General features: G+C 57.5%; 96 protein-coding genes, 5 tRNA genes, 1 pseudogene and 1 riboswitch (1 of these 103 running past the window's edge). Of the genes and pseudogenes, 48 read left to right on the top strand and 54 right to left on the bottom strand.

Going from position 1 to position 115,343, the window contains the following annotated elements:
- From BN3659_RS13430 to BN3659_RS03265, 5 genes are all read right to left on the bottom strand, one after another.
- Positions 1-6,469, bottom strand: the 5' portion of a protein-coding gene (locus BN3659_RS13430; RefSeq protein WP_253181052.1) for an N-6 DNA methylase. The gene continues 710 nt to the left of window position 1, outside the view; 6,469 of the gene's 7,179 nt are visible here — the first part of the coding sequence; it begins with the start codon at positions 6,467-6,469; the stop codon falls past the left edge of the window.
- Positions 6,456-6,905, bottom strand: a complete 450-nt coding sequence (locus BN3659_RS03280) for a DUF1896 family protein (RefSeq protein ID WP_091534543.1) — start codon at positions 6,903-6,905, stop codon at positions 6,456-6,458. The genes BN3659_RS13430 and BN3659_RS03280 overlap by 14 nt, the downstream gene beginning before the upstream one ends.
- A gap of 143 nt (positions 6,906-7,048) precedes the next feature.
- Positions 7,049-9,157, bottom strand: a complete 2,109-nt coding sequence (locus BN3659_RS03275; RefSeq protein WP_091534542.1) for a type IA DNA topoisomerase — start codon at positions 9,155-9,157, stop codon at positions 7,049-7,051.
- Positions 9,158-9,186: 29 nt separating this feature from the next.
- On the bottom strand, positions 9,187-9,405 hold the full coding sequence (locus tag BN3659_RS03270; protein WP_091534540.1) for a hypothetical protein: 219 nt from the start codon (positions 9,403-9,405) through the stop codon (positions 9,187-9,189).
- A 1-nt stretch (position 9,406) separates the two neighbouring features.
- A complete protein-coding gene (locus tag BN3659_RS03265) occupies positions 9,407-10,858 on the bottom strand; it encodes a DUF4099 domain-containing protein (protein ID WP_091534539.1) in 1,452 nt (483 codons plus the stop codon).
- A gap of 789 nt (positions 10,859-11,647) precedes the next feature.
- On the opposite strand from BN3659_RS03265, the gene BN3659_RS03260 reads away from it, so the two are divergent.
- The 5 genes from BN3659_RS03260 to BN3659_RS03245 are packed head-to-tail and all read left to right on the top strand — an operon-like array spanning position 11,648 to position 18,929.
- A complete protein-coding gene (locus tag BN3659_RS03260; protein WP_091534537.1) occupies positions 11,648-12,289 on the top strand; it encodes a hypothetical protein in 642 nt (213 codons plus the stop codon).
- Between the two features lies 1 nt (position 12,290).
- Positions 12,291-13,193 carry a DUF5683 domain-containing protein gene (locus BN3659_RS03255; RefSeq protein WP_091534535.1) on the top strand — a complete coding sequence of 301 codons (903 nt, stop codon included), beginning with the start codon at positions 12,291-12,293 and terminating at the stop codon, positions 13,191-13,193.
- A 17-nt stretch (positions 13,194-13,210) separates the two neighbouring features.
- A complete protein-coding gene (locus BN3659_RS03250) occupies positions 13,211-16,927 on the top strand; it encodes a BACON domain-containing protein (RefSeq protein WP_091534534.1) in 3,717 nt (1,238 codons plus the stop codon).
- 6 nt (positions 16,928-16,933) lie between these two features.
- Positions 16,934-17,461, top strand: a complete 528-nt coding sequence (locus BN3659_RS12775; RefSeq protein WP_141682474.1) for a hypothetical protein — start codon at positions 16,934-16,936, stop codon at positions 17,459-17,461.
- The gene (locus BN3659_RS03245; protein ID WP_091534533.1) at positions 17,454-18,929 is read left to right on the top strand and encodes a hypothetical protein; all 1,476 of its coding nucleotides are present in this window, start codon (positions 17,454-17,456) and stop codon (positions 18,927-18,929) included. The genes BN3659_RS12775 and BN3659_RS03245 overlap by 8 nt, the downstream gene beginning before the upstream one ends.
- An 81-nt stretch (positions 18,930-19,010) precedes the next feature.
- Here the strand turns inward: BN3659_RS03245 and BN3659_RS13610 are convergent.
- Positions 19,011-19,133 (bottom strand): annotated as a pseudogene (locus BN3659_RS13610) (hypothetical protein); the annotation flags it as partial.
- A 602-nt stretch (positions 19,134-19,735) separates the two neighbouring features.
- Positions 19,736-21,643, bottom strand: a complete 1,908-nt coding sequence (locus tag BN3659_RS03235; RefSeq protein WP_091534532.1) for a RecQ family ATP-dependent DNA helicase — start codon at positions 21,641-21,643, stop codon at positions 19,736-19,738.
- Between the two features lie 636 nt (positions 21,644-22,279).
- Here BN3659_RS03235 and BN3659_RS03230 point away from each other — a divergent pair.
- The 13 genes from BN3659_RS03230 (at position 22,280) to BN3659_RS03165 (ending at position 36,929) form a co-directional block, all read left to right on the top strand.
- Complete coding sequence (locus tag BN3659_RS03230; RefSeq protein ID WP_091534531.1) at positions 22,280-23,653, top strand: C10 family peptidase; 1,374 nt, start codon at positions 22,280-22,282, stop codon at positions 23,651-23,653.
- 5 nt (positions 23,654-23,658) lie between these two features.
- Positions 23,659-24,342, top strand: a complete 684-nt coding sequence (locus BN3659_RS03225) for a hypothetical protein (protein WP_141682473.1) — start codon at positions 23,659-23,661, stop codon at positions 24,340-24,342.
- 446 nt (positions 24,343-24,788) lie between these two features.
- Positions 24,789-26,144, top strand: a complete 1,356-nt coding sequence (locus tag BN3659_RS03215; RefSeq protein ID WP_091534527.1) for a C10 family peptidase — start codon at positions 24,789-24,791, stop codon at positions 26,142-26,144.
- A gap of 10 nt (positions 26,145-26,154) precedes the next feature.
- Positions 26,155-26,841, top strand: coding sequence for a hypothetical protein (locus BN3659_RS03210; protein ID WP_091534526.1), 687 nt, complete (start codon positions 26,155-26,157; stop codon positions 26,839-26,841).
- A gap of 180 nt (positions 26,842-27,021) precedes the next feature.
- Positions 27,022-27,681, top strand: a complete 660-nt coding sequence (locus BN3659_RS03205; RefSeq protein WP_091534525.1) for a hypothetical protein — start codon at positions 27,022-27,024, stop codon at positions 27,679-27,681.
- A 443-nt stretch (positions 27,682-28,124) separates the two neighbouring features.
- The gene (locus tag BN3659_RS03200; RefSeq protein WP_091534524.1) at positions 28,125-29,489 is read left to right on the top strand and encodes a C10 family peptidase; all 1,365 of its coding nucleotides are present in this window, start codon (positions 28,125-28,127) and stop codon (positions 29,487-29,489) included.
- Between the two features lie 3 nt (positions 29,490-29,492).
- Positions 29,493-30,152 carry a hypothetical protein gene (locus BN3659_RS03195; protein WP_091534522.1) on the top strand — a complete coding sequence of 220 codons (660 nt, stop codon included), beginning with the start codon at positions 29,493-29,495 and terminating at the stop codon, positions 30,150-30,152.
- A gap of 189 nt (positions 30,153-30,341) precedes the next feature.
- On the top strand, positions 30,342-31,031 hold the full coding sequence (locus BN3659_RS03190) for a hypothetical protein (RefSeq protein WP_091534521.1): 690 nt from the start codon (positions 30,342-30,344) through the stop codon (positions 31,029-31,031).
- A gap of 335 nt (positions 31,032-31,366) precedes the next feature.
- Positions 31,367-32,359, top strand: coding sequence for a class II fructose-bisphosphate aldolase (locus tag BN3659_RS03185; RefSeq protein WP_091534520.1), 993 nt, complete (start codon positions 31,367-31,369; stop codon positions 32,357-32,359).
- Positions 32,360-32,611: 252 nt separating this feature from the next.
- Positions 32,612-33,928: a DUF5690 family protein gene (locus tag BN3659_RS03180; RefSeq protein WP_091534518.1), complete on the top strand. Its 1,317-nt coding sequence runs from the start codon at positions 32,612-32,614 to the stop codon at positions 33,926-33,928.
- A gap of 44 nt (positions 33,929-33,972) precedes the next feature.
- Positions 33,973-34,767: a phosphonoacetaldehyde hydrolase gene (gene phnX, locus BN3659_RS03175; protein WP_091534517.1), complete on the top strand. Its 795-nt coding sequence runs from the start codon at positions 33,973-33,975 to the stop codon at positions 34,765-34,767.
- A 16-nt stretch (positions 34,768-34,783) separates the two neighbouring features.
- A complete protein-coding gene (gene phnW, locus BN3659_RS03170) occupies positions 34,784-35,878 on the top strand; it encodes a 2-aminoethylphosphonate--pyruvate transaminase (RefSeq protein WP_091534515.1) in 1,095 nt (364 codons plus the stop codon).
- Between the two features lie 103 nt (positions 35,879-35,981).
- A complete protein-coding gene (locus BN3659_RS03165) occupies positions 35,982-36,929 on the top strand; it encodes a DMT family transporter (protein ID WP_262480980.1) in 948 nt (315 codons plus the stop codon).
- Between the two features lie 576 nt (positions 36,930-37,505).
- On the opposite strand, the gene BN3659_RS03160 is transcribed toward BN3659_RS03165, so the two are convergent.
- Both BN3659_RS03160 and BN3659_RS03155 read right to left on the bottom strand, forming a co-directional pair.
- Positions 37,506-37,871 (bottom strand): cupin domain-containing protein, encoded by a 366-nt coding sequence (locus BN3659_RS03160; protein ID WP_091534513.1) that lies wholly within the window; start codon positions 37,869-37,871, stop codon positions 37,506-37,508.
- 137 nt (positions 37,872-38,008) lie between these two features.
- Positions 38,009-38,959 carry an L-threonine 3-dehydrogenase gene (locus BN3659_RS03155; RefSeq protein ID WP_091534511.1) on the bottom strand — a complete coding sequence of 317 codons (951 nt, stop codon included), beginning with the start codon at positions 38,957-38,959 and terminating at the stop codon, positions 38,009-38,011.
- A gap of 115 nt (positions 38,960-39,074) precedes the next feature.
- Here BN3659_RS03155 and BN3659_RS03150 point away from each other — a divergent pair.
- The 12 genes from BN3659_RS03150 to BN3659_RS03095 all read left to right on the top strand — a co-directional run bounded on the left by BN3659_RS03150 (position 39,075) and on the right by BN3659_RS03095 (position 54,779).
- Positions 39,075-39,146, top strand: a tRNA-Thr gene (locus BN3659_RS03150).
- A gap of 515 nt (positions 39,147-39,661) precedes the next feature.
- A complete protein-coding gene (locus BN3659_RS03145; RefSeq protein WP_091534509.1) occupies positions 39,662-39,907 on the top strand; it encodes a hypothetical protein in 246 nt (81 codons plus the stop codon).
- A 105-nt stretch (positions 39,908-40,012) separates the two neighbouring features.
- Positions 40,013-40,483, top strand: coding sequence for a BUD32 family EKC/KEOPS complex subunit (locus BN3659_RS03140; protein WP_091534507.1), 471 nt, complete (start codon positions 40,013-40,015; stop codon positions 40,481-40,483).
- A gap of 43 nt (positions 40,484-40,526) precedes the next feature.
- Positions 40,527-41,591, top strand: a complete 1,065-nt coding sequence (locus BN3659_RS03135) for a bifunctional 3-deoxy-7-phosphoheptulonate synthase/chorismate mutase type II (RefSeq protein ID WP_091534505.1) — start codon at positions 40,527-40,529, stop codon at positions 41,589-41,591.
- 171 nt (positions 41,592-41,762) lie between these two features.
- Entirely contained in the window at positions 41,763-42,443 is a 681-nt protein-coding gene (locus BN3659_RS03130; RefSeq protein WP_091534503.1) for a response regulator transcription factor, read from the top strand.
- Entirely contained in the window at positions 42,433-43,878 is a 1,446-nt protein-coding gene (locus tag BN3659_RS03125; RefSeq protein WP_224757851.1) for a sensor histidine kinase, read from the top strand. Before BN3659_RS03130 ends, BN3659_RS03125 begins: the two co-directional genes overlap by 11 nt.
- Positions 43,879-43,959: 81 nt before the next feature.
- A complete protein-coding gene (locus tag BN3659_RS03120; protein ID WP_091534500.1) occupies positions 43,960-45,921 on the top strand; it encodes an ATP-binding protein in 1,962 nt (653 codons plus the stop codon).
- A gap of 121 nt (positions 45,922-46,042) precedes the next feature.
- Positions 46,043-46,684, top strand: coding sequence for a response regulator (locus BN3659_RS03115; RefSeq protein ID WP_091534498.1), 642 nt, complete (start codon positions 46,043-46,045; stop codon positions 46,682-46,684).
- Between the two features lie 52 nt (positions 46,685-46,736).
- Positions 46,737-49,055, top strand: coding sequence for a hypothetical protein (locus BN3659_RS03110; RefSeq protein ID WP_141682472.1), 2,319 nt, complete (start codon positions 46,737-46,739; stop codon positions 49,053-49,055).
- Positions 49,056-49,136: 81 nt separating this feature from the next.
- Positions 49,137-51,137, top strand: coding sequence for a TonB-dependent receptor plug domain-containing protein (locus tag BN3659_RS03105; RefSeq protein WP_091534494.1), 2,001 nt, complete (start codon positions 49,137-49,139; stop codon positions 51,135-51,137).
- Entirely contained in the window at positions 51,131-51,946 is an 816-nt protein-coding gene (locus BN3659_RS13050; RefSeq protein ID WP_171847686.1) for a DUF4249 family protein, read from the top strand. The genes BN3659_RS03105 and BN3659_RS13050 overlap by 7 nt, the downstream gene beginning before the upstream one ends.
- 568 nt (positions 51,947-52,514) lie before the next feature.
- Positions 52,515-54,779, top strand: a complete 2,265-nt coding sequence (locus BN3659_RS03095; RefSeq protein ID WP_091534492.1) for an inorganic phosphate transporter — start codon at positions 52,515-52,517, stop codon at positions 54,777-54,779.
- Between the two features lie 274 nt (positions 54,780-55,053).
- On the opposite strand, the gene BN3659_RS03090 is transcribed toward BN3659_RS03095, so the two are convergent.
- The gene (locus BN3659_RS03090; protein WP_091534491.1) at positions 55,054-55,449 is read right to left on the bottom strand and encodes a DUF2721 domain-containing protein; all 396 of its coding nucleotides are present in this window, start codon (positions 55,447-55,449) and stop codon (positions 55,054-55,056) included.
- 108 nt (positions 55,450-55,557) lie between these two features.
- Between BN3659_RS03090 and BN3659_RS03085 the strand changes: the two genes are divergently transcribed.
- Positions 55,558-55,630: transfer RNA gene (locus BN3659_RS03085), tRNA-Gly, on the top strand.
- Positions 55,631-55,810: 180 nt separating this feature from the next.
- On the top strand, positions 55,811-56,293 hold the full coding sequence (locus BN3659_RS03080) for an Arm DNA-binding domain-containing protein (RefSeq protein ID WP_224757850.1): 483 nt from the start codon (positions 55,811-55,813) through the stop codon (positions 56,291-56,293).
- Here the strand turns inward: BN3659_RS03080 and BN3659_RS03075 are convergent.
- The 8 genes from BN3659_RS03075 to BN3659_RS03040 form a co-directional block, all read right to left on the bottom strand.
- Positions 56,275-57,420 (bottom strand): ABC transporter substrate-binding protein, encoded by a 1,146-nt coding sequence (locus tag BN3659_RS03075; RefSeq protein WP_091534547.1) that lies wholly within the window; start codon positions 57,418-57,420, stop codon positions 56,275-56,277. The two genes, BN3659_RS03080 and BN3659_RS03075, sit on opposite strands and share 19 nt — an antisense overlap.
- 27 nt (positions 57,421-57,447) lie before the next feature.
- Positions 57,448-59,529, bottom strand: coding sequence for a TonB-dependent receptor (locus BN3659_RS03070; RefSeq protein WP_091534490.1), 2,082 nt, complete (start codon positions 59,527-59,529; stop codon positions 57,448-57,450).
- A 13-nt stretch (positions 59,530-59,542) separates the two neighbouring features.
- Entirely contained in the window at positions 59,543-60,610 is a 1,068-nt protein-coding gene (locus tag BN3659_RS03065) for a YncE family protein (protein ID WP_091534546.1), read from the bottom strand.
- A 58-nt stretch (positions 60,611-60,668) separates the two neighbouring features.
- Positions 60,669-62,861: a hypothetical protein gene (locus BN3659_RS03060; RefSeq protein WP_141682471.1), complete on the bottom strand. Its 2,193-nt coding sequence runs from the start codon at positions 62,859-62,861 to the stop codon at positions 60,669-60,671.
- Positions 62,862-62,873: 12 nt separating this feature from the next.
- Complete coding sequence (locus BN3659_RS03055) at positions 62,874-64,664, bottom strand: PKD-like domain-containing protein (RefSeq protein WP_171847685.1); 1,791 nt, start codon at positions 64,662-64,664, stop codon at positions 62,874-62,876.
- 58 nt (positions 64,665-64,722) lie between these two features.
- Positions 64,723-65,679, bottom strand: a complete 957-nt coding sequence (locus BN3659_RS03050) for a DUF4465 domain-containing protein (RefSeq protein ID WP_091534488.1) — start codon at positions 65,677-65,679, stop codon at positions 64,723-64,725.
- Positions 65,680-65,883 carry a hypothetical protein gene (locus tag BN3659_RS13045; RefSeq protein ID WP_091534487.1) on the bottom strand — a complete coding sequence of 68 codons (204 nt, stop codon included), beginning with the start codon at positions 65,881-65,883 and terminating at the stop codon, positions 65,680-65,682. It lies immediately after the preceding gene.
- A gap of 120 nt (positions 65,884-66,003) precedes the next feature.
- Positions 66,004-66,207: riboswitch (cobalamin riboswitch) on the bottom strand.
- Between the two features lie 462 nt (positions 66,208-66,669).
- On the bottom strand, positions 66,670-67,743 hold the full coding sequence (locus tag BN3659_RS03040) for an MBL fold metallo-hydrolase (RefSeq protein ID WP_224757849.1): 1,074 nt from the start codon (positions 67,741-67,743) through the stop codon (positions 66,670-66,672).
- A gap of 252 nt (positions 67,744-67,995) precedes the next feature.
- On the opposite strand from BN3659_RS03040, the gene BN3659_RS03035 reads away from it, so the two are divergent.
- Entirely contained in the window at positions 67,996-68,892 is an 897-nt protein-coding gene (locus BN3659_RS03035) for a helix-turn-helix domain-containing protein (RefSeq protein ID WP_091534485.1), read from the top strand.
- Positions 68,893-68,969: 77 nt separating this feature from the next.
- Positions 68,970-69,434 carry a YqaA family protein gene (locus BN3659_RS03030; protein ID WP_091534484.1) on the top strand — a complete coding sequence of 155 codons (465 nt, stop codon included), beginning with the start codon at positions 68,970-68,972 and terminating at the stop codon, positions 69,432-69,434.
- Here BN3659_RS03030 and BN3659_RS03025 read toward each other — a convergent pair.
- Complete coding sequence (locus tag BN3659_RS03025; protein WP_091534483.1) at positions 69,431-70,108, bottom strand: DUF421 domain-containing protein; 678 nt, start codon at positions 70,106-70,108, stop codon at positions 69,431-69,433. The two genes, BN3659_RS03030 and BN3659_RS03025, sit on opposite strands and share 4 nt — an antisense overlap.
- A gap of 77 nt (positions 70,109-70,185) precedes the next feature.
- On the opposite strand from BN3659_RS03025, the gene BN3659_RS03020 reads away from it, so the two are divergent.
- Complete coding sequence (locus BN3659_RS03020; protein WP_091534482.1) at positions 70,186-70,638, top strand: GNAT family N-acetyltransferase; 453 nt, start codon at positions 70,186-70,188, stop codon at positions 70,636-70,638.
- A gap of 6 nt (positions 70,639-70,644) precedes the next feature.
- The gene (locus BN3659_RS03015) at positions 70,645-71,370 is read left to right on the top strand and encodes a DUF5131 family protein (protein ID WP_091534480.1); all 726 of its coding nucleotides are present in this window, start codon (positions 70,645-70,647) and stop codon (positions 71,368-71,370) included.
- Between the two features lie 349 nt (positions 71,371-71,719).
- On the opposite strand, the gene BN3659_RS03005 is transcribed toward BN3659_RS03015, so the two are convergent.
- The 6 genes from BN3659_RS03005 to BN3659_RS02980 all read right to left on the bottom strand — a co-directional run bounded on the left by BN3659_RS03005 (position 71,720) and on the right by BN3659_RS02980 (position 76,087).
- Positions 71,720-72,163, bottom strand: a complete 444-nt coding sequence (locus tag BN3659_RS03005) for a PepSY-like domain-containing protein (RefSeq protein ID WP_091534476.1) — start codon at positions 72,161-72,163, stop codon at positions 71,720-71,722.
- A 175-nt stretch (positions 72,164-72,338) separates the two neighbouring features.
- Positions 72,339-72,866: a ferritin gene (locus tag BN3659_RS03000; protein ID WP_091534474.1), complete on the bottom strand. Its 528-nt coding sequence runs from the start codon at positions 72,864-72,866 to the stop codon at positions 72,339-72,341.
- A gap of 337 nt (positions 72,867-73,203) precedes the next feature.
- Positions 73,204-74,211: a beta-ketoacyl-ACP synthase III gene (locus tag BN3659_RS02995; protein WP_091534472.1), complete on the bottom strand. Its 1,008-nt coding sequence runs from the start codon at positions 74,209-74,211 to the stop codon at positions 73,204-73,206.
- Entirely contained in the window at positions 74,212-75,174 is a 963-nt protein-coding gene (plsX, locus tag BN3659_RS02990; RefSeq protein WP_091534471.1) for a phosphate acyltransferase PlsX, read from the bottom strand.
- A gap of 92 nt (positions 75,175-75,266) precedes the next feature.
- Entirely contained in the window at positions 75,267-75,449 is a 183-nt protein-coding gene (gene rpmF / locus BN3659_RS02985; protein WP_091534470.1) for a 50S ribosomal protein L32, read from the bottom strand.
- Positions 75,450-75,475: 26 nt separating this feature from the next.
- The gene (locus BN3659_RS02980) at positions 75,476-76,087 is read right to left on the bottom strand and encodes a YceD family protein (RefSeq protein ID WP_091534469.1); all 612 of its coding nucleotides are present in this window, start codon (positions 76,085-76,087) and stop codon (positions 75,476-75,478) included.
- Between the two features lie 192 nt (positions 76,088-76,279).
- Here BN3659_RS02980 and BN3659_RS02975 point away from each other — a divergent pair, with 192 nt between their 5' ends.
- The gene (locus tag BN3659_RS02975) at positions 76,280-76,687 is read left to right on the top strand and encodes a hypothetical protein (protein ID WP_091534468.1); all 408 of its coding nucleotides are present in this window, start codon (positions 76,280-76,282) and stop codon (positions 76,685-76,687) included.
- 268 nt (positions 76,688-76,955) lie between these two features.
- Here the strand turns inward: BN3659_RS02975 and gap are convergent, their stop codons facing one another.
- The 4 genes from gap to BN3659_RS02955 all read right to left on the bottom strand — a co-directional run bounded on the left by gap (position 76,956) and on the right by BN3659_RS02955 (position 80,006).
- Complete coding sequence (gap, locus tag BN3659_RS02970) at positions 76,956-77,969, bottom strand: type I glyceraldehyde-3-phosphate dehydrogenase (protein ID WP_091534467.1); 1,014 nt, start codon at positions 77,967-77,969, stop codon at positions 76,956-76,958.
- A gap of 135 nt (positions 77,970-78,104) precedes the next feature.
- Positions 78,105-78,860 (bottom strand): ABC transporter ATP-binding protein, encoded by a 756-nt coding sequence (locus tag BN3659_RS02965; RefSeq protein WP_091534466.1) that lies wholly within the window; start codon positions 78,858-78,860, stop codon positions 78,105-78,107.
- Entirely contained in the window at positions 78,857-79,600 is a 744-nt protein-coding gene (locus BN3659_RS02960; protein WP_091534464.1) for an MlaE family ABC transporter permease, read from the bottom strand. The genes BN3659_RS02965 and BN3659_RS02960 overlap by 4 nt, the downstream gene beginning before the upstream one ends.
- Positions 79,601-79,619: 19 nt before the next feature.
- Positions 79,620-80,006 carry a DUF4834 family protein gene (locus BN3659_RS02955; protein WP_317041644.1) on the bottom strand — a complete coding sequence of 129 codons (387 nt, stop codon included), beginning with the start codon at positions 80,004-80,006 and terminating at the stop codon, positions 79,620-79,622.
- Between the two features lie 112 nt (positions 80,007-80,118).
- Between BN3659_RS02955 and purB the strand changes: the two genes are divergently transcribed.
- The gene (gene purB, locus BN3659_RS02950; RefSeq protein WP_091534462.1) at positions 80,119-81,465 is read left to right on the top strand and encodes an adenylosuccinate lyase; all 1,347 of its coding nucleotides are present in this window, start codon (positions 80,119-80,121) and stop codon (positions 81,463-81,465) included.
- Between the two features lie 1,649 nt (positions 81,466-83,114).
- Complete coding sequence (locus tag BN3659_RS02940; protein ID WP_091534460.1) at positions 83,115-84,575, top strand: amino acid permease; 1,461 nt, start codon at positions 83,115-83,117, stop codon at positions 84,573-84,575.
- Positions 84,576-84,965: 390 nt separating this feature from the next.
- Here BN3659_RS02940 and BN3659_RS02935 read toward each other — a convergent pair.
- From BN3659_RS02935 to BN3659_RS02855, 18 genes are all read right to left on the bottom strand, one after another.
- Positions 84,966-85,040 (bottom strand) — tRNA-Val (locus tag BN3659_RS02935).
- 592 nt (positions 85,041-85,632) lie between these two features.
- Positions 85,633-86,340, bottom strand: a complete 708-nt coding sequence (locus BN3659_RS13265) for a hypothetical protein (protein ID WP_191442068.1) — start codon at positions 86,338-86,340, stop codon at positions 85,633-85,635.
- A gap of 2 nt (positions 86,341-86,342) precedes the next feature.
- Positions 86,343-87,353, bottom strand: coding sequence for a hypothetical protein (locus BN3659_RS12765; protein WP_138266410.1), 1,011 nt, complete (start codon positions 87,351-87,353; stop codon positions 86,343-86,345).
- A gap of 33 nt (positions 87,354-87,386) precedes the next feature.
- Positions 87,387-88,184 carry a hypothetical protein gene (locus tag BN3659_RS12760; RefSeq protein ID WP_138266411.1) on the bottom strand — a complete coding sequence of 266 codons (798 nt, stop codon included), beginning with the start codon at positions 88,182-88,184 and terminating at the stop codon, positions 87,387-87,389.
- Between the two features lie 157 nt (positions 88,185-88,341).
- Positions 88,342-88,854: a tetratricopeptide repeat protein gene (locus BN3659_RS02920; protein ID WP_091534457.1), complete on the bottom strand. Its 513-nt coding sequence runs from the start codon at positions 88,852-88,854 to the stop codon at positions 88,342-88,344.
- A gap of 77 nt (positions 88,855-88,931) precedes the next feature.
- Positions 88,932-89,417 (bottom strand): hypothetical protein, encoded by a 486-nt coding sequence (locus BN3659_RS02915; RefSeq protein WP_091534456.1) that lies wholly within the window; start codon positions 89,415-89,417, stop codon positions 88,932-88,934.
- Positions 89,418-89,497: 80 nt separating this feature from the next.
- Positions 89,498-89,899, bottom strand: a complete 402-nt coding sequence (locus BN3659_RS02910; RefSeq protein WP_091534455.1) for a hypothetical protein — start codon at positions 89,897-89,899, stop codon at positions 89,498-89,500.
- A gap of 158 nt (positions 89,900-90,057) precedes the next feature.
- A complete protein-coding gene (locus BN3659_RS02905) occupies positions 90,058-90,372 on the bottom strand; it encodes a hypothetical protein (protein ID WP_141682470.1) in 315 nt (104 codons plus the stop codon).
- A 25-nt stretch (positions 90,373-90,397) separates the two neighbouring features.
- Positions 90,398-90,760 (bottom strand): tellurite resistance protein TerB, encoded by a 363-nt coding sequence (locus BN3659_RS02900; RefSeq protein ID WP_141682469.1) that lies wholly within the window; start codon positions 90,758-90,760, stop codon positions 90,398-90,400.
- Between the two features lie 410 nt (positions 90,761-91,170).
- Entirely contained in the window at positions 91,171-91,524 is a 354-nt protein-coding gene (locus BN3659_RS02895) for a hypothetical protein (RefSeq protein WP_091534452.1), read from the bottom strand.
- 149 nt (positions 91,525-91,673) lie between these two features.
- A complete protein-coding gene (locus BN3659_RS02890; protein ID WP_091534451.1) occupies positions 91,674-91,955 on the bottom strand; it encodes a hypothetical protein in 282 nt (93 codons plus the stop codon).
- Entirely contained in the window at positions 91,952-92,341 is a 390-nt protein-coding gene (locus BN3659_RS02885; RefSeq protein ID WP_091534450.1) for a DUF6908 domain-containing protein, read from the bottom strand. The genes BN3659_RS02890 and BN3659_RS02885 overlap by 4 nt, the downstream gene beginning before the upstream one ends.
- A 331-nt stretch (positions 92,342-92,672) precedes the next feature.
- Positions 92,673-94,460 (bottom strand): hypothetical protein, encoded by a 1,788-nt coding sequence (locus tag BN3659_RS02880; RefSeq protein ID WP_091534448.1) that lies wholly within the window; start codon positions 94,458-94,460, stop codon positions 92,673-92,675.
- 55 nt (positions 94,461-94,515) lie between these two features.
- Positions 94,516-95,127 carry a hypothetical protein gene (locus BN3659_RS02875; RefSeq protein WP_091534446.1) on the bottom strand — a complete coding sequence of 204 codons (612 nt, stop codon included), beginning with the start codon at positions 95,125-95,127 and terminating at the stop codon, positions 94,516-94,518.
- A 550-nt stretch (positions 95,128-95,677) separates the two neighbouring features.
- Entirely contained in the window at positions 95,678-96,589 is a 912-nt protein-coding gene (locus BN3659_RS02870; protein WP_091534445.1) for a hypothetical protein, read from the bottom strand.
- Positions 96,590-96,763: 174 nt separating this feature from the next.
- The gene (locus BN3659_RS02865) at positions 96,764-97,981 is read right to left on the bottom strand and encodes a site-specific integrase (RefSeq protein ID WP_091534443.1); all 1,218 of its coding nucleotides are present in this window, start codon (positions 97,979-97,981) and stop codon (positions 96,764-96,766) included.
- A gap of 119 nt (positions 97,982-98,100) precedes the next feature.
- Positions 98,101-98,175 (bottom strand) — tRNA-Val (locus BN3659_RS02860).
- Between the two features lie 157 nt (positions 98,176-98,332).
- Positions 98,333-98,406, bottom strand: a tRNA-Asn gene (locus BN3659_RS02855).
- A gap of 125 nt (positions 98,407-98,531) precedes the next feature.
- On the opposite strand from BN3659_RS02855, the gene BN3659_RS02850 reads away from it, so the two are divergent.
- The 4 genes from BN3659_RS02850 (at position 98,532) to BN3659_RS02835 (ending at position 102,839) form a co-directional block, all read left to right on the top strand.
- The gene (locus BN3659_RS02850) at positions 98,532-99,608 is read left to right on the top strand and encodes a DUF1573 domain-containing protein (RefSeq protein WP_091534441.1); all 1,077 of its coding nucleotides are present in this window, start codon (positions 98,532-98,534) and stop codon (positions 99,606-99,608) included.
- A 121-nt stretch (positions 99,609-99,729) separates the two neighbouring features.
- A complete protein-coding gene (locus BN3659_RS02845) occupies positions 99,730-100,614 on the top strand; it encodes a sulfide/dihydroorotate dehydrogenase-like FAD/NAD-binding protein (protein ID WP_091534439.1) in 885 nt (294 codons plus the stop codon).
- A gap of 47 nt (positions 100,615-100,661) precedes the next feature.
- Positions 100,662-102,047 carry an NADPH-dependent glutamate synthase gene (gene gltA, locus BN3659_RS02840; protein ID WP_091534438.1) on the top strand — a complete coding sequence of 462 codons (1,386 nt, stop codon included), beginning with the start codon at positions 100,662-100,664 and terminating at the stop codon, positions 102,045-102,047.
- 174 nt (positions 102,048-102,221) lie between these two features.
- A complete protein-coding gene (locus tag BN3659_RS02835; RefSeq protein ID WP_091534436.1) occupies positions 102,222-102,839 on the top strand; it encodes a lipocalin family protein in 618 nt (205 codons plus the stop codon).
- Between the two features lie 379 nt (positions 102,840-103,218).
- Here BN3659_RS02835 and BN3659_RS02830 read toward each other — a convergent pair whose 3' ends face one another.
- The 3 genes from BN3659_RS02830 to BN3659_RS02820 are packed head-to-tail and all read right to left on the bottom strand — an operon-like array spanning position 103,219 to position 105,474.
- Entirely contained in the window at positions 103,219-103,803 is a 585-nt protein-coding gene (locus tag BN3659_RS02830; protein WP_171847684.1) for a peroxiredoxin family protein, read from the bottom strand.
- A gap of 44 nt (positions 103,804-103,847) precedes the next feature.
- Positions 103,848-104,885: a glycosyltransferase family 9 protein gene (locus BN3659_RS02825; RefSeq protein ID WP_091534433.1), complete on the bottom strand. Its 1,038-nt coding sequence runs from the start codon at positions 104,883-104,885 to the stop codon at positions 103,848-103,850.
- Positions 104,869-105,474 (bottom strand): DUF4254 domain-containing protein, encoded by a 606-nt coding sequence (locus BN3659_RS02820; RefSeq protein ID WP_091534431.1) that lies wholly within the window; start codon positions 105,472-105,474, stop codon positions 104,869-104,871. The genes BN3659_RS02825 and BN3659_RS02820 overlap by 17 nt, the downstream gene beginning before the upstream one ends.
- Before the next feature lie 71 nt (positions 105,475-105,545).
- Here BN3659_RS02820 and BN3659_RS02815 point away from each other — a divergent pair, with 71 nt between their 5' ends.
- Genes BN3659_RS02815 through BN3659_RS02805 form a run of 3 tightly spaced genes read left to right on the top strand, consistent with a single transcriptional unit; the run spans position 105,546 to position 109,391 of the window.
- Positions 105,546-106,550: a glucosaminidase domain-containing protein gene (locus BN3659_RS02815; protein WP_091534429.1), complete on the top strand. Its 1,005-nt coding sequence runs from the start codon at positions 105,546-105,548 to the stop codon at positions 106,548-106,550.
- A gap of 24 nt (positions 106,551-106,574) precedes the next feature.
- Complete coding sequence (locus BN3659_RS02810; protein WP_091534427.1) at positions 106,575-107,261, top strand: hypothetical protein; 687 nt, start codon at positions 106,575-106,577, stop codon at positions 107,259-107,261.
- 3 nt (positions 107,262-107,264) lie between these two features.
- Positions 107,265-109,391: a S9 family peptidase gene (locus BN3659_RS02805; RefSeq protein WP_091534425.1), complete on the top strand. Its 2,127-nt coding sequence runs from the start codon at positions 107,265-107,267 to the stop codon at positions 109,389-109,391.
- Between the two features lie 651 nt (positions 109,392-110,042).
- On the opposite strand, the gene BN3659_RS02800 is transcribed toward BN3659_RS02805, so the two are convergent.
- Positions 110,043-110,651: a superoxide dismutase gene (locus BN3659_RS02800; protein ID WP_224757847.1), complete on the bottom strand. Its 609-nt coding sequence runs from the start codon at positions 110,649-110,651 to the stop codon at positions 110,043-110,045.
- A gap of 54 nt (positions 110,652-110,705) precedes the next feature.
- Positions 110,706-110,870 carry a rubredoxin gene (gene rd, locus BN3659_RS02795; protein WP_091534423.1) on the bottom strand — a complete coding sequence of 55 codons (165 nt, stop codon included), beginning with the start codon at positions 110,868-110,870 and terminating at the stop codon, positions 110,706-110,708.
- Positions 110,871-110,995: 125 nt separating this feature from the next.
- Here rd and BN3659_RS02790 point away from each other — a divergent pair, with 125 nt between their 5' ends.
- On the top strand, positions 110,996-112,378 hold the full coding sequence (locus tag BN3659_RS02790) for a tryptophanase (RefSeq protein WP_091534421.1): 1,383 nt from the start codon (positions 110,996-110,998) through the stop codon (positions 112,376-112,378).
- A gap of 769 nt (positions 112,379-113,147) precedes the next feature.
- Here the strand turns inward: BN3659_RS02790 and mdh are convergent.
- Both mdh and gcvH read right to left on the bottom strand, forming a co-directional pair.
- Entirely contained in the window at positions 113,148-114,089 is a 942-nt protein-coding gene (mdh, locus tag BN3659_RS02785; RefSeq protein WP_091534420.1) for a malate dehydrogenase, read from the bottom strand.
- 143 nt (positions 114,090-114,232) lie between these two features.
- Positions 114,233-114,610 (bottom strand): glycine cleavage system protein GcvH, encoded by a 378-nt coding sequence (gene gcvH / locus BN3659_RS02780; RefSeq protein ID WP_091534418.1) that lies wholly within the window; start codon positions 114,608-114,610, stop codon positions 114,233-114,235.
- A gap of 530 nt (positions 114,611-115,140) precedes the next feature.
- Here gcvH and BN3659_RS13260 point away from each other — a divergent pair.
- Positions 115,141-115,343 (top strand): hypothetical protein (locus tag BN3659_RS13260; protein ID WP_141682467.1); only part of this gene is annotated, 203 nt, incomplete at its 3' end.

Here is a 115,343-nt window from a genome sequence, read left to right as displayed (position 1 = left end):
CGAGGTCTTTTTCGATGCGCCCGATCTTGTCGTCGAGTTTTTCGATCTCCCCGAGCGTATGTTCCAACTGGCTGCGGCTCGACGACTTGCCGCGCACGAACGCCTGACGCTCGCTCTCCAGCCCCGCGATCTTCTTTTCGAGGCGTGCCTTTTCCAGCAGGTCGGTGTTGCCCGACAGCACGGCGACGTATTCCGAGAAGTTCATGCCGCTGCCTTCGTCCATACCGCCCTCGTCGATGGTACGCACGCCCAGACGGTTCTGCTTGAGCTGGCGGATGAACAGCTGCTTGTTATGCAGCAGCCCGAACTTGTAGGCGTCGAGCGACTTTTCGACGGCATAGATGATTACGTCCACCTGATTGTCGGCGTAGAGCTTGGCCACTTCGTTGCCTTTGCGGATGCCGCGTCCTTCGCGCTGCTCCAAGTCCGAGGGCCGCCACGGACTGTCGAGGTGGTGGATCGCCACGCACCGCCTCTGGGCGTTCACGCCCGTACCCAGCATATCGGTCGAGCCGAACAATACGCGGATGCGTCCGGTGTTCATCTCTTCGATCATCTTCTTGCGTTTGCCCTCGCTGCCGGCTGCCTCTTGTATGAAACGAACCTCGGAAGCCGGAATGCCGTGGTCTTCGACCAGCTTGCGCCGAATCTCGGCGTACACGTTCCACTCGTCTCCCGGCTTCCATGTCCCCAGATCGGAGAAGACGAACTGCGTGCCCTTGTGCTGATCGTACTTGCGGTAATATTGCGCGATCTGCGCGGCACAGTGGCTCGCCTTATTGTCCACATGATCGCCGTACAGCTCCGGGTCGATCATACGCATATCGAGCGACATTTTACGGGCGTAGTCCGTAGCGATCAGCATTTTGGCTTTCTCCTCGCTTTCCGTGAGGGGTGCCCGGCCCAGCACGGTGGCATCGCCTGTCTTGGCGAAATGCACCAACTGGTCGATAAACGCCTGCTGGTCGGGCGTGGGCGGGATGTTGTGCAGTATCTCGTTCTTGCGCGGGCGGTCGATACCGATGTCCTCGGCCGTGCGGAAATCCGTAATTTCCGAATAAAAAGCCGCCAGCTCCGGAACCTTGATGAAATAGCGGAAGCGTTCTTTCTGCACGATCTGGTTGGTGACCGAGAACTCGTAATCGACGCTCTTTTTGGCGAATACGGCGGCCCATGCGTCGAAGGTGCGGATGTTCTGCCGGTCGAGCGCTTTCGGACGCAGGTATTTGAACAGCAGATACAGCTCCGTGAGGGAGTTGGAAATGGTCGTCCCCGACAGAAATGTCGCCCCCAGATCGCGCCCCGTGCGCTCCTGTATGGTTCTGAGGGCAAAGAGCATGTTGAGTGCCCGCTGGCTCCCGTCGGGGTTGCCGAGGCCCGCCACGCGGTCGTGCCGCGTATTGAACATCAGATTTTTGAATTTGTGCGATTCGTCCACGCAGAGGTGGTCGATACCCATACGGCGGAAGTCCACCGCATCGTCCCTGCGATGGTCGAGGGCGTACTGCGCCTTTTGCAGTTTGGCCTCCAGATTGTGCTGGCGCTTGAGGCAGCCGGTCAGCATACGTTTCGACACGCTCTTGCCTTGCGCTTTGAGCAGCATAAGGTTCTGTTCTACGCTGTCGAGTTCCGCCCGCAAGATCTCCTGCTGGACTTCGGGCGACTGCGGGATCATGCCGAACTGCTCGTGCGAGAGGATCACCGCATCCCAGTCGTTGTTCTTGATCTGCCGGAATATCTGCTCGCGCTTCTTCGGCGTGAAATCCTCGCGGCCCGGATAGAGCACGCGGGCCATCGGATAGGCCGTACAGAAGGTTTTGGCGATCTCATGGATATTGGCTTTCAGTCCCGTAATTATCGGTTTGTTCACCAGTCTGATGCGTTTTTTCTCGTAGGTTCCGCAGCACATGATAAGCGTCTTGCCGCCGCCGACCTCATGGTCCACGATACCGCCGCCCAGCAGAATATCCATCCAGATAGCGTCCTTCTGGCTCGGATAGAGGTCTTCGATGCCTAACGCCTTACGGTCGAGGCCGGGAAAGGTCAGGTGCGAACCGTCGTACTTCGGGCGCACGAAACAGTTGAACTTGCGGTTATACATGTCGGCCAGACGCTCCTTGAAGTCGGCGGACTGGTCGCACAGCCAGTCCGTGAAACCGCTGCGGATCTCGTCGATCTTGATGTTGGCCTGCTGTATCTTCTCCCCGTCGCGTACCTTTACCTCTTTCCACTCGCCGTCGATCAGTTTGCGGGCTTTTTTGGTGATGTCCGGAATCGTGTTGTGCAGGGCGTGTTTCATCAGGTGCAGCCCGGTATAACGGCGAAACTCTCCCTGAACGGCATACTGGTTCTGTATCTTGATATTGTACTCGTCTTTGGCCGTAATGCCGAACTCGTCCAGATCGGCGATGTAACCGATCTTGACCTCCGTTTCGAAGAGCCACGAGGCGTAACTGTCGTAGATACCCGTAGGTATCCACCGCTCGCCGAAGTTGAAGTCCAAATCTTCAAAAGCGATGGGCTTGGGCGTAGCCTCTCGCAGTGCCGCGAGGGTCTCCCGTGCGCCCTCGTGATCCGGATTCTCGTCGAGGAAGCGCTCGACGCGGTCGGCCTTTTCGATGACGTTGCCCGCGATGACGCGTTCGGCGATCTCGTATTTCCCGCTGTCGGGGTTGAAGTAGATACGCCCTTTGAGCTGTTCCAGCACCTCTGCTTCGCTCGCCCCGGTAAGTTCCGATATATACTCGATATTAATGTCCGCATAACGGTTCATGCTGGCCGCCAGTGCCGTATGCACGTCGTCCGTCTTTTCGATCTCCGCCGGATTGAAGGCGACGGGATGGTCGAAGATGTCGGCCTTGTTCACGATACCGTCGGTGTAGCGTTCCAGCGAGAGTATCTCGTCGGCTCCCGGATCCATCCGTATCCGGTCGATATTCTGCGGTTCGTTCAGCCGGCCGAACCGCTCCACGAAGTTGTCGTAAAGGCTGTTCAGCATTACGCGCAGCGCGGGGTGCGGGGCCAGTGTATCGGCCTCCACGTTGTAGAGGTGATAATAGGTGTCCCGCACCTCGATATAGAGCGACATTTTCACCCGCTGTTCTTCGGGCAGGTCGAGCGGATGGAACATCGGGCGTAGGGTTTTCAGGTCGCTCAGGTATCCTACACGGCTCTCTTTATCCACGATGAGCGTCCCGTCGCGGTAATGTTCCGGCCGTTCTCCCTTGAAAGGCCGGGGTGCGAGCGGGTCTTCGGCCGCTTCGTCGCCGTGTGCCGTATTGCGCGGCGTAGCGGCTTCGGCTCGCTTTCCGGAAACACGTGCGGACGGGACGCCCTGCCGTACCGCACTGCCTGCGGGTGCCGGATTGTCCGCAGCGGCCCCTGTGACGGCGGCGGCATCCGGCGCGGGATGCGGAGAGCCGGTCGCATCGAACGGGTCGGCCTGTGGCGACAATGCGTCCGATAGCTGCGCCCTGTCTCCGGATTTGCCGTCCGCAGCACTGTCGGGAACCTTGCGTGCCGGTTCCGGCCGCTCCCTTCCGTATTCCGTTCGGGTCGCGGCCTGCGGCTGCCCGGCTACGCCGGATCGCCCTGCCGCAGGCTTCGCCGCATCCTGCCTGTTTCCGGTTATCGTTCTCGGTTGATTTTCTGCGGACGTACCTGCGGAGCGCTCCGCCGTTACGGCGGTCGATACCTCTGCCGGCTGTCGTTCCTCTTGATGCGGCCGGTTTTGCATCAGCCTCTCCCGCCAGTCCAGAGGACGCTCCTCCTCTTGTACGGGCTTGGACGCCTTCTGAGAAGAAGTCGCCGAGTCCTGTTGTGCAGGCCGGTGTCGTACCTGCGGCATCCCCGCTGCCTGTCGTTTGCCTTTAGGTTTCGGGCCGCGCTTCTTGGGACGGTTCACCTGACTGCGTTCTTCGGCTGAGAACCCGAACAGGTCGTAGAGCGTAAGCACCGGTTCCTGCTGTACGTTCAGCACCGGCTCCGGTTCGGTCTGCGTATCGAAAGCATTGAACAGCGATCCTGCGAACCCATCCTGCGAGGGTTGTCCGGCCGCTCGTGCCTGCGCTGCCGTTGCAGCGGGTTCCGCAGCCGCCTCTTCCCGCCCGTCGTCGGCCGGGCGTACCGTGCTGCCGGCACACCGTTCCGCTTCCTGCACGGACTGCGGCTCTTGCGCCGAGGCAGGGGCGTGTGCTGCTGTCCGCCGTGCAGCGGGTTCCATAACCGCAGGTTCGGATATTTCCGGCCGAACACCCTGTACGACGGGTTCCCGACGCATCTCCGATGTATCTGCCTGCTCCTTCTCCGGGGCTGCTGCCGCGACCGTTTGCACGGCGGGTTCGGCATATCCGTACATTTCCGGCGAGGGCGGGTACTCTTCCATAAACCGCCTCTCCCGCTCCTCCTGCCACGCGCCGAACTCCGCCCAATCCTGCCCGGCAGGCTGCCATGCTTCCTGCGTAGGCAGAGGGGGCAGGGATTCGTTCGGCATGGCGGCACCCTCGGCCTGCACGGTCGCTTCGTCCCGTATTTCCTCCGCTTCGGCATCCTCAATAGGGATCATCTCTCCCGTTTCGGGGTCGAGTCGGTAGCCGTCGGAGGCGGCCTGCGTAACGGCATACCGTTCTTCCATCCAGCGGTTAAGGTCGCGCCACTCCTCTTCGGTAGGGTGCCAGAACGGCCCCGGCTGCTCATCGAAAGGTGCGGGTTCCTGCATCCGGCCGCCCTGATACCGTTCCGCTTTCTGCCGCAGATCGGAAAGTACTTCTTGCAGTACTTCTCCGGCTCGGCGCGGGCCGCCGCCGCGAGTTGTTTCGGGAAGAGGGACGGAGGTCGCCGGCTGCCGGAATCCGGCGGTTTGCCGGGAAGAATGCGGCGAAACCGGAGCGTCCGGGAAGAGCATCGTTTGCGCGGATGAAGGTTCCGCCTGCCGCCTTTCGGCGCGGAGGGCCTCTTCCGTCCGGATTCTCGCCTCGGCCTCGTCCGGAAACCAATGGTCTTCTATGGCCTGCCAGAACGGATCGAGATCGGGAGGGTACGGCGGCTCGTCGTCGAATATACCGGCCGTAGTTTCCGGAGCCTGCGCCGCGGACGGTGCTGCCTGCCGCGTCTGCTGCCGGACTGTCTGGCCGGATAATTCTATTTCTTGCTCCTGCCCGATGCTGTTACGCTCCGTCGCAGGAATTTCCCGTGCGATCTCTCGGTTCCCGTGTTGCCGCAATGCCGTTTGCCCGGACAGCTCCGTATTCCGTGCCTGTCCGATGTCGTCGTGCGCCTGTCGCGGACTTACCGTCTCCGTCTGCCATTCCCTGTACTGACGCGGAGCGGTCTTCGGGGCATGGCTTTCGTACAACTCCCGGTTGAAATGCCGCTCCATATCCTCCGCGAGCATATCCGCCAGCGCACGGGCGATGCCTTCCACGCCTCCGGCGTGGGTGAACTCCATCGCCGGTTTCCCGTAAGGGTTCGTGCCCACTTTGGCCGAGGTCTGCACCACGCGGTCGAGCGATTGGAAGCTGTTGTTTACCGTAATGCCGTTCGAGAGCGTGCGTGTTTCGATAAAGTCCCGCTGCCGCTCGGAGAGGGGGCGGGCGGCCGAGTTCTTTTGCAGAACGATAAGGTCGCTGCCCACCTCCGTTCCGGCATGGTCTGTAAAGAGGTTGTTCGGCAGCCGCACGGCCGCGACCAGATCGCACCGCTCCATCAGCCACTCCCGCACGGGTCGATTGCGCTCCGCGTCGGCCACGCCCTGCGAGGTGATGAAGGCGACGAGGCCCCCGTCGCGCACCAGATCGACCGACTTCATAAAGAAATAGTTGTGTATCGCCCATGCGCCTTGCCGGCGCACCGGATCGCGCGAAGAGGAGAACGCCGGATCGAACAACGAAACGTCCCCGAATGGGATATTGCTCGTAATCAGGTCGAAGTGCCCCTCGTAGGCGGGTTCTATGGTTTCGAAGCCTTGCACCCGCACCGTATCGTCGGGATGCAGGCGGTGCAGGATAAGTACTGTCAGCGGGTCTTTCTCGAAGCAGGTGATCTCGGCCTCTTCGTTATAACGGCGCAGGTACTCCGCGAAAGCCCCCGTCCCGGCGCTCGGTTCGAGTGCACGCACCGGAACGACGCCCGCATTATAGAGCATCCGCATAATGGCGTCCGTCACGGGTTCCGGTGTGTAGAAGGCCGTCAGCACCGAAGCTTTGAGGCCGTCCAGATAGCGTTTGTACTCGCGCTCGCCGCCGGTGTTCTCTTTCAGCACGGCGTGCAGCTCTTCGATCAGAGGTGTGAGCGCCGTTTCCTTTTTGTGCGGCAGCGGCTCCAACACCTCCTTGATCGCTCCGAAGCCGCTGTACGCACGCAGCACATCCCGCTCTTCGGGCGTGGCCGCCCGCTGTTCCCTCTCCAGCGCGAAGGCCGTGCGGATCGCTTCGATATTGCGGCGCAGGTGTTCGGTCTTATTGTACGCCATTGTCGAGCAGGATTTGAACGGTTCCCGTAAGTTCGGTGTAGAGCCGCTCGTACTGCGGCGTGGCGGCGAAGTCGTCCGTAAGCTCGTAGCTTCGGGCGACCTCTTTGGCCTGCGGCAGGAGGATGAGGGCGGCCTCGCGGACATCCTCTTCGGGAATGTCCTCCGCGAACTCGCTGCGGATAACGTTTGCGAGCGTACTGTATAGCGAGAAATGAAGCCCCCGGTAGAGTACGGCGTCGGCCTCCTCGGCCGCTTCGATGCGGGAGCCTCCGCTGCGGATGATGCGGCTGTATGTTTCGGCCGCAGACTGCGCCCGCGTGCGGATGAAGTCGGCATCGTCCGCCAGGTCGGGATGGCTCTCCCGCAGATAAGAGAGCAGCGAAAGGCCGTAATAAGATAACCCCGTCTGCGGGGCGTTATGATGATCGTTCGGCATGATGTGGATTGTTCAGTGGTGTGAAACGCAAAGGTCGAAGGAAGAAAAGGCGCTCCGGGTTCCCACCCGAAGCGCCGCCACTGAACATCCCTGCCGAACGCCGAAAGCGTCTGTGACAAGTCGTCCAGCGGCAAAGATAAGGATTATTTCCGGACTTTCGCCGCACCCGGCTTACGGGGCTTGCCGCCTTGCTCGAAGGCGAACGCGGTGCGGTAATCGCCGTCGAAGACTACGGCGGCCTCGAACGTGCCCCCGTCCTTCTTGGCGAAGCCCTTGATCGTCGGCGTTCGTCCTTTGACGAGCAAGGCTTCCAGCTGGCCGTCCGTAAGCTCCTTTTTCGCTATCGTCCGAAATACGGTCAGGCCGCACTCCGCATTTTCGCACTTGGCTACTTTCGGGTAGAACGTCACCCGGCCCCCGCAGCGGGGACACAGAGCGCCTGTACGCCCGGCGACCGCCCCGACCTGCACCTTGAGCAGTTCGGACGTGATCTGCGAGGCGTAAACTTCGATACCTTTACGAAAGGTGAAGGCGTTCATCTCCCCGATAGCGATCTTCGCAAGGGCCAGCTCCCAGCCGCCCGTCATGGCGGCGTCGGCGATCCGCATATCTTTGACGATGCCGTACACGGCGAGGCCCTTCTCGGTGGGCACGAGCGACTTTTTTTCACGTTTGATATACTCGCGCGAAAAGAGCGTTTCGATCACCGCCGCACGGGTGGCCGGAGTTCCGAGGCCGGAATCCTTCATGGCCTCGCGCTCGGCCTCGTCTTCCAGCTCCTTGCCGGCGGTCTCCATTGCCGCGAGCAGGCTGCTTTCGGTATGCAGCGGGCGGGGGCGCGTCTGCTTTTCCACGAGGTCGCATCCGCGCACGGCGAGCATATCCCCCTCGGCGAGATCGGGCAGAGCCGCCGCATCCTCCTCCGTACGCTCTTCCGGCTCGCCCCATACCTTGCGCCATCCGGCACTCGTTACGACCGTACCGCGCACCTCGAACGGGATGCCCGCACACTCCATACGGACGGAGGTGATCTCTTTCAGACACGCGGGCGAGAACGCCTCGACCATGCGCCCGGCGATCATATCGTAGATTTTGGCATGGTCCGCCGCAAGTCCCGCAGGCGTATAGCCGGTGATCAGCAGGGCATGGTGGTCGGTCACTTTTTTGCCGTCCACCGAACGGCGGTTCAGCTCTCCGCCCGACAGGTCGGCGGCCTGATGGCCGAAACCCGTATGGCCGGAGAGCGAGGCCAGCAGCGGGGCGATCTCCTCGAACACGTCCTGCGGAATGTAGCGGCTCCCCGTGCGGGGATAGGTGACGAGCTTCTTTTCGTAAAGCTCCTGTGCGATGCCGAGCGTCTTTTCGGCCGAGAAGCCGTGCCGCGTGTTGGCCTCTTTCTGGAGCGAAGTCAGGTCGTACAGCAGCGGCGGCTGCTCGGTTGCATGGCGGCGTTCGACCTTTGTAACCTTTACGCCGTCGCTGCCCCGGACGGTGGCACAGGCTTCCTCCGCCGCCGCTTTCGTGTCGAATTTCGGGGACGAGAGGGCGGCGAAGGCCGTAGCGTCTTTGGCCGTGTGGAGCTTGAGCCGGAAATAGGTCTGCGGCGTGAACGAGGTGTTTTCCAGATAGCGCCCGCACACCAGCGCCAGCGTAGGGGTCTGCACCCTGCCCAGCGACCATGCACCGCGTCCGGCGGCGATGGCGAGAGCTTGGGATGCGTTGATGCCCACGATCCAGTCCGCCTCGCAGCGGGCACGGGCCGAGAGGTAGAGATCATCGTACTCGCTGCCGGGACGTATGGCTGCCAACCCCTCGCGGATGGCCCGCTCGGTGAGGCTGCTGATCCACAGCCGGTCGAAGGGCGTCTTGCAGTCGAGATAGTGATAGATAAAGCGGAAAATCAGCTCGCCTTCGCGCCCGGCGTCGGTAGCCACGACGATTCGTTCGGCGCGGGAGAACAGCTCCTTGAGGACGGCGAGCTGTTTGACGGCTCCCGGATCGGGCTTGTACTCCTTGCCGCTTTTGACGCGGCGCGGTTCGAGGACGAAGGTTTCGGGAAGGATCGGAAGGTTCTCCCTCTTGAACCCTTCGATGCCGTAGGCTTCCGGCATGGCCGGGCCTACGAGGTGGCCGAAGGCCCATGTGACGGCGTAGCCGCCCCCTTCGATATAGCCGTCCTTACGGGCGGTAGCGCCCACGACGGCGGCGATCTGCTGTGCTACCGAGGGCTTTTCTGCTATGATGACTTTCATTCGTTCGGTTTTTCGGATGTTTTCAGTGGCTATTTATTTTGCTGCGCCGCCCGCTCTTTCTCCTTTTCGAGGCGGGCGATCAGCTTGCGGTCGTAGTAGAGGTGGTTGCCGTTCTCGTCGTAATACCGGCTGTCGTCGTCCTGCGTCCGTTCCGCATCGGGGCGTTTGCCGATATAATAGAGGATCAGCAGGATCACGACGGAGAGCGACACCGAGGCCGCGATGATAATCAGAATGGCCGCGAACATGTTACAGACCTCCCACGCTCTTGGACTTCTTCGGCTGAGGCTTCGGCGGGGTGACCTGACGCACTTCGCGTTTGGACTGCCGTTTCTGCGGCTGTCCTTCGGTCTGCTTGGACGGCTCGTTCGACGGGGTTTGAGCCGGAGCCTGCGACTGCGAGGAGGACTGTTTGCGCGAGTAATCCGGGTTCCAACGGTACGATTTGATCTTTCCGGCCTCGTAATCGGGTTTTACCCAGCGATCCGCACGTTCCGGGCTTCCGGGGAATTGCAATCCCTGCAAATAAGTCGCTTTGACATCTTTGCGCTTTTCGGGGAAATTGAGGGCGTCCAGCCATTGATTGTAGGCTTCTTGGGGCAGCTCCACCCCGAACACCCGCTTGGGAATGAACATGGCCTGCGGGCCTTCCGGCAGGGGGTTGCCCTGCTCGAAACGTTTGGCGGCATATACCCCTCGGTTGTGCTCCTGATAGCGCCTTTTGTCGAGGCCGCTGTGGTCGAACTCGATATTGCTCTCCGAGGCGTCGATCTGAATGTAAGCATCGCGTTTGTAACCGGAACGGGTGGTATAGCCTTTCAGCAGGATTTTACGTCCGGAGTAGAAGTCGAGCTGTTCACCCTCGGAGAGGTCGGCGTTCTTGATCGATGCGCGTTTCTCGAACTCCGAGACAGGCATCGCAACGAGTTCGTTTGTCCATTTGTCGCGCGAAACGTAACAGGGCGTCATCCTACCCGGCTCCAGCTCCAGGTCGATCACCTTGCCTGCATGACGGGTTTCGGCGATGTTGCGCTTGGCCTCGTCGTCGAGCAGCACGTTGTGAAAGGGCGCGTCGAGGTCGCACTTCTCCCGATAGTAGTGCGGCACGACTTTCAGCGAGCCGTCGGCCTGCTCTTCGAGCGATACGCGCCCTTTGGTGGTGACGCGCATGCCGCCGGGTTCCTTCTCCGGCCGCATTTCGATCAGTCCGTGCGATTTGTGCCCGTAGGACATCGCCTTCAAATGGGGTTCGAGGTCTTCCATACGGATGCCCATGCGCTCCATATCCGCCGTGTCGATTCTCGAAATATCCATAGGCTCGAAACGGGGAACCGCGATCTGCTGTTCCATTTTTGCGAGCTCTTCGGCCGGATCGACGCGGTAGTTTTCGAGCAGCTGCGGATCGAGGTCGATTTTGATGAGTTTGTCCAGCACGCTTTCGGCCATGATGAAGATCTCCGAGATACCCGTTTTTACAGGGTCTTGCGACTGCTCCATGAATTTGGTGAAAAACGCCTCCAGAGCAGGCTGGTTCGTGTTCACGTCGAACAGTTTGGCGACATTCGCCGCAGTGGGGTCGAGCGTCTCGATGTTTCCGTCTTCGTCGATACTGCCGACGGCCTTCAGCTTGCCCTCCTGACCTTCTCCGGTCTGCCTGACGAGCATTACCTTCTTCTCGTCGTTCTTTACTTTTTCGTCCATCTTTGCGAAATATTAGATTAGCACCAATAGCGGTGCAGGGGACGAATTTAACCCGCCTGCGAACGGCCCGGGCAGACCGGCCGCCCCCGTTGTCTCGGTTGGAACAGGTGTTGGAAGAGGTTGGCGTCGGTACGGGCAAAATGCGGAAACGACGAACGGTCGGAACGACTATCGTTTCGACCGCCCCGGGACACTACCTTCCGCCGCGGATATTGTCCGGATATTCGTCCCTGCCATGCGCCTGAACAGTCGGTATGAGTAGTGTATGTGCAGGAAGAATGACGCTCCCGCATAAGGGAGCGGAACAAGATTGCCCGTCTTTACCAAACAAAGCATGATCTTTTTGCATCGGAAATAACAAAGTTGCATTTCAAGGGTTTCTGTACTTGGAATAAAAAATTGTTTTGCGGAAATTTGCACTGAATTTTACATGAGTGTTGTTCTATGTGAAAATTATTTTCTACTTTTGTTTTGTCGAGCAATCGACAGACATATTGTTAGAAAGTGTTTTCGCACCGTCCTTAACGGAAAATCTGACAATTTTCAAAGGGAAAGGGCTACGAACAGCACTCATTTCTTGTTTAGATATATGCGATCGGGCATTTTCATTGCTCATGGGTTCCATATCTATTCAAGTGTGGGGTATTCGTTTATTTTCCCTTGGGTTTTGTCAGAACCTTCCGTTAGATAAACGAAATCGACTCCACACTTTCTTTTTGTATCAACCCACCGTATAGGAGCCGGACGGTAAAATTGAAATTTTTGTTTAACCCTAATATCAATTTTACTATGAAATCCTTTCATCTTTTTATCGTTTTCGCGACATCTTTTTTGACCGTTTCTTGCGGTGCATCGAAGAAAACAACCTCATCCGACTATCAGTATCAACAATGGAAACAACAACAGGAACAACAGGCAACTGCACCGCAGCGTCCTGCACGTACTCTTCGCACAACCGAACCGTGTATCGAATTGGCACAAGCGGATGCAGAAAACCTGCGAGCCTACGGAACAGCCACATCCTATGTTGAAAAAACTGCATTAAACGAAGCAGAGCGGGATGCCCGCAACCGACTTGCTGCTATGATAAAAGTAGCGGTAGAAGGGGCTGCGCAGGATTACGAGCAGAATGCAAATAAGAATTTGAAAAAATCGGCGGGGACAATCGGAGAGTCCGTTATGACGCAGTTTGTCGCCGAAGAGATTAAAAATACACGAATTCTCAAAACGTCTATTTATGATTTGGCCGATGGCAGCATCCAAGTATATGTATGTCTCGAAATACGGACAAATAAAAACGATTTCGAAAAGAATCTTAACAATACCCTCGACCGTGACGGCATCATCGAATTGCAGTACGATCGAGATCGTTTCGTGAAGAAGATGGCCGAAGGGCTTGAAGAATATAAGAAGAAGCAAATACAGGAGTAGTATGAAGCATTTCGTAATTCTGTTGATCCATGCGTCGATGCTGTTTCTTTTGGGAGAAACGGCATCGGCTCAATATCGGTCGTCGGAGAAAATCAAACCGCAGTGGCTTCATAAACTCCCAAAACCGAGTAATTCATCGTTTATGTACGAAACGGTTTCAGCCTCGGCCTCTTCGCTGGATAATGCTCGCGAAAAATGTCTTGCCGAGTTGATTGCTAATTCCGGATTGAAAAATGGCGTTGTAGCGATTTCCGACAATAAATCTTCGGAACGCTTATCCCAAATATGGAATAACGGCAAATTAACGGAACGAGTAGAATACGATAGCCACACGAGTACACACGCCCAATACGATGCGATAAAATTGCACGTCGAAAACATTGCCGAATATTGGGAACGGGATCGTTCGGGGAATTATTATCTGACGAAACTCTATGCCAAATCCGAATTAGGCAAGGCCCCTTTGTTCGATAATATCGAACTGACAACCCGCTACGGCGCCCGTGGACTGTGGCGGTCGGCGATCATTCCGGGCTGGGGCCAATTCCACAAAGGAGCCAATCTCAAGGGCGGCCTGATCCTCGGGGGGTGTGCGGCATTAGCGGCAGGAATCGTCTTTACCGAAAGCCAGCGTTCGGACTATGCCCGGAAAATAGCCCAAACACACAATATAAATCACATAAAAACTTATTCGACCAAAGCCGACCATTTCGCTACTGCACGCAATATTTGCATCGGAGCCGCCGCCGCACTCTACGTCTATAATTTAATCGATGCGATAGCGGCTCCCGGAGCACGACGTATCGTAGTCCATCGAAGAAATGGAAATGGACAAACATACTCTTTTGTACCGGCCGTGATGCCGGACGGTAGTGCCGGAATGATCGCAGCGGTTACTTTTTAACGGATATTCATCATCTTATGAAACGCCTTTCTCTTTTCTTGTTGGTCTTGCTTTGTTTCGGATGTAGCGAGAGCGAAGTGGATACTTTCGGCGGTATCGCCGGTACTGTCGCCGATGAAATAACGAAGGAACCGTTAGCCGGCGTAAAAGTTTCTCTGACACCGGGAGGAACGTCCCAAGTGACCGGTACAGAAGGAAATTTCCTGTTCGATAATATCGACCCACAGGAATATACACTGACTTTCACCAAAGACGATTATGTCAGTCAGACGCAAAAAGTTTCCGTAAAGGCCGGTACGGCATCGAACGTCCAGATTTCGATGGAACCGATCACTCCGATTTTGAATGTAATGCCTAAAGAATTGGATTTCGGGGAGGAAACCGCAACGCTTGCTATCGACATCACCAATGCGGGAAAAGGAACTTTACAATGGAACATCGACGAGGATATCGCATGGCTGTCCTGTTCCCCCGTCAGCGGAACGACCAATAAAGAATCGTCCCCCGTCGTCGTTACGGTTTCGCGTACGGAAATGGATCGCGGTGATTATAACGGAATGATCGTTGTCACCTCGAACGGAGGGAGCCAAAAAATACCCGTTTCTATGTCCGTAGAAAGTGTGAATCTCGAAATCGAACCCGAAGAGTTAAACTTCGGATCGCTTACGAATTCCATACAACTGACATTGAAAAATACAGGTTCCGGGACTTTGAAATATACGGTCGAATCGTCTAACGAATGGTTGGTATTGAATAAAGAATCCGGGTCGGTAACAAAAACCGATTACTTGGAGGCGATTGTTACACGCGAAGGATTATCTGCTGGAAAGTATAATGCGACGATCTCGTTCTCCGTCTCCGGAGGAAACGTCGTCGTTCCTGTAAAAATGGAGGTCGCCGTAAATGAGAAACCTACGGTATCGGTCGAAAATGCGACCGATGCAACTTACAATAGCGCGGTATTGCACGGGACGATGGTATCGGTCGGAAGTTCGAAAGTGACGAAATACGGATTTTGCTGGAGCGAACAACCTACACCAACACTCGAAGACTCATATTCCAATTTGGGAGACTGCACGGCGCCGACAGCGTTCGAAAGTGTCGCAAACGATCTGAAATCCGATACGAAATATTATTTTCGGGCTTATGCCGAAAACAACGTCGGTATCGTATATAGTGAAAAGGAACTGACATTCACCACTGCCGGATTGCCGACTTTACCGTCGGTAACGAGCGGAGCCGTTACCGAAATCACGAGTACTACAGCCGTAGCCAAAGGCAATATCACGTCGTTGGGCAATGTCGGTAAGGTAACAGCCTATGGCCATGTCTGGAGCAAAACAGCGGAGCCGACCTTACAGACAGGGAAATACACGAATCTCGGCGAAGCGACGGAGACAATGGCGTTCTCCAGTGAAATAACCGGATTGGAATCTCACACGATTTACTATATACGAGCTTATGCAACCAACGAAAAGGGAACTGCTTATGGCGAAGAGAATGTATTTACGACTGCAAAAAACGATGTTCGGCTGACAACTTCCGATGTCACCGAGATCGTCCATAACGCAGCGACCTGCGGAGGTGTCATCGCCGACAACGGAGGGCATACGATAAAAGAGCGAGGTGTTTGCTGGAGTACGAAATCGGCACCGACAGTCGAAGACAATTATACGGTTGCCGACAATGACAAACTGTCGGCTTTGGTTTCCCGGTCGATTCCGTCCTCGGTTAAAACGCGCACGGAGTACGTTACGAGAGCGGAAGATCGCTTTTCATGCCGGATTACCGAATTGGCCAAAGAAACGAACTATCATGTTCGGGCTTATGTTCGAACCTCGGATGGCAATGTATTTTACGGTAATGAAAAACAATTTACAACGACCGAAGAAGTCGCACTTCCGTCGTTGACAGAAATAACCGTATCCAATATTCAGACGACGAGTGCGACCGTCGTCAGCAAAATCGAATCGGACGGCAATTCGGCCATTTCCGAATGTGGATTCTGCTATTCGAAAGGTGCCGCTCCGACCGTCGAAAGCGGGGCGAAGATTGCATGCGATCCCTCTTCGGCCGAACTCGGGAAAAATATTACCGGATTGGAAGAAGGTACGACCTATCATATACGCGCCTATGCCAAAAATGCAATGGGAGTCGCCTATAGCAAAGAGGCGGAATTTACGACGTTGGCCGTCACCGTTCCGAAATTGAGTCCGGTTGTCATCGAGAACGTCGGCCGGACGACCGCCTATGCTTCGGCAACGGTTGCGGAAACAGGGAATGCCTCGATAACCGAATGCGGTTTTTGTTGGGCGACCAATCCCGATCCGACCATATACGACAATAAAGTCCCCTGCGAAGTTGGTAATTCATTCAAAACGAAATTACAAGATCTGCCTTTGCTGACAACGGTTTATGTGCGGGCTTATGCAATCAATTCGAAAGGAACGGGATACAGCGACGACGCATCGTTTACGACGACAGATACGGATATCGACATTTGGGACGGTGTATCGGTGGCTACGAAATTCGGTGGCGGCATGGGAACGGAAAGCGATCCCATCATCATCAATTCGGCAGATCAACTAAGATTATTATTGGATCGAGTATCATCGGGAACAACTTATTCAGGAGTTGTTTTTAAGATGACAACCAATATTGGGCTGAACAACCATGCATGGTCGCGCTCTGGAACATTTGCGGGTACGTTTGATGGTAATAATATGCTTTTGACTGGAGTGACGTCATCAATTTTTTCTGCAGTAAGTGGAACCGTGATGAATATTCAAATTAGTGGGACTTCGCAAAATGCTGGTATATGTCTTACAAATACTGGAACAATAACAAATTGTGTCAACAATTGTTTTATAACATCAAACAGTAATAATATCGCTGGTATTTGCTTGTCTAATTCTGGAAAAATTGAAAGTTGCACAAATAAAGGCAAAATTCAGTCAACTGGCTATAACGTGATTACAGGGGGCATTGTTGCAACTAATTCGGACAACGGAATTATTGACGGATGTATAAATTATGGTTCAATTAGTGGAAATGGAATAGTTGGGGGAATAGTTGCTGAGAGCTCAAAATCTGCATCTTCCGGAACTTTTGATTGTGGGCGAATCCAAAACTGTTCTAATTTCGGTATAATTTCAGGTGATGATGCAGGAGGAATCATTGGTAGTGTTGAACTTATTTATACTGGGAGCAATATGGCGGCATCATCAATGAGATTAACAACTTCAATTGCTAATTCTTTCAATTGCGGAGATATAACGGGTAATAATAGAGGCGGCATCTGTGGAAGAATTAAATTATATTGCTGCGCGCACAACAATAGATATGGTAATTATTTCTACTTTAAAACAATCGTGAATGTGTTTAATTGCATCAATAATTCAAATTGCACAATATGTGGACATTATTCTCTTGATTACCCCTCTGGTGGTTACAACTTTAAAGATAGCGATAGCGGGATGTTCCTTTCAGGAACGACATATTGGTTATATGATGTGGCCAATAACATTGGACAAGAATATGCGATAGAGAATGATAAATCTTATGACATAACACATTGGTACACACGTACTACCTCTGGATGTTTCTTGCAAGGAAATTCAACAGATATCGTATCATTGTTGAATAGCTGGGTTTCGTCCAATTCTGGTACAACGACCTATAAACGCTGGAAATACGAAACGATCGACGGCTATGCTTGTCCGGTTTTAGAGTAAGGCGTTATGAAAAAATTTCTATTATTCGTCGGTTTAGCGATTTTTACAGAGCAACTGCATGCACAGGATACATCTCTTTGGGTCGGAGTTTCTAAGAACTCCGACCCATTGATACGTCGCCAAGAGGCGTTTATGGATGCTCTTTGCCGATATATCACATGTAGCGCTGTTCATGTAGGTAAATCCACGGAAAAAGATCGTGAAAAAATTACAACAGTGAATAGTATTAAGACCTGCCGTTTCCAAATACTATCCGATATTATGGATGAAGAGGAAGAAACCGTAACGATCTCCATTGGTCGTGGAACTTTAATAAATTATAAATTTATCTCATCATCTCTAAAAACGGACAAAGAGACACAAACGGATATCGTGTTGATTGTTACGTATGAAGAGGATTCGGAAAGGAATAAAACACGATCGCAACATGAATATCGGAATCATTGTATTGAACGGGAAGATGCATCCGGTCACATACTGAAATCGTCTAATGAGTTTAAATATGAATGCGTAAATGTGGGAACGTATGAGTAGCCGTAATATAAGGGTAGGTATTGCCTTATTAGGGTACCTATTTGTCAGTATATCTGAAATCCATGCTCAGTCATTTGAAGAATACAAACGACAGGCATTGTCCGATTTCAATAACTACAAGAAACAGCAACAACGAGATTTTAAGGAGTACCGCGACCGCGTAAATGCCGAATTTGCGGAATATATGCGTCGCGCATGGCCGCAGTTCGATGCGCAGCCTGCCGAGCCGGTTCCCGACCGTCCCGAGCCGCCGCGACCGGCGGTAAAAGACCCGAATGCAGGGCCGTCGAACGACCCGATTCCATTCGACAACGTGATCCCGAGTCCCGATCCCGTACGGCCCCCGCAGCCGGTCGTTCCGCTACCGGTACCGGAACGGCCCGTACAGCCGTCATTCGCATTCGAGTTTTACGGCACTCCCTGTACGGTATCGCTCGATGCAGGCCATCATTTCACATTGCGAAATATCAATGAAAATGCGGTGGCCGATGCGTGGACACGATTGTCGTCGGATGCTTATCTCACGATCGTCGCCGAATGCCTTGCATGGCGCGACCGGCTGCGTCTTTGCGACTGGGGTTACATGCGTTTGGTCGAATGTATGGCAACCGCTTTTTTTTCAGATTCGGAACGGAACGAAGCTCGTCTGTTGCAAATGTATATTCTGACTCAATCGGGATATAAAGTGCGTATTGCCCGTACCGACGACCGGCTCGTGTTGTTGTTGCCATCCGAAGACGATATATATGAAATGCCCTATTTGACCGTCGACGGACACCGCTATTACGTGGCAGACCCAACCGTACGGCAGCAGTCATTTCACGTTTTCGACCGCGAATTTCCGAAAGAACAGTTTTTCTCATTGCAAATTACTACGGAACCGTTGTTGGCGATCCGTCCTTCCGAACCGCGTCGGTTCGCATCAGAACGTTATCCCGACATTTCGGCTATCGTTAAAACCAACCGTAATTTGATCGACTTTTACGACGAATACCCCCGTATCGGATGGGATTTATATTCTCGGAGTTCGTTGAGTGCATGGGCAAAGGAGCAGTTGTATCCCGTTCTGCGCCGGTGTATTGCCGGAAAATCGAAATCGGAGGCTGCCAATACGCTGATCGATTTCGTACAAACGGCTTTCGAGTATAAAACAGATGAGGAGCAGTTCGGGTACGAACGACCGCTTTTCGCCGACGAAACGCTCTATTACCCTTATTCGGACTGCGAGGATCGCGCGATTTTCTATTCGATTTTGGTGCGCGACCTGCTCGGATTGGACGTCGTGTTGCTCCATTATCCGAACCATCTGGCTACTGCGGTATCTTTCGGTGAAGAGATTGCAGGAGACTATCTTATGCTTGACGATCGTAAATACCTTGTTTGCGATCCTACTTATATCGGAGCGCCCATCGGAAACGCCATGCCGCAGTTCAAACAAACGGCAGCTAAGGTTATTCGCATTCATTAAACAATATAAACACAAGGGATGGCAATGCTATCCCTTGTGCTTTTAGCTTAAATGTGAGTTGCTTATATTTTCCAGCTTTTCTTAATACCGTGCCACTCTTGCCGGAGGCTTTTTGGCTTTCGTATCCCAGAATACGGGAGCAACGGATAACTTGCAACTGAATTGCGAAATCGTGCCGTTGGTCGTGATACGCCCTATAATGGGGACTTTGCCATTCTACGCGGATTGATGTATCAAATAGAACAGGACTTTGAAAGTGCTTTTTGCCATAACTCTAATAAATTTAAGGTTAATACGTTGAATAGAGTTATTTGTTGTTGGTAGATCCAACGCAACAAGCTGAAAAGCTATTCGGAAATAGATGCGGTAACGATTTAGTAACGTAATTCCGGTTTCTATTGGCTTTTCGATGGCTTCAGTTTGGCTTCGACAGCGCAGTCCGTTCCTCTCTAAATCTATTGTTTTCAACCTTCTGCCCCAATTCGCTCTAATTCTCAGTTTTTATTCTTATCTTTGTCGCAGAAGAGTTATTTGAAAGCATGAGAAATAGAGTGTCCCCGAACACTTCCCTTTTTCTTATCCGTTAGCTTATCTCATGCGAGTCCTTCATAATCTGCTCGTAGTCAATTAAACATATACAGACTACATCAAAGATACGAAAAGTCGGGCGCAAAAACGAATTTTATTCGGTTTTGCCCGGACGGAGTATCCGAGGCGCAGCCGAAATGCGAAAAGCCGGGCGCGAAAACGAAGTTTCATTCGGTTTCGCCGGACCGGAATGTACGGGGCGAATCCGAAAAATACATTCATTTAATCGTCAGTTTTCCGTTCGGCAGGGTCGAAATCTCGCCCGAGGCCAGCAGTCGCTCCACGGCTGCTGCTGCGGCGTCGGCGCTCCCGCCGATGCGTGCGGCGAGCTCCGCGGGATGGAGCGGACCCGCGGAGAGCAGGCGCAGGATCGCGCCCGGGTCGGCCGCTGGGCGTCTGCCGGCACGGCGGCGGGCGAGGCACACGTCGCAGACGCCGCACGGCACGGGGGCCGGGCTGCCGAAATAGCGCTCCAGCACGACGCTCCGGCACTCCTCATCGTTCGCGGCGTAGGCGAGCATCCCCTCGAACCGTTCGCGGATGAGTTTCTGCCGCAGGCGATAGGTCTCGGGAGCGATGTAGAGGTCGGCTTCGGGGAGCCGTTCCTCGTTGAAGAAGAGGATCGGCGAACGGTTCGAGGGGATGTAGCGGATGAGGCGCAGTTGCCAGAGGCGTTTCAGGAGCTCCTTGACGCGCTCCACGGTGTAGCCGCTCCACAGGGCCAGCTGACCTTCGTCGATGGGGCGGAAGTCGACGAAGACGCCGTCGTAGAGACGCAACAGCGTGCGGATGAAGTGGTCCAGCTCGTCGCGCTGCACGCGCACCTTGTAGAGGTCGTCGCGGCTGACGCAGAACATCACCCGTGCGGGGTTCTCCTGTTCGTCGGTGAGGGTCATGTAGCCGTTCTGCTGAAGGAGTTTCAGCGCGCTCTGCACCGTGCCGGTGTAGTAGCGTTCGCGTGCGCAGAAGTCGTGTATGTTGAACAGAAACGACGCTTCGGCGCCGTCGCCGATGCCGACGCGGAGGTAGGAGCAGATCTTCGAGTAGATCTCCTTGATCTTCGCTATGGGGGGGAATTCGGCCTCGAAGCGCCGGACGATCCGCCCTTCGTCGTCGGGCGAGACGAGCAGCACGGCGTAGCTGCGCCCGCCGTCGCGGCCCGCACGGCCGGCCTCCTGATAGTAGCTTTCCAGCGAGTCGCACGGGGTGTAGTGGACCACGAACCGTACGTCGGGTTTGTCGATCCCCATGCCGAAGGCGTTCGTAGCCGCCATCACGCGCACCTTGCCCGAGAGCCACTCCTCCTGCCGTGCGGAGCGTTCCGCGTGGGCCATGCCGCCGTGGTAGGCCGCGGCTGCGATCCCCTCGTTGCGCAAGAGGTCGGCGACCTGTTCCGTGCCCTCGCGCGTGCGGACATAGACGATGCCCGAACCCGCGACGTTGTGCGCGATGCGCAGCAGTTGTCCGTTCTTGTCCTCCGTGCGGCGGACGCTGTACGAGAGGTTGGGCCGTGCGAAGCTGCTCCGCAGAACGTGCGGCTCGGCGAAACGGAGCTGCCGCATGATGTCTTCGGCCACGGCCTCCGTCGCCGAGGCCGTGAGCGCCAGCACGGGAACCCCCTCGGGCAGCTGCTTGCGCAGTTCGGCGATGCGCAGGTACGAGGGGCGGAAATCGTAGCCCCACTGCGAGATGCAGTGGGCTTCGTCCACGGCCAGCAGCCGCACGTTCATGCGCTGCACGCGCAGGCGGAATGCTTCGGTGGCGAGGCGTTCGGGAGCTGCGTAGAGGAACTTGGTGTCGCCGTAGGCGCAGTTGTCGAGGGCGATGTCGATCTGCCGCGGCGACAGTCCCGAGTGGATGGCCGCGGCGGGGATGCGCTTGGCCCGCAGGCGGTCCGTCTGATCCTTCATGAGGGCGATCAGGGGCGTAACAACGATGCAGAGCCCGGGACCTGCGAGCGCCGGAATCTGGTAGGTGAGCGATTTTCCGCCGCCGGTGGGCATCAGCGCCAGCGTGTCGCGCCCGTCCATCACCGAACGGATGATCCGCTCCTGCATGGGGCGGAACGTGTCGTAGCCCCAGTAGCGTTTGAGCAGGGCGTGTATGTCGTTCGTGGGTTTTTCCATTCCGACAAAGATAGTGAAAGCCGGGCGGCAAGCCAAATCGGTCGGGGGCTTGCTCGGGGCGCATTCTGTGTCTAAGGCCGTGTCAAAGATACGGAAAGTCCGGCGTAAAAGCGAATTTCATTCGTTTTTGCCGGGACGGAGCAGCCGGAAGAGGTCGCAAATAGCGAATCCGAACGAAACGGGCAAGCAGCGGAAGAGCGCTCCTTGCGGTCTGATTCCGGAGCTGCCTCGTTCGTGTCGTGTTTCGTCTTGTTTTGCCTTGCCTTGCTTTGTCTTGCCTTGCCTTGCCTTGCCTTGCCTTGCCCTGTCCAGTCTTGTTCTGTTTTGTCCAGTCTTGTCCAGTCTTGTCCAGTCCTGTCTTGTCTTGTCGTGTCGGCCGTCCGGCGGCCGACACACGCGGATCTCTCTTCCCCGAACGGATGCCGTGTCGGACGGCTGCGAAGGCCCGCGGCCCGATGACGCGCACGGGCCGGTTCGTCCCGCGAACAGACGCTTCGGAAAAAATAACAGGCAAAAAGTTTTCATTTCTCATCCATTATCCGTAACTTTACTTACGAACGACGGGAGCGAAGTCCGGTGCCGGCCCGTGCGGCGATCCCCGTTCGAATTTTACCGACCCTCTAAAATTCACGCCTTATGAAAACAATTCGATTCCTTTTATTGGCGCTATTCGCGGCGCTGCTCGCCGCCTGCTCGAACGATCCCCCTGCCGATTTGCCGTCCGATCCCCGTCCCGACGACCCTCCGGCCGCTGCCGATCCGCACAAAGTGCCGGTCGAAAAAGCGCTCGGAGAGCTGGAAGAACTGCTGCAGGCCATCGACGGACCCGAAACCCGCAGCGGCGGAGCGCGCCGAGTGGCGTCGGTCGAAGCGCTCGGGGCTTCGGCGCTCGCTCGCGCCACACGCGCCGGGCACGACGCTGCCGCCGCGGCAGAAATCGGCGATCTGGTCTACATCGCCAACTTCCAGAACGGAGAGGGATATGCGATCCTCGGGGCCGACGACCGCATCGAATCCGTGATCGCAGTTACGGAACGTGGGTCGCTGACCCCCGAACAGCTCGCTGCCGCGGCGAACGGACAGTACGACGGCGTGGAGGCCCCGCCCGTCGTGCCCGAAATCGGAGACTATCTGATCGAACGCATCGGAGGAATCCATAAGTACGACTCGCTGGCAAGCATATTTCCTACATACGAAGTGTCTTACGGTCCGTGGGAGTTTGCGGATAAAAAAGGACCCTATTGCAAGATGAAGTGGGGGCAAGGTTATCCATACAATTATTATGCGCCCCTGCATAACGGGGTACATTGTAAGGTAGGCTGTGTTGCGGTAGCTCTGGGACAGATTATCGCAACTAATTATTATAATGAATACTATCCCGACAATCTTACGCCGTATCCTCTGTTCATCGGCGGATGGGCTGTCAAATGGCCCGCCATATTCAACGATATTTCCATGTATGACGAAAAAGAACAAACGTATTACGACAAGAACTCTGCAATCACCAACGAAGTAGTTGCCATCGCAGCTTTTCTGCGAGGTATCGGCGAAGAAGTCAACATGGATTACGGGCTTGAAAGCAGCAGTGCCAAGTACAGTAAGGCCGAACAATTTATGAAGACTTTGTATAAAGATGTGGACTATCATACTTATTCTGAAAAAACGTGCGGCAGAGTCAAGGAAATGGTCATCGACCGAGGACTTCCGACATTCATGCGCGGTCAGAAAAGCGGAGGAGGCGGGCATGCATGGGTCGTGGACGGGGCGATTGTACAACGTCGTCTGAAAACTGCGGTTTCCGGTCCGTCGAAAGGGTCCACGTCTTACGAGTCGATCCAATACTATCATTGCAATTACGGCTGGGCCGGAGTTTGCGACGGATATTATCATTACTACACGCTCGGTAACGTAAACAAAATCGGAAAAAATCCGGAAAAGGGCGACCGAGAATCCCAAGGCGAACCCAATGATTATACACGAGACACATGGATCATGTATTATAATTTGTAAGAACTATGAAAACAATCGCGTTTTTGTGCGCCCTGCCTCTCTTATTCTGGGGATGCGACACCAAGAATAAGGTGAAGTACGTTTATTTGCGCTCTTACATCACCTGTTATTACGAGAACGATCTCGTAATGTGGATGCGTACCCGTACCGTGAAGGAATCGGGTAAAACGAAGACGGACTATTACCTGTGTTGCACGGAGTATGAGGGCGGAGGTGCGAAGAACTATTTTTCACCCGATTTCGGTACGACGGGAAAGGAGGCCGAAAAATACATGGAACTTGCGGAACGAAACGGCGATCTCTCGTACAACCGGATGGAACCGTACGATATGGAAAGCCCCAATCGTCGCTGTTGGGCCGATAATTTCAAGGCCATGCATGTGAAGTGTCTGAATGCATCGTGGAGCGACCGGTACCCTGCGGGCTCGCTGCTCGACGATCTCGTGCAGGTGGAGTTCAGGTCCTATGCCGATTATATCCGCAGGGGATATCCGGAAGGAGACCGAGGAATAAAGGATTGTAAAATACGTATTTCGGAACTGAAGGAGAAGGACTTGTCCATGATTTCCGGCGGATTTTCCATCTACTTTTCGGTTCTGCCTCCTGCAGGCTCTTATGAGATGGAGGTAACGTTCGTAACGACCGAGGGCGAGGAGAAGACCGCGACCTGCACGCTCGCGATCGAATGATCCGCATGCCGCGACATATGCCGACAGATGCGGCGGCGGGGCCTTGAATTTTCATTCCGCGCCGCCGTTTCGCCCCCGGACCCGCACCGGCAATGCCGACCGGCGGCGGCTGTTCCGGTGCGTTCTCCGCCCGTCGCACCGCGCCCCTTCGTGCATTCGCCGGCGGCGGACGCAACGGTCCGCTTCGGAAAACTCCGCAGCGAGAGCCGGCAGGCCCCCCCCCAAGCGGATGCCGTGTCGGACGGCCGCGAAGGCCCGCGGCCCGATGCCGCGCACGGGCCGGTTCGTCCCGCGAACAGACGCTTCGGAAAAAATAACGGGCAAAAAGTTTTCATTTCTCATCCATTATCCGTAACTTTACTTACGAACGGCGGGAGCGAAGTCCGGTGCCGGCCCGTGCGGCGATCCCTGTTCGAATTTTACCGACCCTCTGAAATTTGCGCCTTATGAAACCGATTCGCCTCCTTTCGCTTGCGCTATTCGCGGCGTTGCTCGCCGCCTGCTCGCAAGCCCCCCTTTCGGATGCACTGCCCGAACCGCCTGCTCCGGCCGATCCGCACAAGATTCCGGTCGAAAAAGCGCTCGGAGAGCTGGAAGAACTGCTGCGGGTCATCGACGCACCGGAAACCCGCAGCGGCGGAGCGCGCCGAGTGGCGTCGGTCGAAGCGCTCGGGGCTTCGGCGCTCGCTCGCGCCACACGCGCCGGGGACGACGCTGCCGCCGCGGCAGAAATCGGCGATCTGGTCTACATCGCCAACTTCCAGAACGGAGAGGGATATGCGATCCTCGGGGCCGACGACCGCATCGAATCCGTGATCGCAGTTACGGAACGGGGATCGCTGACCCCTGCACAGCTCGCTGCCGCGGCGAACGGACAGTACGACGGCGTGGAGGCCCCGCCCGTCGTGCCCGAAATCGGAGACTATCTGATCGAACGCATCGGAGGAATCCATAAGTACGATTCGCTGGCAAGCATATTTCCTACATACGAAGTGTCTTACGGTCCGTGGGAGTTTGCGGATAAAAAAGGACCCTATGTTAGGACAAAATGGGGGCAAGGATATCCGTTAAACTTATATACTCCCGAGGTCGACGGAGCGCATTGTCCGCTTGGATGCGTAGCCCTTGCTACCGGACAAATTATTGCAGCCCATTATTTCGATAAATATTATTTGACCGATACAAGACCGGAAGTGCAAATATTGGGCGGTTTTCCCATACGTTGGAATTCGATATTCAATTCGATCCGTCGATTTATCGAAGAACCCGATGCACCTCGAATTTATTATAACGAAAACGACCATGATTTAGAACCGGAAACGATCGCCGGTTTTTTGAGTGGTGCTGGTGTGGCCATGGGCATGAAATACGGGATCGATGGAAGTCGTGTCGGCCATGAGGCCGCCGCCCGTCTTCTCCGCGCAATGGGATTTAACGATACGAAGGTCTATAAGTTTACAACCGGAAGAATGCATGAAATGGTTATAGACAGGGGGCTGCCTACTTATGTAAGCGGGTTCCGATCGACTGGTGGCGGACATGCTTTTTTGGTCGATGGTGCGATAACGATGCGACGCATGATTTACAATTACAATCCACAAACGAATAAAACCGAAACGGGATATGACAAACGGCAATTGTATCATTGCAATTACGGATGGTTCGGTACTTGCGATGGATATTATCATCCGGGAATGGTCGTTTGCCCGGGAAAGCCGGTCCACAAAGATCTCGGGGATGGGGATGACGCAAGCCAAATTGATTACGTAAAAGATAAAGTGATCATTTATTACAATCTTTAATAAACGGAATATGAAAAAAATATTGATTTTATCCTTCATATCTTTGTTGTTCGGTGGCTGCGATGACAATATGAAATTTTTCAGCGCTGAACTGACTTTGATGCGGTCATTTATACCTATGTATGAAGAAAGTGCTTTGAGCATACGTCCGTTGGAAGATGCAACGTCGATCTCTGAGAAGTGTTATCTATATTGTTCTATATTTCACGAAGATTTAGAGGCGCCGCATGTTGTTTATAAAGCTCCGGAGTTGGGTGCGACCGGAAAAGAGGCTGAACGATTTTTGGAAATCGCAGAACGCAACGGAGATCGTTCTTATAACACATATGAAAATATAGCTCATTGGAGCGGAAGGAGATGTGGTTCAGACAATTACATGACAATGCATGTAAAATGTCTGAATGCGGCTTGGGACGATGCGCATCCTGTGGGGTCGTTGCTCGACGATATCATTCGGATTCGTTACTATTCTTATGCGGATTATGTGCGGAATGGATATCCCAAGGGGAGGACCCCGAACATGAAGCATCACAAATCCCTTACGGATACAACGGAAGACGATTTGTGCATGCTTTCATCTGGAATCTCCCTTTACTTTGCAAGCGCTCCTCCTGCTGGCACCTATGAAATGGAGGTAACGCTCGTAACGACCGATGGCGAGGAGAAGACCGCGACCTGCACGCTCGCGATCGAATGATTCGCATGCCGCAACATATGCCGACAGATGCGGCGGCGGGTCCCTGAATTTTCACTCCGCGCCGCCGTTTCGCCCTCGTCCGGACGGGGAAAAGAGATCTCGGAAGGAGACCTATATGCCGGCACACCCCGAGATTATACGTCCGGACACAAATGGATGATTTATTACAATCTTTGAATTATGAAGCGAATTCTTATATTTTGCTTGATCGGCATGCTGTTTGGCGGTTGCGACGATTTGAAAGATCAGGACATGGTTTTCATGCACTCATATATTCCCTTTTATATAGAAAATTCGTGGACTGCACATCCTTATAAAAAGGATGTTTCAAATACAGGAAAATATTATTTACTATGCTCTCTTAACGGAGGGACGATTTATCGTGCACCCGAGCTGGGCGGGACGGGTGAAAATGCGGAGCGATTTTTAGCGATTGCAGAACAAAACGGAGACCGTACGTACGATCGGGAAGTGAACGTACTCGTCGAAAATTTACCGAGGTGTTCTGCGGATAATTACACGGAACTTCGGGTCCGGTGTCTGAACGCAGCTTGGGATAATGGACACGCGGCAGGTACGGACCTCTCGGATATTGCGGTCGTCGAATATGTTTCGTATGCAGCCTATGTGCGATGCGGGTATCCGAAAGGGGAAGCAAGTGCAAAGGGGTACAAAAAGCGGCTCCAAGAATTGAAGGATACGGATTTATCAATGATCACCGATGCGATATACATTTACTTTACGAACCTGCCTCCTGCCGGCACCTATGAGATGGAGGTAACGTTCGTAACGACCGAGGGCGAGGAGAAGACCGCGACCTGCACGCTCGCGATCGAATGATTCGCATGCCGCGATATACGCCGACAGATGCGGCGGCGGGGCCTTGAATTTTCATCCCGCGCCGCCGTTTCGCCTCCGGACCCGCACCGGCAATGCCGACCGGCGGCGGCTGTTCCGGTGCGTTCTCCGCCCGTCGCACCGCGCCCCCTCGTGCATTCGCCGGCGGCGGACGCAACGGTCCGCTTCGGAAGACTCCGCAGCGAGAGCCGGCAGGCCCCCCGAGCGGATGCCGTGTCGGACGGCCGCGAAGGCCCGCGGCCCGACGCCGCGCACGGGCCGGTTCGTCTTGCGAACAGACGCTTCGGAAAAAATAACAGGCAAAAAGTTTTCATTTCTCATCCATTATCCGTAACTTTACTTACGAACGACGGGAGCGAAGTCCGGTGCCGGCCCGTGCGGCGATCCCCGTTCGAATTTTACCGACCCTCTGAAATTTGCGCCTTATGAAACCGATTCGCCTCCTTCCGCTTGCGCTCCTCGCGGCGTTGCTCGCCGCCTGCTCGCAAGCCCCCCTTTCGGATGCACTGCCCGAACCGCCTGCTCCGGCCGATCCGCACAAGATTCCGGTCGAAAAAGCGCTCGGAGAGCTGGAAGAATTGTTGCGGGCCATCGACGGACCCGAAACCCGCAGCGGCGGAGCGCGCCGAGTGGCGTCGGTCGAAGCGCTCGGGGATTCGGCGCTCACTCGCGCCACACGCGCCGAGCACGACGCTGCCGCCGCGGCAGAAATCGGCGATCTGGTCTACATCGCCAACTTCCAGAACGGAGAGGGATATGCGATCCTCGGGGCCGACGACCGCATCGAATCCGTGATCGCAGTTACGGAACGGGGATCGCTGACCCCTGCGCAGCTCGCTGCCGCGGCGAACGGACAGTACGACGGCGTGGAGGCCCCGCCCGTCGTGCCCGAAATCGGAGACTATCTGATCGAACGCATCGGAGGAATCCATAAGTACGATTCGCTGAAAGGGGTTACTATGCCGGAGCACATTAAGCATACCTATGGCGAATGGGAAGTCTGCGAACAGAAAGGCCCCTACTGCAAGATGAAGTGGGGGCAGGGAGCTCCTTATAATTCACTGACGCCCATTAAAGACGGAAAACGTTGCCCGGTCGGATGTGTAGCGGTAGCTTTGGGGCAAATCGTCGCAACTAATTATTATACCCTATATTATCCTCATAATATTAATCCACAACCACAGTATTTGGGCAACCTATTCGTCGCATGGAATGCACTATTTACCATGATCCATCAATATATTACTGTGCCTAATACTCCAAGAACGCATTATAAAGAAAACGGTGAATCATTAGTTATTACCTATTTTCTGAGAGGGATCGGTGCAGAAATAGGCATGGATTACGGTCCGAACGGCAGTGGTGCTGATAAAAAAGACGCTATGCGCTTTCTGAAAGCCATGGGGTTCAAAGACGTAGACAATTATTACATCTCCGAAGGCCGTCTGAAGGAGATGATCGTAGACCGGGGGCTTCCGGTCTATGCATGCGGAAAAAGGACAATGACCAAAGGACACGCTTGGGTGATCGACGGAATGAGAAAATGGCAGCGATTGCATACGACTTATTTTCCGTCAACCGGACGATACGATTATGACTACACGTATAAAACCATGTATCACTGCAATTACGGCTGGTCTGGCGGCTGCGACGGGTATTATTATGCCGATGCCGTTTACTCTCCGAGAGTTGATGCGCCTGTTAAAGATGAAATTGAAGGAGATATTACAGGATCTTCTAATTATGATTATACGTCCGGACACAAATGGATGATTTATTACAATCTTTGAATTATGAAGCGAATTCTTATATTTTGCTTGATCGGCATGCTGTTTGGCGGTTGCGACGATTTGAAAGATCAGGACATGGTTTTCATGCACTCATATATTCCCTTTTATATAGAAAATTCGTGGACTGCACATCCTTATAAAAAGGATGTTTCAAATACAGGAAAATATTATTTACTATGCTCTCTTAACGGAGGGACGGTTTATCGTGCACCCGAGCTGGGCGGGACGGGTGAAAATGCAGAGCGATTTTTAGCGATTGCAGAGCAAAACGGAGACCGTACGTACGATCGGGAAGTGAACGTACTCGTCGAAAATTTACCGAGGTGTTCTGCGGATAATTACACGGATCTTCGGGTCCGGTGCCTGAACGCAGCTTGGGATAATGGACACGCGGCAGGTACGGACCTCTCGGATATTGCGGTCGTCGAATATGTTTCGTATGCAGCCTATGTGCGCTGCGGGTATCCGAAAGGGGAAGCAAGTGCAAAGGGATACAAAAAGCGGCTCCAAGAATTGAAGGATACGGATTTATCAATGATCACCGATGCGATATACATTTACTTTACGAACCTGCCTCCTGCAGGCTCTTATGAGATGGAGGTAACGTTCGTAACTACCGAGGGCGAGGAGAAGAGCGCGACCTGCACGCTCACGATCGAATGATCCGCATACCGCGACATATGCCGACAGATGCGGCGGCGGGGTCTTAAATTTTCACTCCGCGCCGCCGTTTCGTCCGCGTCCGGACGGGGAAAAAGAGATCTCGGAAGGAGACCTATATGCCGGTACACCCCGAGATTATACGGCCAAACACAAATGGATGATCTATTATAATCTTTAACATCGGATGCCATGAAAAAGATATTTCTTCTGATCGCCGTATCGCTGTCGTTTATAAGATGCAACGACGATATTTCGAATGAATACACCTATCTTTTCGTTCGTTCCTATATCTGCGAATATATCGACAACGATTTGACGGTTTCTCCTCGCGGAGCGATCTACCCGATTTACGAGCCTATCGGTATTTCGGGTTGGTTTCCGCATTACGATGTCTCGGAAACGGGACGTACAGTACGCTACCTTGCACCGGAATTCGGATCGACTGGTTCCGAGGCAGAACGTTTTCTGGAGATCGCCGAAAGGAACGGAGACCTCTCCTACAACCAAAAGATCCTATGTATCGAAGGTACATGTCAAAGTCCTGCAATTTGCTGTGCGGATAATTTCAAAGCCATGCATGTCAGATGTCTGAATGCGGCATGGGACGATGCGCATCCGGCCGGCACGCCGCTCGACGATATTACGGTAGTCGAGTACTACTCGTACGCCGAATTCGTACGAAATGGTTATCGGACAGGCGCAAGCTCCGTCCAAAAACTGCTAAAGGACCTGACGTCGACCGATCTTGCGATGACGAATACGATCTTCAACTATTCTTTCGTCCGTACTCCTCCTGCCGGTACCTATGAGATGGAGGTAACGTTCGTAACGACCGAGGGCGAGGAGAAGACCGCGACCTGCACGCTCGCGATCGAATGATCCGCATGCCGCGACATACTCCGACAGGTACGGCGGCGGGGTGAAAGTCCCGCCGCCGTTCCGCATCCGGCCGTCATCCGAAAATGCACGGCGGAAACGGCCCTGCCCGGCTCGGTTCTTCACGGCCGACACTCCGCCCCGACCGCCTTCGGGCAAAACTCCGGACCCAGCAGCGGATCCGACCACGGTCCCGCGAAACGGTCGGAATTTACGGACCATGCGTCCCCTCCGACATATTTTTCGACGGAAACTCCGAATTTCTCAAATTTTTTACTAACTTTGTAAAGTCGATTCGTCAGGCAATCTATCTTTATTTATTATAAAAACTAAGCATTATGGTATCGTACAAAGAGTTGGGCCTCGTGAATTCGCGCGAGCTGTTCGCCAAAGCCATCAAGGGCGGATATGCAATCCCCGCCTTCAACTTCAACAACATGGAGCAGATGCAGGCAATCATCGCGGCCTGCGTGGAGACTTCGTCGCCCGTGATCCTGCAGGTATCGTCGGGCGCCCGCAAGTATGCGAACCAAACCCTGCTGCGCTACATGGCGCAGGGCGCCGTGGAATATGCCAAGGAGCTGGGCAAGAACATTCCCATCGTCCTGCACCTCGACCACGGCAATTCGTTCGAACTGTGCAAGAGCTGCATCGACATGGGCTTCTCGTCGGTGATGATCGACGGTTCGGCGCTCCCCTACGACGAGAACGTGGCTCTCACGAAGCAGGTCGTGGACTATGCCCACCGGTTCGACGTAACGGTCGAAGGCGAGCTGGGCGTGCTGGCCGGCGTCGAGGACGAAGTCTCGGCCGAGCACCACACCTACACCCGTCCCGAGGACGTGGAGGACTTCGTGAAGAAGACCGGCGTCGACTCGCTGGCCATCTCGATCGGCACGTCGCACGGCGCCAACAAGTTCAAACCCGAACAGTGCACCCGCAACGCCGACGGCGTACTCGTGCCGCCCCCCTTGCGTTTCGACATCCTCGAAGAGATCGAGAAGCGCATCCCGGGCTTCCCCATCGTGCTGCACGGTTCGTCGTCCGTACCGCAGGAATACGTCCACATCATCAACACCCACGGCGGCGCGCTGAAAGATGCGGTCGGCATCCCCGAGGAGCAGCTCCGCAAAGCCGCGAAGAGCGCCGTCTGCAAGATCAACATCGACTCCGACGGCCGTCTGGCGATGACTGCCGCCATCCGCAAGATCTTCGTGGACCAGCCCGCCGAATTCGATCCGCGCAAATACCTCGGTCCGGCCCGCGACGAGCTGAAGAAACTCTACATGCACAAGTGCGAGAACGTCCTCGGTTCGGCCGGCAAAGCCTGATCCGCAGGATCTCCGCACCCCCGCAGCCGCGCCGTATCCCGACAGGCGCGTGCGTCCGCGGGGACGAACGCATGCGGCACTCGCCGATGTCGAAGAGGGCCTCCCCCGCCGCAACGATTGCGGCGGGGGAGGTTCTTTTTCTCTCCGTGCGCCGGTTCCGCCCGAAAACCGTAACGCTTCCGTAACGAAACCGACACACTCCTGCAATCCGGATCGTCTACTTTTGCGCCGAAACAAATCCGGCTTCGCCCTATGGATTCGACGACCGACACGAAAAAGAGATCCGACTTGCTTTTCATCCTCTGGGCAGGAGGCGCCGCCCTGCTCTCCTACGCACTGGTCTACGCCCTGCGCAAACCCTTCACCGCCGCCGGCTTCGACGGTCTGGAATTTCTGGGCATGGACTACAAAACAGCCGCCAGCATCATTCAGATCGCCGGATACGTGCTTTCCAAACTACTGGGCATCAAGTTCATATCCGAACTCAAACACGAATGCCGCCTGCGTTTCATCATCGGTTCCGTCGCTGCGGCGGAATGCTCCCTGCTGCTTTTCGCCGTACTGCCCCGACCGTTCAACATCCTCGCCCTCTTCTTCAACGGTCTCTCGCTGGGATGCATGTGGGGCGTCATCTTCAGTTTTCTCGAAGGGCGCAGGCTGAGCGGCATTCTGGCCAGCATCATGGGACTGAGCATCGCGTTCAGCTCGGGTCTGGCCAAATCGCTCGGGCTTTTTCTGACGAACGATCTCGGGATCAGCGAATTTTGGATGCCCGCAGCCATCGGCGCAGGCGCTTTTCCCCTGTTGATCCTGCTGGCTTTCGCCCTCGACAGACTGCCCGCCCCGACGGCCGAGGACATCGCCTCCTGCACCGAGCGCATTCCGATGGACGCACGTCAGCGCCGGAACGTCTTCCTGCGTTTCGCTCCGATCCTCTGCATGCTGCTGCTTGCCAACCTGTTCATCACGACCATGCAGGACATCAAGGAGGATTTCCTCGTCAAACTCGTCGACACGAGCGCTCTGTCGTCATGGGCCTTCAGCGGCATCGACAGCGCCGTTACGCTCATCATCTTGGGCACGTTCCTGCTCCTCTCGCTCATCCGCAGCCACCGGACGGTGCTCGTCGCGCTCCTGCTGCTCGTAACGGCCGGAACGGCCGCTCTCGCAGGCGTGGCCTACGGCTACGACCGGCTGCAGCTTCCGCCTCTGCTGTGGCTCTTCATCCAGAGCCTCGGCCTCTACACCGCCTACCTGAGTTTCCAGACCCTCTTCTTCGAGCGGTTCGTCTCCTGTTTCGGCATACGCGGCAACGTCGGATTCTTCATCATCACCATCGACTTCGCAGGCTATCTGGGCACCGTGTGCATGCTCGTCTTCAAGGAAATCTTCGCCGCCGGACTGGACTGGATCGAGTTCTACAACACGATGGTCGCCGCACTCGGCTGCGCCTGCTGCCTCCTCTTCGTGGGGAGTCTGCTCTGGCTGGTGCGCAGAGAACGCACCGGCATCCGCCGCACCGGACGCCGCAGGCGACCGTATGCCGTAGTTTCCGTCAACATGCAATAACGACAGATACGAATACATATTCACAAAAACAGAACACGACAGATATGAAACGAATCCAATGCGTCGTCATGGACTGGGCCGGCACCGCCGTCGATTACGGCTGCTTCGCCCCGCTGCACGCCTTTCTCACCGTTTTCTCCGAAGAGAAAGGAATCGACATCACCCTGCGCCAAGCCCGCGAACCGATGGGACTGCCGAAAATCGACCATATCCGCGCCATCCTTTCGATGCCCGATGTCGAACGAAAGTTCGAAAACCGCTACGGCCGCACGTGGACCGAGGAGGACGTGCGGGAGATGTACCGGAGTTTCGAGAAACACCTCTTCGCCTCGCTGTCCGAGTTCACGCAGCCGATTCCCGGAGCGGTCGAAACGATCGAAACGCTTCGCCGGCAGGGCCTCCGCATCGGATCCACCACCGGCTACACGGCCCGCATGATGGAAATCGTCCGGCCCGGTGCCGCGCGCCGGGGTTACTCGACCGACTTTCTGGCCACGCCCGACGGACTTCCGGCCGGACGGCCGGCTCCGTACATGATTTTCCGGAATCTGACCGAACTGGCCGTAGCCTCCGTACAGGAGACCGTCAAAGTGGGCGACACCGTCGCAGACATCAGGGAGGGAGTGAATGCCGGCGTCTGGAGCATCGGCGTCATCGCGGGCAGCAACGAGATGGGGCTGACCGAAACGGAATACACCCGGCTCTCCGACGAAGAACGGACCCGCATGAAGGAAGTGGTCCGGCAGCGCATGCTCGGCGCAGGCGCGCATTGCGTGCTGGATTCCATAGCCGACCTGCCCGCCTGCATCGAAAACCTGAACGAACGCCTCGGCAAATAACGAATACGCTCATACCATGAAAAGAAACTATCTGCTGCTCACTCCGGGGCCGCTGAGCACCACGGAGACCGTCCGCGAAGCCATGATGCAGGACTGGTGCACATGGGACAAAGACTACAACGAAGGGGTCGTCATGCCGATCCGCCGCGGTCTGCTGGAGATCGCCGGGCTCGACGAGAACCGGTACACGACCGTATTGCTGCAAGGCAGCGGCACCTACTGCGTGGAGGCGGCCATCGGCACCTCGGTAGGCCCGCACGACAAACTGCTCATCCTCGCCAACGGCGCCTACGGAGAACGGATGGCCCGGATCGCCGATTACTACCGCATCGACTATAAGCTCGTGTCGCTGCGGGAGACCGAACCCGTAACGGGCGCCGCCGCCCTGAAGGCACTGGCCGAAACCCCCGATGCGACGCATCTTTCGATGGTGCACAGCGAAACCACGACCGGTCTGCTGAACCGCATCGACGAAGTGGCCGACGTGCTCCGCGGGCGGGACATCACCTTCATCGTGGACGCGATGAGCAGCTTCGGAGGCATTCCCATCGACATCGAAAAACTGGGTATCGACTACCTCGTCAGCAGCGCCAACAAGTGCATTCAGGGAGTTCCCGGATTCGGATTCGTCATCGCCCGCAAAGAGAAACTGCGAGCCGCCCGCGGCAACGCACGCTCGCTTTCGCTCGATCTCTGCGCCCAGTGGGAGACCATGGAGAAGGGGCGCGGCAAATGGCGTTTCACGTCGCCCACGCACGTCGTGCACGCCTTCCGCCAAGCGTTGCAGGAGCTGCGCGAGGAAGGGGGCATAGCGGCCCGCCACCGCCGCTATGCGGAGAACCACAGGCTGTTGACCGAGGGCATGCGCGGACTGGGCTTCCGGACCCTGCTGCCCGACGACGTGCAAGGCTGCATCATCACCTCGTTTCTCTATCCGTCGGCCGCATTCGACTTCAGCGACTTCTACGAAAAACTCAAAGCGAAGGGATACGTCATCTACCCGGGCAAGATCTCCGAGGCCGACACATTCCGCATCGGCAACATCGGCGACATCCATCCCGCGGATATCGGGGGCCTGCTCGAAGCCGTCGGCGAAGTGCTCCGATCCTGAGCGGCGCGATGCGCCTCCGGCATCCATCGGGAAAAAACCGGGGAGAACCCGGACAACGAGACCTTGATTTTCCTATTTTTGCACGCGAAAAACAGGGAATTTCGTGGGAAACGCCGGAAAAATCCGCTGGAAGGGCCATGCCGCCATGTTCGGCGCCAACGCCATGTGGGGACTGATGTCCCCCGTGGCGAAACTGGCCATGACGGCCGGCACCCTTTCGCCGCTCGTCGTAACCGATCTGCGCGTCTTCGGAGCGATGCTCCTCTTCTGGACCGCCTCGCTGTTCCGGAAGCCGGAACACGTCCCTCCGAAGGATATGGCCAAACTCTTCGGCGCCTCGCTGCTGGCGATCGTCTTCAACCAAGGGTGCTTCATCTACGGCGTGGGGCTCACCTCCCCGGGCGACGCCTCGATCATCACCACCAGCATGCCCCTCTGGGCGATGGTGCTCGCCGCGATCTTCCTCCGGGAACCCATCACGGCCCGCAAGGTCGCCGGCATCGCGGCAGGAGCATGCGGTGCGCTGCTGCTGATTCTCGGCAGCCGCCCGTCCGGCGCCGAGGCGGGCACGGGCTCCTTACAGGGCGACCTGTTCGTGCTGCTCGCCCAACTCAGCTATGCGCTCTACTTCGTCCTGTTCAAGAATTTCGTGAGCCGCTACTCGCTGACGACCCTCATGAAGTGGATGTTCACCTACGCCTTCGTCTGCCTGCTCCCCTTCTCCGCCCGCGAGCTGGCCGCGACGCAGTGGAGCGCCCTCGGCGCCGGAGAGATCGGCGGCGTGCTCTTCATCGTCGCGGGAGCCACGTTCCTCAGCTACACGCTCGTGGTCGTCGGGCAAAAGCTGCTCCGCCCCACCGTTGCGGGCATGTACAACTACATTCAACCGCTGGTGGCCTGCATCGTCGCCGTCTGCTGGGGCATGGACACGTTCGGACCGGCAAAGGCGGCGGCCGTAGCTCTGATCTTCGGCGGCGTGTGGCTGGTTACTTCCAGCCGCAGCAGGGCCGACACGCAGCCCGCAGAAGAGGAGAAATCCCGCGTGGCATGAAGGCGCATTGCGGCTCCGCTGCCTCGCCTCCGCTTCCGTCCGATTCGGGCGTCCGCCTCCTCGGCCCCGCCCCGATACTCTCCCTATCCGACAATCCGACCGCCGGCTCCACAATGTCCCATGTCGTCCTTTGCCCCGCAATCCGCTCTCTCCCCGCATCCGGCTCCGTAGTCCGCCCTCCGAGGCATGGCTGTTTCCGTTCCTCGATCCGGCCATGCCGTCCGGACACGGACGCTCCGCAACCCGATCCCGCATCCCGCACCGCGACCTCGGACAACCTCCGGACATCGTTCCGCAACCCGCCGCACGGTTCGGCCGGCTCGCCCCCCCGATCCGCCGTTCGACCGGTCCGGCCGTCGTTCCAGCCGTCCCGCACCCGGCCGCACGAAAAGGCGCCTGCACGAGACGGGGTATCCGCCCCCGCAGACACAGGCACAGGGGTTGCCCGACACGTCTTTCACCCTCTGCGCACAGCGTATTCGGAAAAGTTCCCGAATAGCGGTACGAATAAAAAAGGGGTGTCTAAAACTTGTTAGACAACCCCCAAAATCGAACCGATCGGACAACCCGGCCGGCTCACTCCCCGGACAAAGGCAGCCCCTCGGCCCCTGCATAGAACATCACGAGTTCGAGCGGTTCGCTGCCGCGGTTCTCGCCGTAGCGGACGCGGTCCACCACCTCCACGATCCCCTCGCCCGCACGGAACGTCCGCTCTTCGCCGCCGGCGGCCACCACCGTCAACTCACCCTGCAACACCATCCCCGCATTGATGACGGGATGGCGGTGCAGCGGCAACCGGGCACGGGGCTCCACCGTGAAACGCACGACGGACAGGCGCGGCGCACCCGCGGGATAGGCGGGCAGGCAAACTCCGTCCCAACTCGTCGCGGCATCCGCCACGACGACGCTGCGCAACACACGTCCGCCGTCCTGCTTTCCCATGCTTCTTCCTTTTCGTTCGCCCCGGAGCCGGACCTCGCATCGTCCGGACGCCTGCGCACGGACAACCGACCGCCGTCCGACCGCCGGATGCATCTCCGGCCCACGCAGCCGCTCCGTGCGACTTCCGCGCCGGACGCCTACGCCAGCGCGAGCTTCTGCCGGATGTGCTCCAGCATGTCGTCCGTCATGCGCGAAAGATCCCACTCGGGTTTCCAGCCCCACTCCTCGCGGGCGCAGGTGTCGTCCAGCGAGTTGGGCCAGCTCTCGGCGATGGCCTTCTTCACGGGGTCCACGTCGTAGTCCATCGTGAAATCGGGCAGCCGCTTCCGGATCTCGGCGCAGATGACTTCGGGCGTGAAGCTCATCGACGCGATGTTGAAACTGTTGCGGTGCACGAGCTTCGAGGGGTCGGCCTCCATCAGCTCGACGCATGCGCGCAGGGCATCGGGCATGTACATCATGTCCATATAGACGTCCGACGGCACGGGGCAGGTGAAGCGGCCGCTGCGGATCGCCTCGTAGTAGATCTCCACGGCGTAGTCGGTCGTACCGCCGCCCGGAAGCGTAACATTCGAGATCAGACCCGGGAAGCGCACCGAACGGGTGTCGACGCCGAAACGCGAATGGTAGTAGTCGCTCATCAGCTCGCCCGTAACCTTGCAGACGCCGTACATCGTCGTGGGACGCATCACCGTGTCCTGCGGCGTCTTGTCCTTGGGCGACGAGGGGCCGAACGCACCGATCGACGAGGGGGTGAAGACCGCGCATTTGCGCTCGCGGGCCACCTCGAGCGAGTTGGTCAGCGCGCCGATGTTCACCTTCCAAGCCAGCTGGGGATTCTTCTCGCCCACAGCCGAAAGGAGCGCCACGAGGTTGAAGATCGTGTCGATCCCGTAGCGCGACACGACCGAAGCCATCGCATTCGCATCGAGCGCGTCGAGCACCTCGAACGGGCCCTGTTCGGCAAGCGCCTTGCATTCGCGCACATCGGTGGCGACGACGTTCGCATCGCCGTAAATCTTGCGCAGATAGGTTGTCAGTTCGGAACCGATCTGACCTCCTGCACCTACAATTAAGATACGTTTCATGTGGTTAGAGTTACAATTTGACAGCGAAGGTAGAAAATAATTGTGAAAAACGATCGTTTTTTTTGCAAATTCATTTTTCTTGTGTACTTTTGCACCACTCATAAGGCGAGAAGCTGCTGTTTTAGCTCAGTGGTAGAGCACTTCCTTGGTAAGGAAGAGGTCACGAGTTCAAGTCTCGTAAACAGCTCTGAAGAGCGGGGAGGAATGTCCGACGGGTTTCGGACACCCTCCCCTTTTTCGTTCGCACCGCTTTCGAGGGTCTCTCCGAATACGCAACTCCCCGTGCAACTTGCCGGACGGCCGCTCGGTCCTCATTTCGCGGATCGTCCGCACAGCCCCGCCCCTTGCCGGATCCCGGCGCAACGGCCCTCTCTGCCGCCCATCCGCACAACCCCGGACAAGGGAAGCCCCGCCCGGGACCGGGAAGACGCAAAATAGCGCCCGCGATACGGACGGAACGCCCCGTCCAGCTACGATCCGGATCCGAACCGGCCCCGAGCGCGGACCGTCCGCCGCGAAGGCCCCGAAAACATCCGCGATACGCCCGGGCCCGCGCCGCCGCAGTCCGCGGCACACGGGTCATGCTCCTCCGCCGTGCGGACGAAAAGCCGTCCATCCCGATGCGGAGGAGCGCCTTTTTCCGCCATTTTCTCCGGCCGACAGACCCCGGACGGAACGCGCGGGACGCCTATCCCATGCCGCATGGGAAAACCGCTTACCGTACATCTGCACCTCAACCCGCGCGCCGAAGCGCTGCGGAGCTTCGCCCTCGCGTTGCCCGGCCGTTTCGACGCGCAAGGCGGGCCGCTCCATGACGGTCGCAACCGCATCAAAGCGTTCGAGACCCCCTGCGGAAAAGTCGCGGTGAAACGGTACGGGACGCCCAACCGCCTCAACCGCATCGTCTACTCGTTTCTGCGCAAGGGCAAGGCACGCCTCTGCGCATAAGGCAAGGCACGCCGCGCCTACGAACACGCCGCACGGCTGCGCTCGCTCGGGATCGACACGCCCGAGGGATCGGCCTGCGCCGAGTGCCGCGACCGCTTCGGCATCGTGCGCGAAAGCTATTTCGCGGCCCTCCGCACGGACGACGCGCCCCTGTCGCGGGCCACAGCCCCATTCGGCCTCTCCGAGGCGGCGGCGCACGTGCTCGACGACTTCGCCCGCTACACCGCGTCGCTCCACGAAAAAGGGGTTCTGCACAGCGACTACAACCGCACCAACGTCCTCTACCGTACGGAACCCGACGGCAGCACGCACCTCCAGTCGATCGACACCAACCGGATGACCTTCGTCCGGCGGACGTCGCGCCGTGCATGTCCGGTCGATCTCCGGCGGCCGGGCTGTCCGGCCGCGGCCTATCCGTTCATCGTGTCCCGCTCCGCCGCAGCCCGCGGATGGGACATCGGCGGCAATCTACTGCGGAGCGCCGTGTCGCGGCTTCCGTTCGAACGCCGCCAACGCCTCGAAAGCGAAATCAGGAAACATCGGCACGGCGGTTCCGCGAAAAAGCGGACCGCATAGTTGGCCCGTCCGGATTCTTTCGCTATTTTTGCGATACCGAACCATGGAAAACCTCCGTCCCATCCTATTCGCGGGCCTCACGCCCCGCCGTCCGGCCCTCATCGCGGGGCCGTGCAGCGCCGAGACCGAAGAGCAGGTGATGGCCGCTGCGCGTGCGCTGGCCGCCCGGGGCGTGCGCATCTTCCGCGCCGGCCTCTGGAAACCGCGCACCAAACCCGGAGGATTCGAAGGGGTGGGCGCCGCAGGGCTGCCGTGGCTCGCCCGCGCGAAACGCGAAACGGGGCTCCGCATCGCCACCGAAGCGGCCACGGCCGAACACGTCGCCGCGGCCTGCGCCGCAGGCGTCGACCTGCTGTGGATCGGCGCCCGCACCACGGCCAATCCGTTCGCCGTGCAGGAAATCGCCGACGCGCTGCGCGGGCACGACATCCCCGTGCTGGTCAAAAACCCCGTCAGCCCCGACCTCGAACTCTGGATCGGAGCCCTCCAGCGCATCCGCAATGCGGGCATCCGCCGGCTGGGCGCCATCCACCGCGGCTTCAGCACCGCGGACCGGAGCCTCTACCGCAACACCCCGCAGTGGTCGATCCCCATCGAGCTGCACCGCCGGCTGCCGGAGCTGCCGCTCTTCTGCGACCCGAGCCACATCGGCGGCAGGCGGGAGCTGATCGCCCCGCTCTGCCAGCAGGCGATGGACCTCGGATTCGACGGCCTGATCGTCGAGGCGCACTGCTCGCCCGACGAGGCGTGGAGCGACCGAGCGCAGCAGATCACGCCGGAGGCCCTCGACGAGATCCTCCGCCGTCTGGTCATCCGCCGGACCACGGCCACGACCGAGAGCCTCGACGAGCTGCGCCGCGAGATCGACGAATGCGACGACGAACTGCTCGAACTGCTCGCCCGGCGGATGCGCATCTCGCGCCGGATCGGACAGTACAAGCGGGAGCACTCCATGCCGGTGCTGCAAACCCTGCGCTACGACGAACTCCTCGCCCGCCGCGCGGCCGAAGCCGAAAAGCTGGGAATGGACGGCGCCTTCATGCGCGCCGTCCTGCAAGCCATCCACGAAGAGTCGGTCCGGCAGCAGATGGAGGTACTCGGCGAGTGATCCGGCCCCGCCGCCGCCCGCCGAACCCCGCCGCCCCGCCGCAGACACGGACGGAAGCCTCCGCAGCGGCTTCGCCGGCACTGTTACATTTCGGTTAAATGTGGATGCGCACGGTCGCACGAGGCGGATTGTTGCGTACTTTTGAACCGCGTAAAAACCGATACCGTATTTATGGGCAAACAGAAGATTCTGGTAGTGGACGACGAAGAGTCCCTGTGCGAAATCCTCCAGTTCAACCTCGAAGTCGAGGGCTACGAGGTCGACACGGCCAACAGCGCCGAGCAGGCGCTCGCGCTCCGGCCCGAACGCTACTCGCTCATTCTGCTCGACGTGATGATGGGCGAGATGAGCGGCTTCCGCATGGCCCGGATCCTCAAGGACGACCCGGCGACGGCCTCCGTGCCGATCATCTTCTGCACCGCGAAGGACACCGAGGACGACACGGTCGCCGGCCTCAACCTCGGCGCCGACGACTACATCGCCAAGCCCTTCTCCGTGCGCGAGGTGCTGGCCCGCGTGAAGAGCGTCCTGCGCCGCACCCGCCAGCAGACGCCGGCCGCCGAGACGATCGGCTACGACACCCTGCGGATCGACATGGAGCGCAAGATCTGCACGCTCGACGGCACGGAGGTGAAACTCACCAAGAAGGAGTTCGAGATTCTGGCGCTCTTCCTGAAAAATCCGGGCAAGATCTTCTCGCGCGAAGAGATCCTCCGCCGCGTGTGGAGCGACGAGGTGATCGTCCTCGACCGCACCATCGACGTGAACATCACGCGCTTGAGACGCAAGATCGGCCCCTACGGCGAACACGTGGTTACACGCCTCGGCTACGGCTATGGATTTGAAGCGTAGATTCTCTTTCCACAGGCGGCTGTTCCTGCTGCTGCTCGCGTTCTCGTGGGTGCTCGTGGGGTGTTTCATCGCGTTCCAGTACGGCCGCGAGAAACACTTCAAGGCCGAAAGCCTCAACGCACGTCTCCAACTGCTCAACCTGCGGCTGCTCGACGCGCTCGACGAGGGCACGACGCCCGAGGCGTTCGCCGCCCGCCACCGCGACGACTTCCGCGGCCTGCGCATCACGGTGCTCGATCCCGCGGGGAGCGTCGTCTACGACTCCGCGGAGCCGCCGGAGGCCCTCGCCTCGCTCCCCAACCACCTCGGCCGCCCCGAGATCGCACAGGCGCTCGCCGACGGCACGGGCTACACCATCCGGCGCCTCTCGGAGAGCACGCACGACACCTATTTCTATTCGGCCATGCGCGGCGAGCGCTGCATCGTACGCACGGCCGTGCCCTATTCGCTGCCGCTGCACGAGGTGCTCTCGGCCGACCGCGCATTCCTCCGGTTCATGCTCGGCATCACCCTGCTGATGAGCGTGGCAGGCTACTTCGCCACCCGCCGTCTCGGGCACAACATCGTGCGGCTCAAGGAGTTCGCCGAACAAGCCGAACGGGGCGACGAAATCGGCGGCGCGGAGGCTTTCCCGCACGACGAACTGGGCGACATCTCGGCCAACATCGTCCGGCTCTACGCCCAGTTGCAACGCACCACGGCCGACCGCGACCGCGAACACGCCGCCGCCCTGCACGAGGAGCAGGAGAAGATCCGCATCAAGAAACAGCTCACCAACAACATCAACCACGAGCTCAAAACGCCTGTCGCTTCGATTCAGGGCTATCTGGAAACCATCCTCGCCAACCCCGGGATGGCCGCTCCGCAGCGGACCGCCTTTCTCGAAAAGAGCCTCGCGCAGACCGAGCGGCTGCGGCGTCTGCTGACCGACGTGGCGACCATCACGCGCATGGACGAGGCGAGCCAGCTCATCTCGAAAGAACCGGTCTCGCTCAACGAAATCGTCGCCGAAATCCAGTCCGACGTGCAATTGCTGCCCGAAGAGCGGCGGATGCGCGTACACTGCAACTTCGCGGGGCCCGTCGTCGTCGAAGGCAATGCGGCGCTTCTGGGGTCCGTCTTCCGCAACCTCGCGGACAACGCCACGGCCTACTCCTCGGGGCGCGACATCTTCATCGACCTCGCCGGCGAGGACGACGAACGCTACTTTTTCCGTTTCGCCGACAACGGCATCGGCATCGACGAAGAGCACCTGCCCCACATCTTCGAACGGTTCTACCGCGTCGACAAGGGCCGCTCGCGCAAGATGGGCGGCACGGGACTGGGGCTCGCCATCGTCAAGAACGCCGTCATGCTCCACGGCGGCACGATCGAAGCGCACAACCGCGACAAAGGGGGCCTCGAATTCCGCTTCACCCTCTCCAAACGCGCATAAAAGACACATTCGACAGCCATACGGGGCATTATTCGGGTTTATTTTGCTATTTTTGCAGACCGACCGCTCAAAACGACCCGTATGAAACGAATCCTTCTCGCCTTTCTGCTCTTCGCCTCGACCGCACGAGCCGCGGCGCCCGACGCCGAACTGGACTCGCTCCGCGACCGCCTGCGGCAGCGGATCGCCCTGCACCGCCGGACGCCGGACGACTCGCTGGCGAATGCCTGCGCCGATCTGGCGGAATACTGGTGCTATCGCTCGAACGACTCCTCGCGCTTCTATGCCGAAAAAGGTCTGGCGGCCAACGGCGGCGAACGCGGCATCACGGCCCTGCGCCTGCTGAACGATCTGGGCGTAACGGCCCTGAACGACGGCGACGTGCGGAAGGCCGAACGGCTCTTCCGCGAAGCGGCCGCCGCGGGCGAACGGCTCGCCTTCGACGAAGGGCTCATCGCAGTGTACAGCGCACTCGGCGTCGCCCTGCGCAGGCAGGACCGCACGGACGAAGCGCTGGAGTACTACCGGAAAGGGCTGATCTGCGCCGAACGCAGCCGCGACGATGCGTCGGCGGCCAATCTCTACGGCAACATCGCCGTCCTGTACAGCGCTCTGGGGCGCTACGGCGAAACGGTCGAATACGCCCGGCGAGGCACCGCCGCAGCCGTCCGCTGCGGAGACTTCGAACAGGAGCTCTACAACCGCAGCGTCGAAGCCTCCGCGCTGATCCATCTGGACCGCCTCGACGAAGGCATCGGCGTTCTGCGCCGGAGCTTCCGCCGAGCGCAGAAGCTGGGCACTCCGAAACTCGCCCTGAAGTGTCTCGCCCCGCTCGTGTCGGGCTTCGACCGGCAGGGCCGGCGCGACTCGGTCGCCCGCTACCTCGCCGTCGGCGAGAAGCTGCTCCCGCAAGTCTCCGAGCGGAGCGTCGAGGCATTGGGCTTCCTCGAATTACAGGGCAATCTGCTGAGCCGGTACGGACGTCATGCCGAGAGCCTCGCCATCCGCCGCCGGCTGCTGGCCCTGCAACGGGAGAACGCCCACACGCCGACGCCCACGCTGCTGCGCGCCATCGCCGGCGACCGGGCCGGTCTCGGACAGTACGAGGAGGCTTTCGAGGCGCTGAGCGAATCCTGCCGCATACAGGACTCGCTCACGGCCCACGGCATCCAGCAGCAGCTCTCGGACCTCACCGTCAAATACCGCACGCAGGAGAAAGAGCTGGAGATCGCACGGCTCGAAGGTCAGGCGCTCGCCCAAAAGAACGGGATGATGCGCAAGACGATCTGGTTCACCGGCTGCTCGCTCGCACTGGGGCTCGTGCTGCTGGTCGTCTATCTGCGCTACCGGCGCACGCAGCACCGCGCCCGGCGACTCGAAGAGGAGCGCCGACGCCAAAAGCGGGAGTACGACGACTTCCGCAAGCAGGTCGACCTGCAACTGGCCCGCAACTACATCGGCGGTCTCGAAAACGAACGCGCACGCATGGCCAAAGAGCTGCACGACGGCATCTGCAACGATCTGTTCGGGATGGAACTCCATCTGGGCGAGCTGCTGCCCGACGACCCGAACCGCATCCGCACGCTGGCCCTGCTGCGCCGCATGCGCGAGGAGGTGCGCACCATGTCGCACACGCTGATGCCGCCCCGCTTCCAGCACGCCTCGGTGGACGAGATACTGGCCGAATTCGCCGCGCGCCTCGGCCAGACGCACGGCACCACGGTGGAGTACGCCTCGGACGCAGCGACCGACTGGTCGTCGCTGCCCGACGAGGTGGGCTACGAGCTCTACCGCATCGTGCAGGAGACGGTGGGCAACGCCGTCAAACACGCCGCGGCGCATCGCATCGACATCGCCCTCTCGGACACGGGCCGCGAATACCTCCTCACCGTCCGCGACGACGGACACGGGATGGACCCGGCGCACGGCGGCCGCGGCATCGGCACCCGCACCGTCGCCGACCGCGTCCGCAGCATCGGCGGAACGCTCCGGATCGTCTCCGACACGTCGGGCACCACGGTCGAAGTCCGCATACCGCATTGATACCCAAGGATAAATCCACAAAATAACGCTCCTGTTTTCCGGGGGGGGGATTTTCACGGAAATCCGTGAAAAAAGTTTAACGGGATCGGACTACCTTTGCCTTCAAAACCAAGATACCCGAATGAACCAACCGTCGCTGAGTGTACTATTGGTAGACGATCACGAAATTGTGTTGCAGGGAATGAAACGGATCGTCGAACTGATACCCCGTGTCGGCACCATCGTCGCTTCCCTCTCGGGGGACGATGCCATCCGGCAGATCGAAAGCCGTCCGTTCGATCTGTGTATCTCCGACATCGAACTGCCCGGCTGCTCGGGATTCGAACTCATCGAGCGCATACGGGCCGTCTCGCCCGCCACGCGCATCATCGTCTACACGATGCACGAAGAGCTGTGGACCATCCGCCGGCTCAGCGAGAGCGGCGCTCATGCCGTGGTCTCGAAATCCTCGGGCGTGGAGGAGCTGCGCCGCGCGCTGGCCTGCGTCATCGAGGGCGAGCGCTACCTCGACAACCGGCTGCTGAAGCTCTGCCGCCGCGCCGAACACGAGGGCGAAGGGGGATCGCTGCTCAGCCGCCGCGAAACGGAAGTGCTGCAAGCCATCGTCAAGGGTTACAACACCAACGAAATCGCGGACCTGCTCTGCCTGTCGGACAACACCATCGAGACCCACCGACGCAACCTGCTCGCAAAGCTCGACGTACACAACGTGGCGGAGCTGGTCGTGCAGGCCATCCGTCTGGGACTGGTGTCGATCAAATAGACCGCAAGAACGATTGTAACCGCAAGAACAATTCCAATAAATAACAGCAAAGATGAAAAAACTATTCTTCATGTTGGGCTTGTGTCTGCTCGCGGCAGGCGCAGGTTCGTGTACGGACGATACGGAAAAGGACAACGCCCGCATCGCCGAGCTCGAAGAGCAGATCGCCGCGCTCAAGGCGCAGCTTGAAAACAACGCCAAAATTACGAACGTCGCCTTCGCCGACGGACAGATGACCCTCACCTTCGGCGACGGCACCGTGCTGACGACCGACACGCCCGACAACATCGTCCCCACGATCGGCGAGAACGGCAACTGGTGGGTCAACGGCGAGGATCTCGGCGTCTCGGCCGAGGCTCAGATTCCGACCGTCGGTTCGAACGGCAACTGGTGGGTCGGCGGCGAGGATACCGGCGTCAGTGCGAAAGGCGACAAAGGAGATCAGGGCGACAAAGGCGACAAGGGAGACAAGGGCGATACCGGTACGGGCATCCAGTCGACCTCGTACGATCCCGAAACGGGCATCCTGACGATCACGCTCACCGACGGCACCAAATACGAATACGCGCTGAGCACCGACGGCGAGGAACTGATCGGCAACCGGCTCGAAGATCTCAACGGCGCCTACCTGCTGGCGAGCATCCTCAACGGCGACCTGCCCTTCGCGCAGCTGACCTACGACGACCAGAACCGCATGACGAGCATCGCCTACTACGAGACGCTGCTCAACGCCCCCGTAAAATCGGCCGACGTGAAGTTCACCTACAACGCCGACGGCAAGATCGCCACGCGCACGGCGACCTACTATGCCAAGCAGAATCAAGTTACGGACATCGAACCGACCGCAATCTACAACCCCTCGTCGGGCTACGGCATCCCGGGATGGCTCTACAACGAGGCTCAAACCCTGTCCGCGACGCAGATCTTCGACAAGCTCTTCCCCAACGACGATATTTACGACCAAATCGGAGGCAGCCACGAGTTCGCCAACCACGAATACGAGGCCGGCGACCGGAAAGAACTCTTCATCGAGAAGATGGTCGGAAACACCTACGGCGAGGCATGGTTCGTACGGGGCAACACCCTCTACAAGGTGTTCGACAACGGAAGCGCCCCCTACTACCAGTTCGTTTCGCTCGCACGAGCGGAACAGACGGCCCGTTACCGCGTCGTGAAATCGGGATCGGACTACAAGGTGCACACCTCTGTCGCCCCCGACTCGTTCGACAAGGACGATACCGACTACGGGGATGACGGCGATGCAGTAAGCCCCGACACCCGCGGCATGTCCGCCTACGATCTGGCGCAGATGACGGTTCGCAGCGATGCCTATCAGGACGAAGCGGGAGAGACCCATTACGTCGATTTCACAATCGACATGTACGAGGAATGGATCGAAGGCATCGAGGTTCCCGGCTACTCTTACAGCTATCCGGCCAAACCCTACACGGCCGGCGCTGCCGTCGACGAAATCTCGGGCAACCGCGTGAACGACTATGCGCTGACCGAGGCTTCGGAGACCTACGACGCCACGGGCGGCAACGGCAGCTACAAATTCCTCATCCGCCGCATGACCACCTATGCGCAGGGCGACGCGATGGGCAGCGTGTCGGTGAAATACGTCTACTCGGGCGACGACTACCAGATGAACGGCACCGACGGCGACGGCGAGAATTACGACCTGTGCTTCATCACGATGAAAAACGGCCGCATGGACAAGCTTCAGGTATTCGAAGACGGCGAGAAGACCGATCTGCTGCAATTCAATTACAACGCCGACGGCAAGATCGAGACGATAGACGTACCCTACGAACAGGCGCAGGGAGTGGCCCGCTTCGTGTACGACAGCAAGAAGAACCCCACCGAACTTCAGGTGAGCGCTTCGAAACTCGGGAAGAAGGACGAGCAGTACGACGACATCTTCTGCGAACTCGGCCTCGCCTACCGCTACACCGAGTACGACAAGACGCTGGGGTGTCTGGTTTCCAAGATCGCATACGCTCCGGACAACACCACGCTGGCGAAATTCGGTTACGACTATGCGCTCAAGAACTTCATGAACCACACCTTCACGGCTTTCAGCCCGCTGATGGAGGCCGCCAACCCGACCAACGCACTGAACGAGGTGGCTTGGGCCGGCCACGGAAGCTGTCTGATGACCTCGTTCTCCGATTTCAACGAAGGCGGCTATCCGACCACGATGAAGGGTATCCTCAGCATCGGCGATTTCCGGACGGGCGAAAGCGAGGATGGGTACTACGACCAGAACGGCTATTGGCAGGAGAGCACGGACAGCGATTCGGGATACACCCTTCCGGTCAACGGCAGCGTCGCCACGCTCTACAAATTCACCTACACGAAAAAGAAATAGACCCTGACAAACCCTTTTGAAGCGAATGGAACGTCCGGTCCGAATGCCGGATGTTCCATTCCCCGTATTCGACCCCGACCTATGAGATACCTCCTGATGCTGGCTCTCGCCCTGCCGCTCGCGCGGACACAAGCACAGACGCAGGCGCAGCAGGCCGACAGTGTCATATACGCCACGCACGAAGCGGCCGAGGTGCAGATCGCCGGACGCCGCTCCGCCGCGGCCGGCATCGCCACGCGCAGCGCGCTCGAACGCATCCCCACGCTGCTGGGCGAGAAGGACGTGATGAAGTACCTCGCCACGCTGCCCGGCGTGGCGACCACCTCGGCGCTCGATGCGGGCCTCTACGTGCGCGGCGGCGCGAGCGACGAGAACACCTGCTTCGTCAACGGCTCGCCCGTGGTGAGCCCCGAACACCTCACGGGCATCCTCTCGACCTTCGACCCGTTCGTACTGGGTCGCTCGGTGCTCTACAAAAGCGGCTTCCCGGCCCGCTACAACGGGTCGCTGGCGGCCTATGTCGATTTGCAGCCGACGCTCGAACGCGATTCGCTCTGCCGCGGCGAGGCGGACCTCGGACTGCTCTCGTCGGCTCTGCGGCTGCGCGTTTCCGGACGCGGCGGGACGGTTCTGGCCGTCTCCGCACGGCTCTCCTATCTGCAGCTGCTCACGCGGCTCTACAACCGAATAGACGAAGAGAGCGACATTCCGGACTACTCGTTCGGCGACGTTACGGCCGCCCTGCGCGTGCCGCTGGGCCCGCACTGGAGCTTCGACGCCTTCGGGCTCTACTCCGCCGACCGCCTCCGCATCGACCGCGGCGCCTTCCCGCTCCGGTGGCAGACCGCATCGGGCAACGTGCGCTTCAGCCGCCGCACCGGCGAAAGCCGCCTGAGCCTGCGGGCCGCCTTTCGGGGACGGCACAGCGAAGGCGATTCGGAGCAGCAGGTAACGACCGACTACGACAACGCCGAGCGCTTCGCCACGGCGGGCGCCGAATACGGCCACCGGATCGGCACCGGATCGTGGGAGCTCTCCGCAGGCGCGGAGTTCGAATACGCGGCGTTCCGCACCCGCTTCAACGGCCGAAGAGAGGACGCCGAATACGGTCTGTGGAGCGGCTGGCTCTCCGCCCGGGGCCGCATCGCCGGCGAACTGCATGCGGAAGGCGGCCTCAACCTCCAGCATTACGACGGCGACGGCCGCTACACGCGCTGCGCGCCGCGCCTGAGGCTCCGCTATTCGCCCGGGCGCTGGAATATCTGGGCCGACTATGCCCGCACGGCGCAGTACACGGCCGTACTCTCCGTGATGAACAGCCGCAGTCCGCTCGACATCCTGCGGCCGCTCGAAGCGGGCCTGCCCCCGGCCGAGTGCGACCAGATCTCCGTCGGCGCCGACGTCGAGGCCGGACGGGCATGGTATCTCTATGCTGCGCTTTTCTATCGCAAGATGTACCACGCCAAAGACTTCGGCTCGCGGATGCTCTCGGCCGAGACGGAACTGACGGGGCTGCTGATCGACGGTTCGGGCGAAGCGCGGGGCGTGGAGTTCGACCTCATGTACGACCGCGGTCCGTGGTACTTCCGCGCCAACTACACCCTCTCCGATTCGTGGCGCCGGTTCGACGCCGTCAACGAAGGCAGGCGCTTCCGGCCGCCGTTCGACATCCGCCACAACGTGAAGGCCAACCTCTCGTGGAAACCGGCCGAACGCTGGACCCTCGCCTTCATGTGGAGCTATCAGTCGGGCACCTACACGACCTTCCCCGTCGGCGTGGCCGTGGCGCACGACATCCACAATCCGCAGAACGACCCCGTATTCGTGCCGGTCTACCGCGAACGCTACAACTTCCGGATGCCCGCCACGCACCGGCTCGACGTCGACGTGGCCTACACCCGTCCGTGGCAGCGGCTCGCGCTGACGGTCCACGCGGGCGTCTACAACGCCTACAACCGGGCGAACGCCTCCTACGTGCAGTTCCGCGCCGAATCGCGCGACACCTACTACACGCGGTTTGTTCCGCGGGCCCGGGTGCTGCTGCCCGTCATACCCTATCTATCCCTCTCGCTGACATGGTGAAACGACTGACGATTCTGTGGGCGGCCCTCCTCGCTGCGGGCTGCCACAAAGGCTACGACCTCGATCTGCGCCACATGGGAGCCGACGCGGGCTACTTCGTCGAGTGCTACTGCGTGCCGGACGAACTGTTCTGCCTCACGGCCACGCGCATCGCCCCCATCGACCAAGACCAGTATCTCGACTATTCGCTCGAATTCGAGACGTGGATCACCGCCGGAGAAGAGTTCCGGCTCCTGCACAGCCTCTACCACGACGGAAGCTACATCTACAACTACGCCTCGTCGCGCCGCTTCGACCCTGCGGCCGCCGACAGCGTGCGGCTGCGGATGACGGCCCCCGACGGCACCCTCATCGCCGCCTCGACGGCCATCCCACCCCAAGCCGAGCTGGACGACGTGCGCATCGAGGCGGGACGGCTCACGGCCGCATACCGTCCCGAGGCGAACGAGGCGGAGGGCCGCTCGCCCGAACGCTGCTTCATCCTCTCCGTAACGGGCTGGGGCGACGGCGGCCGCGTGTTGTCGGACGACCGGCTGTTCCGCGAATACACCGAATCCGGGCCGGTCAGCCAGCACTACGACATCCCCTCCGAAGCACGGCTGGGCGCCCCGCTCGACAGCGTGGCCGTGGAGCTCAAGCGCCTGACGCGCGAAGGCTATCTCTACCAGCTCTCGGTCAAGGAGGCGCAGGCCGCCAACCGCGATCCGCTGATCCCGCCCACGCCGCTGCACGGCAACATCCGCGGCGCGCTGGGCATCTTCACCAGCTACACCTGCGACCGCCGCGTGCTGCGTCTGCGGACCGAGTGAGCGGCCGGCAGACGGGGTTCGCTGCGGGTCCGCCCGCCGCTGCCCGCAGCACGGACGCCAGCTGCGAAACCGACGATCCTCACCCGGTCCGGCCGCACCGCTCTCCGGGTCGGCCGATGGGTCGCAGCCCGCGCAATCGGCCGCAGCCCCGCACACCCCGGACGCAGCCGGATGACGCACTCCGCAACACCCGTCCGGCCGCACACTCCGGCCGCGGCCGGAACCTCACGAGCCGCCGCGCCGAATCACACCGCCCCAAGACGACGCAAGAGAGCCGCAGCCGAACCGGGCGATCGCCGGCCAAGTACGGGAAACCGCCGCCCCTCCCGGAACCGCAGGTTTCGCCGAAAGAGGAGGGCGGCAGGGAGAGGGCGTGCCGACCGTCGTTCGGCACGCCCTGCCGGAACCGGACTGCGCCGCCGGCGGGCCGCCGCCCGAGGGGCACGGACGATGCCCCGCCCCTCCCGCACACGGGCAACCTTCGCACAGCCGTAACCGTCCCGTAACCTCTTTGTAACATCCGTTTCGTTCCTTTGCGGCAACCAAACACTACCACTATAAAGAGCGTATGAGTCCAATCTTCACCTTTTCGGTCGTCGTACTCGGCCTGCTCGCCGTGATGGGCATCGTCGTCGGCGTGGCCAACGACGCGGTCAACTTCCTCAATTCGGCCCTCGGCTCGAAGGTCGCGCCCCGCAAAGTGATCCTCTCGGTCGCCGCCGCGGGCATTCTGGTCGGCACCCTCACCTCCTCGGGCATGATGGAGGTGGCGCGCAGCGGCGTCTTCTACCCCGCGCAATTCTCCTACGGCGAGATCATGATGCTCTTTCTGGGCATGATGCTCGGCAACGTGATCCTGCTCGACATCTTCAACACGCTCGGCCTGCCCACCTCGACCACCGTGTCGATGGTCTTCGGGCTGCTGGGCGCCGCCGTCGCAGCGGCCCTCCACCGCATCGCCGTCGATCCGTCGGTCCACCTCGCCGATCTGTCGCAGTTCATCAACTCGGGCAAGGCGATGGTCATCATCTCGGCCATCCTGCTCTCCGTGGCGCTCGCCTTCGCGGCCGGCACGCTGTTCATGTACGTTTCGCGTCTCATCTTTTCGTTCCGCTACGCTCCCGTTTTCCGCCGCTACGGCGCTCTGTGGTGCGGCATTTCGTTCGCCGGCATCCTCTACTTCGCCCTCTTCAAGGGGCTCAACAACTCGGGACTGATCCCCGACGGGATCCTCGCCTACGTCAAGGAGCACGTTTTCCTCACGCTCTTCGGCCTGTGGATCGTCTGCTCGCTCCTGCTGCGGGTATTCCAACTGCTGCGCCTCAACATCATCCGCATCACCATCCTCGCCGGCACCTTCGCCCTCGCCCTCGCCTTCGCCGGCAACGATCTGGTGAACTTCATCGGCGTGCCGCTGGCCGGCTACGACTCCTACCGCATCGCACAGGAGGCCGGCAGCGAGTCGATCCTCATGGGGCAGCTCATGCACCCCGCGCAGGCCAACTTCCTGCTGCTGCTCGGCGCCGGCATCGTGATGATCCTCACGCTCTTCCTCTCCAAGAAATCGCGCCATGTAACCGAGACCGAACTCTCGCTCGCTTCGCAGCACGAAGGCGACGAACGCTTCGGCTCGACCTTTCTCTCGCGCGGTCTGGTACGCTCGACGCTCGTACTCAACAACCTCTGGAGCGGAATCGTCCCCGCGCGCATACAGGCCGCCATCGACCGGCGGTTCGAACAGCTGCCCCCCGAAGAGCGCTCGTCGGCCCCCTACGACATGATCCGCGCCGTGGTGAACCTCACGGCCTCGGCCATCCTCATCTCGATCGCCACCTCCTACAAACTGCCGCTCTCGACCACCTACGTCGTCTTCATGGTGGCCATGGGTTCGTCGCTGGCCGACCGTTCGTGGGGCCGCGAAAGCGCCGTATACCGCATCACGGGCGTCATGGCCGTCATTTCGGGCTGGTTCGTTACGGCGCTCGGCGGTTTCCTCATCGCACTGGCCGTTACGGCCCTCCTGCTGTGGGGCGGCTGGATCGCCGCGATCGCACTGACGGCACTCTGCGCATGGATGCTGATCCGCAGCCACCGCAAGAGTCCCGCCGTCGAAAAGACCGTCTCCGCCACCAAACCCGTCATCACCGCCTCCGAGACGACCGACGACGTGCTCTACGGCTGCGTCGAGGAGGTCTGCACGACGATGGAGCAGGTTACGAAGATCTACAACCGCACGCTGGTGGCCGTCTTCAAGGAGAACCGCAAAGTGCTCAAAGAGATGGTCGCCGCTTCCGACGCGCTGTTCGAAGAGGCCCGCCGCCGGAAATACGGCATCATGCCGACGCTCCGCCGCCTGCAGAAGAACGACATCGACACCGGACACTTCTACGTACAGGTGGCCGACTACCTCTCCGAAGCGACCAAGGCGCTCATACACATCACCCGCCCGGCCTTCGCGCACATCGACAACAACCACGCGGGGCTCTCTAAGGAACAGATCGTAGACCTCATGCGCGTGAACGACGAGGTGGAGGCCATCTTCGACAAGATCAACGAGATGCTGCGCACCAAGGATTTCTCCGACATGGATCTGGTGCTCGAAATGCGCGACGCGCTGTTCGACACGCTCGTGGAAGCCACCAAGAGCCAGCTCGTCCGCATCCAGCGGGATCCGGCCTCCAGCACCAAAGCCGGCCTGCTCTACCTCACGATCCTCAACGAGACCAAGACGATGATCCTTCAGGCGCGCAACCTGCTCAAATCGCAGCACTACTTCCTCGCACACAAAGACAGCGCCGCCGAATCCGCCGCGGAACAACATCCGGCGGCCTGAGGCAGCCGCGAGGCGGTCCGCCAAGCCTCGGAAACCGAAAATCACCCCTGTCAGAATTCGTTCCGGCAGGGGTGAAATCATCAGAAGGAACCTCTGCGGAGCGCCTCGTTTCCGCTTTTCACACGACCGGCACCGCATCGACATACGGATGCGATCCGTTCGGGGCATCTTTGCCTGCGTGAAAAGTGTTCAGCCGAAGATTCGGCACTGCGAGCAGGTTAAGGGAAGGGAAGATGCAGTGGTACTCGGTCACTGCATCTTCGGCCGCCGCCGTTCAACGCTCCTCCATATCGTGCAGATGGAGATCCAGCGCCCGCACCGAAATCTGAATTTCGCGTATCGAGACTCCGAGCGACCCGATCAAGCATACCAGCGCGACGCCGAAAACATAGGCCGAAACAGCCGATAATCCGATGTAGATCATAAACATCGTTACCACGCAGAGAAACAAGCTCGTAACGCCGAGTATCTGCATCGTCCGCGTGAGATGCAGACGCCGGCGCAGGTTGTCGATCTGCGCACGTGTTACGCGCGACGGGTTTTCGCGGTAACGCTCGCGGAGCGTGCGCACGAGTTGGGCATAGGCCAGAAAACGGTTCGTATAGGCGAGCAGAATGAGCGAGACGGCCGAAAAAAGCAGCGCCGGAGTGGTCAGCGTGAATTCTTCCATAGGAAACACAGATTTTCAGAAACAAAAATAAAAAAAATTTTGCAGAATGAAATTTTCGACCTATATTTGCAGTCCCGGAGCGGTCTCTCCGATCAGGCCGCGGAAATCGCGGAAATAGCTCAGTTGGTAGAGCGCAACCTTGCCAAGGTTGAGGTCGCGGGTCCGAGTCCCGTTTTCCGCTCTCGGCAAGCGAGTGATAGTCAATGGATTGTCGCTCGTTTTTTCTTTTTGCGGATGCGAAATAACACTCCCCGTAATGCCTTTTTCGCGCCGTTTTCCGAAGATTGTTTTACCATTTGTTTAACCGTGTTTTACGGCGGTACAACACCGCTCGCGCTTGTCTGCATAATAACGCAACATTATGATTGTCAGCATCAATGCCATTCGCAGAAAAGACCGCATCAATCAAAACCGCACCACGAGCATCTACCTGCGTTTTACCGTCAATCGCCGCAGCCGCCATGTAAGCACGGGAATCAATATCCCCGCCGACGATTGGGATTTCGACACCCAAACACCGAAAACCCAAAATCCCGCCGTTCAGCTGCGGATTTTCGAGCAAATCGAGAAATACGACAAACACATCAAACGGCTCGAAGCATTGGAGGTTCCCGTAACGCTGGACAAGGTGCCGGAAACCGACGGACGAAGGGTCTATTGCACGATAGCCGAATATTTCCGCCGCACGATTGCACAGACGGTGCGAACGAGAAAGGGCTGTCCAAGCCTCGTCGGACAGCCATTCTTCCTTCGCCCGCTCTTCGATCGCACGAACCGCCCGAAGCGGACGAAGCCGGTTCGCGCCGCCCGATATGCCCGCCGGCCCTATTCGAGCTTCCGATAGTAGTACATCTCCCGGTCGGCGGCATCGAGCGCTTCGGGGTGGAATACGGCGATCAGGTCGTGCAATACGACATCGGGGCGCACCACGCCCGACTCCCAGTAGTCGTTGCCTCCGGCGGCATTCGTCCGCTTGTCGCAGTTGTAGACCTCGCCCCGGCGGACGCAGGGAACGCCGGCGAATTTCGGCAGCCGGGAGCGGAACTCGGCGAGCGTCCGGAAGCTGCCCGCATTGACCCATACGTCGGCCTTGGAAGCCAGCACGTAGGCCTCTTCGAGGTCGATCGGAAGCGAACGGTTCGACGTGTTCGTTTTGTAAATGTAATCCCCGCCCGCATCGGCGATGAGGCGTGCGACGTAGCTTTCGGTCGAGGCCATGAACCACGAGTCGCCGTAGGGGGCGTTGATCATTACCTTCGGTTCGGCTCCGACCGCCGCGACCTTCTTCTTCAGCGCTTCATAGCGATCCGGAATCGGTGCGAATACGGCTTCGCCCCGCTCGCGGATGCCGGCGATCTCCGCCACGGCCACCAGCCACTCGGCCTTGCCGAGCGGCGACTCCTCCAGATACTCCCCGATGTAGCAGAACGGGATGCCCATTTCGCGCAGTTTGGGTTCCATGCCGCTGGCGCCGTTCACGCCGAACAGCAGCACCAGATCGGGACGCTGTGCGAGCAGCCGTTCGTAGTCGATGTTGCCGTCGAAGCCGATGTCGGCCACGGCGTCGGGGTGGGAGGAGACATACTCATTCGATATATAGTCCCGGCCCGAGACGCCCACCACGCGGTCGGCCTCGCCCAGTGCGTCGAGCATCGCCACATGGGTCGAAGACATGCAGACGATGCGGCGCGCCCCGGCTGCGACCGTTTGGCCTTCGAATCCCTCGGGGGCCCGCTCTCCGTCGCGGGCGATGAAGAGCATCGTTTCGGTCCGCTCGGCTCCCTGCCACGGATCGAAGACCCTGAGAATCGTACTCCGCTGCCCCTCGGCCCCGACGATCTCGAAGCCCGAGGCATGGGACGGCGCATAGACCGCAGCCGTGAAATCGTCGAGCGACGCCGCGTTCCGGCTTCCGCAGGCTGCGAGCAGCAGGGCCGCGGCTGAAAAAAAGAGGAAATGCAATCGTTTCATATTCATTTGTCGTCGGTTATGGAATCGTTATCGGTTTCTTCCCCACTTGGGTTTGATGCTCAGGAAAAATTCGCAGTTCATACGGGGCATGGGACGCGAGAGGACCGAGAGATACTCCTCGTTGAAGAGGTTGTTGATCGTCGCCTTGAGCGAAAGATCGGCCCAGCGCAACGCGAATCCCTTTTCGAGCGAGAGGTTGTTCATCACGTAGGGCGTGAGCCGTCCGGTGAGGGTGATGTCGTTGCTCGACATGGTGTAGCGTTCGCTGTAATAGCAATACTGCCACAACAGCCCCCACGAACGCCACGTGAGACGTCCGGTGGCCGTGGCCGAGAATTCGGGTTCGTAGGGCAGCTGTTTGCCTACGGACTGGTCGGCCGGCGACATCGGCTCGCCCACGTTGACCGACGGCGACCACGAGAAGGTTCCGTCCAGATCAAGTTTCAGCTCCCGTGCGAGCATGACCGCCAGATCGGCCCGCACCTCCACGCCGTAAGCGTGCACCTTCTTGATGTTCACGGGCGAGAAGAATCCTTTGGTGGTCGGCAGCCACAAAATCCAGTCGTCGATGCGCTGCTCGTACCACGAAGCCGAACCCGAGAGCGACCAGCTCCCCTCTTTGCCCGTGGCGAACGACAGGCCGGCTTCGTACTGCACGCCGGTTTCGTTCTTCAGATCGGGATTCCCGCCCGGCAGGAAGTAGAGGTCGTTGAGCGTCGGGAAGCGGAAATTGCGCGACACGGAGGCTTTCGCCACGACATTGCCGCGCTCCGACAACAGATAGTCCGCGAAAAAAGCCGGCACCGTGGCCCATTCCGTTCCGTAGAGCTGTTCGCGCAGGACGACCGACATGCCGAGCCGCTCCGCCGGGCGCCATCTGGCCGACACGGAGGCATCGATCTCGACGCGGCCCTGATCGTATCCCACGATCGCCTTGTCGCCCTGTTGCAGGATGATGTTCTTGTCGGCACTCTCGACGAAGTGCTGGTGCAGCGCCAGATCGGCCGTGAAGAGCCACTCGTTTCCGACGGCGTATTCTCCCGCCGCCTGCCCGTAGAAGGTGTCGATCCGGCTGCGCGAACGGGTCATCGGGGTCATCACGCCGTTGCCCGGATCGCGCCGGTAGTCGTAGGCCATCCACGTATGGATGTATCCGGCCCGTGCGCCCACCTTCCAGTTGCGGCGCAGGTGATCCCAAGTGAAGACGCTGCGGAGCGTACGCTCGCGCTGGCGGTTTTCGAACTGGGTGTCGTCGGCATAGTCGGTCGTCAGCAGCGGCAGTTCGCGGTCCGAACGGATATACCACGCATTCAGTCCGAAGCGGTCGCCGCGGCCGGTGTTGTAGTAGACCTCCTGCAACACGTGCACGTCGTCGAACGCACCGCTGCGGTTCCGCTCCACCGGATAGTACGAACCGACGATATGCATGTCGTCGTCGTAGATGTTCTCCTTCTTGTCGCGGTTGCGGTACTTGTAGTCGTTCTTCGAAGACTGATAGACGGCACGGGTCGAGACCTGCCAGTGCGCATCGCCCCACGTGAGGCGCAGAAACTCGTCGAAGGTGCGGTACATGCCGATTCCCTGAACGTACTGAAGGCCGAAACCGTCGGCCGCGGCGGGCACGGTCGAGAGTTTCACCACGCCGCCGAGCGCCCCGCCCGCTTCGTTCACCGACGAGGTCCCGTGCAGCAGCGAGGCGTCGTCGATGAAGTACGACGGAATCATCGAGAAGTCGGTCATGCCGAGCATCGGGTTGTTGATGCGCATGCCGTTCCACGTAACCTGCGTATGCGACGGCCCCGTGCCGCGGAACGAGACCGTCGAAAGCGTCGCACGGCCGTACTGCTTGACGAATAGCGGGGAGTTGAACGTCAGCACGTCGGCGATCGACAGGGCGATGTTCTCCTTGAGGACCGCCGAGTCGAGGGTCGTCCGCTCGATGCCGATCTCCTTCATCGGACGCCGGCCCCAGATCGGAACCTCGCGGATGGAGATCTGTTTCTCGGGACGGCCGCCGGTCTCCCGGACTTCGGGCCGCAGGCCGTCGTTCTGGGCATACAGCGCCGTCGGGAACAGTAGAATTGCGATAATCCGGATGGTCTTTCTCATACGCTTCTCTCCGTTATTTCCAACAGAATGCGCCGGGGATGATTCCGACGAAGAACCGATCGGCCAGCTCGCCCCGGGCCGTATAGCGATAGACGACGCCCTGCTGCTGGTAGTCGATGGCGTCGGCCACGTAGACGTCTCCGTTGCGCGGATCGACCGTCAGTCCGTAGTATTTCGTGTCGCGGTACTCGATGAAGGGACGCACCGGCACGCGCTCCGCCTCCACCTGCATCCGCCAAATATCGTCGTTGATCCAGTAGAGCGTGTCGCGCGTCCCGTTGAGCTGCACCTCCGAGGGCCAGTCGCCCAGCTCGAACCGGAACTGCTTCTCGATCTCGAACTTCTCGGCGTCGATGCGGTAGAGCGACGGAGCCTCGTAGCCGTAGGGGCTGCCTTCGTAACCGCCGTCGGTGATCGTCCACATCTTGTTGTTCTTGTCCATCACGAGCGACGTGGGCTGAATGCCGACCGTCAGTTCGCCGACCACTTCGTCGGTTTCGGAGTCGATCTTCAGGATGCGGTTCTGGTACGACCAGCAGTTCACGTAGACATACTTCCCGTACTGCACCATCTGCTCCGTGGAGCCCGATTCCATCGTCATCCCCGGACATTCGATGTAGCCCGTTATCTCGTACCGCTCGGGATTGACGATGAAAATGCGGTTGTCCCAGAGCTGCGTTACATAAGCCTTCTCGTCCGACAGGAAATGGATGTACCGCGGCGAAGTGAAATTCGTGATGCGCCCGACCTCCTTGAAGGTGTCGACGTCGATGGCGAAGATGACGTGCGAATTGTTCACCACGATCCAGCCCACGCCGTTGCGAATGGTCATCGACTGCGCCACGTCGCCCAGCTTGAAGCCGTTGGCGCGGAAAAAAACCTCGTTCTCCACGTGCTTCGTCTCCGGATCGTAACAGGAGAGCGACGCATTTCCGTACTGGAAATTTCCCTCGTTGGTGATGAACAGGCCCCGCTCCGAGGCTTGGAAATCCTCCGTCGTACCGTAGTCCCACTTCATGCAGCCCGCGAAGGCGGCCAGACACGCAGCGAGCGTCAGAATATGTCGTAAAGTCCGCTTCATATACAAAAAGGGACGGGCGACCGCTTCGAAAAGCAGTCGCCTCATCGCCCGCGATCCATCATTCGGGACGCGCCTGTCCCGCCTTCATCTGTTCATAGGTCGGCGCATAGGCCGTACAGTCCGTTACCGTCCAGTTCTCCGCCGTAACGCTGCCGTTCTGCACGACGGCGACGAACGAAGAAAAATCGCTGAACTTGGAGAAACGCTCGATGGACACGGCCTTCGCCTTCTCCAGCTTCGGCATAGCTATCGACGTGATCTTCGCATTTTTAAGCGAAGAGGTGCTTCCGAAGATCCAGATTTTTTCATCCACCTCGGTCAAGGCCGGACACGAGATCGTCGTCGCTTTGGTGTTCGAGCAATCCAGATACAATCCGTTCAGACCTCCCACACGCGCCAATTTGGGCATTTCGAAAACCGATGCGACCGAGTAGAGCGTGATGTCCATCATTCCGTATGTCGGAACCTTTTGCGAAGTCCGCTCGACCTTCAGCAGTTCCGCGTTGTCCGCGCAACCGACGGTCGTCAACTCGGGGAAATCGTACTCCTCGGCGGGTGAGGTGATGCAAAACTGCCCGCCGATCGTTTGCAGCTTGGGGCAGGAGAGCTTCTTGAATCGCATCGTCGCCTGCTGCGGCATGACGAAAGCTCCGCCGACCTGCGTCAGATTCGGAAAGGCTATCGTATTCTGTCCCTTTGCATTCATCGGAACGCGATAATTGATCTCCACATTTCCCTCGATCCGCTCGAAGTCGTAGGCAATGGTCGCCGATTTATCGTATTGGGCTCCGTTGTTCACCGTAACGGTCAGATTCCTGACCGACGTGAAGCCTTTGACGGAGGGTCCCGCGAGATTGCTCGTCTCCAGCATCATGTCTCCGGCCATGGCTCCGTTGCCGACGACCGTCGGAATCGAACAGTTATTGTTGATAATCAACGCTCCGTCTTCAGGGAACACCACGGAGGACAAATCGAGGTCGTTTTCGACGCTTTCGGCATAAGCGATATAAAGGACCCGCACGGATTTCAACGCGGAGAATGCCGGCAGCTCCGTCATGCCGCTGAAGTTCTCGATTTTGAGCGAATCGCCGACCGACTGCAACTTCGAAAGATCGCCCAGAGTCCTGAGCGTCGTATTGTTCGCGGCATCGCTGGCGAACTTGCCGGCGGTGCGGACGCTTCCGATTTTCAGACTTTCGTCGACGACGGTCAGTGCGGAAAGGTCGATCGTTTCGAACAGGTGTCCCAGCGTCGGGATCTCGACCCCGCCGGCCGCCGACAGCTCCGGCAGCGAGATTCCGGTCAGCGCAGCGAAATAGTTGATCCGGACGACGCCGCCGACTTTCTCAAGCTGCGGAAACGACAGCTCCGCAACCGCACCGCCCATGTTCACGTTACCGTATTCGTCATATGCGATCTGGGTGATGCCGCACAAGTCGAGGTCGCCGCCGATCCCGGTCAACGCAGGGAGTTCGACGCTCTCCAGCGCCGTCGATGCCACGACCACGTCGCCGCCGATCTTTTGCAGCGCTCCCAGCTCGATCCATTTGAGCGAATTGTTGCGGATGACGACGTCGCCCGTGATTTCGGCGAGCGCATTCATCGTTACCAGATTCAGCTCCGCCTCCGAGGCAGTCCCGACCGATCCGACGACGAGTCCGCCGAGCGTCTCGACGTGCTCCAGTCCGGTCAGGTCGGTCGCTTTGAAGCTGTTTTTCAGTATGAGGTTTCCGGTGATCTGCTTGATCTTCGTCAGCGCCTCGACGGACTCGATCTCCTCGCCGTCGTCCGTGCCGATCGTGAGATTGCCCTTCACGACCGACGTACCCGCCTCGGCGAAGGCCGCGATGTCGGCCGCCGTTTTCAGCTCCACGTCGCCTTCGGAGGAGATCTCCTCCTTGACGGCACGGTACGTATATTCGTTCACCTCGCCGTTGTAGGAGGTTACGCGGAAAATCTGCTCATCGTCCCATTCGTCGACCGTCGCCGGGTCGGGCAGAATCGTTGCGGAAGACGTGTAGGCGACCGTCGCCACAGCCCCCTGAAGCGAAACCGTATAGGGGACCGTTACCGTAATGTCGTTGCCGTCGATCGTCGCCGCGTATTCTTCGCCGCCGAGCGTCAAACAGAACGAGGTGATGAAATTGTCGTCCGCATCCGCCGGAACTTCCGTTCCGTTGTCATCCGAGCAGGCCGCCAAACACAAGCCGAGCAACGGTAAAAAAAACCAGCATGTAAAAAATCGTTTCATCTTCAGAATTGTTTATTGAATGGATAAATCTTCGAAAAAAAACACTTCGGTGGATATTTCGCCCAACCAGCCGCTCTTCGCGTTCACCCCGACTTGCACCTTCACGAAGTCGATATACTGCAAGTCGACGGGCGTTCCGTCGGGCTGAACGGCGTTGGCGATGCGGAATCCGTTGCGCTGGCCGCTGCCGTCCGTGGCATCGCCTCCGGGCAGGTTGTCGGACCCCTTGTTGTCGGCGTATCCCCAGTCGTATGCATCGTTGGACCAATACCCCGTAACCGGATCGATCCGGTTTTTCGAGGGCAGACGCGTACCGCGCAGCGTATAGGCATCCGCGGGAATCCACGCCGGATAGTAGTAATCCTGCCGGTGATAGGCTTGCAAATAGTCGATACAACCGCTCTCCCCTTCCGAATCCGTCCACTCGACGTTCATCTTCGGAGCAGTAGGTTTGTAATAAGTAACGGCATAATTCCCGATCGTTCCCTCTTTGCCGCTTTCGCTGCCCCGGAGTTCGTACCACTCGTCGTTCGGCAGGCCGTCGCCGTTCGTATCCTGCATCACCCAGACGATGCCGGGCTCGTTCGAACTGGCGAATGCGTTGCCTCCGACGGCAAAATCGTACTCGTTCTCCGTCCTCGCGATGCTGTGATCGAACCCCACGACGATATAACCGCCGAAGCCGCCGAGCGACACGAACTTACGCTCCGCCAGCCGCCGTTCGGCCCATGCGTTGGCCGCTTCGGGCGTCGTTTCGTTCCCCGTCATTCCGCCGATGGCGCTCGTTTCGCCGATGAACTGCCCCGGGGCGGGAGTCCATTCGTAGACTTCGTTCTGATATTTCGAACTGCCGCTGCCCGCCGGGCGGTAGCGCTCGGTCTCCGAATCGGCGACACAATGCACCACGACCCGCGCCGTCAGGCTCGTCGCCGCACGGGCGATGTCGCGCGAAAGAGACTGCGGAGCGGCTCCGCCCTCCGTAACGCAAACCGCGACATCGTATTCGCCGCTCTCCCGAGGAGTGAAGACATAGGTTCCATCCGTGCATCCGACCGGCTCGCCGTTCACGCTCCAACTGAACTGCGGACGGTCGAAGTACTCCAGCAGCGGAGTCAGATACACCGGACGACCGGCAAACGTGTAACGGTCGGTGGAACTCTGGAAATAAGACGGCGTGCCGAACGATACGGCATAAGGCATCGTTTCGACCACTTCGATCTCCAGTTCGCGGGTCGTGGACCCGTCGATGTTCGAGGCGTTGATGGTAACGGGATACGTTCCGAGCGCCTCTTCACGGAACGTATAGCTCCGTTCGGTGCTCACGACCTTGCCGTCGCGCACCCATTCGATCGCAAACTCCTCCAGATCGTCGTATTTGAAGGTCGGGGCAATCGTATAATCGGTATTCGCCACGACCTTGAGCCCCTGCTGCGGGACGGCGATCGAGACGACGGGCGGCGTCCGTTCCAGCACCTCGACCTTCAGTTCTTCCTCGGCCTTGCCGGCCTCGGTCTGCACGCTCAGCACCGGATAATATTCGCCGACTTCGTTCCACGTCGCCGTATAGACGATCTGCCGGCTTACGATCTTATTGTCGAGCGTCCACGTAACGATCGCGTCGTCCGCATGCTCCACCGTCGGAGCGATCGTCAGTTCACGGCCGACTTTCACCGTATAGATGCCCGTGTCGCTATCCAGCGTTATCACGGGCGGCTGCGGACCGTCGTCCACGATTACGTCGTCTTTGTTGCAGGACGACGCCAGCAGCAGCGCAGAAAAGAAAACGAGACGTATTTTTTTCATTCCGAAGAGAATTAAGACGTGCCGGAGAAAACCCGATTTTCTCCGGCACAAACAACGGTTATTCGAACGTAAAACGAATATTGTCCAAGCAGAAATAAGCCGGCGTATTGAGGCCGTATTCGCCCGAATCGTTCCCCACGATATTGAACCTGATTTTGCTGACCGTCCCCAGAGCGGAAAGGTTCCACTCCGTCCATGTGTCGAGGACGTTTCCGGCCGCCGAAGCATTGTAGTCGGCCAGATAGATCGAAACGGGTTCGCCTCCGTTCGTAGGCTCATCGCCGTAGAAACCGTAGGCATCCACACGCAGATAGCCTTTCCGGCCCTGCTCGTCCACGACCTCCTTCAACGGACGGGCGGTTCCCGTCCAGCCGTCGTCCTCGCCGTCGTCCCAATGATTGCCGTTCATAATCACACCGTAGGTGTAGGCCGTATTGCAGATCCAAAGGTCGGAGACCGTACCCGGAGCTTCGAACGAAATCTCGGGATAGCTCATGTAGGCCGCATTGTACTCGTCTACGTAGCCGTAAACGACGGCGAAATTGTCGGACCCGCCATAACCCGCACCGCCCCGGCGCGCATCCGCGCCGACGGAAACGTTGTAGACGCTGCATTGGTTCAGGTAGGAATACCACCAGTCCTTCGTGTTGCCGTCCACATTGCGGCGGATGCACCAGTCGGAAACGGCGATGCCTCCGTTCCAGAACTCCGTCGTACCGTAATTTTCGTTGATCGAGAAGATCGCATATGCGTCCACATCCATCCACATCGTGTACTGTTCGCCCCCTTCGTAGGCCGAATAAAGATTGTCGCCGTACGACGTAGGGCCGGCCAGATAGTCTCCGGCATCCTCGAACGTGATGACCACCGAGCCGTTCGGCTGTACGTCGCCGCGCGTTTCGGGCGTCGCCGAATCGAGCGGTTGCGCCCATTCGGAATCCGCGTTGCAAGCGGTGAGAACTGCGGCCGCTGTCGCCATGACAGCCAAGGCCAGATAACGGAAAGTTTTTTTCATTTAGATAAACGTATTGGTTGAACGAAAAGTAATTACCCGACCGAACGAAACCCGTTCGGTTTCAGTCTTTGGGTGCGGAAAGAGCGCCTGCCGCAGATCGAGATTTACGACAAGCGACGACGACTCGACGAGCGCCTGCGAACCGCCCATCCTATCTGCCCTGCCGCCCGACGGCATGAATGTCATGCGTTTCCGACCAATCATAATCCGACCCCGAATTCTTTTTGTTTCGAATTTGCTTACTCCGGGAATGATGAGCGGAATCGACTGAACGGGTATTCGGATACCGTACGTTACGATTCGCACCCGTGTCCCGCAGGTACAAATTCCACGATCGTCAAGGCAGGTCTTCTGACTCGTCCCGCTCACCGCGCCTTCCCGGCTTCGAGCCAGTGGCAAAGAGTGCGATGAACCGTTTCTTACGAAGAAGGGGACTTACAGCAGCGAGCACTGTACCGGATTTTCACCGGTTTCCCTTTTAATCCCGGCCGGCGATGCGGCCTCGGAACCTATAACGCGACAAAGATATTACTTTTTTTCATCCGCTATCCTGTTTTTCATTATTTTTTGGACTACAAGGCTCGAAAACGGCATTTTATGTCTTTTTGTGCCATCGCAGCCGCTGCACGCCCGCACCGCACGGCAGCAAAAGCGGTTGGCTGAAGCGTCCGGCGTCGCGGTCGGAAGCCCCCCGCATCCCGCCCGCCTCGGGGTATTCCGCCGCAGACAGGCCCGCGCCGTTTTCCGCCAAGAGTGCCGCAGGCCACAAGGAGGGGCGTGCACGGCCGGACGCTCCGCGGAGACATGCGACTTCGGATCACGATTCCGAGGCCGCCGCGTTCGCAAATGCAATGTAGGGGGGGGGCGACGGAAAAAGATGCGGACGACCCTCCGCCGCCGTACGGCCGGCTTCCCCAGCCGGCAGGAATCGCCCGTCGAGCAGCCGGAAGCTGCGGATCCGTCCGTTCGGTCAGCGGCCCTCCCCGCGCTTCACGGCCGCAGCGCCGAATCCCGCAGCGGCACGAGCTCGCCGATCGCCGGGACGATCACCTCCGCCACGCCCGACTGCGCGGCGCGGCGTGCATTTTCGAGCGGCTCGTCCCACGGATGGCGGGCCAGCGCATATTTCGAGTGGTGGACGGTCAACACGCGCGCGGCACCGAGTTCGCGCGCGGCACGCAGCAGGTAGCGGGGCATCATGTGGATGTATCTCCACGCCTCGTCGTACTGTCCGTTTTCGAGTACGGCCAGATCCACGCCGCCGAAACGGGTGCCGATCCGGGCGAAGCGGCCGTCATAGCCGCCGTCGCCGCCGACATAGATCTTTCCGGCCGGTGTCTCCAGCAGATACGAGGCCCAGAGGGTGCGGTTCGGAACCGGCCCGCGGCCCGAGAAATGGCGCGAAGGCAGACAATGGATCGTCAGCCCCGCTTCGAGGAGGGCCGACTCGTCCCAGTCGAGCTCCACGATGCGCGCCGGATCGAATCCCCAGTATTCGAAATGTTCCCCCACGCCCAGCGGACAGACCACACGGGCCGTGCGACCCTTCAGCCGCATCACGGTCCGGTAGTCGAGATGGTCCCAATGGTCGTGCGTGATGAGGAGGCAGTCGACCGCAGGCATGTCGTCGGGCGTCCACGCATCGGTCCCCGCAAAAGGACGGTTGACGAAAGAGACGGGCGCCGCGCAGCAGAAAACCGGATCGACGAGGATGCGCCGTCCGCCCGCCTGCAAAAGGTAAGACGAGTGGCCGAACCACACCACGAGATCCTGCGCGGGATCCAGCCCCCGAAGGTCGCTCTTCACGACAGGCAGCGGTCCGTCGGGCCGCACGCGCGGCGGTTTGCCGAGGAGCATCGCCAGCATCGTGCCGAGGCGGCCGCGCTCCGAAGTGAAGAGCGGCGTCGGGAGCCGGTTGCGGAAGCTGCCGTCCCGATAGTTGGGCGAGCGTTCGATCCGCGCGAGACGTGCTCCGCGGGGCAGCCGCCCGAAAGCCGGCCGGCTGAGAAAAACGGCGGCGGCGATGCCGAGAAGTACGGCCGCCCCGATGAGTGCTGCGATCATACGAATCATTTCATTAAGCCGAGTGCAGGGCCGAACTCGTCCGGGCTCTGCCGAGGCGGAAGACGGACGGAAAAAATCAGATGTTTTTCGAGATTTCCGTGCCGTCTCCGTTCCCTCCACGAGACAAAGCTGCGACGGCCGGCGGCGGGCCGTATACGAATTACGGAACTTCCTACCCCGATTACCGCACTCCGCAAAGATAGGGGAAAAGAAAAAAAACGTATCTTTACCGCCGGAAAAAACCGGCTCTCGATGGATGGAATTCTCAAGGTGGACACGATCTGCCAGTACAACGAAATGATGGGCGTCGAGACGCTGCATCCGCTGGTCAGCGTGATCGACTTCTCGAAATGCAGCCCCCGACGCCATGCGCGGCACAGCGTGGGCTACTACGCCGTTTTTCTCAAGGAGGTCAAATGCGGCGAGATCCGCTACGGACGCAACTACTACGACTATCAGGAGGGTACGCTCGTCTTTCTGGCCCCCGGACAGGTGATCGGCATCGAGGACAACGGCCAGACCTTCCAACCCAAGGGTTGGGCGCTGCTGTTCCACCCCGACCTGCTCCGCGGCACCGAGCTCGGCCGCACGATCAAGGATTACACCTTCTTCTCCTACGAGGTCAACGAAGCGCTCCACCTCTCCGAGCAGGAGAAACGGACCGTCGCCGAATGCCTGCGCAACATCGACGCCGAACTCCACCACGCCATCGACAAGCACACCCGCCAACTGATCGTATCGAACATCGGTCTGCTGCTCGACTACTGCATGCGCTTCTACGAACGGCAGTTCATCACGCGCCACCACGTCAACTGCGATGCACTCGCGCGGTTCGAGCAACTGCTCGACGACTACTTCCGCAGCGGCGCGCCCCGCCGGGAGGGGCTGCCGACGGTCCGCTACTTCGCCGACCGGCTCTTTCTCTCGGCCAACTATTTCGGCGATCTCATCAAGAGGGAGACCGGCCGCACCGCACAGGAGCACATCCAATCCTACGTGATCGGACTGGCCAAGGAACGGATCTACGGCACTCAGATGTCCGTCAGCGAAATCGCCTACGAACTCGGATTCCAATACCCGCAGCATTTCAGCCGCATGTTCAAGAAGATCGTGGGCCGCACGCCGCTCGAATACAGAACGCAAAGCTGACCGCCTCCTGCAGCAGCCGCGAACGACGAACGTCCGGCGCCTCCTGCACACGAAAGAAATACGAAGAAATACAAGGGATGACCGAAGCGCTCGCGCAATTCTTCCTCGATTGGGGCTACTGGGGACTGTTTCTCGCGGCTTTCGCCGCGGGCAGCATCCTGCCGCTGGGCTCCGAGGCGGTCTTCGTGGTACTGCTCGGCACGGGCCTCGATCCGGCGGGCTGTCTCGCGGCCGCCACCGCGGGCAACACCCTCGGGGGCATGAGCTGCTACTGGATCGGCCGCATGGGCAAGACGGAGTGGATCGAGAAACTGGGCGTGGGCGAAGCGAAACTGGAAAAGGCCAAACGGTTTCTCGGCGGGCGGGGCGCGCTGATGGCCTTTTTCGCCTTTCTGCCCGCTCTGGGCGAGGCGATCGCCATCGTACTGGGGCTCATGCGGGCCAACCTCGCGCTGACCGCCGGGGCCATGTGTGCGGGGAAATTCGCCCGCTACTTCGTGCTGTGGCTCTCCTACGCATGGGCCGCCGCGGCCTTCGCCTAATTCGAAGCCCCGTCCTGCCCGAGCGTCTTGCCGCTTTCGTGCGACCGTTCGTCGAAAGACGAGACATAGAACCCGCGCCCGGGCGTCCACTCCACGCAGAACAACCGCCCCGGATCGGGGTACCCGAGCTTTTTCAGATTGCGCAGCAGCCACCGCTCGTCCTTGTCCGCCGCGGCGAGCGCCCCTTCCATCACCGTCCCGTCGTTGACGAAAAGATAGGATTCGGAGCTCTTCCCGGGTCGGGAGACCGTCAGACGGCCGTTCGTTTCGAAACGCGCGTCTCCCACGTCGAACATCGAGAAGATGCCGTTTTCGCGCAGCATCGTCCGGAATTGTTCCATTTCGAGACCGTTGCGGCGGAATTCGCGGAGGTTGAGCGCTCCGCGGCGCACGATCATCGTCGTATCGCCCTTAATGAACCGCCGGAGCCGTCGGAAGTGCAGCAGACAGCGGATCGACAGATTCACCACGGTCCAGACCGCCAGCGAGAAGATGAGCTGCCACACCGAAACCTCGGCCGTATAGATCACGCCGCCCACCAGAGCGCCCAGCACGAATGCGTTCACCGAGTCGAGCGGCGTAAGCTGAGCCATCTGCGTCTTGCCCGACAGACGCAGGAAAAAGAGCACGCCCAGCATTCCGACGACGAGCTTGAGGGCCATATGCCAATACATACCGCAAATTTTTCGAACGCACGGGGCAAAAATCCTGCAAAATCGGCTATCTTTACACCGCAAATCACTGCGACATCATGGAACTCGAAATAACCCCCACGGACCATCCTCCGCGCGAACTGCTGCTGTCGGCCGACGAGTCGCCCGCCTCGGTGGACGACTACGCGGGACGCGGCACCTGTTACGTGGCCCGTTCGGACGGCCGCCTCGTGGGCGAATACGTCCTGCTGCACACCCGCCCGTTCACGGCCGAAATCGTCAACCTCGCCGTCGCTTCTGCATACCGGCGCCGCGGCATCGGCACGGCGCTGCTCGCCCACGCCGTCGCCACGGCCCGCAAGGCCGGCTTCCGCATCCTCGAAATCGGCACGGGCGACACGAGCTCGGGGCCTCTCGCCCTTTACGAGCGCTGCGGATTCGTCCGCTGCGGCGTCGAACGCGACTATTTCCGCAAGTACTACCCGAAACCCGTCGTCGAACACGGGGTCGAATGCCGCGACATGATCCGGCTGCGCATGGAACTCGACTGAAGGATCATGTCCGTCTCGTGGAACCCGTGGCACGGATGCCGCAAGATCAGCGAAGGGTGCCGTCATTGCTACGTCTACCGGCAGGACGCCGCCCACGACAGGGACAGCTCCCGAATCCGGCGCACCGCAGCTTTCGACCTCCCGGTCCGCCGCAGCCGCGACGGACGGTTCAGGGTACCTGCAGGCGAGCGGGTCTACACCTGTTTCACCTCCGACTTTCTGGTCGAGGAGGCGGATCCGTGGCGCGCCCAAGCATGGGCGATGATGCGGCTGCGCAGCGACCTGCGGTTCTTCTTCATCACCAAACGCATCGACCGACTCGCAGAGTGTCTCCCGGACGATTGGGGCGACGGGTATGAGAACGTCGCCGTCGGCTGCACGGTCGAGATGCAGGAGACGGCCGACCGCAGGCTTCCGATCTTCCGCGCCGCACCCATTCGTCATAAGCTCGTGATCTGTGCGCCCCTGCTCGGTCCGATCGACCTTGCCGCACAACTCGATCCCGCATTCGAAGAGGTCTCCGTAGGCGGCGAATCGGGTGCCGACGCCCGCATATGCGACTACGACTGGATTCTCGATATTCGCCGCCAATGCACCGAACGGAACATCCCCTTCACTTTTCACCAGACGGGCGCCCGACTCCGAAAAGACGGCCGGCTCTACCGCATTCCCCGGGCGCTCCAACATGCGCAGGCCCACCGTGCCGGCATCGACTTCAGACCGCAGCACTGACACCCCGCTCCGCGGAAAGCGGCGCAGCCGCTCCCTCCGACCACCAAGTCCTCAAAGTCTACGCGACAGGCACCCCGGTCTCGGGCAAACCGGAGACTGCCGTCCGGTTCGCTCCGGCACCTCCGCACACCCTCTCTCGGAAGGCGGCCGGGCCTCTTTGCAGCCGGGGCTCCCATACCTCCCCGACGGCACATCCTGCCTCCGGGGACGGTCCCGCGGCAGCATAGACCTGCGTGCAGACGGCCGCACCCGCAGACGATCCGCCGGTCTGCATCTGCGCGGCTTCGGCACACGAAAAGCCCCGCATCCGCACGGGACACAGGGCTTCGTTTTCGAATCGGGTCGGGTGTCAGTCGTCGATATCGATCACTCGGAACTGTTTGTCGAACTTCACCTCGAATCCGTTGCCGAGTTTGACCTCGTAGCTCTGACGGTCGCGTTCGATTCCGAGAATCATCGCTCCATGCTGATACTTGTTCACATAATCGACGATCTCGGCAGGCACGATATCCGCGGGAACCGGATACCCCCTGCGCTCCACCTCGACCCATGCACCCTCTCTGTCGAATTCGACCTCGGTGCCGTCGGCGAGCATAACTTCATAGGTGGCGCCCAGCAAGCTCGGATCTTTCTTCGCCAGCAGCACCTCCACGCCTTCGAAATGGCTGTTTACGAATGTCTGCGCCGCAGCGGGCAGCTCCGAGAACTTCACCGGACGATCGTCATCCGCATAGGCAGCCAGCGAAACCATCATCGCAGCGGTTCCCAACAACATCATTGCAATCTTTTTCATCTCTTACGTCGTTTTAATGTTGATTGAATCGTATAACGGGTTTCCTGCAAAATCGGCACCTAAATCGGCCTATCGCATGAAAAACCGATATAAAACCGCTTCCGTTTCGTCATCCCGGCGGGAAATATCCGCATCACCTCCGACGAGACGGATAGTTTCCGACAGGCAGCAGACGTCATTCGGCGTTCTTGGCAGCCAGCGGCGCAGCCTGCGTATAGACCCGCGCCGAAAGCTCCTTGTCGAGCATGTAGGTGCCGAATTTGTTGCCCTCCACGGCTTTCATGGCGTCGATCATATCCTGCGCGCTCTCCTCCTCCTCGACCTGCTCGTCGACGAACCACACGAGCATGTTCGACGTGGCGTAGTCCTGCTCCTCGGCTGCGATGCGGCACAGGTTATTGATCATGGAGGTAACCACGCGCTCGTGCTTGAGCGTATCCTCGAAGGCCGCCAGCGGCGAAGCCCACGAAGTCTCGACCTCGGCGATGGGCGCGAGCTTCACCTCGCCGCCGCGCGAGAGGATGTAGTTTATCAGGATTTGGGCATGGTCCTGCTCCTCGCGGAACTGCACGGCGAACCAGTTGGCGATGCCTTTGTACCCCTTGGCCGAGAAGTCGACCGACATCGAGAGATAGAGATAAGCCGACCAGAACTCGGCGTTGACCTGCGCATTGAGCGCGTCCTGCAATTGCTTCGATAACATAATCTGAAAGTTTTAACGTTGCGTTAATATTCATTTCCTGCTACAAAGATACAAGATTATCCGTTTCCTGCACCATCCGCACGATCGGATTATCCGATAAAAACATCGGCTCCGCTTATAATTCCGTCTTACGGCTTCGGCCGCTGAAACGAACGAGCGGACGGGAAATCAATCCGTCCGCTCGTTCGCTTCGCCATTTCGCCGAGGCGGCGGCTCCATCCGCCCGCCGCACGGTCCGTCTCCCGGTCCGGAGCAGGCACTTCGCCCGAAACGAACACCCCGTTCGCAACGAACTCTCGTCCCTTACGCCCCTACGCTCTTATGCTCCGGAAAAGCCTCAGGCTTTCGAACCGTCGTAGGCCCACTTCACATAGATCGCTCCCCACGTATAGCCTCCGCCGAAGGCCGAGAGAATCAGATTGTCGCCCGGGCGAAGCTCCTTCTCGTAGTCGTACAGACAGGTGGGGATGGTCGCCGCGGTCGTATTGCCGTTGGTGGTGATGTTGACCATGCACCGCTCGCGGGACAGCCCCATGCGGCGGGCCGTAGCGTCGATGATCCGCAGGTTGGCCTGATGGGGTACCAGATAGCGTATATCCTCGGATTTGAGGTTGTGGCGTTCCATCATTTCGCACGACACGTCGGCCATCTTCGAAACCGCCGCCTTGAAGATCGCCGGACCGTCCCACGTGATCGTATGCCAGTTGTTCTGCACCGTCTCTTTCGAGGCCGGATAACGCGAGCCGCCCGCCTTCATGTAGAGCTGCAACTCGCCCGAGCCGTCCGAGTGGAGGATCGAGTCGATCACGCCGTATCCCTCGGTGTTGGGTTCGAGCATCACGGCCGCCGCTCCGTCGCCGAAGATCGGGCAGGTGGTCCGGTCCGTATAGTCGACGATGGACGACATCTTGTCGGCGCCCACGACGACCACCTTCCGGCAGGTGCCCGTCTCGATGAACTTGGCACCGGTCGTAAGCGCGAAGAGAAAGCCGCTGCATGCCGCGGAGACGTCGTAAGCAAAAGCATTCTTGCAACCCGCCTGATCGGCGATCAGGTTGCCCGTCGAAGGGAAGAACATGTCGGGCGTTACCGTGGCGCAGATCACCAGATCGACCTCCATCGGGTCGATGCCGGTCTTATCCAGCAGATTGATAATCGCACGGGCTCCCATATAGGAGGTGCCGATTCCGTCGCCTTTGAGGATGTGGCGGGTCTTGATTCCGACATGCGACATGATCCACTCGTCCGAAGTGTCGACCATGCGGCTGAGTTCTTCATTGGTGAGAAGGTGATCCGGAAGGTACTCGCCCACTCCGGTGATCGCAGCAGTTATCTTTTTTCCCATCTAATCTAATTTTTCGTTTTCGAACGCTCTGCGCAACCTGCCCGCGAGGTCGGCCTGAGCACACCTCTCGGTAGTGAGAATCATGTTCTTGATCGCCAGCGGCGACGAGCAGCCGTGGCCGATGACCACGGGCGCATTGACACCCAGCACGGGCGTGCCGCCCACGTTTTCGTAATTCATCGCCGACCAGAACGGATTGCCGTTGCAGCCCAACGACTGATTGATGCGGTAGAGGCCCTCGGCCATCTTGAGCACCGTATTGCCGACGAAACCGTCGCAGACGAACACATCGGCGGCCTTTCCCGTGAAAAGGTAGGAAGCCTCGACATTCCCCACGAAATTATACTTCCCGGAAGCCTTCATCAGCTCGTGCGCGGCTTTGGTCTGGGTGTTCCCCTTCGCCTCTTCCTCGCCGATATTGAGCAGCGCGACGCGCGGAGAGGCGATGCCGAGCACGGCCTCGGCGTAGATCGAGCCGATGAGTCCGTACTGTTCGAGCACCTCGGGCTTGCAATCCACGTTCAGCCCCACGTCGAGCAGCAGCGCGGGACGCCCCGCCACCGTCGGTACGACCGAAGAGATCGTCGGACGGATCACGCCCGCGATCGGTTTGACCGCATACATCGAACCGACCATCATCGCTCCGGTCGAACCGGCGCTCGCGAAGCCCGCGACGGCTCCCCCGGCCAGATAGCCGAAACCGACCGCGATGCTCGAATCGGCCTTGGCCTGAAAAGCCTTGGCCGGATGGTCGCCCATTTCGATCACCTCCGTGGTATGCACGATTTCGAACTTGTCGGCCGGACACCCCTCGGCCGCAAGCACGGCCTCGATGCGGGTCCGGTCGCCGAACAGAACGATCCGGCTCTCCGCACTCACGGCTTCGAGCGCCGACACGGCCCCTTTCACCGCAGCCTCGGGAGCGAAATCGCCGCCCATGGCATCAACACCAATCTTTAACATAAATCGTGAGATTCGGTTTATAAATCATTCGGAGGAGACGCACCGCCCGCGGACAGCACCTCTCCCGAGGCGGCACAGACGTGCCGCCGAGGCTATTCGGTCTTTTTCTCGATGGCGAGTTTGCCGCGGTAGAAGCCGCACTCGGGGCATACGCGGTGGTAGAGCACCGCAGCGCCGCAGTTGGAGCAGGTAACCACCGTCGGTACCACAGCCTTGTAATGGGTTCTTCTCTTATCGCGTCGCGTCGACGAGACTTTGTGTTTAGGATGTGCCATTTTCTCTCTATTATTTATAAGTTCAACTATTTTCTCCCATCATGATTGCTCCCGTCCGTGCGCACGGCCTCCCCGACCTCGCGCGTCAGCTGTTCGCGCAGGGCCTCCAGCTTGCCCCACTCCGACTCGGGCACGCTGCGGCCGGCCGGGTTCCCGTCGGCACGCGCCTCGATCGCCGCGAATTCGGCGCCCGAAACGATATGGAAACGAGCGAGCATCTCCGGATCGCACCCTCCCTCGGGGTGGACGCGCTGATAGGGTAGCGAGAGCACGATGCTCTCGTAGATATACTGCGTAAGATCCAACTCGCCCGCAGAGGGGGAGATCCACATCACCTCGCCGTCGTACTCGTCGGTCTCGTCCGAGAACTTCACCGTCAGATCGCCGGCGAAATGCACCGGAACGTCGCAATCCTCCATACAGCGGTCGCAGGACACCGTTACCGCACCGTCGATCGTCGTATGCAGTTCGAGCATACGTTCCGCACGGTTCAACGACACATGCACCTCGCATGCGCCGCCCTTGATCTCCGTACTTTCATAAGCTTCGAACAGCGCTGCGCCGACTTCGAAGTCGAATTCGTGCAGCCCGTTTTTCAGCCCTTTGTAAGCGATCGTATACCTTTCAGCCACGTTCATTCAACGCATTTAATGCGCAAAATTACTAAAAATTCGGACAAGTGCAAAGATTTCGCCGATATTTCGGACCGCACGCCGCATCCGCACCGGACGGCCGCTTCCGCCTCCGCGGACGAAGCAGGCCGAAAAAACCGACGATATTTCCGCCTTCGGAGGCGGTCTTGTCATGGAAATTGCCTACCTTTGTTCCGTATGGAAATCGCAAAAGGATTCAAAATCGCCGTCGCCAGCACCTACCCGGAATACTGGCGCTACAACGTGGCGCTCATGTGCGGTTGTTTCGACGGCGAAGACCGCAGAACGGGATTCGCATCCGCCGAAAGCACCGTGGCTCCCGTCGGGGCGAATCTTCCGGCCCCGCCCGAAGCATACGCCTCGCCGCGTACGACCGTGCTCGAAACGCCGCCCTGCGACCACATCGTGCTCTGTCTGTACGTCATTCCGCATACGCTGCCCGCCGGGCGCGACATCTCCGAAACGAAACCCTTTCCCTTGCAGCTCCGCATCGAGCTTCCCGACGGGAGCGAGACCCGCACCCGCTACGCGATCAACCAGTGGTCGGGCACGAGCATCGAACTGCGGATCCCGAATATAAAATAGCGTTCCGCCCGCACTTCACCGCAGCGACAGCCGAGCGCCCTCCGGTTTTGCGGCAAAGCACGGCCCCCGTCCGAAACGGCGAGGGCCGAAAATCCCATCCGCGCCCCGATCCGATCTTCGGCGCCTCGCCGCCGCCGGACAACAGCCTCCCTGCGCGAGCGCAGAGCGACCTTCGCAGCCCTACGGCCCCATCCGGTTCGTACCGGACGAAACGAGCGGGGCATCCGGACACCGGACACCCCGCTTTCCGTCGCCGAAGCAGCGACGCCTATTTGTTATTGTAAGCGGCCATCTTCTGAATCAGCATGACCACCTTGTTCGAGTAGCCCCACTCGTTGTCGTACCACGAAACGAGCTTCACGAAGTTGGCGTTCAGCGCGATACCGGCCTTCGCATCGAAGATCGACGTGCGGGGGTCGCTGATGAAGTCGCTCGACACGACATCGTCCTCCGTGTAGCCCAGAATGCCTTTCAGCTCGTTCTCCGAAGCCTTCTTCACCACGGCCTTGATCTCATCGTACGTAGCGCCCTTCTCCAGACGGCACGTGAGGTCCACGACCGATACGTCGAGCGTCGGCACGCGGAACGACATGCCCGTCAGTTTGCCGTTCAGCGCGGGGATGACCTTGCCCACGGCCTTGGCGGCACCCGTCGACGAGGGGATGATGTTGCCGCCTGCGGCACGGCCGCCGCGCCAGTCCTTCATCGAAGGGCCGTCCACGGTCTTCTGCGTAGCCGTCGTGGCGTGCACGGTCGTCATCAGACCCTCGACCAGACCGAAGTTGTCGTTGATGACCTTCGCCAGCGGAGCGAGGCAGTTGGTCGTGCACGACGCGTTCGAGACGATCTGCTGGCCGGCATAGGTGTCGGTGTTCACGCCGCAGACGAACATCGGCGTATCGTCCTTCGACGGAGCCGACATCACGACATACTTGGCACCGGCGGCGATATGCGCCTCGGCCTTCTCCTTCGTGAGGAAGAGACCCGTCGACTCGACCACGTACTCGGCGCCGACCTCGTTCCAGCGGAGCTGCGCAGGATCCTTCTCGGCCGTTACGCGGATCGCACGGCCGTTCACGACGAGCTTGTCGTCCTTCACCTCCACCGTGCCGTCGAAATGGCCGTGCACCGAGTCGTATTTGAGCATGTAGGCCATGTAATCCACCGGTACGAGGTCGTTGATTCCCACGACCTCCACCGAATCAGCATTGTTGCAGGCTGCACGGAACACCAAGCGGCCGATACGGCCGAAGCCGTTGATACCAATCTTAATCTTTGACATAATCGAATTATTTATGAGTTAAAAACTTAAAACCCTCGGCTGAATTTTTCAATTACAAAATTATACACTTCGCGCCTATAATGCAAATAAAAAATAAATTTTTTTAATTATTAGGTTCCGCATACGGTTCAGACGTCATTCGGCCGCCGATTTCGCTCTTTTGGCCATGGCCGATGCGAACACGAAGTCGTTGAGTTCGCGGTTGTCCGCATGGAGAATATCCTCTTTGGTGCCTTCCCACCACTTGCGGCCCTCGTGGATGTATACAATCTTCTGGCCAATCTCCATGACCGAATTCATGTCGTGCGTATTGATGATCGTGGTGATGTTGTACTCCTCGGTGATCTCGTGTATGAGGTTGTCGATCACCACCGAAGTCCGGGGATCGAGGCCCGAGTTGGGTTCGTCGCAAAAGAGGTATTTGGGGTTGAGCACGATGGCGCGGGCGATGGCCACGCGCTTGGTCATGCCGCCCGAGAGTTCGGCCGGGTAGAGCCCGTTGGCATCGGAGAGCCGCACGCGCTGCAAACAGAAGTTCACGCGCTCGCGCTTCTGCGCGGCGCTCTGGTCCGTGAACAGGTCGAGCGGCAGGCGCACGTTCTCCTCCACGGTCGAGGAGTCCAGCAGCGCCCCGCCCTGAAAGATCATGCCGATGTCCTTGCGGATCGCCTTCCGCTCGTGGAAGCCGAGCGACGTGAAATCCGTACGGTCGTACCACACGCGGCCCGAATCGACCTCGTGCAATCCCACGAGGCACTTGAGCAGCACGGTCTTGCCCGAACCGCTCCGGCCGATGATGAGGTTCGTCTTGCCCGTCTCGAACTCGACCGAAATGTCGTCGAGCACGACCCGGCCGTCGAACGACTTGACGATGTGTTCCGCGCGTATCATATCAACAGGATTTGCGTGAGGATCAGGTTGAAGATCATGATGACGATCGAACAGGCGACCACGGCCCGGGTCGAAGCACGCCCCACTTCGAGCGAATTGCCCTTGGCGTAGTAGCCGAAATAGGCCGAAATCGAAGCGATGATGTAGGCGAAAACCGCGGTCTTGATGAGCGAGTAGACGATCGAATAGGGCTTGAAGTCCATGAGCAGCCCCTCGACGTAATCGGCCGGGATCATGATCCCGGTCAGGGCCGAAATCGCCCAGCCGCCCAGAATGCCGATCAGGATCGATAGAATCGTGAGGAACGGGAAGAAGCAGACGGCCGCGACGATCTTCGGCAGAATGAGGTACGAGGCCGAATTGACGCCCATGATCTCCAGCGCGTCGATCTGCTCGGTGATGCGCATGGTGCCGATCTCGGAAGCGATGTTCGAACCGACCTTGCCGGCGAGGATCAGCGCCACGACCGTCGACGAGAATTCGAGGATCATCGTCTCGCGCGTGGCGTAGCCCACCAGCGAGCGGGGGATGAACGGCGAGTCGAGGTTGATGCACATTTGCAGGGTGATCACGGCCCCGATGAAGACCGAAATGATGGCCGTCAGACCGATCGAATCGAAGCCGAGCGCCTCCATCTCGCGGATGATGCGGCGGCGGTAGATGGCTCCCTTCTCCGGACGGGAGAAGACCTTGCCCATCAGGAGGAAATAGCACCCTATCTGCTCGAACAGTTTCAACATCTCGTTCTCGGCATATGAACTAACGGCCCCCGGTCTCCTTCGTCTCTTCGAACTCGACGTAATCGCCCACGTCCTCCGAAATCCGCTTTTCGGGCATGTCCTGCGTCTTGCGGACCTTCACCTCGCCCTCGCGCGGCGTCCGCGCACGGCGGCCGGCGAACGGATCGCCCCCGAAACCGCCCTGCGGACCGAACTGCTCCTCCATCTGTCTGCGCACCTTGCAGATGCGCCAGCGGAACATGAACGCCAAAAGGGCTGCGAGCAGCAGCAGGCCGAGCAGGAAATAGAGTATGAAGACCGCAATGCCCTTCAGCACGGCGGGCGCCGCCACCGCGAGAATCAGAATCACGAGGCACGTCAGCGGATTGCGCCGGATGAAACCGGTTACCGCATCGATGATTGCCATGAACAGGTTCATAATTCGGAAAAATATTCGCCTTACAAAGGTAGTAAAAATATGGGTATTCCAATTAAAAGTCGTAAATTTGGTGCCGTAAAGCACAAAATCACCCCTTAATATGTTGAACGAACTCACCGCCATATCGCCCGTCGACGGCCGTTACCGCAGTAAAACGGAAAAACTCGCCGATTATTTCTCCGAGCAGGCGCTCATCCGCTACCGCATCCGCGTCGAAGTGGAGTATTTCATCGCCCTGTGCCGCATCCCGCTGCCTCAGCTGAACGGCATCGAGCCCGTGCAGTTCGAAGCGCTGCGCGCCCTCTACCGCGACTTTTCGCCGGCCGACGCCGCGCGCGTGAAGGAGATCGAGGCGGTTACCAACCACGACGTGAAAGCCGTCGAATACATCATCAAGGAGAAGATGGACGCGCTGGGCCTCGAACGCTACAAGGAGTTCGTGCACTTCGGCCTCACGTCGCAGGACATCAACAACACGGCGATCCCCCTCTCGCTCAAGGAGGCGCTGGCGGCGGTCTACTACCCCGCGGTCGAGGAGGTGCGCGACGCACTGGCCTCGCTGGCCGACGAGTGGCGTGCGGTGCCGATGCTCGCACGCACGCACGGACAGCCCGCCTCGCCCACCTCGCTGGGCAAGGAGTTCATGGTCTACGTCGAACGCATCGAGAAACAGCTGGCCCAGCTCCACGACATCGCCATACCGGCCAAGTTCGGCGGCGCGACGGGCAACTTCAACGCCCATCATGCGGCCTACCCCGACTACGACTGGGCCTCGTTCGCCGACCGTTTCGTGGGCGGAACGCTCGGGCTCTGCCGATCGCGCTACACCACGCAGATCGAGCACTACGACAATCTGGCCGCCGTGTTCGACTGCCTCAAACGCATCGACACCATCCTCACGGACCTCTGCCGCGATATGTGGATGTACATCTCCGCCGAATATTTCAAGCAGCGGATCAAGGCGGGCGAAGTCGGATCGAGCGCCATGCCCCACAAGGTCAACCCCATCGACTTCGAGAATGCCGAGGGCAACTTCGGCATCGCCGGAGCGGTCTACGCGCACCTCTCGGCGAAACTGCCCCTTTCGCGCCTGCAACGCGACCTGACGGACTCGACCGTGCTGCGCAACATCGGCGTGCCGATGGCCCACACGCTCATCGGGCTGAAGTCGCTGCTCAAAGGTCTGGGCAAGGTGATCCTCAACCCCGCGGCGCTGGAGCGCGATCTGGAAAACAACTGGGCCGTGGTAGCCGAAGGCATCCAAACGATCCTGCGGCGCGAAGGCTATCCCAAGCCATACGAAGCGCTCAAGGCACTCACGCGCACCAACGAACACATCACGGCCGAGTCGATCGCGGCCTTCATCGAGACGCTGGCCGTCTCCGAGAACGTGAAATCCGAACTACGTGCACTGAGCCCCGCCACCTACACGGGCATATTCCGATAGCGAGCCTCCGGAGCGGACGGGCGCGACGCCGTGCGCGAAGCGCCGACAAGTCCCGTGTCGCTTCCATTCTCCGGAAAATCCGGCCGGCCGCCCCGTCGCGGAAGTCCGCCGCACCATAGCTGCCGTTCAACGCACGGAACGCCCCCGCTCCCCGTCCGAGACGAGGCGCCGGGGTGTTTCGCGTCAGAACGGGCGGGATCGCCCGTTCGCATCGAATCCCCCCCCCGTCGGGGTCGAGCTGCCGAAGACCCGATCGCCGGTTGTCCCGACACCCAAAGCCGGAACGGCTCAAACCGGTGCGCCCGTCCGGCGAAGACGAACCGGCCGATTTACGGACACACCGCCACCGCTCTCCGCAAACGGTCCGCCGGCCGCGGCATCCGGCCCGCTCCCGTCTCATCCGGCATCTGCGCCGCGCAACCGCCGGAGCACGGCCCGCGCCGACAAGCCTCCCGGCAGCAGGCGCGGCACGGGGAGGACAACCGACCGCCCCCAGCGAAGCGTTCCGCACGGACCCGATGATAGCCCGTACGGCCAAAACCCGCAATCGGACGGTCGCGGTTTCTCCTTTTGGCACGGGCTTTGCGACAGTTCGGATCAACTGATGTGTCAGAACCACACAGTGAGGTTTCTTCATTTATTAAGTTTGGGTTAGTAGTTTTTCGGAGGCGCCAGCCTCCGGAGGCGGCAGGCAATCGCGACGATTCCCTGCCGTTTTTTCTTGTCTGCGGCCGGCCGCAGCCGAGCATCGCGCAAAGGATGCGGCCCGTCGCACGAGAACCGCCTCATCATAGACGATCCGTCCGCGGGCTCCGCCGCCCGCCCCGAGACGGCACGCACACCGTCGCCGAACACTGCGTCCGTCGCCCGCGCTTCGGCTTCCAAGTCATCCGCGGCGGCCGGCCTCTGCCGGAGCCGGCCCGTCTGCGGAAGCGTACGCACGCTGCGCCCGAACGGGCCGATGCGGTGGAGATCCCCGTGATAAAATATTCCGGGTCCAAAGTTGTAAGTGTGCTAAATTCTATTTATTTTTGTCAACAGAATATTGCATTCTACCTACATATTCATATTGTGCGATTGTATCAGACTTTCGTGGGAAATCTGGTAAATTTTAATGCAAATGTTATGATACAGCGTCGCGCCCCGGTAGGGGTGTGTGCTGTTTTATACATTTGCAGGGCCAAACCAGAGCCTCCACAATGAGTCGAAACAGCGCCACCCCTCTTTAGGTTGCAAGGTGTCGTTGTTATGATCGGACAATCATGGCGGCAGTACACATGATTCGGGATTTCTACTAATGAAGAGGCGTCACCTTTCTTGGCCCGGTGTTTCTGCCGCCTTCTTTTTCCGAAAGTAGTTCCGACGGTCCCGAAGATGCGCTGCAAGGATCTTTTCGGTCCGAGTGCCCCCTCATAACAGGTTTGGCACGCACTTTGCAACCTTTCTCGCAGCTGATGTGGCAGAACCACTCAGTGAGGTTTCTTCATTTATTTAAGTTTGGGTTAGTAGTTTAAGGAGGGCTACCTCCGGAGGCAGCAGGCAATCGCGACGATTCCCTGCTGTTTTTTATCGCATCTCCGACCTTAGAGCGCATGATCCGAATCCGGTACGGCACGAAAACTGTTTACGTCGGACATAAACCGGACGACATGGTCAAGAACAAGAACATCACCACTTCACAGCTCGCTCTGATGACGGCGGCCGCCGTCATCAGCCTTCGCGGACTGCCCATGATGGCGCAGGAAGAACTCACCATGTTCTTCTACATCTTTTTCGCCACCTTCCTTTTCCTCATTCCCGCAGCCCTCGTCGGTGCGGAGCTCGGCAGCGCCTTCCCCGAACGCGGCGGCGGCGTCTACACGTGGGTCAAGGAGGCCTTCAACCCCCATATGGGTTTCACGGCCATCTTCCTGCAATGGATCCAGAACGTGGTCTGGTATCCCACGGTGCTCGGCTTCGCAGCCGCCTCCATCGCCTATCTGATCGGCATGCCCGATCTGGCGCAGAACGGTCTGTTCGTCGGACTGTTTTCGATCGTCATGTACTGGTTCGCCACATGGGTTACGCTGCACGGCACCTCGGCTGTCTCGGGAATCACCAGCAAGGGCTTCCTGATCGGCACGGTGCTGCCCGGCATCGTAATCGTCGTCATGGCGCTCGTCTGGATCCTCGGCGGCAACCCCGTCTCCTTCGAACGCATCCCGGCCGAAGTCAGTCAGGTCGTCCACGTCGATGCGCTGCAACACGTCCATCCGCGGCTCTTCCCGCACATCTCCGGCATGAGCGACATCGCGTTCCTCGCAGGCATTCTGCTGCTCTTCGCAGGCGTCGAGGTGCACGCCGTGCACGCCCCCGAACTGAAAAATCCGCAGAAACAGTTCCCGCGCGCCATGTTCCTCGCGGCTTTCATCTCTTTCGCGCTCTTCACGCTCGGAGCGCTGGCCGTGGCGGTCATCACCCCCTATGACCAGATCAACCTGCAATCGGGGCTCTTCACCACCTTTCAGATCGTCTTCGACCACTACCATGTGGGCTGGCTCACCAACGTCATGAGCCTGCTGGTGGCGTTCGGCGCACTGGCCGGCGTGATGTCGTGGATTTCGGGCCCCAGCCGCGGCCTGCTCTGGACCGCGAAAGAGGGACAGCTGCCCTGCTTCCTGCAAAAGATCAACAAGAACGGCGTACAGATCAACATCCTGCTGATTCAGGGCTGCATCGTCAGTCTGCTGTCGTCGTTCTACATCTTCATGAACGACGTGAGCGTCGCCTTCTTCCTGCTGAGCGCCCTCACCGTCGGCCTCTACCTCGTGATGTACATGATGATGTACGCCGCAGGCATCAAACTGCGCTACTCGCAGCCCGATCTGCCGCGCAGCTACCGCGTTCCGGGCGGCAAGGCGGGGATGTGGGCCGTGGCCGGCATCGGCTTTCTGGCGGTCCTCTTCTCGTTCGTCGTAACGTTTTTCCCGCCCTCGCAGCTTCCGGTCGGAAGCCCCGCCATGTACACATGGCTGGTGGTGATCGGCACGGCGGTATTCCTCTCCATCCCGCTCATCATCAGTTGGGCGATGAACCGGAAAAACAAAAAGAACCCGCAGACGGAACGCTGAGCGCACTGCCGCCTATGTAAAAGAGGCTGTCCGACAAGTCGCCGACAGCCTCTTTTCATTCGTACCGCTATTCGAAATCCGCTCCGGATGCAACTCGCACAGAGCTGAAATCCCCGCCGGACAATCTCTTTTCCGCCGGCGGAACAGGCAGCAACCGCACATTCCTCCGCCCGCGTTCCCGATATTCGCTCCGGACAGCTCCCGGCGGTTCCGGCAAGTCCGGACCTTCCGGCGGATCCGTCTTATCGGATGAACACGCAGCCGGCCGTCCCGGTCCGAAATACCGACATCGTGCCGCCGCCCCGCACGAAAACACCCGAAATCTGCAAAACGAATAGGGATCATACGAAAAAACGACTTACATCGCTGCAAGTCGTTGATTTTCAGTCGTGGGAGCTGAGGGATTCGAACCCCCGACCCTCTGCTTGTAAGGCAGACGCTCTGAACCAACTGAGCTAAGCTCCCCTTTTGCTGAATTGCGAGTGCAAATGTATGATAAATAAATCATTCCTGCAAGTCCTCCATTCATTTTGGGAAATCTTTTTTCGCTGGCAGTTCGTTCGGTTTACACGCTGGTTTACACATTTGCATAAAGCCAATGCTGGTTAAACAATAGTGAATTAATTGACAATCTTATATTTGAATAAAATCGGACCAACTTGTGCAGGGGGTCTTAAAATAGACCATCCTGCAAAGTCGGTCCTAATTTTGAGGTCAAAGGAAAACCGCATTTTTTTTGGCCTGCCCTTAACTTTTAAGATATATAGTATATATAACTCCATTTTTTGTGGAGTAATATTCTTTACCTCTAATACGTGTGTCTGTTCCGTTACTACCGTTCTCTGTCTTGGTTTTCTCAATCAGACGCTTTCGGGCAGCAGAATCCCAGCATTGATTTTCTTCTACATTTGTTTTATTTCTGTTTCTGTCATCGTTTGATAAAATCGGACCAACTTTTTCAAAGGGTCTATTATAAGCCCCCTTGTCAAAGTCGGTCCTTTTTCTTCACCCAACAATCAGCAAGGCGAATATGGGGAGTAAGTAGGGTTTCATTAGCTTACAACTTTTTTAGCTTTTTGTTTAATGGAATTCGATATTGGCATTCGTTATAATAAAACTCGATACGCTGTTCTATCATTTCATATAAGAGATCGAATTGTTCAGGACTACAATATTGCATATCAAATTCTAAAGATTTTACCCATTGTTTGTGTAATTTAGGAAGCATTAAACAATCAGCACTCTCATCACATATTAATAAATAACGATAGTATTTATCTGCCATTCTCCGCAACCTTACATATTGATATTTTGCAGTAACCGCATCCATATATCGGTTATAGAATCCTATGTATTTTGGATAGTTCCAGTATGTATGCAACCAACACGTATCTTGAGCAAATTCTAATGCCAATTCGGGACAAATGCGATCAATATAGGGAAATCCATCTACTGATGTTATCAACCGTTCTTTATATGGTTGAAATATTTTTTCAAGAGAATCCACAAAAGCCGCAGCATATTTATTTTCATAGCATTGATGAATGGAACTCGTATCTAAGGCTCGATGTGTATATTCTTCTTTATCAAAAAAGAGTTTTGCTTTTTCTTTACATCTGACTAAAACACGAATCGAATCTAAATTTTCTGTTTCGCCGTTGAAATTCCGTGTAATATCATCCAATATTACATCACTACTTGGTTGCGCCCGATTTCCGCACCCAACAATCAGTAAGGCAAATATGGGGAGTAAGTAGAGTTTCATAATCATTCAATATCCAACTTTACAGTTTTTTGCTCTGTCTTTTTATATTGAGGGAATTTTTGTCCATGTTCTTCAACCTCTCCCATGTAAGAATAAAAAGTATAATTGATAGTTAAGGTTTGTGAATCAAATTCGAGGTCAAAATAAGAATCTGACCCGCCATAAAATTCTATGAAACCGTCCTTTATATTATTTTGGAATTGTTTAGGGTAAAACTCTGAATGGGTTATAAAGTTTCCATTTTCGATTGTAACAATCTCAAAATATGCCATATTATAACAGTAACTTATAAGCACATAATATGTTTGTCCATTGTGCAAGAACGTGTATATTTTATCAATTTGTTGATTGGAATATTTCCCTTGGCCACCCCAATCAGCTATTTGATTCCACTTGATTTCCCCATTTTTAACGTATTGCAGGTAAACGCTGTAAAATCGGCCAGAGGAGCCAAAACGATCTTCACAACAGTAAATTCTGTATTTTTTATCTGGTGTATGGAAGATTCTGATCCCGTCTGTTGCTTCTTTGAGCAAACTATCTATTTCACTATTCTTTGGATTGTGTTCAAGTAAAGGTAGTGTTTGGTCGAATGTTATAGGTAATGATAAATATTTTTCCAACTCTCGCTCAAATGCCGATGATAATTGCCCAGTCGTACAATAGTAACACAATGACAAGAGCGTATCAATGTAGTGAATATCGTTTAATCGAGGTGTTTGAGTTATATCGAACCGTTGATTCTTACCCCATGTCAAAATCAACTGTTTTGAATTAGAATGTTTTGTCGAGAGATAATGATTGACCACTTGCGACCAATTCAAACGGGCCGAATCTATGTATGGGAAATATTCATTATCATCATGTGACAGTTCCCGCCATAAGGAACGATTAGCAATCTCCCTACTAAATGAATCAATGGGGACTACTATCGCAGAATCGCACCGTGATTGCGATTGATTTCCGCACCCTACAATCAGCAGGGTGAATATGAGGAGTGTGTAGGTTTTCATCTTCTATGACGCAACGGTAGAATGTTTCCTTACCTACTGTAAAGAATAATATTTATTTTCACAATATTCTTTCTTAACTAATCGTTTTTCGACTTTATAAGTAAAAACAGAATCACTAAAAAAGGTTGGGCGTTCTTTAATATAGGTTAATTCATAGCTTTCTGTGGAATCGTTCTTTTCGTATATTTCCTCTTTTTGACGAAAAACAGTTAATAATATTATTTTACCTTCATCAAAACGGGTAAAATCATCTATTTTCGTATAGGGTGGGTCTTGAAAAACGCCTTGGTATAAATCGTCTTGGGAATGAATTACATTATGATAACGATATGTGTTACAATTCTTTCGCCCAGCACCCCACATAGTGAGTACTAATGTGGCTCCGTTATCTTCAAAGAAAAATGGAACATCTTCACGCCTACTCTGTGCTGGATATTCGATTTCGTAAATATGGGATTTATCAAAAGATTGTATTGCTATGCTATCGGGAACATCCCTGTTTTCATTATTTAAGAAATAATGACTATGTACCATTGAAAAATGCCGCTTTTGCCCTCTGAAATTAATTATAGCTTTACCTACTATTTTGCCATAAAGACAATATTCAGGTTGCCACATGACGTTAACTATATATCCGTCTATCAGATTCGTGTAACGAATGTGAATCAATGAATCGGTCGTATTGGCATATTCCAATCGCATAGAATCCAATGCTGTTATATATGCTCGTTTGACTGAATCCAATTTATCCGCAAAAATAGCCTGTTGCTGGCGTTGAATTCCACACCCTACAATCAGTAAGGCAAATATGGAGAGTAAGTAGGTTTTCATCTTAATAATTCCACTTTATCTCGGTGACAAACTTTTCTGAAAAGTCTATATTTATAGACCCTGTTATAAACCTTGTCACGGTTTGTTGTGAATAGGTTTTCATCTTATATGACGCATTTTGCAAAAATCGCTATTATATAGCCTGTAAAAAATTATGTCACCTAATCTGCTTCTGTTCTTCCCATCTCCTTATAAACTCCTCTGCATCCTTATAATAATTGATGTCATTCTTGGGCAATTTCTTAAACACCTCTGCGGACTTTTGCATCATCTGAATAGCATTGTCCAAATCTCCTACACGTTCGTATAAATGCGCTTTTTCCTTATAGGTTATTGCTGTCATTTGGCAGACCTTTCCATATTCCTGTTCTGCATATTTCAGCATATTATCGTATAGGTGCTGTGCATTGTCTACTTGTCCTGCATCTATATAATCAGAGATTAGAGTGAACATCATTTCCTCTTTCATTGTAGGATTGGAATATTGCCGAGCGACTGAATCTGCCTGCGCTTTCTTTACAAAGTTTTTCAGCACACTATCGCCGCCTACTGTTCCAATGTTAAAATTCAGAACGACATCATTCAGCGTTTCATCATAGGTCGGTTTTGGTCGGGAATCTCCACACGACATAATCAGTAGAGCAAGTAAGGGTATTAGGTAGTTTTTCATATTATTATCGAGTGGAAAATCGGACCAACTTTTTCAAAAGGTCTATATTAAGACCCTCTGACAAAGTCGGTCCTAAATTATTTTTTCTGTAAAATCAGAAACCAGCTAATCTTTTCATTTGTCGGGTCAGGTAGTTGTAAAGCAATGCCTACATCCTTTTGATTGATAAGTGCCCGATGCCAGTAAACATCTGCCGAATGTTCGCCCACATGATATAGCCCCATGACACGATGCCGCCATGCAAACCACGTGCGTCGAACATAGAGTAGTTGCCATTCCAAATCAGCTAACTGTTGCAGGACTGGTAATGATGATTTAGCCGTTAAGCGGAAATCTCCGTTATCGTTCGTTTGTAGGGTTAAGCGTTCGCCACGCTGGGGAACATCATGCACCGTAAGAGAATCCGCATGAATAGCAGATTTCGGGCGAATCTGCCAATCGACTAATTCGTATTCTCCATTGAGCAATTCTAACCGCTCCCTTTTCGATATAGAATTGGCCCAAAGATATATGCTACATCCTACAATCAGCAAGGCGAGTATGGGTAGTATGTATTTTTTCATATAATGGAATGGCGGACCAACTTTTTCAAAGGGTCTATATAAAGGCCCCTTGAATAAGTCGGTCCTAAATTAGATAGCTATCAATATGTTAGAATTATATCCTTTTTGTCGGTCGAATAATAATATTTGTACATTGGCGCACTTTCATCTTTCTGTTTTCCGACGAGAATAAAGAATGTTTTAGCGTTATAAGCTATGACATATTTTTCCGAACTTTGGGATGTGTGGCATTGAAATAAAATTTCTTTTGAACTTAAAACCTCTTTCCCCTCTACATAGAACATCTGATTGCCGACACGGATTGTATAATTGGGCTTATCAATGGTGATAGATATGTTTGATTTTGTTTCATTCGTTTTGCTCCCGTTTTGATAAGTGACGACCTTACTTGCTTTGAGGGTACAAGTTTTCCAATCGGCACTTTGTGCCCAAGCGCAAGAATATAGAAACATTAAAACGAGTAAAAATAGAATCTTTTTCATCAGTTATTCTTTTTTGGTAAATTCTTCTATAATGCCCCAAATTATTCCGCCGATTGTGGCAAGTACATAAGGGCCAATAATGATAAGAGCAATGATTCCAAGAATTTTCATCTTACTATGTATAGTTATTTTAATGTTGTTTAATCCTTTGTGCCTATTTACATTCCTGCTGTAAAAACAACAGTCATGGCCCAAGCCATATCCGTATTGGGATGATTGAGAACAGCAGGAATTAGAGTTTGTCGGATGTACTCATCTGACATAGGTACACTTAATCCTTTATTGTAATCCTGCCAAAAGTACATTAAGCATGCTTCTTTATCGGTTTGTGTCAAATTATCCCGATCTGCTAATATCGAGACAACGCCTTTCAGAATAGAAAGCAATTCATCCTCCGACACTTTTTTGAACATGACGGTTTGGCATAAACAGGTGTGCATTACTTTTTTGTAGTATTCATTACTCCGTTTCATCGTGATATTGTATTTTTTATTTATCTTATGCCAGTTCCTTCATTTCTTCAATAGCTTCTCTTAATGTCATGGTCGGAAGATTGCATAATGTACTTATTAAGCTCCAAAGTGCTTGTTCTGTTTTATCAATGTTGCCATCGACTGCCATCAAGCATCCCAAGAATGCGCAGATCAATCGTTTTTGACTATCAGTCATGCGTGAAATAATATCCAATGCTTCTGTGTTTGAAAGTAATTCAGAACGTGCAATATCTGCATTGTCGATGTTGAGTTTCTGAATGACAGTCACACTGAACAATAATTCTTTCGGCTCAACTTTTCCGTCGGCTTGAATCATCATGTTAGAAATCTTGACAATTGCGGATTTCTCCTTGCTTGTAAAAAACATAATCATAAGTTTTTAGCCATTCCAACCCTCAAACAGCGGTTAGTAGTAAAAAGAAAGCGCAGGGTTGTACGCTTATTTATGATGTTAGGCTCTGGTAAGCCCTGCGATAAAATAAGCAACAACCCCACGCTCGTATCCGTATGGATATGGCGGGAGATTAGGTCTGCTTATTCTCATCGCAATTAAATTTACCAGATTCAACATCGAGAATAAACTTACGCTTCCGTAGTTCGTATGTTCCACAAATTTAGGAAACATTTTCGGAAAAACGCATAGCCCTAACTCCTTTTCGGGGTTGTTGCCCTTATTTTTGATTCTATGGTGCTGGCATAGCCTTATTTATTTAGTCATTACATAAAAACAGACCTTGCAGTCGGTTGTCAGTCCGTCTGCAAAGTCTGTCGTTCGTGTCATTCGCTCCAATCGTTGTATTCGTCGGTCGGATAGAAATCGGGAAAGAGGTCGTGGAAATGGAATGCGAAAAACGCCATGTCGGTACACATCGTCTGGCGAAAGCATGTGCCCATTGCAAAATCTTCGTCGTAAACATTGTAGTCTACACATCCGAACGCGATGCTTTGACGACCGATTTGCTTCTCGCCCTCTGTAAAGCCGATGTAATAATAGGATTTTTGTCCTGTCCTGCGGTTGAATCGTCGGTTGAAAAGAATCGAATCCTTTTCAATCGTGTAGGCAAGATGATTACGCTCCAATAGCCGCCGAACGGATTGCATCGACAACTCTACATTCTTGACTGTCCCCATTTTTTGAATGTTTTGATTTATGATATAGTCGGGACAGGATGGGGGACCCGTTTTGAAGCGTAATAATCTATTCGTGCTACATGGTTTTCTTGCCTTTATTTTGTTGTTTCTGCAAAAGTAAATAATCGGATTCAGATTTGCAAGGGGAATCAGTCGATTCCCCCGCAAATTCTCTGAATTACATAATCCATGTAGATAGCCTGCCCGCTGGACTGTCTGCCCCACCAGTAGCAACCGTATTCCTCGATGATAACCTCGCCTTGCTCTTTCAGCCGTTCGGCCAGCCAAGAATCAATCAGCCACCATTCCATGACATCATCCGCGAACGGATAAAGATATTCTTCGGAAATAAGGTTTGCCCGTATCATTTCCTCGATAACCGTGCTTTGATTCTTCAAAACACAATTCTGTACTATTCGTTGCGCATTCATATAATCGGTTGTTGCGAGTTCATGCGTATTAGCCATCGGTTTGCAAAATTTGTGTGGTCAGCCTGTCTTTCCTCGGCGCAATTCTCCATTCCGTTTTCTGTCGGGTACGCACTATGCGATTCAATGCGGAGAGTTTTGTTGCAGTAATAGTACGGGATAAATTGCTTTGTACTTGTGTCAAATGCAAAATTCATTTCTGTATTCTGCGCAAGTTTACCTTTAGCTTCGTAGTATTCTACCAGCGAAATAAGGTTGTACTTTCCATTGCGCCCAATCATTGCGGCACGTAAGCGTGTGTAAACTCCGTTTCCGTGGTCGATTCTGTAAGCCCGCACGGCTAACAAGGCTTTCAGAATTTCTGTCGCCCTTTCATTTAATGTTTTCATGGTCTGTAAAGTTTAGAGTTATTCCCCATTACTTGTAAAAAGATAACTCCATTCATAACCAACTAAACAGGGCGGCATATCTCCATGTAAGAATAGTTTTCCGATTCTATATAATTCCGATAATTTTATGCTGTTAGATGGTTTCGGGCATAAATAGGGGTGGTCTGTTTTATGTGGAATCCTATTAAATAGTAAGTAAAAAATTCGGTTTCCCATCTGAAAAGGGGGAGGGGTGAAAAAGAGATAGTATCTTCACAAGCAAAGAATAGGACCAACTTTGCAAGGGGGTCTTAATTTACCCCCTTTGCGAAAGTCGGTCCGTTTTTCCTCTCTAAAACTCGAACATCTTTTTACCGAGCAGATAGGCTTTGTTGCCCTTAATTCGTGGCTTGTCATCGGCAATCTCGAAAAACAGCTTGACAATCTGCCTGTCTACACGCCCCTTGAATGGTATTCCGTTATCGGTTATCAGTCCCCGCAGAAAACCGAGTATTTCAGAACAGAGCACCAAATCGCCCGTATTGTATTTCGCATAGACGGCTCGTTGCATCTTTTCGGAGGTCATCAATCGGTTCTCCTCCACGTTCTCCAACGCTGCCTTGATTCTGCGCCTGTCATAGCCCAGTTGCCCGATGCGCTCTTTACCGAGAATCGTTGCCGCTTCAATGATTTCTGAGAACGTATCGCCTAATTGTCCGCAGAGAAATGTTTGTTCTGCGTCGGGATTCTGCCGTTGGATTCGGTCGATTTGTTCTACCACCTCGCGCCATAATTCCGTCGTTCCTTTTATTTGGGCCTGTGTCCGCCGCAGACGGTCTTCGTCGGTCAGGTCGTAATCTACCTTATGAACGGCCAACTGGAACGGGGCGTCTTTGTACTCCTCCTCAATCGTTGCGGAGGATCGGTAGAGGGCTTCCAGTCGGGCATCCGTCCATGCGTTGTCCCACATGAACCAGTTTCGATTGCCCGTGCGCGTTACGAAGCGTTTATAGTCCATCCCTTGCAAGGCTTGCGTAAGGGTTTGGTGTTCGATTTCGCCCTCAATAGGCAACTCCCGTATTCGGTTGTAAATCCGTTCTTGACATTCGAGGTTATGGAACAACTTGTCGCGCGAAACGCTCTGCAATCTGTCGCAGGTATTCGTTATATGGTACGCCTGCTCTATGCCGTTACGAAATCGCCCGATGGCCTGCACGACCTCGGTCTGCGGGTCTATCATCGAATAGGGAGCATGGAACACATCCGTAAGCACGATTACATGCGGCTTGTAGTCCAGTTTAATGTCTACCGCCGAGTAGAACCGACTGGTGAAAAAATTTACTCCTGCAAGTTCGGACAAGCGGTCGCTTACATCGGTGAAATTCTGCTGTTTGAGTTTTCGGACGCTCTTATCGGCGCAAAACACTTTACAACGGCCCTCCAATTTGAGCGTCTGAATCAGTCCCAAAATCGTATCGGTCGAATTTATAAAGATGCAGACCGTTTCATCTTTCAACCGTACAAGTAATTTTCGGAGTATCCGCACCGTATTGTTCGTGACGCAAAGTGTCAGCGGTCGGCGGTAGTCGTAAGTGGGAGCAATCCGCACCATTTCAAAATTCTGTTCCTCGAAACGCGGGTCGGAGGGCAGGATCGGAGTTGCCGAGACCATTGCCTTATTCTTGAATCTGAAAAAGTCCTCGACGGGTAGGTAAATATCCCCGCGGTAGCCCACATCCTGTATGGTCTTTTCGCACTCGTCGAGCAAGAGGAAATAATCGTCGTACATCGGAGTATGGGTTTCGTACATGGCGGGCAGGACCTTTTTATCGAAGCCTTCGGGCGTGGTGATGATCTTTCTGAATCCATCTTCTTCGCCTGCAAGAAACGCCTTGACATCCTCTTTGGTTATCCCCTCGTAGACAGCAAATAAAGATGGGTGTTCCGCTTTTTTGCCGAGGATAACGGGCACATTCGGTTCAATGATGATCGAGTGCCGTTTCGCATGTACGATCTCTCCATAGGTAGCACCGCAACCCGTCAGCGTTTTGTTAAGGATCGTATTCGTCGGGATTTCTTTATTGGGGAGTATATCGGAAAGAACCTGCCCCCGCTTGATTTCGATCGTTTTTTCGACCATAGATAAAAAATTATGGGGAGCGAGCGGCGAAACCCGCTCCCCTGTTTGACTTATGTTAGGCGAAAAGTGCCGTTACATCTTCTATTGCTTCGGCGGGCATCTTGATTTTACCATTCGGGAAAATCCACGAATGGGTCAGATAACCCGTACCGCTTTCCGCGTCTTGGGTGTATTCTTCCCGACGCTTGGTAGTGTATCGGCGGATTTCCGCCTCCAACTTTTCCAGCCATTCACCCTGACAGCAAATTTCGCTATCAGCGTCGCAGTTGTTAATTTCGGGGAGTTCCTCGCCCAGCAGAGCCGCCAGCAAATAGGCCCAAATCTGAGCATTCAGCAAAAGTTTGCCTTGCAACTCGGTCTGACCTTTACGTAGGCCGACCCAAACGTAACCGCAACCTGCGACATCCACGCGGGGCGTAATGATGATGGTGTCCAAACCCAGCCCAATGGCTTTCTGCATAACGCCTACCATTTGAGCGTTGTTCTCGTACTTCATCTGTACGAAACGCATTACGGGTTTCTCTTCAATTTTGGTTACCGTCTGAACGGTGGTGGCAAGCGAGCTTACTTTCTTCGGCTCAGTCGCAGAAATAATTAAATTATCCATTTTTTTAAAATTATTAAAATTAGTATTCGAGTTAGCGATTGTGTTTACAAGCGTTTTCATAATCGTTATCTTCTTTATTAAGTTTTGTCGCCGCCTCTTTCGGGCTGTCGGCTACTCCCTGCAACTTTGGTCGGCCGTACGCTCCGACCTGTTGCTTTTCAGGGTTAATACGGGATATTTTCCCCTTTTGTTTTCCGTTTTGAGGTAGATATTACAGGCTCTATTTGAGCCTATTATTTATCTCTGGTTTTCAACTGTTTACAGTTTGTACTTCATCGGTCGTATTTTTTCATTTTACCGCCTCTTTTGCAGGCTGTCGGCTACTCCCCGAATCTCTCGAATAACCGTACGCTTTATTCGCGGATTCTGGCTTTTGAACCTGCATAAATCCAACCTTTGCAGACTTTGAAAAAATAGAGAATAGCCCTTAAAAATAGACCTATTCATTACCTTTGCTATTGAAAATGTTATAAAATATATTGAAAAAGCATTGTAAATCTGTCGGTTATGACAAAACGGCAGATGTCATGACACTGGCAGATTTTTGGCAGAAAAAAGAAAGGGAACCGCGATAAACGGCTCCCTTAAATGGTATGGTTATATAGTCCGATCAGTCCAATAGCGGAAAATCAAAATCTTGCATGATAACCTGCCTCTGCAATGGTATCGGTCTGAATCGTGGTGTTATGGCCGAGGGTTTCAGATAGGCGGCAAGATCGGCACGGATTCGATCGGGACTATAGGCCCCATCCCACCCTTTATTATCGGAATAGCAACCCATCTGCCGTGCAAAGTCGTGAATAAATGCGCATAATTCGTTCGGCATATCGGGCTGGCTGGGTATTGCGTTTTCTTCATGGAGCATTCGGTAAATGCCGTATGCAACTGCCGAATAGATGGCATTATCCTTTTTTCGTCCCGCAGACGGTTTGCGCCATTGAATATCTTGCCGTGCTTTCTCGGCTGTCTGTACTTCGGGAAAATAGCCTGCAAGTTCCTTTTTAATCAGACGGAATAACCAGTTATCGCTGTTCGGAATAGAAATCTTTTCCTTGATCCCGTTGTTGGTGCGAATTGTGATAGCGGTCTGTTCGTTGCCTTGAAATGCCCGTGCCTCCATTTGCTCCATAAAAAGCAACAGGTGCGCCCATTCGCTTTGGTATATGTCCCAAGTATGAAACTGAATAAGGTCATTGTATTCGTTTTCGTCGATCTGCCGTTCACGGATGCAGTAGGCCACCAGCAATAGGGCTTCCTCTATTATCGGGGTAATTGTCCCGTAAGAGTTGATAAGCGACAACAAATCATGGCATTCGAGGTGTCGAAACGGCAAAACCAGATTGCAATCCTCTTTAATGCCGTACTTTACGTTATTACCCTCTCGGTGAGGTATCAGACATTTGGCATCCGAAAGTTCTTTGTTGAAATAGCCTGCCGTGATGCCGAAATATTTTTCCAGTAAGGGCAGGCAAGCGGTGAAATATTCGGTCGTTACGGGGTAAAAGGTTTGTTCTTCTTGCATAGGAGTATCTTTATAAAGACGAATTTACAAAATTTCGCATTCTGACGCAACCGACGACCGCAGAAAAAAGAAAAGGGACTACCCGATGCAAGCGGATAATCCCTTAAAGAGTAGGACCAACTTTGACCGAGGGGTTATTTTAAGACCCCTCGGAAAAGTCGGTCCGAGTTTTTGTCATAGCAAGTTTTGCATAGCCGCGTCGATTTGGCTGTTCTCGAAAGAATCCAAATAGATTTGTGTCGTGGATAAATCGGAATGACCGAGCGATTCGGAAATGATTGCAATGTTCACTCCCGACCTTTTCAGCACGGTAGCAAACGTATGCCGAGCGACATAGGTAGTCAGATGTTCGATGCCAACCCGCTGCCCGATTTTACGTAACCAACGATTCGTGTTCGTCAGCACCTTATGCGTTCGGTCATATCTCTGCTGTTCCGTCCTATGCACACGGCGGTCGAGTATCGGAAAAATATAATCTTCATCCGTCTGTCCTTGTTGCTGGTATTTGACAATGATATTCCGCATTTCTTCCGTCAGCAGAAAATTGATAGGCTTGCCCGTTTTCTTGCGAACGTATTGCACCCGTCCGTCCCGTACATTCCCGTATTTCAGCAGGGCGATGTCTGCAAAGTTAATCCCTGCTCCGAAATAGCTGAACACGAATATATCACGCGCCAATCGTTCGGAGGGATAGCCTTGTGATAAGTCGAGTGCAATAACCTTGCGCACATCCTCTTTCGTAATGGCCCGTTTCTTCGTCCGCGTATCGAATTTGCTGACTTTATAGGTATCGAACGGGTAATAGTCCCGTTTCACCAACTGCAATTCTACCGCCTTGTTGAACACGCTACGCAACGTTCGAAAGAGCTGGCTAATGGTCGTATCACCGCAACCGCTCGTCCGTAACCAATTCTCGTAACGACGCAACCACACGGCGTCAATGTCGCTGAACGGAATTTGCAACCGCTGTCCCGTGAATTTCAGCAACGATGTACGGGAGTATTTGTAAACGCCTGCATTGCCGAGTTTACCGCCGCGTTTCATGTCATCAATCAGTTTATCGTACAATTCAACCACCGTAGCGCAACGGACTTGGTTATGAAAATGGGACACGAGCGTTTCCACCGTGTATTCGCGTTGCTGGGAGGTCATTTCGACAATCAAATCGTTGTATTCCGCCGTTTTTGCGGCTATCAGCCGTTCGATTTGCTCTTTGTTGGGACAATTCCGTTTGGGCTTGCCTTTCTCGAAATCCCAAAACTTTTCGTGCAGGGAAAGGCCGAGCGAAACGTATTTGCGTTTGCGGTCTTTCGTAACTCGGAGCATTAAAGGAAATGTGCCGTCTTTGAGCGGCTTGGACTTGTAACAAACAACCTCTACGGTAGCTTTCATCGTGTAAATCTCGGTTTACACACTGGTTTACACAAACGGGCAAAAAACGTGTAAACCGACCACGGAGGTACACAAAAGAAAAACGACCTACATTGCTGTAAGTCGTTGATTTTCAGTTGTGGGAGCTGAGGGATTCGAACCCCCGACCCTCTGCTTGTAAGGCAGACGCTCTGAACCAGCTGAGCTAAGCTCCCTTAAAAATGGCTCGGGACTGCAAAGGTAATTCATTTTTAACGAACTCCAAATTTTTTCGGAAAAATTTTTCGTTCATCCGACTTCGGCGTCGACCTTTCTGAAAAGACCGCCCTTCGCCGTATTCATAAGAACCCTCGTGCAACCTTCGCGCATCTGCGCCTGAACAAGGACTTGAACCTAGGACCCCATGATTAACAGTCATGTGCTCTAACCAACTGAGCTATTCAGGCTTCGAAAACCGATCTTTCCCGGTTTCGGTGTGCAAATATACGGCAAAATTTCTTTCGTGCAAAATTATTGCCCGTTTTTTTCGCAAAAAATATACCTTTGCATCGGATAGCACATAACGAAGATCATGACAACGAAACGCTGCATCGCATTTTTAATACCGATATTCTGCACTTTGCAGGCTCATGCCCAGCAACCTCTGCGCTTCGATCCGGCCGAATGGGACTTCGGCCGGATCCGCGAAGCCGACGGCCCCGTAACGCACACGTTCACCGGGACGAACGTATCGGACAGCCCCGTCGTGATCCTGCACGTCTACTCGTCGTGCGGCTGCACGGTCCCCGAATTTTCGCGCAAGCCCATCCTGCCGCACGAACAAGCCGAAATCCGCGTAACCTACGATCCGGCGAACCGGCCGGGCGTTTTCTCCAAGGAGCTCGCCGTCTTCGATTCCGAGCGGAACAAAATCGGCACGATCCGCATCCGCGGGACGGTCGAAGAGCGCGAAAAGACCCTCGCCGAACGCTATCCGGTCGAGGCCGGACCGCTCCGCCTCACGCAGAATCTCTGCACGTTCGCCTACCTCTATCACGGCCGACCGGCCGAAGCGACCGTCGGCGTCGCCAACCCCACCGGCCGGGCCGTGCGGCTGGAGCTCGTGCCGGACCGGTGCAGCGGCTTCCTCACGGCGGAGCAGCCCCGCACCCTCGCAGCCGGCGCATGCGCCGAGATCGTCCTGCGATACGACCTGCCGGAGCGTTCGACGCACTACGGCACGGTGGAGGACGTGCTGACGCTGCGGATCGACGGACGCGACGCCCCCGTACGGCTCATGGCGCACGGCATCGCCGTGGACAATCCCGAGCTTTCGAACGAAATTTACGCCCCGAAGGCCGAAATTGACAAATATATGCTTAAATTTGGTGTCCTCAAACGCGGGGCCGGACTGCAAAAGAGAGCCTTCAGGCTCACCAACACAGGTCTCGGAGCTCTGACGGTCAAGGCCGTAGAGACCGAGGGCGGCGTGGGCTGCACGCTTCGCACGGGGCGACGGATCGAAGCCGGCAAGTCGGTTACGGCCTATGCGACGGTCGATCCCTCCGAACAGGAGCACGGACTGGTCTCGGGACGCATCACGGTCATCACGGACGATCCGGCGCGCCCGATGCGGCGGCTGCGGATCACGGCGGTCGTGGAAGAGTGAACGGACGGGATGGCCCGACGCAGCAAGAGGGGGGGGGAGCAGACGGACTCCGGAGAACGAGCCCGGCAAGAGGATGAGCAGAGAACGGAAGAAGAAACACACATATATATAATAATACGGAATGTTTGAAATTCTCGAAAAAAGGTATCTGGCAGAGGGTATCTGCCTGATGCGAATCCATGCACCGCGCATCGCCAAGTCGGCGCTTCCCGGGCAATTCGTGATCGTCCGTTCGGACGAATACGGCGAGCGGGTGCCGCTCACGATCTCGGACTACGACGCCGAAGCGGGCAGCGTAACGATCGTAACCCAGACCATCGGGGTCTCCACGCGCAAGATCTGCGCGCTCGAAGCCGGCCAATGCTTCGCCGATTTCGCGGGGCCGCTCGGGCACCCCTCCGAATTCGTGCACGAACCTCTCGACGAACTGCGCAAAAAACACTTTCTCTTCGTCGCCGGCGGCGTAGGCACGGCCCCGGTCTACCCGCAGGTCAAATGGCTGCACGCACACGGCGTGAAGGCCGATGTCGTCATCGGCGCCAAGACCCGGTCGATGCTCATCTACACCGACGCCATGCGTGCCGTGGCCGATACGCTCTACATCGCCACGGACGACGGCAGCGAGGGCTTCCACGGCATGGTTACGGGTCTGATCCAAGAGCTGATCGAGAAAGAGGGCAGGAAATACGACGTCTGCGTAGCCATCGGTCCGATGGTCATGATGAAGTTCGTCGCGCGCACGACGGCGGCCTATCCGCTGAAGACCATCGTGTCGCTCAATGCGCTGATGGTCGACGGCACGGGCATGTGCGGCGCCTGCCGCGTTACGGTGGGCGGCAAGACCCGCTTCACCTGCGTCGACGGCCCCGAGTTCGACGCCCACGAAGTCGACTTCGACGAGGCGATGCGCCGCCAAGGCATGTACCGCACGCAGGAGCAGCGTGCCGCGGCCATCGCCGCCGAGCGCGCCGAAGGGCACGTATGCAGAATCGGACTGGACAAATAGTGCGGTCCGGCCCATCCGACTAACCTGAAAAACAGACCAATAAAACAATGGCAAACAAAATACCGCGCGTTCCCGTGCGCGAACAGGATCCCAAAGTCCGTGCGACCAACTTCGAGGAGGTCTGCTACGGCTACAATCAGGAGGAGGCGATGCTCGAAGCCTCGCGCTGCCTCCACTGCAAGAATCCCCGTTGCGTGGCGGCCTGCCCCGTGAACATCCGCATTCCCGACTTCATCCACGAGGTCGGCCGGGGCGACTTCCGCAAGGCGGCCGAAATCATCGGCGAGGACAGCTCGCTGCCCTCGATCTGCGGCCGCGTCTGCCCGCAGGAGAGCCAGTGCGAAGGTTCGTGCGTGCTGGGCATCAAGGGCGAGCCGGTGGCGATCGGCAAGATCGAACGTTTCGTGGGCGACTGGAAACTCCAAAACGGAGGTACGGCACCGGCCGTCGCACCCCGCAACGGCCATAAGGTGGCCGTGATCGGCAGCGGCCCGAGCGGTCTGGCCTGCGCCAGCGACTTGGCGAAGATGGGCTACGAAGTGAAGATTTTCGAAGCGCTGCACAAGGTCGGCGGCGTGCTGGTCTACGGCATTCCCGAGTTCCGTCTGCCGAAGGAGCGCATCGTCGCCCGCGAAATCGAGCAGGTGAAGGCGCTGGGCGTGGAGATCGAGACCGACGTGATCGTCGGCCGGACCGTAACGATCGACGACCTGATGGACAAGGAGGGCTACGACGCCGTCTTCATCGGTTCGGGCGCCGGGCTGCCCCGCTTCATGGGTATCCCGGGCGAGAACCTCAACGGCGTGGTCTCGGCCAACGAGTTCCTCACGCGCGCCAACCTCATGCACGCCTACGATGCACAGTACGACACGCCGATCTACGTCGGGCGGAAAGTCGTCGTCGTGGGCGGCGGCAACGTGGCGATGGACGCCGTGCGCACGGCCAAGCGCCTCGGCGCCGAGGCCGTGATCGTCTACCGCCGCAGCGAGAAGGAGCTGCCGGCCCGCGTCGAGGAGGTGCACCACGCCAAGCAGGAGGGCATCGAGTTCCGGATGCTGACCAACCCCGCCGAGATACTCGGCGACGAGAAGGGCTGGGTGCGCGGTCTGCGCTGCGTGGAGATGGAGCTGGGCGAGCCCGACGAGAGCGGACGCCGCTCGCCCGTCGAGAAGCCGGGTTCGGATTTCGAAATTCCCTGCGACGTGGTGGTCATGGCACTGGGCACCTCGCCCAACCCGCTGTTGGCCGCGACGACCGCCGGGCTCGAAACCAACCGCCGCGGCTGCGTGATCGCCGACGGGAACGGCGCGACGAGCCGCCGCGGGGTTTTCGCCGGCGGCGATGCCGTAACGGGTGCCGCGACGGTGATCCTCGCCATGGGCGCCGGACGCAAGGCCGCGCGCGCGATCGACGAATATGTGAAATCCAAATAATCTTCGGGCCCGCTGCCGCCGCTGCGGGGTCCGGCGGAGCTGGTGCTCCGCAGCAGCAGTCGACCGGCAGGCGCAGACCGCGGATCGGCACGGACGGACGATTCGACAATCGGATGCGGCGGCGCAAAGATCGTACGACGCACATACCGTCGCATCCCCGACAATTAAAAAAAGATGAAAAACATCCGAATTCCGGCGTTCGCAGCCGCCGCCTGCGTTCTTGTTGCGTGCGGCAGCGAGCCGAAGCAGTACACCGGCGTCATCGAAGAGGCTTCGATGAACACCGTCGCCGTGAAGAGCCTCACCGAAGAGCGGACGATCGTCTTCTCGACCGCCGATGCGGACATGAGCGACGCCAACGGGCTGTTGATCGGCAACATAGCTACCGTATACTACAAAGGCGAACTCCGCGGGACCACTCCTGCGACGAAGGTCTCGACCGATCCCGCCTATGCAAAAGCCGTGGGCGAATGGACGATGCCCGACCCGCTCGCGCCCGACAGCCTCGAAATGGGCATCCGGCTTTCGGTCGAAGGTGAGGCCGAGTCGATCCGCATGGCCACGCTCCGCTACACGGCATGGGAACTTCAGGGCGAAACGGACCGGATCGTGCTCACGGGCGAAAGCGAAGGTTCGGGCGGAACGATGCGGTTCACGCAGACGGCCGTACTCGGCACGAATGCCGAAGGCCGCGAGACCCTTTCGATCGAAGGTACGGAGATCGTGCTGACGAAACGGACGCAACAGGGCGTGCCGCACCCGTATTCCGCCGCAGGAAGCGCAGTGTCATGACATGCGACCGAACGAGGCTGGCCGACGAATCGTCGGCCAGCCTCGTTCGGTTCGTGCGGCTTATGCGAGCACATTCCGAATCCGCAATTCTCGGCGAGCCGGGAGGGGGCCTTTTCATATCCACGGCCATACGGCCCCATTCTCAGGAATACGGACCACGAGCGATTAAAACCGCGGACCGGCCGGCTCCTGCGATTCCGAAGATTTCGGCTCCCGACCGCCGCGGCACGGAGCACCCGACCGACGGCCCGCAACCCTTTATCGCACATCCCTCAGGCTCCGAACCCGGGACCGACATCTGCCGATGCCGAACGGCTCCGGCCGCAATCCGCGCCGGGAGCATGTTCCGGTCCGCATGCCGACCGCCGGAACGGAGCGCCTAATCTTCGGAAAGCTCCCGCCGGTTTTCCCGGATCAACCCGGCGACCGTCTCTTCGAGACGGGCGAATTTTGCATCGTCATAGCCCTGTTCGACCATCCGTACCGTGCCGCCGGCATCGGCCACGAAGAGTTTCGGGAACCCGTTGTCGGCGAATCGCCCGAAGACCTCGCCCGAGGCATCGTAGCAGAGCGGAAAGGTCGCGCCCGCGAGTTCCACGAACCGCGCGGCGCTCTCGGCCGTCTCGCCCGAGCCGATGGCTATGAAGGCGAATTCATCGGGAGAGTAGCGGTCCACGATCTCCGGACCGACGCGGCCCAACTCCTTCAGGCAGGGAGCGCAACTACCGATCCAGAAACTAACGACGACCGTCTTGCCGCGCAGGTCTGCGCTTCGGATCGTCTTGCCGTTCTGGTCCCGGACGGTAAAGGCGGGCAACTCGTCGCCCTCGATGCAATACCAGTTCGTAACCGTTACTCCCACAGGCTTTCCGCCGATCCGGACCGTATCCCGCTGCACACGGCGCTGGGCGAAGAGCGGCGCCGCCAATGCCGCGGACAAAACGAACAACAACAACTTTTTCATATTTTTCATACCTCCAATCCTCCGCATCGCGACGCCCGGTCTCCTCACTTTCCGCCGCTTCCGGCGAGCATCCGCGCCACGCGGTCGGCGATCATCCGGGGCGTAACGGCATGGATGCAGCGGTAGTCGCCGTAACGGCACTCCTTCTTGCCGTAGACCGAACAGGGGCGGCATGGCATGTCGGCCTGCAACACCCCCGCGGGGTCGATGCCGTAGCCGATATAGCCGAGCGAAGGGTGCGTCGCCCCCCAGACCGACACCACGGGCGTCGCCACAAGCGACGCCAAGTGCATGACGAGCGAATCCATCGACACCACGCAGTCCTCATGAGCGATGAGCGCCATTTCGCCGTCGAGCCCGACGCGCCCGTATACTCCCGCGGCATTCGGATAAAGCGCCTCCATCTCCTGCGCGAAAGCCTGCTCGCGGCCGCCGCCACCGTGGATGAACACCCGGTCGTACCGCTCGCACAGCAAGCGGACCGCCTCGCGGCTCAGCTCTTCGGGATAGGTCTTCCCCGTCTGGGCCGAAAAAGGCGCGAAACCGATCCACACACCCCGCTTCTCCCCCATCGGATTCGCCCGTTCGCGCCGGACGGCCGGGGCCGGATCCGCGAATTCGAACCCCAGCCGGCGGAACGTGTCGCAATAGCGGACGACGGTGTGCTTGAGCGGCACGGCACAGGTGTTGCCGCTCTTCAGGCGCATCCACTTCTCCAGATGGGCCTTGTCGATGTGGGCCGTCTTCACGCCGTGCATCCGCATCGCCAGCCGGAAGCTCTTCGTCCGCCACACGTCGTGCACGTCCGCCACACCGTCCACGCCCATGCCGCGGACCCGTTTGGCCAATGCGAACATGCTGCGCATGGTGTGGTGTTCGTCGCGCGTGTCGATGTCGAGAAAATCCACGTCCAGCCCCTCGAAAAAGGGGCGGAACAGAGGCAGAGTCGCCACCGTAACCTTCAGGTCCGAATAGGCCGACATCAGCGCGCGCAGGGCGTGCGGCAACATCGCCACATCGCCCATGGCCGACGTGCGGATGACCAGAAGATGACGGGGCAGCGCTCTACTTCGACTTGGCATACAGCACGGGGTTGAGCGAAGGATCGTTGTACATCTTCATCTGCTTGTAGGTTTTCATGTACTTGCGTCCCGCTTCGATATCCTCCAGCAGCTCTTCGATGGCCGTCGAAAGATCCATCCGCTGCGCGTTCAGCACGTCGAGCTTGCGGCGGCAGGCGCCGAGATGCTCCTCGCCGACGTCCGTGCGTTCGGTCTCGCGGGCCATGTGGTAGATCTTCAGCGCCAGAATCGAGAGACGGTCGATCGCCCAAGCGGGTGTCTCGGTGTTGATCCGAGCATCGGGGCGCGCCTCCACCTCCTTATACTTGTCGAGCAGCCACGAGTCGATGTACTCCACCATATCCGTCCGCTCCTGATTCGACTTGTCGATGCGGCGTTTGATCTTCAACGCCTCCGCAGGGTCGATCGCCGGATCGCGGATGATGTCTTCCAGATGCCACTGCACCGTGTCGATCCAGTTCTTCAGATAGAGCAGGTATTCGACGGACCCCTCCGCATAGGGGTTGGCGATCGGACGGTCCACGTCGTCGTAGCGGTGATAGTCGGCAATGGCCCTGTCGAAAATCTCGTTTGCGTTCTCGGTAAACATAGCGTTGCGTTTAATATTGTAATTTTCCGCAGAAAATTATACCTTTGTTCCATAAAGACCAAACAAAGTTAATGAATATTTACAAAAAAGCAATATCCGCCCTCTTTTTGTTCGCAACTTTGCCCCTCGTCTCCGCGGCCCAGCTCCGCATCACCAAGGAGGAGTATATCGACCGCTACAAGGCGATCGCCGTAGCGCAGATGGAACGCTACGGCATTCCGGCGAGCATCACCATGGCACAAGGCTTGCTCGAATCGGACGCCGGCAACAGTTGGCTCTCGCGCGAATCGAACAACCACTTCGGCATCAAGTGCAAGACGAACTGGACCGGCCGGAAGATCTATTACGACGACGACGCCAAGGGCGAATGTTTCCGCTGCTACCCGTCGGTCGAGGCTTCGTACCACGACCATGCCGAGTTTCTCGACTCGCAGCCCCGCTACGACTCGCTGTTCGCCTACTCGTCCACCGACTACAAGAGCTGGGCGCGCGGCCTCAAGGCCGCCGGCTACGCCACGGCCCCGGACTATGCGCAGCGACTCATCCGCATCATCGAGGAGAACCAGCTCTACCTGCTCGACCGCGAGGACGGCATGAAACGCTACGACGAAGCCCGCAGCCTCACGAGCACCGACCCGCTCGACTGGCTGCCCGACCAGAGCACCGTGGAGCGCGCGGCCGCCGCCGATTCGGGCATCGACCCCGACCAGTACCGCGTAACGATCAATGCCCACAACGGCTACAACGTCTACATGACCAACGGCGTGCACTACGTGCTGGCCAAGGAGAACGATACGTTCGAAAACATCGGGCGACGCTTCCGCCTCTCGGCCCGCAACCTGCGCCGCTTCAACGACCTCAGGGGCAAGGCGCAGCCCGTAACGGGCGAAGTGGTCTACATCGAGCGCAAGAAGAAACGCTGGGAAGGGAACGCACTGGTCCACACGGCCCGCGAAGGCGAGACGGCCTACGCCGTCGGCCAGTCCTACGGCATCCGCACCCGCTCGATCGAGCGGCTCAACCGGCTCAGACCCGGAGAGGTGATCGAAAAGGGCCGGCAAGTCAGAATCCGCTGAAAACAAAACCTACGATAATCTTTTATGGAACCAACCTCCCCGAGGAGCCGAATCCTCGACGCGATCGTCCGCAAGTCCACGCTCAAGCAGCGCGTTTTCGACAACACGTTCGCGGCTTTCAACGAACTGAAGGAGACCCTGCTGGAGATGGCGTCGGAGATGGACGACGAGCTGGACGGCAAACTCGACCGCCGCGTACGGCTCGAATACCGCGACCGGGGCAAGTTCGAAGCGCAGATGCAGATCGCCGACGATCTTCTGATCTTCCAGATGCACACCGACGTCTTCGAATTCCCGGAGGACCACGCCGTCCGGCGAACCCCCTACGTCGAAGCCGATCCGGACAACTCCTACTGCGGCATCGTCAACATCTACAATTTCCTTTCGGACTCGTTCAAGTTCAACCGCAATGCCGACGAAGGCTACCTCATCGGACGCATCTTCATCAACCGCGAACGGCGCTATTTCGTCGAAGGCAAAGGCCAGACGGGCGTCAAGGCCGCCTCGTTCGGCACGGCCGAAATCGGGCGCGAAGCGCTCAAAGGCATTCTCGAAGCGGCCATCGCCTTCGCACTGGGCTTCGATCTTTTGGTACCTTCGTACGAAGACGGCAAACGTGTTACGGTAGACCAGTTCAACACCAAACTCGATAACTCGAAGTTCGTAACGGGCAAACGCTTGGGATACGAATTCGACACCGAAGACATCTGACCCATGAAAAAACTGCTGACCCTCGCGGCGCTGGCCCTCGCGGCCGCGGCCGCACATGCCCAGAGCTACGACGAGATCGTGCGTCTGCGCTCGATGAACGAGACCGTGCGGGGCATCCGCTCGATGGCCGACGGCGTACACTACACCGTCTTGGAAGACAACACGATCCGCAAATACGCCTATGCCGAAGCATGTGCGGGCGAGACGCTGCTGCCCGAGACGCCCGACAGCTTCGCGATCGCCGACTACCAGCTCTCGCCCGACGAACGGACCATTCTCGTCGCCTCGGGCAGCGAGCCGATCTACCGCCACTCCTACACCACGCGCTACTACCTTTCCGACGCACGGGGACTTCGCCCCATCATGCTCGGGATCGACTCCACGCGCGACGCATCGTTCTCGCCCGACGGCCGTCGGATCGCCTTTTCGAGCCGCAACGACCTGTGGCTCTACGACATCGAAACCGAGAGCGTGCGCCGAATCACGCAGGACGGCGCTTGGAACCGCATCATCAACGGCACGACCGATTGGGTCTACGAGGAGGAGTTCGGCTTCACCAAAGCCTACGCCTTCTCGCCCGACAGCCGCCGGATCGCCTACCTGCGTTTCGACGAGAGCGAGGTCCCCGTCTTCGAAATGATGCGTTTCGACGGCAAACTCTACAACGAAGCCTACACCTTCAAATACCCCAAGGCCGGCGAACGGAACTCCACGGTGGAGCTTTGGCTCTTCGACATCGACACCGGCGCCCGCACGCGCATCGACACCGGCGCCGAGACCGATCAGTACATCCCCCATTTGGGCTGGACCCCCGACGGGCGGCTTTACTTCTACCGCGTCAACCGCCTCCAAAACCGGTTCGAGGTGGTGCTGTGCGACGCCGACGGATCGCAGCGCACGATCTACGAAGAACGCTCTCCCCGTTACGTGGAGCGCGTACACGCCTCGACCGTAACGTTCCTCGACGAGGACCGCTTCGTCGTCATGGAGGAGACCTCGGCCGGGCGCATGCACCTCTATTTGTACAGCATCGGCGAGGGTCTGCTCCACCCCATCACCCGAGGCGATTGGGAGGTTACGGGAATCGCCGGCCTGACGGACAAACGCATCTACTACCTCTCGACCGAGGCATCGCCCCTGCGCCGCGACCTCTACAGCATCACGCTCGACGGACGCAAGAAACGGCGCCTCACGGGCGGCGACGGCTACTACACGATCGCCCCAAGCCGCGGCATGAAATACTACATTTCGACCTTCTCCAATGCCTCGACCCCCAACCGCGTCGAGATCCGCACGGGCGAGGGCAAGCTGGTCCGCACGCTCCGCACGAGCGAGGCGCTGCGCAGCGAACTGGCAGCCTCGGAGCGCCCCGTCAAGGAGTTCATCACGATTCCCACCGAACGGGGCGACACGCTGAATGCATGGATCCTGCGGCCGCGCGGATTCGATCCGTCGAAACGCTATCCGATCCTCATGACCCAGTATTCGGGTCCGGGTTCGCAGCAGGTCGCCGACCGCTGGTCGCTCGATTGGGAGGATGCCCTCGTCGACGCGGGCTATGTCGTGGTCTGCGCCGACGGACGCGGCACGGGCTTCCGCGGCGAAGCATTCAAGAAATGCACCTACGGACAGCTCGGGCGGCTCGAAGTCGAGGATCAGCTCTCCGTGGCCCGCTACCTCGCGGCGCAGCCGTGGGCCGATCCCGCACGGATCGGCATCTACGGCTGGTCCTACGGCGGTTTCATGGCGCTGGGCTGCGCGCTGAAGGGCGACGGGCTCTTCAAGATGGCGATCGCCGTGGCTCCCGTTACCTCATGGCGGTTCTACGACTCCATCTATACCGAGATTTACAACGGACTGCCGCAGGACAACCCCGCGGGGTATGACGACAACTCGCCGCTCAACTTCGCCGAGCGGCTCGACGACACGCACACGAAACTGCTTATCGTCCACGGCACGGCGGACGACAACGTACACTTCCAGAACACGATGGAGATGGCCCGCGCGCTCAACCGCTGCGGCAAGCAGTACGACATGATGGTCTATCCCGACCAGAACCACTCGATGATGCCCCACGACATGCGCAACGTGCGGCAAAAGATGGCGGAGTACACGATCGAGCACCTCTGAGGCCCTGCAACGGCGGACTCCTGCCGGAACGGAGATGCCGCATGCGGGAGAGCATCCCGCATGCGGCATCTTCGTTGCGAAGGGCGGCCGACCGGCTCAGACGAAGCTGCTTCCGGAGCCGGTTCGGAGCCGGCAATGCGGGCGCATCCGGATCGCGCAAAGCACGAACCGGATCCCGACAGGGAGCGACCGGAGCGCAGAGAGGCGGGACCGCAAGCGACGCGGAGGCGGCCGCGAACGAAGCCGCGAGGAGCGATGACGACGGATTCCGTGCGAAAGGAAGCGTCCGACAAGTCTTTACACCCTCTGAGGATTCGAGTTCGGAAATACCCCCGGATAGCAGCAGGCACAAAAAAGGGCCGACTAAACCTGTTAGACAGCCCATCAGACAGCCCCGATCCATATCCGGACGAATCGTTCGCGGCTTGCGGCGCCCGATCACGCAAACGCACGAGGGGCTTCCGAGGAGTTTTCACCCATCCGGGAATCGTCCTTTCGGGGAAAGGTCTCGGACAGCGGCACGAAAAAAAGAGAGGCTGTCTAACAAGTTTTTTTAACGCTCAGAGAATCGCGTATTCGGAAAAGTTCCCGAATAGCGGTACGAAAAAAAGGGGGGGGGCTAACACGTGTCAGACAGCCCCTCCTTCGTCCTTATCTCTTTTCGTAGCGTTCGCCGACCGTCTTCCAGTCGATTACATTCCACAGGGCGGCGATCGCGTCGGCGCGACGGTTGCGGTAGTCGATGTAATAGGCATGTTCCCACACGTCGAAGCACATGAGAGGTTTCATCCCGTAGCGAAGCGGGTTGCCGGCATTCTGCTCACTCATGACGGCCAGCCGGCCGGCCTTGTCCTCGACCAGCCAAACCCAGCCCGAGCCGAAGAGCGCCGTACCGGCTTTACTCATCTCAGCCTTGAAGTTCTCGAACGATCCGAAGTACTTGTCGACGGCCTCGGCGAGCTTGCCGGTGGGAACGCTCTGCGGGGCGGGCGAAAGGGTGTCGAAGAAAAATTCGTGGTTCCACGCCTGTGCGGCGTTATTGAACAGCGCACCGTCCGACGAAACGACGATGTCTTCGAGCGGCTGCTGCGCAAAGGGCGTATCGAGGGCGAGCTCGTTGAGCTTCGCCACATAGCCCGTATAGTGTTTGTCGTGGTGGTAACGCATCGTCTCCTCGGAAATGTGGGGCGCCAGCGCATCGTAGGCGTATGGCAGGTCGCGGGTTACGAACCGCGCTTCGGTTGCCGTGTCGGTTGTCATAGCGGTAATGAAGATTAAAAGTGATACGATTGACGGTTGCATAGGCCGCAAAAACTATTCCGCAACCGGTTCGAACGCCCATTTTCCCTCGCCGCACACGGGACAGATCCACCCGTCGGGCAGATCGTCGAACGAGGTTTCGGGAGCGATTCCGTTCTCGGGATCGCCCGGCCCGGGATCGTAGATGTAGTCGCAGACAATGCAGCGGTATTTTTTCATAGGACCGGTTCGTTTTTGCGATCATGCTAACAAATATAATACCTTTATTTGTATTTATCCGGAAATTTTTTGTAATTTTGGGCAAAATGCTTACGAACTATAATCTCTAAAACCTTTTTACAACTATGGAATTGCCGTACGCAGAACCCTACAAAATCAAAATGACGGAACCCATCCGCCCCTCGACCCGCGCCGAACGCGAACAGTGGATCCGCGAAGCCAAGTACAACCTCTTCAAACTGCGCAGCGAGCAGGTTACGATCGACCTGCTGACCGACTCGGGCACCGGCTCGATGAGCGACCGTCAGTGGGCCGCCATGATGACCGGCGACGAAAGCTATGCCGGTGCATCGTCCTACTTCCGCCTCAAGGAGATGGTCGGCAAGCTCTTCGACATGCCCTACTTCCTGCCCACGCACCAAGGCCGCGCCGCCGAGAACGTGCTCTTCTCGGCGATCCTCAAGGAGGGCGACATCGTCCCGGGCAACTCCCACTTCGACACCACGAAGGGCCACATCGAGTTCCGCCGCTGCCACGCCGTAGACTGCACGATCGACGCCGCGGCCGACACGCAGCTCGAAATCCCCTTCAAGGGAGAGATGGACCTCGGCAAACTGGAGAAGATCCTCAAGGAGAACCCCAAGGAGAAGATCCCGTGCGTGGTGCTGACCATCACCAACAACACGGCCGGCGGCCAGCCCGTTTCGATGCGCAACATCCGCGAGACGTCGGAACTCTGCCACCGCTACGGCGTGCCCGTCCTGTTCGACTCGGCCCGCTTCGCCGAGAACGCCTACTTCATCAAGACGCGCGAGGAGGGCTATGCCGACAAGAGCATCAAGGAGATCGTACGCGAGATTTACAGCTATGCCGACATGATGACCATTTCGGCCAAGAAGGACGGCGTGGTGAACATGGGCGGTTTCGTGGCCATGCACTCCGAGGAGCTCTACCGCAAGGTAATGCAGTACAGCATCATGTTCGAAGGTTACCTCACCTACGGCGGCATGTCGGGCCGCGACATGGACGCGCTCGCCGTGGGTCTGGACGAGAACACCGAGTTCGCACAGCTCGACGCCCGCATCCGGCAGGTGAAACTGCTGGGCGACCTGCTCGACGACTACGGCGTACCCTACCAGCGTCCTGCCGGCGGTCATGCGATCTTCATCGACGCCAAGAAGATTCTCCCCAACCTGCCGAAGGAGGAGTTCATCGCCCAGACGCTCGGCATCGAGCTCTACCTCGAAGCGGGCATCCGCGGCGTGGAGATCGGCTCGATCCTTGCCGACCGCGATCCCGAGACCCACGAGAACCGCTATCCGAAACTGGAGTTGCTGCGTCTGGCCATTCCGCGCCGGGTCTACACGGACAATCACATCCGCGTGATCGCCGCCGCCTGCCGCAACATTTACGAGCGCCGCGAGTCGATCACCTCGGGCTATAAGATCACGTTCGAGACCCCGATCCTGCGCCACTTCACCGTGGAGCTGGAGCCGGTGAAGAAATAACGGCTGCTCCGCTGCCAACGACAAGAGGCTGTCTCTGACTTGTCAGACAGCCTCTTGTCATTTGCAGCGCCCATACAAAGGGTCTTTCCCGGCAGACTACCCGCAGAGGATTAAAAACCGGTTGGGCCCTCTCTCGTTCGAACGTTACGCACGCCAAGCCCCCTCGCGAATCCAGTGAAGACGACCGCAAACACAGGGATATTCCGCCTCATATCCCCGTGCGGATGCCGCTGCATCGGCAACCCAGACCGAAAATGAGTTCTGCCGAGGGGGGGGGCGGCGAAGATTTCCGGCGGAGTTCGGCAAGGGTTTTCGGCGGGATTCGGCAGGAGTTTTCGGCAAGAGTTACGAAGAATGTTTTCCGGGGCCTCGGACACTTGGAGGGTACTCGTTAAGGTAATCCCGACAATGCGGCAAATCCGGCCGGAACCACCGCTTTACCGGCATGCGGCAGGGGTTCTGCCGAGGTATTCGCAGACGGATTGCAGGCAATTTTCAAGGGCTCTTTCGACCGGTGCCGCAATTTCGGTTCGAACACCCCGTCCGAGCAAGGCACGACATATCCCGATGCTGTCCGAACGAAATCGCAAACCGTTTGCAACCTTCGAATCAGGGAAATAGGCTGTAATCTGCTGCTCCATAATTCGTCTGCCTGCTTTTCCCGCTCCCTGCTTTCGACGTGTCCCGCCCGGCACGTCTGTCGCAAATCCGAACGAAAAACCCCGACGCACCGACTGCGACGGGGTTTTCGTTCGGAAAGCGCGCCGGACTACAAGGCGCCTATCTCATAGAGGACCTTGTTCGTCTTGCGCACGGCATCGGCCGATGCGGCGAATTTCTCGGCCTCCTCCTTCGTAAGGTCGATCTTCACGATCTTCTCGACGCCCTTGCGGCCGATCACGGCCGGCACGCCGATGCAGATGTCCGACTGCCCGTACTCGCCTTCGAGGTAACAGCAGCAGGGCACGATCTTCTTCTGATCGTGGAGAATCGACTCGACCATCATCGAAGCCGCAGCGCCCGGAGCATACCATGCCGACGTACCGATGAGTTTGGTCAGCGTAGCGCCGCCGACCATCGTATTGGCCACGGCCTCCTGCAATTTCTTTTTCGACGCGAACTGTGCGACGGGCACGCCGTTTACCGTCGCCTTCGACAGCAGCGGCAGCATCGTCGTATCGCCGTGGCCGCCGATGACCATGCCGTCCACGTTATTGATGTTCGCGCCCGTGGCTTTCGCCAGATAGCATTTGAAACGCGACGAATCGAGCGCGCCGCCCATGCCGACGATGCGGTTCTTGGGCAGCCCCGAAGCCTTCAGCGCCAGATAGGTCAACGTATCCATCGGATTGGCGACCACGATCACGATCGCACGCGGCGAATACTTGATGACATTCTCGATCACGCCCTTCATGATCTTGGCATTGGTGCCGATCAGCTCCTCGCGGGTCATGCCCGGCTTGCGGGGAATACCCGAAGTGATGACCACTACGTCCGAATTGGCCGAAGCCTTGTAGTCGTTGGTCGCACCGACGAGTTTCGTATCGAAATCCATCAGCGTCGAGCACTGGTACATATCCAGCATCTTACCCTCGGAGAGACCCTCCTTGATGTCGATGAGAACCACTTCGCTCGCCACCTCACGGCAGGCCATCACATTCGCACAGGTAGCACCCACGGCGCCTGCGCCCACAACGGTAACTTTTGACATAACAATTTGGTATTTATAGATTTCTATGTTTCGTATCCTCCGTCAACGGCCTCCTCGTCGCCTTCGAATCCCCTTCCGGACCGAAACCGTGCCTCGATCGCTGCGGGACCGCTCCAATCGCCCCGTCCGTCGGCAAAGCGACCTCAACCGATCAGCTCCTTGTACTGGTCGGCGCTGAGCAGTCCGTCCACTTCGGCCGGATTCGACAGGCGGACCTTCACGAGCCAGCCTTCGCCGTAAGCGTCCTTATTCACGACGGCGGGATCGGCATCGACGGCCGGGTTGAACTCCAGAATCTCGCCCGAGACGGGAATGAAGGCATCGCTGACGGTCTTCACGGCCTCGATCGAGCCGAAGACGTCGCCGGCGGCGAGGGTCTCGCCCACGGTCGGCACGTCCACGAAGACGATGTCGCCCAACTGGCTCTGGGCGAAATCGGTAATGCCGACATAAGCCGTGTCGCCTTCGACGCGGCACCATTCGTGATCGTTCGAATACTTCAGGTTTGCAGGTACGTTCATAATGCGTTTCTATTTTAAGTGGTAGTTTTCGGGTAAAATTCATGCAAATATAAGTGTTATTTTCGTAACAGCAAGTAATTGCGGCGTTATTTTACGACCCGGTCCTCAAAAATTCCCGCCCCGCTACCGTCCGCGGACGAACAAGGTTCGAATCGGATCGGCAGCAAGACCGCAACGCAGGCCCGGCCCGTCTCGGTCGGCCCGCCGCTTCGGTCCGAACCTGCCTCAAGTCTCCCGCGCTTCGGTCCGAATTCGTCTCTGTTCCTTCTTCGGGTCTCACCGTCGGATCGCCTCGTCGGTCCGGCCCGTTCGCCGCCTGCTGATCCGCCCCCCGGTTCGGGCCGTGCCGGACACCTTTCCGCGTGCGCGCGTCGCGCACGGCGGGGCTTCCTGTCCACGGCCTTACCGGCGGTTTTATATCATACCCCTCGAAGTTTTCCACCCCGCAGCCCGCACGAACTTGCAGAGCCGGGAAAAATCGCGTACATTGCAGGTGAAGATCGAGTGTGCACACTTAATATTTCTCGCCTGTGAATAAAAAATTGTTACTCCCGATCCTGTGTGCTGCCGCGTGGTGGCTGCCGCCGTCCTGTTCGGTCGACACCACACCCTCGGAGCCGCCCGTCCGGGACGGGGCGGGCCTCACCGCGGCCGCGGCCCGCGAATTTTACGAAACCGCCCGTCCGGTCCGCACCCGCTCGGGAGAAGCGACCGCCGGGGCGCTCACGCTCGG

Origin of the sequence: Alistipes sp. CHKCI003 (assembly GCF_900021155.1) — a bacterium.
Classification (GTDB): Bacteria; Bacteroidota; Bacteroidia; order Bacteroidales; family Rikenellaceae; genus Alistipes; species Alistipes excrementavium.
The sequence above is the reverse complement of the archived record's forward strand: the minus strand, read 5'-3'. Positions and strand labels throughout refer to the sequence as shown.

Bases quoted from the DNA above. Each gene is read 5' to 3' on its own strand.
- BN3659_RS03280 (WP_091534543.1), bottom strand. From the start codon at position 6,905: ATGCCGAACGATCATCATAACGCCCCGCAGACGGGGTTATCTTATTAC.
- BN3659_RS03275 (WP_091534542.1), bottom strand. From the start codon at position 9,157: ATGAAAGTCATCATAGCAGAAAAGCCCTCGGTAGCACAGCAGATCGCC.
- BN3659_RS03270 (WP_091534540.1), bottom strand. From the start codon at position 9,405: ATGTTCGCGGCCATTCTGATTATCATCGCGGCCTCGGTGTCGCTCTCC.
- BN3659_RS03265 (WP_091534539.1), bottom strand. From the start codon at position 10,858: ATGGACGAAAAAGTAAAGAACGACGAGAAGAAGGTAATGCTCGTCAGG.
- BN3659_RS03260 (WP_091534537.1), top strand. From the start codon at position 11,648: ATGAAATCCTTTCATCTTTTTATCGTTTTCGCGACATCTTTTTTGACC.
- BN3659_RS03255 (WP_091534535.1), top strand. From the start codon at position 12,291: ATGAAGCATTTCGTAATTCTGTTGATCCATGCGTCGATGCTGTTTCTT.
- BN3659_RS03250 (WP_091534534.1), top strand. From the start codon at position 13,211: ATGAAACGCCTTTCTCTTTTCTTGTTGGTCTTGCTTTGTTTCGGATGT.
- BN3659_RS12775 (WP_141682474.1), top strand. From the start codon at position 16,934: ATGAAAAAATTTCTATTATTCGTCGGTTTAGCGATTTTTACAGAGCAA.
- BN3659_RS03245 (WP_091534533.1), top strand. From the start codon at position 17,454: ATGAGTAGCCGTAATATAAGGGTAGGTATTGCCTTATTAGGGTACCTA.
- BN3659_RS03235 (WP_091534532.1), bottom strand. From the start codon at position 21,643: ATGGAAAAACCCACGAACGACATACACGCCCTGCTCAAACGCTACTGG.
- BN3659_RS03230 (WP_091534531.1), top strand. From the start codon at position 22,280: ATGAAAACAATTCGATTCCTTTTATTGGCGCTATTCGCGGCGCTGCTC.
- BN3659_RS03225 (WP_141682473.1), top strand. From the start codon at position 23,659: ATGAAAACAATCGCGTTTTTGTGCGCCCTGCCTCTCTTATTCTGGGGA.
- BN3659_RS03215 (WP_091534527.1), top strand. From the start codon at position 24,789: ATGAAACCGATTCGCCTCCTTTCGCTTGCGCTATTCGCGGCGTTGCTC.
- BN3659_RS03210 (WP_091534526.1), top strand. From the start codon at position 26,155: ATGAAAAAAATATTGATTTTATCCTTCATATCTTTGTTGTTCGGTGGC.
- BN3659_RS03205 (WP_091534525.1), top strand. From the start codon at position 27,022: ATGAAGCGAATTCTTATATTTTGCTTGATCGGCATGCTGTTTGGCGGT.
- BN3659_RS03200 (WP_091534524.1), top strand. From the start codon at position 28,125: ATGAAACCGATTCGCCTCCTTCCGCTTGCGCTCCTCGCGGCGTTGCTC.
- BN3659_RS03195 (WP_091534522.1), top strand. From the start codon at position 29,493: ATGAAGCGAATTCTTATATTTTGCTTGATCGGCATGCTGTTTGGCGGT.
- BN3659_RS03190 (WP_091534521.1), top strand. From the start codon at position 30,342: ATGAAAAAGATATTTCTTCTGATCGCCGTATCGCTGTCGTTTATAAGA.
- BN3659_RS03185 (WP_091534520.1), top strand. From the start codon at position 31,367: ATGGTATCGTACAAAGAGTTGGGCCTCGTGAATTCGCGCGAGCTGTTC.
- BN3659_RS03180 (WP_091534518.1), top strand. From the start codon at position 32,612: ATGGATTCGACGACCGACACGAAAAAGAGATCCGACTTGCTTTTCATC.
- phnX (WP_091534517.1), top strand. From the start codon at position 33,973: ATGAAACGAATCCAATGCGTCGTCATGGACTGGGCCGGCACCGCCGTC.
- phnW (WP_091534515.1), top strand. From the start codon at position 34,784: ATGAAAAGAAACTATCTGCTGCTCACTCCGGGGCCGCTGAGCACCACG.
- BN3659_RS03160 (WP_091534513.1), bottom strand. From the start codon at position 37,871: ATGGGAAAGCAGGACGGCGGACGTGTGTTGCGCAGCGTCGTCGTGGCG.
- BN3659_RS03155 (WP_091534511.1), bottom strand. From the start codon at position 38,959: ATGAAACGTATCTTAATTGTAGGTGCAGGAGGTCAGATCGGTTCCGAA.
- BN3659_RS03145 (WP_091534509.1), top strand. From the start codon at position 39,662: ATGGGAAAACCGCTTACCGTACATCTGCACCTCAACCCGCGCGCCGAA.
- BN3659_RS03135 (WP_091534505.1), top strand. From the start codon at position 40,527: ATGGAAAACCTCCGTCCCATCCTATTCGCGGGCCTCACGCCCCGCCGT.
- BN3659_RS03130 (WP_091534503.1), top strand. From the start codon at position 41,763: ATGGGCAAACAGAAGATTCTGGTAGTGGACGACGAAGAGTCCCTGTGC.
- BN3659_RS03120 (WP_091534500.1), top strand. From the start codon at position 43,960: ATGAAACGAATCCTTCTCGCCTTTCTGCTCTTCGCCTCGACCGCACGA.
- BN3659_RS03115 (WP_091534498.1), top strand. From the start codon at position 46,043: ATGAACCAACCGTCGCTGAGTGTACTATTGGTAGACGATCACGAAATT.
- BN3659_RS03110 (WP_141682472.1), top strand. From the start codon at position 46,737: ATGAAAAAACTATTCTTCATGTTGGGCTTGTGTCTGCTCGCGGCAGGC.
- BN3659_RS03105 (WP_091534494.1), top strand. From the start codon at position 49,137: ATGAGATACCTCCTGATGCTGGCTCTCGCCCTGCCGCTCGCGCGGACA.
- BN3659_RS13050 (WP_171847686.1), top strand. From the start codon at position 51,131: ATGGTGAAACGACTGACGATTCTGTGGGCGGCCCTCCTCGCTGCGGGC.
- BN3659_RS03095 (WP_091534492.1), top strand. From the start codon at position 52,515: ATGAGTCCAATCTTCACCTTTTCGGTCGTCGTACTCGGCCTGCTCGCC.
- BN3659_RS03090 (WP_091534491.1), bottom strand. From the start codon at position 55,449: ATGGAAGAATTCACGCTGACCACTCCGGCGCTGCTTTTTTCGGCCGTC.
- BN3659_RS03080 (WP_224757850.1), top strand. From the start codon at position 55,811: ATGATTGTCAGCATCAATGCCATTCGCAGAAAAGACCGCATCAATCAA.
- BN3659_RS03075 (WP_091534547.1), bottom strand. From the start codon at position 57,420: ATGAAACGATTGCATTTCCTCTTTTTTTCAGCCGCGGCCCTGCTGCTC.
- BN3659_RS03070 (WP_091534490.1), bottom strand. From the start codon at position 59,529: ATGAGAAAGACCATCCGGATTATCGCAATTCTACTGTTCCCGACGGCG.
- BN3659_RS03065 (WP_091534546.1), bottom strand. From the start codon at position 60,610: ATGAAGCGGACTTTACGACATATTCTGACGCTCGCTGCGTGTCTGGCC.
- BN3659_RS03060 (WP_141682471.1), bottom strand. From the start codon at position 62,861: ATGAAACGATTTTTTACATGCTGGTTTTTTTTACCGTTGCTCGGCTTG.
- BN3659_RS03055 (WP_171847685.1), bottom strand. From the start codon at position 64,664: ATGAAAAAAATACGTCTCGTTTTCTTTTCTGCGCTGCTGCTGGCGTCG.
- BN3659_RS03050 (WP_091534488.1), bottom strand. From the start codon at position 65,679: ATGAAAAAAACTTTCCGTTATCTGGCCTTGGCTGTCATGGCGACAGCG.
- BN3659_RS13045 (WP_091534487.1), bottom strand. From the start codon at position 65,883: ATGATTGGTCGGAAACGCATGACATTCATGCCGTCGGGCGGCAGGGCA.
- BN3659_RS03040 (WP_224757849.1), bottom strand. From the start codon at position 67,743: ATGATCGCAGCACTCATCGGGGCGGCCGTACTTCTCGGCATCGCCGCC.
- BN3659_RS03035 (WP_091534485.1), top strand. From the start codon at position 67,996: ATGGATGGAATTCTCAAGGTGGACACGATCTGCCAGTACAACGAAATG.
- BN3659_RS03030 (WP_091534484.1), top strand. From the start codon at position 68,970: ATGACCGAAGCGCTCGCGCAATTCTTCCTCGATTGGGGCTACTGGGGA.
- BN3659_RS03025 (WP_091534483.1), bottom strand. From the start codon at position 70,108: ATGTATTGGCATATGGCCCTCAAGCTCGTCGTCGGAATGCTGGGCGTG.
- BN3659_RS03020 (WP_091534482.1), top strand. From the start codon at position 70,186: ATGGAACTCGAAATAACCCCCACGGACCATCCTCCGCGCGAACTGCTG.
- BN3659_RS03015 (WP_091534480.1), top strand. From the start codon at position 70,645: ATGTCCGTCTCGTGGAACCCGTGGCACGGATGCCGCAAGATCAGCGAA.
- BN3659_RS03005 (WP_091534476.1), bottom strand. From the start codon at position 72,163: ATGAAAAAGATTGCAATGATGTTGTTGGGAACCGCTGCGATGATGGTT.
- BN3659_RS03000 (WP_091534474.1), bottom strand. From the start codon at position 72,866: ATGTTATCGAAGCAATTGCAGGACGCGCTCAATGCGCAGGTCAACGCC.
- BN3659_RS02995 (WP_091534472.1), bottom strand. From the start codon at position 74,211: ATGGGAAAAAAGATAACTGCTGCGATCACCGGAGTGGGCGAGTACCTT.
- plsX (WP_091534471.1), bottom strand. From the start codon at position 75,174: ATGTTAAAGATTGGTGTTGATGCCATGGGCGGCGATTTCGCTCCCGAG.
- rpmF (WP_091534470.1), bottom strand. From the start codon at position 75,449: ATGGCACATCCTAAACACAAAGTCTCGTCGACGCGACGCGATAAGAGA.
- BN3659_RS02980 (WP_091534469.1), bottom strand. From the start codon at position 76,087: ATGAACGTGGCTGAAAGGTATACGATCGCTTACAAAGGGCTGAAAAAC.
- BN3659_RS02975 (WP_091534468.1), top strand. From the start codon at position 76,280: ATGGAAATCGCAAAAGGATTCAAAATCGCCGTCGCCAGCACCTACCCG.
- gap (WP_091534467.1), bottom strand. From the start codon at position 77,969: ATGTCAAAGATTAAGATTGGTATCAACGGCTTCGGCCGTATCGGCCGC.
- BN3659_RS02965 (WP_091534466.1), bottom strand. From the start codon at position 78,860: ATGATACGCGCGGAACACATCGTCAAGTCGTTCGACGGCCGGGTCGTG.
- BN3659_RS02960 (WP_091534464.1), bottom strand. From the start codon at position 79,600: ATGTTGAAACTGTTCGAGCAGATAGGGTGCTATTTCCTCCTGATGGGC.
- BN3659_RS02955 (WP_317041644.1), bottom strand. From the start codon at position 80,006: ATGGCAATCATCGATGCGGTAACCGGTTTCATCCGGCGCAATCCGCTG.
- purB (WP_091534462.1), top strand. From the start codon at position 80,119: ATGTTGAACGAACTCACCGCCATATCGCCCGTCGACGGCCGTTACCGC.
- BN3659_RS02940 (WP_091534460.1), top strand. From the start codon at position 83,115: ATGGTCAAGAACAAGAACATCACCACTTCACAGCTCGCTCTGATGACG.
- BN3659_RS13265 (WP_191442068.1), bottom strand. From the start codon at position 86,340: ATGAAACTCTACTTACTCCCCATATTTGCCTTACTGATTGTTGGGTGC.
- BN3659_RS12765 (WP_138266410.1), bottom strand. From the start codon at position 87,353: ATGAAAACCTACACACTCCTCATATTCACCCTGCTGATTGTAGGGTGC.
- BN3659_RS12760 (WP_138266411.1), bottom strand. From the start codon at position 88,184: ATGAAAACCTACTTACTCTCCATATTTGCCTTACTGATTGTAGGGTGT.
- BN3659_RS02920 (WP_091534457.1), bottom strand. From the start codon at position 88,854: ATGAAAAACTACCTAATACCCTTACTTGCTCTACTGATTATGTCGTGT.
- BN3659_RS02915 (WP_091534456.1), bottom strand. From the start codon at position 89,417: ATGAAAAAATACATACTACCCATACTCGCCTTGCTGATTGTAGGATGT.
- BN3659_RS02910 (WP_091534455.1), bottom strand. From the start codon at position 89,899: ATGAAAAAGATTCTATTTTTACTCGTTTTAATGTTTCTATATTCTTGC.
- BN3659_RS02905 (WP_141682470.1), bottom strand. From the start codon at position 90,372: ATGAAACGGAGTAATGAATACTACAAAAAAGTAATGCACACCTGTTTA.
- BN3659_RS02900 (WP_141682469.1), bottom strand. From the start codon at position 90,760: ATGTTTTTTACAAGCAAGGAGAAATCCGCAATTGTCAAGATTTCTAAC.
- BN3659_RS02895 (WP_091534452.1), bottom strand. From the start codon at position 91,524: ATGGGGACAGTCAAGAATGTAGAGTTGTCGATGCAATCCGTTCGGCGG.
- BN3659_RS02890 (WP_091534451.1), bottom strand. From the start codon at position 91,955: ATGAATGCGCAACGAATAGTACAGAATTGTGTTTTGAAGAATCAAAGC.
- BN3659_RS02885 (WP_091534450.1), bottom strand. From the start codon at position 92,341: ATGAAAACATTAAATGAAAGGGCGACAGAAATTCTGAAAGCCTTGTTA.
- BN3659_RS02880 (WP_091534448.1), bottom strand. From the start codon at position 94,460: ATGGTCGAAAAAACGATCGAAATCAAGCGGGGGCAGGTTCTTTCCGAT.
- BN3659_RS02875 (WP_091534446.1), bottom strand. From the start codon at position 95,127: ATGAAAACGCTTGTAAACACAATCGCTAACTCGAATACTAATTTTAAT.
- BN3659_RS02870 (WP_091534445.1), bottom strand. From the start codon at position 96,589: ATGCAAGAAGAACAAACCTTTTACCCCGTAACGACCGAATATTTCACC.
- BN3659_RS02865 (WP_091534443.1), bottom strand. From the start codon at position 97,981: ATGAAAGCTACCGTAGAGGTTGTTTGTTACAAGTCCAAGCCGCTCAAA.
- BN3659_RS02850 (WP_091534441.1), top strand. From the start codon at position 98,532: ATGACAACGAAACGCTGCATCGCATTTTTAATACCGATATTCTGCACT.
- BN3659_RS02845 (WP_091534439.1), top strand. From the start codon at position 99,730: ATGTTTGAAATTCTCGAAAAAAGGTATCTGGCAGAGGGTATCTGCCTG.
- gltA (WP_091534438.1), top strand. From the start codon at position 100,662: ATGGCAAACAAAATACCGCGCGTTCCCGTGCGCGAACAGGATCCCAAA.
- BN3659_RS02835 (WP_091534436.1), top strand. From the start codon at position 102,222: ATGAAAAACATCCGAATTCCGGCGTTCGCAGCCGCCGCCTGCGTTCTT.
- BN3659_RS02830 (WP_171847684.1), bottom strand. From the start codon at position 103,803: ATGAAAAAGTTGTTGTTGTTCGTTTTGTCCGCGGCATTGGCGGCGCCG.
- BN3659_RS02825 (WP_091534433.1), bottom strand. From the start codon at position 104,885: ATGCCAAGTCGAAGTAGAGCGCTGCCCCGTCATCTTCTGGTCATCCGC.
- BN3659_RS02820 (WP_091534431.1), bottom strand. From the start codon at position 105,474: ATGTTTACCGAGAACGCAAACGAGATTTTCGACAGGGCCATTGCCGAC.
- BN3659_RS02815 (WP_091534429.1), top strand. From the start codon at position 105,546: ATGAATATTTACAAAAAAGCAATATCCGCCCTCTTTTTGTTCGCAACT.
- BN3659_RS02810 (WP_091534427.1), top strand. From the start codon at position 106,575: ATGGAACCAACCTCCCCGAGGAGCCGAATCCTCGACGCGATCGTCCGC.
- BN3659_RS02805 (WP_091534425.1), top strand. From the start codon at position 107,265: ATGAAAAAACTGCTGACCCTCGCGGCGCTGGCCCTCGCGGCCGCGGCC.
- BN3659_RS02800 (WP_224757847.1), bottom strand. From the start codon at position 110,651: ATGACAACCGACACGGCAACCGAAGCGCGGTTCGTAACCCGCGACCTG.
- rd (WP_091534423.1), bottom strand. From the start codon at position 110,870: ATGAAAAAATACCGCTGCATTGTCTGCGACTACATCTACGATCCCGGG.
- BN3659_RS02790 (WP_091534421.1), top strand. From the start codon at position 110,996: ATGGAATTGCCGTACGCAGAACCCTACAAAATCAAAATGACGGAACCC.
- mdh (WP_091534420.1), bottom strand. From the start codon at position 114,089: ATGTCAAAAGTTACCGTTGTGGGCGCAGGCGCCGTGGGTGCTACCTGT.
- gcvH (WP_091534418.1), bottom strand. From the start codon at position 114,610: ATGAACGTACCTGCAAACCTGAAGTATTCGAACGATCACGAATGGTGC.